Consider the following 115343-nt stretch of genomic DNA (forward strand, 5'->3'; position numbering starts at 1 on the left):
ACAACACCCCCCCTCCCGACCGCGAAACCCCCCCCCGCCACCCCCCCCGCCTCCCCCGCCCCCACCCCCCCCCCCCCCCGCCCCCCCGGGGCCCCCCCCCCCCCCCCCCCCCCCCCCCCCCCCGCTCCCCGCCCCCCGAGCAGCGGGGAGCGGGGAGCGGGGGCAGGGGCGACCCCGACGGTGCGGTCAGCCTCTGCGCAGGCCGCCGTCGCCGCTCTGCTTGCGCGCCTGCTGCGGGTCGTAACCGGGGAAGGGGCGTTCGAAGAGCCAGTTGTAGAGCAGTTCCCGGGAGATCTCCGGCTGGTACGCCGGCACCTGGTGTCCGGAGTCGGGCACGCTGACCTGCGTCAGGTTGCCGTGGCGGCGGACGAATCCCTTCGGGTTCCCCTGGGCCTGCGTCCAGACCAGCCGGGGAGCGTTGCGCCACTCCGCCTGCTCGCCCTCTCGTGTCATGAGGTCGTCCAGGATCTCCTCGGTGCTCCGGTACCCGCAGGCGGCGTCGAAGTTCCCGGTGTAGAGCAGGGTCCGGTATCCCCTTTCGATGATCTGGGCGTACTGCCCGGTGCAGTCCGCCATTTCGCCCTCGTCCGCGTTCTCCTGACTTCTCCGCCGTTTCCCGGCGGCGCTTCGAAGTCCGCTGCTCCGCACCCTCCCCGGGACCGGCCGATTCCCCGCTCAACCCGACCGGGCTACATCCGGGCGGACCGGCTCGGCCCGAACGCCTACGGCCTTCCGGTCCCCTTCCTCGGCTTCCCCGGCGCCGGGACGGTGCTCGGCGGTCCGCTCGCGCTGCGGCTGCGCCCGGCCCTCGCGCCGGCCTCCCCCGGGCGGCTGCTGCTGGTGCCGACAGGCGCGGGCCCGGCGGGTCGCCCGGCCGCCGCCGACCGCTGGAATCGCTCCGTGCCGTCCGGACGGCCCAGCACCGCTCGTGGTCCGGGCGTGCAGAACAAAGCATGGAGAGCACGAACCGGGCGGCTGCGGGCTTGCACGTGCCCACCGACGGCCGAGCGGATGACGGGATGACCGGAGGGTTGTGCGTGATGCGTACGCTGTACACCAGCCAGGGCGGCGGCCCCCGGCTGCCGCGAAGAGTGGGCGCCCTGGCCGCGGCGGCAGGAACGGCCGTCCTCCTCGTGGCGTCGTGCTCATCCGGGAGCTCGTCCGGGCCCGCGACGCCGACGAACGCGGCGGGGGCGACGCTGTCGGAGGCGCCCAACCCGTCGAGCTTCTCCGGGGAGCCGCCCTCCGCCTTCGCCTCCGCGCTGGAGTCGGCCTCGGCCGCGGCGTCCGCGCGCTCGGCCTCGGCGGCGGCCGCCGCCTCGGCGTTCGAGGCATCGGCGGACGCGCAGGCCGCGCAGAACCGGGCGAAGGCGACCGAGGTGCTCAAGACCGTGGAGGGCCCCGGCAACGCCACCTCCGACATCACCCTGACCGGCGTGCCGCGATCCACCACCGGCGGCCTCCACGCCGCCGTCGTGACCATTGTCAACAGCACCCGCGAGGCCGCGTCCTACGCGGTCCAGGTGGACTTCACCGATGCGTCGGGCCACGCCGTCGACTCGGCGATCGTCGGCGCCGAGAACCTGGCCCCGGGCGGGAAGGCCAGTCCGATCGCCTTCAGCCGCCAGCCCGCCGACCTGGCCCTGGTCCCGGTCGTGGTGAAGGCCCAGCGCTACTGAGCCCGGCGCTACCGGGCACACCCCGACCGGGCAACGCCCGACGTCCCGCCGGCTTCCCGTGCACCGGTGCACGGGAAGCCGGCGGGACGTCAGCGGGACGTCAGCGGGTGATCAACGACCCTGGAGGGACTTCACGTTGTCGCCGAAGCTCCAGCCCTTCGAGCCGTCCCAGTTGAGCGACCACGTCATGAGCCCCTTCAGCGAACCGCCGAACGCGTTCCACGACTGGCCGACCAGGCCCGGGTCCATGTAGCCGCCGCCCGCGCCGGGCTGGGCCGGCAGGCCGGGCACCTGCTTGTCGTAGGGCACCTTGACGGTGGTGCCCTGGATGGTCAGGCCGTTGTTCAGGCAGGTGGTCTGCGCGGTGAAGCCCTGCACGGTACCGGCCTGGTAGGAGTCGCCGGAGCAGCCGTACATGCTGCCGTTGTAGTACTGCATGTTCAGCCACCACAGTTGCCCGTTGTCGGCGTACTTCTTGACGATCGGCAGGTAGGCGCCCCAGATCGAGCCGTAGGTGACGCTCCCGCCGGTCACGTACGCGGTTTCGGGGGCCATCGTCAGGCCGAAGCCCGCGGGCATCTGCGCCAGCACGCCGTCGATGATGCGCATCAGGTTGGCCTGGGAGGCGGACAGCGTGCCGATGCTGCCGCTTCCGGACAGGCCGGTCTCGATGTCGATGTCGATCCCGTCGAAGTTGTACTTCTTGAGGATCGGGACGACGGTCGCCACGAACCGGTCGGCGACGGTGCTGGAGCTCAGGTCGATGCCCGCGGCGGCACCGCCGATCGACATCAGGATCGTCGCCCCGGCCGCCTTGGCCTGGCACATCTCGGCGGGGGTCGAGACCTTGACGTTGGTGTCCATGCCGTCCTGCCACTGGACGGTGCCGTCCGAGAGGATCACCGGGAAGGCGGCGTTGATGACGTTGTAGCCGTGTGCGGCGATCCGGCTGTCCGTGATGGGGACCCAGCCCATGCCGGGGTGGACACCGTTCGCGGCGCCGTCCCAGTTCTCCCAGTACCCCTGGAGGACCTTGCCCGACGGCTTGGGCTTCGTGGGACACGTGTCACCCGGCGCCGGGGTGGTGGGCGGCGGGGTGGTGGGCGGCGGAGTCGTCGGAGGCGGCGTGGTCGGCGGCGGCGTGGTGGGCGGCGGGGTCGTCGGCGTGGGGCTGCTGCCGCCGGGGCCGGTGAGCGACACGTCGTCCGCGTAGTACGCGGGCTGCCCGTACCAGCCGTGCAGGTAGACGGTCACCGAGGTGGTGTTCGGCCCCGTGGTGAAGCCGACGCTGAGCTGGCTGTACGCCGCGCTGCTCGGCGTCCAGGTGGACGGGTCGCTGCCGGCGCCGGTGCCGGTGGCGCCCAGGTAGACGTAGCTGCCCTGGACGTAGGCGCTCAGCGTGTACTGGGAGTTGGGCTGCACGCTGACGGTCTGGCTGCACTGGGCGCTGTCCGGGCCGGTCGGCGTGGCCTTGAGCGCGGCGGCGCCGGAGTGGACCGGACTGCTGACGACCGCGCCGGAGCCGCCGGAGCAGGTCCAGCCGGAGAGTCCGCTCTCGAAGCCGGGGTTGGCCACCAGGTTGGGGGTGGCGGCCCCGGCCGTGACGGAGCCGGCCGCGGCGATGCCGGCACCGATGACGGCGACGGCGCTCACCCCGGCGAGGGAGCGCCGCAGGACGCTCGGCCCGTGCTGGGCACGGCTGGTCCGGTTCGCCTGCGCTGCGCGTTCCACGCCCGCCCGCGGCTGCGGGCGAGGGGTCCGGAGCGGCTCGCTCCCGGCCCGGTCGCCTTCGGGGCGGCCGGGGTCCGGACAGGGGCGGACATCGCCCGACGGACGTGGAGTACGCGACCTTCGACGGAACATGCTGCGCTCCCTTCCCGCCGAACGTCATGGACATGACCGACGCGTGGGGGGCGCGACGCCCGGCTGTGGGTGAGGTGGGGACATGTGGGGCTGTGCCGGACCGGATCGTAGGAGGGGCGGCGCGGCTCGTCAATAGGTCTGGACCAATCGCGAGGTACGGCCCGGTCGGCCGCAACAGAAGCCGACGTCAGGCCGTACGGCCCCGCCCGGTCGACCGGGCCGGGGCCCGGGCGCGGCCGGCGGGCCGTCCGGATCGGACGGCCCGCCGGTTCGCTACTGGGCGGTCACCGGGCCAGGCTCTCCGGGCTCCGCCAGCTCACCAGGCGGGCACCGTCCGGCGGGAGGTCCACGACCTCGTTCCCGAAGACCCGGTTGATCGAGCTGCCCCCGTTCAGCGCGATGTCGGCGCCGTAGACGTGCAGGGAGACCGCACGACCGGTGCCGCCGTTCGACACCCGGTGGATGTCCTCGTCGGGCGGCACCAGGAGCTGCACCCGGCCGGGAGAGCAGGTGGTCCGGCCGGACGGCACCAGCACCCGGCGGCCGGTCCTGGAGGGCCGCCACAGCCGGAACGCCTCGTCCACCTCGACGCCCTCCACCACACCTGACACGCACCAGGCGACATGGTCGTGGATCGGGGTGGACTGCCCGGGCAGCCAGGTCAGGGCCACCACGGAGTGCGTCCGTCCAGCGTGCAGCAACCGCTGCGAGTAGCCGTCGGTGTCACCGGCGCACAGGTCGTCGGGCACGATCAGCCCGGACCGCAGGTACTTGCGCAGGGTGTCCGCGGTGAGCTGCGCGGTCAGCACGTCCGCGGCGGCGTAGCGCGCGAGGTCGGAGAGGAACTCGTCGAGGTTGGAGCGCGGTTCCACGGTCTACCGCCCCACCCCGGTGAGCGCGCGCAGCGGCACCGTTGCGGCGATGACGCGGGTCACCGCCACCAGGGCGACGAACAGGCCGATGGTTGTGGCACCGCGCGACGACGCGGCTTGGTCGATCATGGGAATCCTTCTGAACGGTGCGGAACTTGCCGAAGGCCCGACCGTAGGAATCCATGGCAGACAAGTGATCAACGCGCGGTCGGCGGCGGCGCCGGCGCCGGCCCGCATTCACCTCAGCTGCATTTCGGCCAACTGTGCGAAAGGTCTGTTCGCAACCACGGCACCCCCCTAGAGTGGCGGCAATCCTCCACAAGTGGCCTTTTCTTCACGCCAGTTCACTGGATCTTCACATCAGTGCACCGGCCTCGGGACGTTCAGCGCAGTCTGTTCCCACCATCGAGCCGAAAGGGCCGGGTCCGTGACACAGGCGTTCCAGTCCCCCGGCTTCGCCGCGCTGGCGGCCGACCGCGCGGTCGAGACGCGGCTCGTCGACGAGCGCTGGCAGGCGGTGGCCTGGGACCTGGGGACGGGTCGGCGCCGGGTGGTCACCGACCGGCCGGGGGGCGTCCATCTGAGCGAGATCGAGCCGGACGGCGACGCCATCTGGTGGTTCGACGCCGACAACGCCGGGGAGGGCCGGTGGTGGCGCGAGCCGTTCGCCGGCGGCGCGGGCGGCGAGGCGCTGCACGACGTGCCGCGCGGGCGGGCGTACGGCGTCGCCTTCGACCGGACGGGCTCGCTCGCCGCGGTGGTCGTCGGTGTCGACGGCGCCTCGCACTGCTACGTCGGACCGCCCGCGGGCGAGGCCCGGCTGATCGGTTCGGCGCCGGGGTACCTGAGCCTGGCCGACCTGTCGCCGGACGGTCGGCTCCTCGCCCTCGGCGGGCGGCCCGACGGGGACGACTCAGTGGTCCTGTGGCCGACAGGCGCCCCGGCTGGCGCGCAGGCGGACGCGCAGGCGGACGGTCCGCTGCGGATCGCCGGAAACCGCCGACTACGGCTCTGGCCGATCGAGTTCAACCCGCTCGCGGGACTCGAACCGGAGCTGCTGCTGGTGGTCGAGGAGGACGAGCGGTACACCGTCGCGACCTGGCGGGCCGGCACCGGACTGCGCCGGTACCCGGGGCTGTCGTTCGACTCGCAGATATCGGCCGGCTGGTACCGGGGGCCGCGCGAGGTGCTGATCCAGCACGAGCGGGCCGGGCGGAGCCGGCTGCTCCTCGCCGACCTCGACCCACCGGAGGGACAGGGGGCGACGCGGCAGCGGGTGACGCCGCAGGGGGCCGCACAGCAAGGACCGGCCGAACAAGCCCCGCCCGTCCGGGAGATCAGCACGCCGGGCGGCACGATCCACGACCTGTCCTGCGCTCCGGACGGCACCTTGCACTGCGTCTGGAGCCGCGAGTCGACACCGCCCCGCCCGCTGGTACTGCGCCCCGGCACGGAGGCTGCGCACCACCCCGGACAGGGCCTCGACCCGGACCGGGGCGACACCTCCCGCAGCCGGCGCTGGACGCCCCGGCCGTACGGACGGATCCACAGCTTCGTCAGCGCCCCGGTCGGCGAGGGCCCGTGGCCGACCCTCTTCCTGGTCCACGGCGGCCCCGCCACCCACGACCGCGACTCCTACGACCCGCGGGTGAACGCCCTGGTCGGCCGTGGCTACGCGGTGGTGCGCACCAACTACCGCGGCTCCACCGGCTACGGCGCCCGCTGGCAGCACGAGTACGGCCACCGGGTCGGGCTGGCGCAGATCGAGGACCTGGCCGCCGTCCGCGCGGAGCTGGTCGCCGACGGCACGGCGCTCGCGGAGCGCACCGGCCTGTGCGGATTCTCGTGGGGCGGCTACCTGACCCTGCTGGCGATGGGCGCGCAGCCGGAGTTGTGGTCACTCGGCATGGCCGCCCAGCCGATCGCGGACTACCCCGCCGCCTACCGCACCACCACCCCCGCACTGCGCGCGCTCGATCGGCAGCTCTTCGGCGGGACCCCGGACGAGGTTCCCGAGCGCTACCGCGCGGCCGACCCGCGATCGTACGTGCACCAGGTCCGCTCGCCCGTCCTGCTGGTCGCCTCGCGGACCGACGAGCGGTGCCCACCCGACCAGGTCGCCCGGTACGCCGCGGACCTGCGCCGGCTGGCGGTGCCGCACGAGCTGCTCTGGGTGGACGGCGGCCACTACAGCCGCCGGACCGCCGACCACCGATCGGTGCTGGCCACGATGGTCCGGTTCGCCGAGCACGCCTGGCCGGCACCGCTCCCCCTGCCACCCCGGGGCGACCGCCCCGGGGTACCCGCCGAACTGGTGGAAGGAGGTGAACATCCATGAAGCGACGCAGCATTCAGAACGACCCGATCAGCACCCCGGAGCGTGACCGGGGCGCCGTGGTGGTCCAGGCCTTCGCACTCGACATCACCAAGGCCGCGGTGGTCGCGCCTGCCCTCAAGGGGCAGCCGAAGCCGAAGCCGGAGACCAAGGGCAAGTGATTCTCCGTCGCTCCGGGGCGCCTGCGGTGCCCCGGAGCGACACCTCATCGACCGCCGGCGATCAACAGAAGTGGCCACCATGCGTATCGTCCTGCTGCACATGCCCTGGGGCGCGATCGACGTGCCGTCGCTGGCGCTCGGGATCATGCACACCGCCGCCGCACGCGCCGACCACCAGGTCGAAGTGCGGTACGCCAACCTGGACTTCGTGGACTGGGCCGCCGAGACCGCGGGTTTCGGCGTGGACGACTACCAGTACTTCTCCGAGAAGTCCTACTTCCAGGGCGCGGGCGACTGGGCGTTCGCCGGTGCACTGTACGGCGACGACGGCCCGGCCCCCGGCATCGACGCCCACGTCGACGGCGAAGTCGACGACAGCGACGGCGATTTCGCGGCCTACTTCGAGTACCTGGCCACCAGCGGTGCGAGCGAGCAGGAGATCGCACTGACCCGGGCCACCCGCGCGATCGCCCCCGCGTTCATCGCCCGACTGGTCGACGAACTCGCCGCCGACCCACCGGACCTGGTCGGCTTCACCACCACCTTCCAGCAGAACACGGCGAGCCTCGCCGCCGCGAGGCTGCTCAAGCAGCGGTGCCCGCAGGTGCGCACGGTGTTCGGCGGCGCGAACTGCGACGGTCCGCAGGGCGCCGCGCTGCACCGCAACTTCCCCTTCCTGGACTACGTGGTGCGCGGCGAGGGCGAGGCCGCCTTCCCGGCACTCCTGGAAGGCGGCGACCTCTCCGCCGTCCCCGGGCTGTGCTGGCGGGACGGCTCCGGGAAGTCGACGGCCAACGAGATGACGAGGCGTCCGCTGCCGCCCGCGGCGATCCTGGCGCCCCGCTACGACGGCTTCTACGAGCGGCTCGACGCCTCCGTCGCGGCCGGCTGGGTCGATCCCAAGCTGGTCGTCGAAGGCTCCCGGGGCTGCTGGTGGGGCGAGAAGCACCACTGCACCTTCTGCGGGCTCAACGGCTCCTCGATGGAGTTCCGCTCCAAGCCGCCGGCCGACTTCCTCGCCGAGGTGCTCGCGCTCGCCGAACGCCACCAGCTGCTGGACGTCTACGTGGTCGACAACATCCTGGACATGGGCTACTTCGACACCGTCCTGAAGTCGCTCGCCGAGCTCCCGGTGGATCTGCGGCTGCACTTCGAGATCAAGGCCAACCTGCGCCGCCACCAGTTCCAACTCCTCGGCGACTCGGGCGCGGCCCAGGTGCAGCCCGGCATCGAGAGCCTGAGCACCCGGGTCCTGCGGATCATGGACAAGGGGGTGACGGGCTGCCAGAACGTCCGCGCGCTGCGGGACGCGCAGAGCGCCGGAGTGTCGGTGAGTTGGAACTACCTCTACGGCTTCCCGGGCGAGCAGCCGGCCGACTACGAGTCGGTGATCCGCCAACTGCCCGTACTGCACCACCTGGACCCGCCGACCGGAGCGGGCCGGATCGCGATCGAGCGGTTCAGCCCGTACTTCGACCGCCCCGAGCTGGGCTTCGCGATCACCCGACCGGCCTTCCAGTACGGCGCGACCTACCGTCTGCCGGAGAGCGAACTGGCCGAGCTGGCCTACGTGTTCAGCGCACCGCCGCGCGGGATCGGCGGCGACCTGGCGGAACGGTTGAGCGCGGCGGTGGGCACCTGGATCGCGCGGTTCCCCGACAGCCGGCTCAGCTACCGGGACGCGGGCGGGCGGATCGCGCTCGTCAACACCCGCCCCGGGTACGACTGGCGGGTGGTCGAGCTGACCGATCCGGTGGAGCTCGCCGCCTTCCGGCTGCTGAACCAGCCCCGCTCGACCGCCGCGCTGGCCGCCAAGCTGCCCGGCGGCGCGGCGGCGGTCGAGCCGGTGCTGGAGCGCTTCACCGCGCTGGGCCTGCTGTTCCACGACGGGGACGGTTTCCTCCAGGTCGCCGTCGAGTCCGACAACCAGGTGCTGATGCGGATGCAGCACCGGCACGGCCCCGCCGCCGCCCGCCCTCGTGCCGAGGAGGTGCTCGATGCCGTCACGATCGGCTGAACGGACCGATACCGGAAGGGCCGACCCCGGAAGGACCGTTGCGGAAAGGACCGTTGTGGGAAGGACTGTTGCGGGAAAGGCTGTTGTGGGAAGGACCGATGCCGCCTCCTGGCGCGCGGCCGGCCCGGAGGTCGAGCTCTGGCTCGACTACGACCCCGACGCCCGGGAGTTGCCGGGCTTCGCGCTCGGCCACCGCACCCTGTCCGGCCCGGCGGAGGCGGAGGTCACCGAACTGCACCGCGCCGGGGTCCGCTGCCTGCGGCTCACCGAGCCGGTGCGGCTCTGCGCGGACGCGCCGGCGGCCTCCGCGCGGGCGCTGATGCTGCTGCGCGAGGCGACCGGGCAGGGGCTGGCCGTGCTCTGGCAGGCCGACTGCACGGACGGCTGCGCGGCACAGCGCCGGTTCCACCACCTCTACCCGCCCGAGCAGTTGACCGGCGGCCCCGAGGACGTCGTCGCCGACTGGCGCGCCACGTACTACCCGAGCAAGTGCGTCTTCCGGCGCGGCCCCGGCTTCGTCGAGGTGCGCGACCGCCGGTTCGGGACGCTGGAGCTGTTCACCATCGACGAGCCGGGCCACCTGGCGCAGGTCGAGGCGCTGGCCGACGGCGTCGAGGTCGGCCGGCTGCCGGACGCCGTCCACCGGGACTTCGCCTCGGCCGGCCTGATCGCCGAACAGGCCGGCCGCGCCTGGTTCCTGCCCATGCGGGTGCGCCGCTGGCCCTTCCCGTCGCTGACCGTGTAGTTGCCGGAGTTCGAGCCCGAGGAGTGATCCATGACCACCGCGGTCGACGACGCCGCCGCGCGGATGTCCGCCTTCATCCGCGACCCCTACCCCACGCTCGCCCGGATCCGCGAGGCCGGCGCGGTCTCCGTCGTGGAGTTCGGCGAGGGCCTGCCCGTCTATCTGGTGACGCGCCACCAGGACGTCCGGGCCGCGCTGATGGACCCGCGCTTCGGGCAGGACGTCCGCCGCAGCCAGGCCATCGCGAGCGGGCGGGGCTCCGGCCTGACGCTCGGTTCGGAGGTGGTCCACATGCTCAACAGCGACCCGCCGGACCACACCCGGCTGCGCCGGCTGATCCAGGGCGTCTTCACCCGCCGGCGGGTCGATCTGATGCGACCGCTGGTCGAGCGCATCGCCGGCGGCCTGCTGGACGGGCTGCGCGGGCGGGAGACCGCCGACCTGGTGACGGACTTCGCCTTCCCGCTGCCGATCATGATCATCTGTGAGCTGCTGGGCTTCCCACCGGAGGACATGCAGGCCTTCCGCACCTGGTCGACGGCGATCCTCACCCAGGGCGGCGACATGACCTTCGACCAGGCCACCGCCGAACTGAACGACTACCTGCGCGAGTTGATGACGGCCCGGCGGGCGTCGCCGAGCGCGGACATCCTGACCGACCTGGTCCAGGCCTGTGACGCCGGTGAACTCACCGAGCGGGAGGTGTTCTCGATGGTCTTCCTGCTGCTGATCGGCGGCCACGAGACCACCGTCAACCTGCTCGGCACCGCCACCCTGGCGCTGCTCCACCACCCCGACCAGCTCGCCTGGTTGCGCGCCAACCCGGCGGCGATGCCGGTCGCGATCGACGAGTTCCTCCGCTACGAGTCTCCGGTGAGCATGGCCACGCTGCGGTTCACGAACGCCGACGTGATGGTCGACGACGTGGAGATCCCGGCGGACGAGCTGGTGCTGCTCTCGCTCGGCGCGGCCAACCGGGACCCGGCCCGATTCACCGATCCCGACCGGCTGATCCTGGACCGGGGCGATCCGGGCCACCTGGCCTTCGGGCAGGGCCTGCACCGGTGCCTCGGCTCCTTCCTCGGCAAGCTGGAGAGCGAGGTCGCGCTGACCGGCCTGCTGGAGCGCTTCACGCGGATCGAGCTGGCCGCCGCGGAGGAGACCCTGCCCTGGCGCAACACGATCATGCTGCGCGGCCTGGAGTCGCTGCCGGTCTCGCTCGATGGCTAGCGGCGCGGGAGCAAGCGATACGGGGACGGACAACGCGGGGACGGGCAGCACAGGGACGGGCGGCACGGGGACAGGCAGCACGGGGACGGGCAGTACGGGGACGGGCGGCGCGCGAGCAGGCGGCGCGGCGGGGCTGTTGCGGTTCCGCCCCCGGATCAGCGTCGCACCCCTGCGTGCGCGGGGCTTCCGGCTGCTGGTGATCGGGCAGGGCACCTCGGAGTTCGGCAACGCGTTCCAGGTGGTCGCCCTGCCGCTGCTGGTCTACTCCCTCGCCGGAGGCGCCCGCCAGCTGAGTCTGGTGGTCGCCGCCTACGGCGCGGGACGGCTGGCCGCCACCCCGCTCGGCGGGATGCTCGCCGACCGGTTCGGCGCCCGCCGGGTGATGCTGGCCGCCGACCTCGGCCGGCTGCTCGCCACCGCCGGGCTGTGCGCGATCGCCGCCGGCGGGGCGGCGAACTTCTGGCTGATCGGCGGGCTCGCGCTGCTGGTCGGCCTCGGAGCAGGGGTGTTCCTGCCGGCCGCCTGGGCGATCACCCCGACCCTGCTGCCCTCCGAGGACCTGCACGCGGGCAACGCACTGAACAGTACGGTCACCTTCGGCGCCGGTCTGCTCGGTCCGGCGCTGGCCGGCCCGCTGGTCGCCTGGCTCAGCCCGGCCGCCGCACTGGGCCTGGACGCGGCCACCTTCGCCGTGTCGGCGGCCACGCTGTTGCTCATCGGTCGCGGCAGCCTCGTCGCACCCGCCAGCCCGATCTCCGAACGTGCCTCCGTACCGAAGAACTTCCGTGGCCTGCTGCGGGAGTCGCCGTTGCTGCGCGCGGTGCTGACGGTGACGGTGATCGCGAACCTGACGGTGGGCGGCGCCACCCGTGTCGCCCTGCCGACCCTGGCCACCCACGGCTTCGGCGCCGGTGCCGTCGGGCTGGGCCTGCTGCTGGCCGCGTTCACCGGCGGTGCGCTGGTCGGCGGCCTGTTCGCGGCCGGCCTCACCGAGGTGCGCTCGCGGGGCCGCACGGCGATGCTCTCCGGTCTGGTGATGGGTGCGGCGATCGGGCTGGTGCCGTTCACCGGCCTTGTCGGCGCCGTACTGCTGCTCTGCCTGGCCGGCGGCGCCAGCACGGTGACCAACGTCCTGATCGTCACCGGCGTGCAGAAGAGCACCCCGCCCGCCTTGCTGGCCCGGGTCATGGCGGCCGTCACCTTCTGCGCGCTGGGAGTCTTCCCGATCTCGGTGATCGCGGCCGGCGCGGCGGTGGACGCCTTCGGGAGCCGGGGGGTGTTCGCGACGACCGGGCTCTGTTTGACGGGCGCGTTCGGGTACGCGCTGACCAGGCGTGAGATCCGCGAGCTGTGAGCGCCCAGCCGGCCGCCGGGCCCGCCTCCCGCCACCGGGAGGCAGGAGGCGGGAGGCGGGGGCGGGCTGCGGCCCCGTCAGCGCAGGGTCGCGGTGACGACCGTCGCGTCCAGGTCCTCGCACCAGGCGTCGACGGCGTCGAGGCCGGCCGCGCGGGCGACGGCCAGGGCCGTCGGGGTCTGCCGTTCGCTGGTCTCGAACAGCAGCGACCCGCCCGGGGCCAGCCAGTGCGGCGCCTCGGCGGCCACCCGGCGCAGCACGTCCAGACCGTCGGCGCCGCCGTCCAGCGCCGGCCGGGCCTCGTGCAGCCGGGCCTCCGTCGGCAGCAGCGCGATGTCGGCGCTGGGGACGTACGGGACGTTGGCGAGCAGGACGTCGATCCGGCCGCGCAGGGCGGCGGGCAGCGCGACGAACAGGTCGCCCTCGAAGACCGGGGCCCCGGGCCCGGTGAGGTTGCGGCGGGCGCAGCGGACGGCGACCGGGTCGACGTCCGCCGCGTAGAGCTCGACCGGGTGCGCGGCGGCGGCCGCCACGGCGGCGCCGAGGGCGCCGCTGCCGCAGCAGAGGTCGACGACCACGGCGCCCGGGCCGGTGAGCTCGGTGGCCGTGGCGGCCAGGAACTCGCTGCGGCGGCGCGGCACGAACACGCCCGGGTCGACGGCGATCCGCAGCCCGGCGAACTCGGCCCAGCCGACGACGTGTTCCAGCGGCCGGCCCTCGGCCCGGGCCCGGACCATCACGGCCAGGTCGGCCGGTGTCGCGGCGGCGGCGAGCAGGACCCGCGCCTCGTCCTCGGCGAACACGCAACCGGCGGCACGCAGCCGGGCGACGACCGAGGAACGGAGAGCTGCGGAGGCAAAAACCGACAAGATGACCCCTTGGGGGAATCGGGAGGAGGACGAACGACTCCGTCAGGGCTCCCGCAAGGGCCGGCACCGCGCCGACGCGTCCGCGCTACGCGCGCGACGCGCCCGCACGGCCGCGCTCCGGGAGCACCCGCTCGGACATACCGGTAATGGGGCTCACCTCCTTGAGTCGCGGTCGTACACGGCGTCGGCCACCCTACCGCACCCTTGGCGCGGGCGATCAACTGGTCTTCCGGGCCCAGGTCCTGTCCGGCTGTCCGGCTGTCCGCCCGGCTGGCCGGCTGGCCTAGCCGAGCTGCTCGGCGACCAGGGCGGCGAACTCCTCCGGGGTCATGACGGGCACTCCGAGCTCCTCCGCCTTGGCACGCTTGGAGCCGGCCTTCTCGCCCGCGACGAGGAGGGTGGTGCGCTTGGACACCGACGAGGAGGCCTTGCCGCCGGCGCGTTCGATCAGCTCGTTCATCGCGTTGCGGGAGAGCTCGGCGAGGACTCCGGTCATGCTGCCGGTGACGACCACGCTCTGGCCGGCCAGCGGGCCCGCCGCAGTGTCGCCCGCGGACGCCGCGCCGCCGTCCGCGGCCCGGTCGGCGGGAGCCGTCGGCTCGGTCACCGCCGTGCCGACACCCTGCGCCAAGAGTCGGTCCAACAGCGTTGCCACATCGGCGAGTTCGGCGACGATCACGGCGGCCTTCTCGACGCCGATGCCGTCCACGCCGGCCAGCGCCGCGGCGTCGGCGGCGCGGATCGCGGCCATGCTGCCGAAGTGCGCGGCGAGTCGGCGGGACATCGTCCGGCCGGTGCCGCGGATGCCGAGGGCGCAGAACACCCGGTTCAGCGGGCGGCTGCGGGCGGTCTCGATCGCGGCGAGCAGGTTGTCGGCGCTGGTGTCGCCCATCCGCTCCAGGGTGAGCAGCTGCTCCCGGGTGAGGGTGAACAGGTCGGCGAGGTCGCCGACCAGCCCGGCCTCGACCAGCTGGACGGCGCGGGTGCCGCCGAGGCCCTCGATGTCGAGCTGGTCGCGCCCGGCCGCGTAGATCACCGAGGCGACCGTCTGGCAGGCCCGGCCGCGCACGCAGCGCCAACGCTGCTCGGAGGTGTCGATGGCGTCGCCGCAGCGCGGGCAGACCTCGGGGAAGGCGATCGGCTGCTCGGCGCCGGTGCGCTGGTCGACCAGGGGCGCCTCGACCCGCGGGATCACGTCGCCGGCCCGGTAGACGAACACCTGGTCGCCGATCATCAGCCCGCGGCGCCCGATGTCGGCCGGGTTGTGCAGGGTCGCGTAGGTGACGGTGACGCCGTCGATCACCACCGGTTCGAGGACGGCCCGGGGCGCGATGATCCCGGTGCGACCGACGTTCCACTCGACGCCGAGCAGCCGGGTGACCTTGTGCTGCGCCGCCAGCTTGCGGGCCACCGCCCAGCGCGGCGCGCGGGAGCCGGACCCGGCCACCTCCTGGTCGGCCACCGCGTCCGCCTTCACCACCACGCCGTCGATCCCGAAGGGCAGCGCGGCGCGCAGGCCCGCGATCTCGTCGATCCGCTGCTGTGCCTCGGCGAGGGTCGCGCAGCGGCGCGGCGCGGCGTCGGTGCTGGCGGCGGTGTTGGCGCCGAGGACGGCCAGCCGGGCGAGCAGGTCGGCGTGGTCGAGGCCGGGCAGGCCGAGGGCGTCGTAGGCGAAGAAGGTGAGTTCGACGCGGTAGGCGCGGTCCTTGGCGCGCAGGGTGCCGGCCGCGCCGCTGCGCGGATGGGCGAACGGGGTGGCGCCGTGCGCGGTGCGGACGGCGTTGGCCTGCTCGAACTGCTCGTGAGTGAGCAGCACCTCGCCGCGCAGCTCGACGTCGACCGGTTCGGCGAGCCGGGCGGGCAGGCCGAGCACGGCGTCGGCGGCGGCGATGATGTCCTCCCCCGCCAGGCCGTCGCCCCTGGTCAGCACCTGGGTGAGCCGGCCGGCCCGGTAGCGGGCGGCGACGGCGAGGCCGTCCAGTTTCGGCTCGACGCACCAGGCGGCGACCGGCCGGCCGAGCCGGCGCTCCAGGCCGGCCGCCCAGGACTCCAGCTCCTCGGCCGAGAAGACGTTGTCGAGGGAGAGCATCGGCGCGCTGTGCGGGACGTCGCCGACCGCCGCGCCGCCGGCCACCTTGCCGGTGGGCGACTCGGGCAGCGCCTCGTCCGGGTGCTCGTGCTCATAGGCCTCGATCGCCCGCACCAGGGCGTCGTACTCGTCGTCGCCGAGCGGGGCGGAGCCGTCGGCGTAGTACGCGGCGGCGGCCCGTACGGCGGCGGCGACGGCGTCGGCGTAGGCCTGAGGGGAGGCCAGGGCGGCGGGAGGGGCCAGGGTGGCTGCGTCCTTCATACCGCCATCATGGCGAGCCGCACTGACATTCGGCCCGTTCGAACGCGGCTCGCACGGACCGGGCCCGGGGGGTGCGGCCCGCACCGGCCAGGGGTGTCGACCAGGGCCGTCGGCGAGGGCGCCGGTCGAGGGCGCCGGCCCGGTCAGTCGGGCTGGGGCCGGGTGCGCCGGGCGTAGGCGCGGGCCGCGCGGGCGCGGTCGCCGCAGCGGGTGGAGCACCAGTGGCGCCGGCCGTGCCGGAGGAGGTACCGGGTGCACGGGGTGGAGCCGCAGGCGGTGAGACGGGCCGCTTCGGGCCCGGTGAGCAGGTCGGCGGCATCGGCGGCGAGGGCGGCCAGGGCGTGGTCGACGATCTCGGTGGTGGGGTGGGGGGCCGCGCGGTAGGGGCCGCTGCCGTCGTCCCACCGCAGCAGCCGGGCCGTGGGCAGGCGGGTCAGGGCGTCGTTGACGGCGGCCAGGGCGGAGGAGGGTGCGGGCAGCTCCGCGACGCGGGCGGCGAACAGCGTCCTGACCTGTTCGCGCATCGAGCGCACCTGCGCCGTGCACATCTCCTGAAGGCCCGCGTCGGCCGGGGCGAGGCCGTGCTCCAGGAGCCACCGGCCGGCGGCGGCCGGCGTGCCGAGGCTGTCGACGACGTGTCCGCCGGGCAGCGTGACGGCGCTGTTGACCAGGGCCAGCGAGGGGTACCGCTGCTCGCCCGGCGCGGGTGGCACGGCGGTCTCGTCAGTGGCGGTGTCCGCGGCGTCCGTCATGAGTCTCATGGTAGCGCTTGCACTCATCCGTGAGAACCGGCTAGCTTTCCTCACGGATAAACCGCTCTCAACCGTGAGGTGTGCTTCACCATGGCTTCTTCCGACACGACCGCCGAGCAGTTCCCCGTCCGCCTCTTCGGCGGCCCGACCGCCCTCTTCGAGTACGGAGGCCTGCGCTTCCTCACCGACCCGACCTTCGACGGCCCGGGCGACTACCAGCGGCCGGGCGGCCCGCTCCTCACCAAGACCGCGCCCTCCTCCGGGAGCCCCGCCGACGCCGGCCGCGTCGACGTCGTCCTGCTCTCCCACGACGAGCACCCCGACAACCTCGACCACTCCGGCCGGGCCCTGCTCGCCGACGTCCCGCTCACCCTCACCACCCCCGGCGGCGGCCTGCGCCTCGGCGGCACGGCCCGGGGACTGGCCGACTGGGAGTCGGTCACGCTGGACCGCCCCGGCGGCGGCACCCTCACCGTGACCGGCGTGCCCGCCCTCCACGGGCCCGGGGCCCGCGAGGAGGTGGAGGCCGCCACCGGCCAGGTCGTCGGCTTCGTCCTGACCGGGGACGGGCTGCCCACCGTCTACGTCAGCGGGGACAACGCCTCCCTCCCCGCCGTCGGGGAGATCGCCGAACGCTTCGCCCCCGTGGACACCGCGATCCTCTTCGCCGGGGCTCCCCGCTTCGCCGCCCTCTTCGACGGCGCGCCCATCGTCCTGGACAGCGCCCAGGCCGCCGAGGCCGCCGCGATCCTCGACGCCCGCCGGGTCGTCCTCGTCCACCACGACAGCTGGGCCCACTTCACCGAGGACCGCGACGACCTGGTGGCCGCCTTCACGGCCGCCGGCCTGGCGGAGCGCCTCCACACGGCGTGACCGGCCCGGGGCGGGGCGCGCCGCACCAGGCGGCCCCGCCGGTCCGCCCCTGAACCGCCCGCTCAGCCCGGCAGCGACGTCAGCGGCCTGGTCCGGTAGGCGCTTGAGGAGTCCGGGGGGACGAGGCAGGGCAGCAGCCACTCCCACAGGGCGCCGACCCGGCGGGCGCGCTCCTCGCCCGGGCAGCCGTCGCCGAAGACGACCTCCAGCCCGCAGGCCGCCGCCACCACCAGGGTCTCCGGGCCGGGATCGCCCGAGCGGTCGCGCAGCTCGCCGGCGCGCCGGGCACCGGTCAGCAACTCCCGGACGACACCGGCCCAGACGCCGTGGAAGCCCCGCACGCCCGCGACCGGCGCGCCGGGGGCGGGCGTGGCGGGAGCGAACGCGGCGGTCCTCGACTGCCAGCCGCCCTCCCGGCCGAGGCGGAACGCCGCCCGGACCACCGCGTCCGACCCCAGGGCGTCGACCAGCCAGTAGCCCACGTCGATCAGCGTCTGCAGGGGGGAGGAGGTGGCCCGCAGACCGCCGCAGGCGCCCCGCAGCGAGCGCTCGGCCCGCTGGAACACCGCCTGCGCCAGCTCCTCCTTGGACGCGAAGTGGAAGTAGAGCGCACCCTTCGTCACTCCCGCGGCGCCGGCGATCTCGCCGAGCGTGGCCCCCGCATAGCCGCAGCGGTCGAACAGCACCGCCCCCGCCTCGACCAGCCGTCCGCGTGTCCGTTCCGACCTCTCCTGCACCACCCGACCCACACCCCTCACAACGACGAGCACGTTCCGACCACACACGAGCAGCGCCCCGGCAGCGACGGCGCCTGCCGCGCGTCCTCAGCCGACCCGGGTGAACCGGGCCGCGGACCCCTCCGGCGAAGCGGTCGCGGCCGCCTCGCGCTCCGGGCGCTCGGGGCGCTCGGGCCGCTCCGGGCCGGCGAGCAGGATGGAGCGCTGGAGCCGTCGCAGTCCGGTGGACGGCTCCATGCCCAACTCCCGTACCAGGGTGTTGCGCAGGCGCTGGTAGGCCTCCAGGGCCTCGCCTCGTCGGCCGGAGCGGTGCAGGGCGATCATGTACTGGCCGTGCAGGCTCTCGTGGGTGCGGTAGCGGTCGACCAGGACGGTGAGTTCGGCGAGCAGGACGCGGTGGCGGCCCAGCCGCAGGTCGGCCTCGATCCGCTGGTCCAGCGCGCAGAGCCGCGTCTCCTCCAACCGCTTGGCCTCGACAGCGAGTTGGCCGCCCGCCGGGACGTCGGCGAAGGCCGGACCGCGCCACAGGCCGAGCGCCTCGCCGAGCATCCGGGCGGCCAGCGGGTGGTCGTCGCCGTCCATGGCCCGGTAGCCCATGCCGGCCAGGCGCTCGAACTCCCGGACGTCCGTCAACCCGCCGCCGCTGTTCAGCATGTAGCCGCCCGGCGAGGTCACCAGCACGTCCTTGGCGCAGGAGACCCCTGCCGCCGGGGCGACCTGCCCGAGCGCCCGGTCGATCATGTCGCGCAGTTGCAGCACGTACGTCTGCACCGTCGTGCGCGCGCTGCGCGGCGGGCGGCCCGACCACAGCTCCTCGGCCAGCACCCCGGCCGACACCACCTGGTCGGCCCGCAGGGCCAGCAGCCCCAGCACCTGCCGCGGTTTCGGCGCCGATGGCACCACCGACACCCCGCACACCCGGACGTCCAACGCCCCGAGCACCCGAATTTCCACGATGACCACCCCAATCACACGGAACGCCGCAGGCCGATCCGCCGCGGCCGGCACCCGGGTCGACACCCCTAGGGCGACTGTCACCAGTCAAAAACAGGACGCGCGGTTTGTCAATACAAAACCGAACGTGCTGTTTGTTTCTTGGGATGGGCGGCCCGCCTCGGACAGACGGGCGCGGCGGCCACCCTGCGCCACGAACCGGCCACCACGCGCAGCGGAGTGCGGGCAAACCGAAGGCGGCGTCGGACCCCCGTGGATCCCGCGCCGCCACCAATTCGCCCGCACTCCGCGCGCACCGCCGGTCGGCTGACCCTCGGACCGACCATCAGACCGACCACCGGGCCGACCACCGCCCGGATGCCCCCGCGCGCAGGGGGCCACCGAGTCCTGGTCAACTCCGCACCAGCCAAAGCGATTTCCGGCCGGTGCCGGACCGTCAGCCCACACCGACCTCGTCCGCGACCGCGACCGGCCGGGCGGCCGACCGCGCCCCGCCCTGCACCCCGGCGCCCTCCGCCGCCGCGCGGGCGGCCGCCACCTCGGCGACCACCTGGGCACCGCGGTCCGGGCCCATCTGCAGCGAGCCGAGCACACCCGGCACCGTGATGCTCGGCATCAGGTGCTGGAACAGCCCGGCGGCCCGCCGCTCCAAGTCCGCGCGCCCGGACAGCTTCTGCGACTGGATCTGCACACCCGTCCACGCCGCCGTGACCAGCCACGCGGTGTCGGCCGGGACGACGTGCGGCAGCAGTTCACCCCGCTCGCCGGCCGCGACCAGCAGCGCCTCCAGCCGGCTGATCCAGCCGGGGATCGCGCCGCCGCCGAGGTCGTCGAAGACGTCCTGGCCCAGCGAGAGCCGGGCCCCCGCGCTCAGCAGCGGATCACGTGGCATCAGATACGCCACCACCATCCCGGTGTCCACGAACTCCTGGAGTTTGCAGACCCGTTCGGGCACACCGTCCTGGACGAACTGCTCCTCGACGACGCCCTGGGCCAGATCCCGCTTGGAGGCGAAATGGAAATACACCGCACCACGCGTCACACCGGCCCGCGCGACCACCTCGCCGATGGTGGCGCCCTCGTAGCCGAACTCGTCGAAGACCGACGCCGCCGCCTCCAGGATCAGCCGACGCGTCCGGACCGCCCGCTCCTGCCGAACCACCGCAACCACCCCACCCAGAGCTCCCGGAAAACAAAACCAAACACCCCGTATCTTAGCTACCGGTGGCCTACGGACGACAAGATGATGTCGGGGAATCGCCTCAAACGCTTCTCCCCTCCCGCCCGCATCCTCCGCATTTCGCCTACGGGCCGCCGTTCCTTCGCCGGACGACCGAAAGCGGCACCACCCCCACACCTCACCTATCCGGGGAAAAACCGAACGATCGGTTTCCTAATCGGGACACCGGGAGGCTGGAAGGCGTCACGGCAGGACGGCCACCGCCTCCACCTCCACCAGCTGGTCGTCGTAGCCGAGCACCGACACCCCCAGCAGCGTGCTGGGGGTGTCGTGCTCCCCCATGTAGGCGCGGTACACGTCCCACACCGCGACCAGGTCGGCCTGGTCGGCGGAGGCCACGTACACCGTCGTGCGGGCGACGTCGGTCAGCCCGGCACCGGCGTCCTCCAGCGCGGTTATCAGGTTCCGCATCACCTGGTGCGCCTGGCCCGCGTAGTCGCCGACGGCGACCGTCCGCCCCTCCGCGTCGAGCGGGCAGGCGCCGGCGAGCCAGAGCGAACGGGCCGGGGCGTCGACCAGGGCCGCGTAGGCGTAGTCGACGGCCGGGGTGAGGCGGGAGCTGCGGATCAGCTTGACTGCACTGTTCAAGGGGCACTCCGAAGGGTCGCGGCCGAACGTTCGCGCCCATCGTTGGCCTCTCCTGAACGACCGTCAAACCATTTACCAGCGCTTTCCCGTCCGCCACGGGACCGTTGCGTCCACGATTCACCGTTGCGGGTGATGGCGGGCCGACCCGCCCGGCCGGAATCCTGGTGGCCGCCACCCGCACGCGCCGACGCCGCGCCGACACCAGGAGGTCACCCATGGAATCCCGACCGCCGTACCGCGACGAGGCCTCCGGGGTCCGCCGGCGCCGGATGCTGGGCCTGGCGCTCGGGGCGGGGCTCGTCCCGACCCTCGCTCCGGTCGCGGCCGCGACCGCGACCGCGACAACCCGGTCGGCCACCCCGGCGCCCGCGTCCGCCGCCCTGGGCCGCCGGGTCGCCGAGGTGGCCACCGCCCAGCTCGGCGTGCCCTACGCCTGGGGCGGCGGCGACCGGCTGGGGGCGAGCCTCGGCTTCTGCGACGACGAGAACGGCTACCTGGACGGCGTCTGCGTGGGCGAGAGCACGGTCGGCTTCGACTGCAGCGGCCTGTCCCTCTACTGCTGGTACCGGGCCAGCCACGGCACGGTCGAGCTCGGGCACTACACCGTCGCCCAGTTCCACCGCAGCGCCCCGGTGGAGCGTGACGCCCTCGCCCCGGGCGACCTGCTGTTCTTCTCCCGCCCGGACGCGCCGCTGCACCACGTCGGGATCCACGTCGGCGACGGCGCGATGATCCACGCCGAGCGCACCGGGACGCCGGTCGCCCGGGTCGAGCACGTCCTCGACGTCCCGCGCTGGGCCGGCGAGTTCGCCGGTGCCCGCCGCCCCGGGCCGGCCGGCTGAGCGGGCCTCAGAGGCCGCGCCGCTCCCCCGGCCCCTGGTGTCCCTGGTGGACGCGCAGCAGCAGGCCGTGCAGCAACTGCCGCTCCCGCGCGTCCAGCGGCGCCAGCACCTCGTCCTGCACCGCGCGCGCCCGGGCGTCCAGCTCCGCGAGCAGCACCCGCCCGGCGCCGGTGACCGACACCGAGACCCGCCGCCGGTCCGCCGGGTCGCGGACGCGCTCGACGTACCCGGCGGCGGCCAGCTGGTCGGCGACCTTGGCGAGGTCGCTCGGGTCGATGCCCAGCCGCTGGACCAGGTCCCGCTGGGCGTGCGGCCCGAAGTCGGCGAGCGCGGCCAGCACGGCCATGTCCCAGAGCCGGAGGCCGTGCTCGGCGAGCTGCTCGGCGAGGCGGCCCCGTGCCGTCCGGCCGATCCGGGAGAGCAGGTAGGTACTGAGGTCGAGCAGCGTCGGCGGCAGGGAGGGAGTGGACAGGGGAGGGTCGGACAGGGAAGGGGCGGGCAGCGGGGATTCGGGGAGCGGGGGTTCGGGGGCCATGGCGTCAGTCTAGGGTTCATCCCTATAGTGGGTGCCGACCCACTGATATCCGACTGATCCGACCCGCTGAATCCCCGAACCCGGGAGCTTCGACCGTGGACGCCCTGTACCCCCGCCTGCTCGTGACCCGTTTCGCCGAGTGCTTCGGGTTCTACCGGGCGGTCCTGCCGCCCCTCACCGGCGCCGCCCTGGTCAAGGGCGCCCCCGACGGCCCCTACGCCAACTGGGACGTCGACGGGCAGGCCGTCCTGGTGCTCTTCGACCGCGCCGCGATGGCCGCCGCCCTGGGCACCACCGGCCTGCCCGAACGCCCGGCCGCCCCCGCCCAGGACGCCGCGATGCTGGTCTTCAGGGTGGCCTCCGTGGACGACGCGTTCGCCCTCTGCCTGCGCCACGGCGGCACCCCGGTCGTCGGCCCGACCGACCGACCGCAGTGGGGCCCGAACCTGCGCAGCGCCCACCTGCGGGACCCGGACGGCCATCTGATCGAGCTCCAGTCCTACTGAGCCGCCCCGCCCGGCCGGCGCGCGGGGTCGTCCGCCCAGAGGTCGGCGCTGCACGCCGCCACCAGCGCGCCGATCCTGGCCCACGCCTCCTCCGCGGGCAGCGGTTCGAGCCGGCGGCCGTCCCGCAGCCGCAGCGCGACCCGGTCGTCCACGGCCTCCTGGGCCCCGATCACGGCCTGGTACGGCACCAGGCGCGCCGCCCGGATCCGGGCGCCCAGGCTGCCGTGCCCGGGCCCGGCGACCTCGGCGCGCAACCCGAGGTCGAGGCAGCGCCGCCGGAGCCGCTCGGCCTGCGGCAGTTCGCCCTCGGAGACCGGCAGCAGCACCACCTGCGCCGGGGCGAGCCAGGCCGGGAACGCGCCGCCGTACAACTCGATGAGGTGGGCGACCACCCGCTCCACGCTGCCGATCACGCTGCGGTGGACCATCACCGGCCGGTGTTTCGCGCCGTCCGGGCCGATGTAGTGCAGGCCGAAGCGCTCGGGCTGGTGGAAGTCGATCTGCACGGTGGAGAGGGTGAACTCGCGCCCGGCGCCGTCGGCGATCTGCACGTCGATCTTCGGCCCGTAGAAGGCGGCCTCGCCCTCCGCGGCCTCGAACGGCACGCCGGAGCGCTCCAGCACGTCGGTGAGCAGCGCGGTGGCCCGCTCCCAGAGGGCCGGATCCGCCACGTACTTGCCGCCCGCGCCGGGCAGCGAGAGCCGGTAGCGGACCGGTTCGATGCCGAGCGCGCGGTGTGCCGCGCGGATCAGCTCCAGTGCGGCGACGGCTTCGTCGGCGGCCTGCTCCGGGGTGCAGAACACATGCGCGTCGTTCAGCTGGATCGCCCGGACCCTGGTCAGCCCGCCCAGCACGCCGGACAGTTCGGAGCGGTACATGCCACCCAACTCGGCCATCCGCAGCGGGAGTTCCCGGTAGCTGTGGGGTCGGGAGCGGTAGATCAGGGCGTGGTGCGGGCAGAGGCTCGGCCGGAGCACCATCTCCTCCGAGCCCAGCTCCATGGGTGGGAACATGTCGTCGCGGTAGTGCGCCCAGTGGCCGGAGATCTCGTACAGCTCGCGCTTGCCGAGCACCGGCGAGTACACGTGGCGGTAGCCGGCCCGCCGCTCGCGCTCGCGGATGAACTCCTCCAGGGTGTGCCGGATCGCGGCGCCGTCGGGCAGCCAGTAGGGCAGGCCGGAGCCCATCAGCGGGTCGGTGTCGAACAGGTCGAGTTCGCGGCCGAGCTTGCGGTGGTCGTGCGCGGGGTGGTCGTGTGCAGGGCGGTCGTGCGCGGCGTGGTCGTGCATGGGGTGGTCTCCACTCGGATCTGCGGGCGAGTGGTCCGGAAACGGCGAAGCCCCGGGGCACTCGCCCCGGGGCTTCGGACTAGGTCAGCAGTCAGCGCACCGGGACTCTCTCCGGCGTCGTCGTGGCGAGTGCAGCGCGCTTCATGCGATCCACGATAACAGGGCGCCGACCGCCGTGGTGATCTTTATCCGCGGCCGCTCAGAACAGGACGGCGCAGCCGCGCGCGTCGAGCGCGCCGAGCAGTCGCGGCGAGGGGCGCGCCTCGTTCCACCGCAGGTCCAGCTTCTCCAGTGCGGGCAGTTCGGCCAGCCAGTGCGGCAGTTCGGTGATCCGGTTGCCCCGAAGGTCGAGCCGGCGCAGCAGCGGCAGCCCGGCGAGCACCGGCGGGACCTCGGCGAGCGCGTTGTCCCGCAGTTCGAGTTCGCGCAGCGCGGTGAGGCCGCCGAAGGTGTCCGGCAGGGTGGTCAAGTGGTTACCGCACAGCCAGAGTTCACGCAGGGCGGTCAGTTCGCCGAGGCGGTCGGGCAGCGCCGCGAGCCGGTTGCGCTGGACGCGCAGCTCGACCAGGGCGGTCATGTCGCCGATGGTGGCGGGGAGTTCGGTGAGCCGGTTGTCGCCGACGTTGAGGTAGCGCAGCGCGGTGAGGCGGCCGAGCGCGGCCGGCAGCGCGGTCAGCGCGTTGTCGTGCAGGTAGAGGAAGTCGGCGAGCCCGGTCAGCTCGCCCAGTTCGGCGGGCACGCCGGTGAGCCGGTTGTGCCCGAGGTCGAGGGTGCGAAGCCGTCGCAACCCGCCGACCTCGGGCGGCAGTTCGGTCAGGCCGGTCTCGGCGAGGATGAGCACGGTCAGGTCGGTCCGGTCCCACACCTCGGCCGGCACCGCGCCGAGGGGCCGGCGCCAGAGGTTCAGCGTCACGTCGGTCACGCCCGTCATTGTCCCGTCCACGCGCCCGCTGCCGACGGGCGGTCGTGACGACATGTGAACGGATCTGGCGCCTTCCTTCACTGCTCCGATACGTTCTGGATCACTCAGCGGTCAGCAGCCCCTCCGGGAGTCGTCATCAACGCTCAGCCCGTCCCCGTGCCCCTCACCCTCCCCGCCCTGCTGGACCACCGGGCGGCGCTGCACCCCGACCGGGAGGCGCTGCTGGTGCCGGGCGGCGGCAGCCTCACCTACGGCCGGTGGCGCGAACGGGCGGTGCGGGCCGCGCACGGGCTGGCCCGGGCCGGGGTACGGCCCGGGGACCGGGTGGCGCTGCTGCTCGACAACCGGGAGTGGGACGCGTACGCCGTGGCGTTCCTGGCCGCGCACTACGCGGGCGCGGCGGGGCTGGTGATCCGCGCGGACCTCTCCGGGGCGGACGTCGCGCGGCTCGTCGACGCCGCCGGGGCGCGCTGGGCGATAGCCGGGAACGGGCCGCGCACCGCTCTGCCCGCCTTCACCCTCGACGGCCTGGAGAACAGCGGTGACGGCAAGGGAAGCGGTGACGAACCGCCGTATCGGGCCGCTCCCGGGGACCTCGCCCAGATCATCGGCACCTCCGGCACCACCGGCACCCCGAAGGGCGTCCGGGCCGCGCACGCCAGCCTGACCGCCGGGCTCGTCCTCAACCCCCGCCCCCGCCCGTACGCGCACTCGCGCTACGCGGTGCACGCCTTCCCGATCGGGACCAACGCCGCCCAGGTCGTCCTGGTGAACGCGCTGACCGCGCAGCCGGCCACGATCTGCCTGCCGCGCTTCGACGCGGAGGAGTTCGGCCGAGTGGTCGAGGAGTACGGCGCGGGCACCGTCTTCCTGGTGCCGTCGATGGCGGTGGAACTGCTGAACTCCGGGATCGCCGAGCGCCGGGACCTGAGCAGCGTCCTCCTGGTCAGCTCCTCGGCCGCCGCGCTCCCGCCCGCCGTCGCCGCCGGGCTCTGCGCCGCCCTGCCCAAGGCGACCGTCGTCAACACCTACACCTCCGCCGAGGCCTCCCCCGCCCAGATCTCCGCGATCGTGGACGCCGGCCGCCCCGGTTCGGTCGGCCGCCCCACCGACCCGGCCGACCTGCGGATCCTGGACGAGGCCGGGCAGCCCGTCGCGCCCGGCGACACCGGCGAGCTCTGGCTGCGCCAGCCGGGCCCGCCCCGGGGGTACGTCGGCGCGGACTCCGGCGCCGTGTTCCGCGACGGCTGGGTGCGGATGGGCGACCTGGGCCGGCTGGACGGGGACGGCTACCTCCACCTGGTCGACCGGGAGAGCGACATCGTCAAGTCCGGTGCGCTGAAGGTCTCCACGCTGCGCATCGAAGCGGTGCTGCACGAGCACCCGCAGGTCGCCGACGCGGCCGCGCTCGGGCTGCCGCACCCGGTGATGGGCCAGGTGCCGGTGGCGGCCGTGGTCCCGCTCCCGGGCGGGATCGACCTCGACGGGCTGCGGCTCTTCCTCGGCGAGCGGCTCGCCCGGGCCGAACTGCCCGTACGCCTGCTGGTGACGGACTCGCTGCCGCGCAACCCCAGCGGAAAGGTCGTCAAGCACCGGCTCCGGGCCAGGTTCGAGGAGCCCGTGCCCACCGCCGGCACCGCACCGGCCACCGCCCGGGAGCGCGCGCTGGCCGAGCTGTGGCGGGGCGTGCTGGGGCGGCCGGTCCGGGCCGTGGAGGAGGAGTTCTTCGCGCTCGGCGGGGACTCCTTCCGGGCCGTCCAGCTGGCCGCCGCGATCTCCGCCGAGTTCGGCGTGGCGGCCGGTACGGCCCTGGTGTTCGAGCGGCCCTCACTGCGGGCCCAGGCCGCCTGGCTGGAACAGGCGGCGGCCTCGACCGGCTCCGCCGGGCCGGTGGAGCCGGTGGAGGCCGAGGCGACGGCGTTCCTGCGCTCGCTGCGCGCCCAGCCGCACGAACTCCCGCTCACCGCGCAGCAGGAGAACTTCCTGCGCTGGATGGCCGAGGCCGCGGGCCGCAACGTCGGCTCGGTGGCGGTGATGTTCCGGGTGCTGGAGGAACTGCGGACGGACACCCTGGCCGACGCCCTCCACCAGGCGATCCGCCGCCACCCCGCGCTGCGCACCAGGTTCGTCCCGGTGCCGGACGCCGAACCGGGGGTGCTGCGGGCCGTGCTCGACGACGAGCCGCGCGCGGACGTGGTGCTGCTGGACGCCCCCGGCGCGAGCGATGCGGAGGTGTCGGCCCGGCTCGTCGCCGAACGCGACCGGCTGACCGACCTGGCCTCGGGGGCGATGACCAGGCTCGCCGTGGTGAGCCGGGGTCCCGGGGACCACGTCGTCATGCTGGCGGTCCACCACATCGTCGCCGACGGCTGGTCGCTGGGCGTGCTGCTGCGCGACCTGGGCGTGCTGTACTCGGCGCTGCGCGGCGGCCGCCCGGCGCCGGCCGCCCGGCCCGGCCCGGCGTACCGGGAGCTGGTGGAGTGGTCGAACGCGCACTGGCCGGCCACCCGGGCGCACTTCGCGACGGCGCTCGCGGGCGCCCCCACGGCGATCGACCCGTTCCCAGGGCGGCAGGACACCGAGGTGGTGCTGAGCGCCGTCCGGACGCTGGAGGTGCCGGCCGAACGGGCGGGCGCGCTGCGGGCCCGGGCGGCGGAGCTGGGGGCCACCCCGTTCCTCGCGATGGCGGCGGTGTGGAGCGGGCTGCTGGCCGCCCGCAGCGGACAGCGGGACTTCGTCCTGATGACCCCGGTGCCCGGCCGCACCAGGCCGGAGGCGGAACGCGCGGTCGGCTGCTTCGTCCAGTCGCTGCTGCTGCGGGTGGACGCCGCCGGGGAGCCCGGGTTCGCCGAACTGCTGGACCGCGTCCGCACGGCCGCCACCACCGCGCTGGACCACCAGCTTTACCCCTTCGCCGAGTTCAGCCCGCTGGTCCCGTTCGCCGCCTGGCTGCGGTACGAGAGCTGGAGCGCCCCGGCACAGCTGCCCGGAGTGGCGTGCGCCGCGTGGGAACTGCCGCGCAACGCCACCGTGCCGTACCCGCTGCCCGGCGGCGACCGGCACGTGCCGGAGCTCGCCGTCACCGAGCAGCCGGACGGCTCGCTGCGCTGCTGGCTGCGGTACAACGAGCACGCCTTCACGGCCGAGGCGGTGGACGCGCTGGCCGCGGACCTCGCCGCCGCGCTGGCCGGCGCCGCGCGGGTGTGAACCGGGGCCCCCGCCCCCGCGCTGGGGGCGGGGGCGGGGGCCGTGCCCTCAGCCGGTGAGCCGGCCGGCGGCCTCCGCCTCGGTGAGGCCGTCGATCTCGGCGATCAGCAGCGCCTCGATCCGGGCCGCCAGGACGGCCGGGGTGCTGCTCTCGAAGACGTCCCGGATCGGCACGTCGAGGCCGAGCCCGGCCCGGATCCGCGCGGCGACCCGGGTGACCAGCAGGGAGTCCCCGCCGAGCGCGAAGAAGTCGTCGAGCACCCCGACCCTGGGCACGCCCAGCACCTCCTGCCACAGCTCGGTGACCAGGTGTTCGGCGTCGGTGCGCGGCGCGAGGTAGCGGGCCCCCGCGGCCGGTTCGGGGTCGGGCAGCGCCGCCGGGTCGGGCTTGCCGTTCGCGGTCAGCGGCAGCCGGTCCAGCAGCACCACGGCGTCCGGCACCAGGTAGGCGGGCAGCCGCCGGGCCAGGTGCTCGCGCAGCTCCGCCGGGCCGGGCCGGGCGCCCGGGCGGGGCACCGCGTACGCCAGCAGCCGCCGCCCGTCGCGCAGCAGCACCGCGGCCTGGGCGACGGCCGGGTGCGCGGCCAGGGCGGACTCGATCTCGGCGGGTTCGATCCGGTAGCCGCGCAGCTTCAGCTGGCCGTCGCCGCGCCCCAGGTACTCCAGCTGCCCGTCCGTGCGCCAGCGGACCCGGTCGCCGGTGCGGTACATCCGGCCGCCGGTGAGCGGGTCCACGGTGAGCGGGTCGCCGGTCGACGGGTCGGCGGTGAACGGGTCGGGCACGAAGGCGGCCGCCGTCAGGTCGGGCCGGCCCAGGTAGCCGCGCGCCAGCCCGGCGCCGCCGAGGTACAGCTCGCCCTCGGAGCCGCGCGGCAGCAGGGCACCGCGCTCGTCCAGCACGTGGAGCCGGACGCCGGGCAGCGGGCGGCCCAGCGCAGGCTGGCGGGCGGTGTCCGCGGCGGTCAGGTCGGTCGCGGTGACGATGACGGTGGCCTCGGTGGGGCCGTAGGTGTTGACCAGCCGGACGGCGTCGCCGTGCCGCTGCCGCCACCGGCCGACGGCGTCGGCGCCCACCTGGGAGCCGCCGAGGATCTGCAGGCGCAGCGCGGCCGGCCAGCGGGTCTGCTCGCCGAGGCCGACGAGCTCCTCCCAGTAGGCCGTGGGCAGGTCGAGCACGGTGACGGTGTCGCCGTGCGGGCCGCCCAGCAGGTCGGGCAGGGTGCGGCCGCCGCCGGGCAGCAGGACGACGCAGGCCCCGGAGGCGAGCGCGGGCCAGAGCTCCTCGACGTGGGTGTCGAAGCCGAGCGAGGCGAACTGGACGATCCGGTCGGCGGGTCCGAGCGCGTAGCCGTCGGGCCCGGCCATCCAGGCCACCCGCGCGGCCAGCGCGGCGTGGTCGACGGCGACGGCCTTGGGCGCGCCGGTGGAGCCGGAGGTGTAGAGCACGTAGGCCGGGCCCCAGGGGTCCGACGGGACGGGGTCGGCGTGCCCGGGGTCGGGGTCGGCGTGGTCGGGACCGTCGTGCCCGGGGCCGTCGATCGCCGGGTCGACGCCGGTGAGGACCAGGGCGGCGTCGGCCTCGCGCACCATCAGCCGGCGGCGTTCCTCGGGGTGGGCCGGATCGAGCGGCAGGTAGGCGGCGCCGGCCTTCCAGATCGCGGTCAGGGCGACGACCAGGTCGAAGGAGGGCGGCATCGACACCGCGACGACCCGGCCCGCCACCCGGCCGAGCCGTCGCGCCAACGCGCTGGAGCGCCGGTCGAGTTCGCCGTAGGTCAGGCTCCGGCCGTCGCACTCCAGCGCCGGGGCGTCCGGGCGGGCGGCGGCCTGCTCGGCGAACCGCTCCAGCACCGTCCGGGCCTCCTGGGCCTCCGGGCCCGCTCCCAGTGCGAGCAGTTCCGCCCGCTCCTCGGGCCCCACCAGCCAGTCCCCGTGCAACGGGAGCTGCGGGTCGTCGACCACCCGGGCGAACAGGGCGCGGCACCGCCGGCCGAGGGCCTCGACGGTCTCCCGGTCCAGCACCTCGCGGTCGAAGCAGAAGGACAGCGCGATCCCGCCGTCGGCGGTGCGCCAACTGTCCAGCAGCAGGTCGGTCTTGGCCTGCTCGAAGCCGGAGTCCATGCTCGCGGTGCGGACGCCCGCGGGCAGGGCGGGCGCGCCGGGGCCGCCCGCCAGGTCGTACTGGCTCTGGTGGACGAAGACGGCCCGGTACAGCGGCCCGGCGCCGGGCTCCGCGGGCAGGCCGAGGTGGCCGGCGAGCCGTTCGACCGGCACGTCCTGGTGGCCCAGGGCGGCGAGCGTGGCCGAGCGGGTGCGCCGCAGCACGGTGCGGAAGTCGGGGTCCCCGGTGTCGGGGTCGCCGGTGAGGTCGGCCCGGATCACCGCCGTCCGGCTGAAGTAGCCGAGCAGCGCCTCGTGCGCGGCCTCGTTGCGGCCGGCCAGCGGGGTGCCGACCACGAAGTCCCGGCAGCCGGTCCAGCGCGCGAGCACGTACTGGTACCCGGCCAGCAGCACCATGAACGGGGTGCACCGCTCCTGTCGCGCCAACCGGTCGAGGGCGGCGGTCAGTTCGGGGTCGAGGCGGACGGTGGTGAACCCGGCGGGCCGGGCCGGGTCGGCCGGCCTCGGGTGGTCGAGCGGGAGGCGCAACGCCCCGGTGCCGGCCAGCCTCTCCACCCAGTAGCGGAACGCCTCCTCGCCCGCCCCGCCGGCCGTCCTGGCCTGCTCGGCGCGGGCGAAGTCGCCGTACTGGAGCGGGAGTTCGGGCAGTTCGGCGGGGGCCTCGCCGATCGCCTCGCGGTAGAGGGCGAGCAGTTCGCGCCACATCGTCCGGAACGACCAGCCGTCCGAGACGATGTGGTGGACGACGACGCAGAGCGCGTGCTCCCCCGCCCCCGCGCTGATCAGCGCGGCCCGCAGCGGCGGCCCGGCGGCGAGGTCGAAGGGCGCGTTGACGTACGGGCGGCAGGCGTCGGTGAACTCGGCCTCGGCCGCGCCCTCGGGCAGCCGGACCAGGGCGAGGTCGATCTCGGCCGGGGGCTGGACGAGTTGGACGGGTTCCTCGCCGTCCGCGGCCGCGGGCCCTGCGGCGGCGCCGAGCGCGAAGCGGGTGCGCAGGATCTCGTGCCGCGCCGCCAGCCGGTGCAGCGCGGTGCGCAGGGCCTCCGGGTCGATCGGCCCGGTCCACCGCCGGTTGAGGTACATGTTGAAGCCGGCGTCGTCCGGGTGGAGTTGCTGGAGGAACCAGAGCCGGCGCTGTTCGCCGGTCAGCGGGTGGATGGCGGTGGTCACCGGACGGTCACCTCGGTCTCGGAGCGGCGCGGGGCGGCAAGGGCAGCGGGAGCGACAGGAGCAGCAGGGGTGGCAGGAGCGGCGGGGGCAGCGGGGGTGGCAGGAGCGGTCGCGGCCCGGTCCTGGAGGGTCTTCAGCCCGACCAGGTCGTCGGGCTCGGCGTCGGGGACGTCCCGGTCGAAGTGGCGCAGCACGGGCACGGCCAGGCAGACCAGCACCAGGGCGGCCATGGCGAGGCCGAACAGCAGGTAGAGCAGCCCGATGCCGCGGCCGTCGCCGGTGCCGATGAGCCGGCCCACGGTCGGGGCCAGGGCGCCGTCGTGGTCCATCAGCGGCTGGAGCAGCCGGGGCCCGAGCGGGGCGACCAGGGCGAAGCCGACCGGCAGGGTCGACCAGGCGACCATGGTGTTCACGGCGATCACCCGGCCGTGGAAGCGCAGCGGCACCTTGGTCTGCACGATGGTCGCGTAGACGCCGTTGACCAGGGCCAGGCCGAAGGCCATGCCGAACGCACCGAGGGCGACCACGACCAGCGACGGGCGCAGCCCGGTGACCAGGCACGCCCCGGCCAGGGCCAGGGTGGCGAGCAGCACCCCGCGCAGCCGCAGGTGGCGCGGCCCGCCCCAGGCGAGCAGGGTGAGCCCGCCGAGTACGGCCCCGAGGCCGGCCGCCGTCGACACCCAGCCGGCCGCCGCGAGCGGGGCGAAGGAGAGCACCAGCGGGGTGGTGAGCAGGAACAGCGGGGAGAGGAAGATGTTCAGCACCGCGAAGAACAGCAGCATGGCCCGGAAGTGCCGGCTGCCGAGGGCCCGCCGGAAGCCCTCGCGGATCTCGGCGGAGACGCTCTCGCGCCGGCTGGCGCCCATCAGGTCGGGGAAGCGGACCGCCAGGGTGACGGCGAGGGCGGCGGCGTAGCTGACGACGTCGAGGGTGAGGATGCCGCCGAGCCCGATCGCGGCGAGCAGGCCGACGGCGAACAGCGGGACGAGGAACTGGGCGAGGCCGAAGGCCATCTGCACCAGGCCGTTGGCCCGGCCGAGGTAGCGCTTGGGGACGAGTTGGGGCACCGCGGCGTTCCAGGCGAGCCGTTGGAAGGTGAGCGCGGTGGAGAGCACGCCGATGAGCACGTAGGCGTGCCAGACCTGGAGGCTTCCGGTGAGGTGGAGCAGGAGCAGCAGCGCCTGGGTGGCGCCCGCGGCGAGGTCGCCGTAGAGCATGATCCGGCGCCGGTCGCCCCGGTCGACGACGGCGCCCGCGATCGGTGCGGCGAGGATGCCGGGGACGAGTCCGCAGGCGGCCAGCAGCCCGAACTGGGCCAGGGAGCCGGTGCGCAGGTAGATCCAGACCGGGAGGGCGAACTCGGTGAGCGCCGATCCGATCATCGACACCTGCTGCCCGGAGGCGACGGTGAGGAAGCGGCGCATGGTCGGTCGCAGCGGGGCCTGCTCCGCCCGTGGCGCGCCGTCGCCCCGGGAGAGCCCGGCCAGCCACCAGGTCGCGCCGTCGCTCCGGTGGTGCCGTTCCTCCTGGCCGTCGGCGATCGAGCGGTGGACGCGGGTGAGGATCTCCGCGAGTTCGGCGGCCCGGTACTTGAGGTAGAAGTGGCCGGCCTCGTCGAGCACGACGACCGCGGCGGTGTCGGTGAGCCGGTGCCACTCCCGGTAGCGCTCCTGGTAGAAGTCCGTCGCCGGGTCGCGCTCGCCGCAGACGGCGATGATCGGGGCCCTGATCCGGCCGTCCTCGCTGTCGAACAGCCGGGTGAAGTAGCGTTCGGCGTCCTTGGTGCCGGTGCGGCGGTTGCGCACGATCAGCCGCAGCTGCTCGGCGTCGACCTCGTCGGTGTCCAGCCCGGCGGCGGCCAGCGCGTTGATCATGCCCTGGTCGTTGCGCAACCGGTCGGCCAGGTCGGCCCAGCGTTCGCCGACGGCGGCGCCGCGCCCCCGGGGGCGGGCGAAGGGGAAGATGCCGCCGAGGTGGACGGCGTCGATCTCCCGGCCGGCGGCCTCGACCTGCCGGGCGATCTCCACGGCCAGGCGGACGCCGACGCCGCAGTGCCCGTACAGCACGATCGGGCCGGGGACGTTCTCGACGATCTCGCGGGCGCAGGTCGCGGCGACCTCGTCGATGTCCATCGCCTCCTCGCCGAGTTCGTGCCCCGGGACGGCGATCGAGTACAACGCCCAGTCCTCGGGCAGGGCGTCGGCGAGCGGCTTGTAGATGAGCGCGCTGCCGCCGCCGTAGGGGGCGCAGACCACGCTGGCGGTGGTGCGCGGCCTCGGCGGGGTGAGCCGGTGGAGCAGGCCGCCGGGGCCGCGTTCGGCGGTCGGGTCGGCGACCAGGGCGGCGAGCCGGCGGACGGTGGAGTGGGTGAACAGGTCCATCACGCCGATGGGGGCGGGCAGGTCCGGGAACGCCCGGCGCAGGCGGGCGACGACCTGGGTGGCGAGCAGGGAGTGGCCGCCGAGGTCGAAGAAGTCGTCGAGCGCGCCGACCCGTTCGACGCCCAGCACCTGGGCCCAGATCGCGGCGATCGCCGTCTCGGCCTCGCCGTCGGGTTCGACGTGTCCGCCGGTCGGCGCCGGGTCCTCGGGTTCGGGCAGCGCCTTGCGGTCGACCTTGCCGTGGGCCAGCAGGGGCAGCGCGTCGAGGACGACGTAGCGGGCCGGGACGAGGTAGTCCGGCAGGACGGCGCCCAGCGCCTCCCGCAGTTCGGCGGGTGTCGGGGCGGGGGCGGCGCCGGGGTGTTCGAGGTAGGCGACGAGGTTCTGGCGGACGCCCTCGCCGCGGAGCGTCACGAGCGCCTGGGTGATGCCGGGCAGCGCGGTGAGCGCGGCCTCGATCTCGCCGGGCTCGACCCGGTAGCCGCGGACCTTGATCTGGTCGTCGGCGCGGCCCAGGTACTCCAGCGTGCCGTCCGGCCGCCAGCGGGCCAGATCGCCGGTGCGGTACATCCGCCCGTCGGCGAACGGGTCATCGACGAAACGTTCCGCCGTCAGGTCGGGGCGGCCCAGGTAGCCGCGGGCGAGCCGGTCCCCGCCGAGGTAGAGCTCGCCCACCACCCCGGGCGGCACCGGTCGGCGGGCCTCGTCCAGTACGTAGCAGCGGGCGCCCGCGAGCGGGGTGCCGATCGGCGTGCTGCCGGGTCCCGCCGGGCCCGGCAGGACCTCGTGGACGGTGACGCCGACCGTCGCCTCGGTCGGCCCGTAGTGGTTGAACACGGCGCAGCGGCCCCGGCCGGCGAGGTCCGCCGCCCAGGCCCAGGGCGACGCCTCGCCGCCGAGCACCAGGGCCCGGCGCGGGAGCAGCCGCTCCGCGTCCACGTCGGCGGTCAGCGCGGCCAGGTGCGACGGCGTCATCTTGAGGTAGTCGATGCCCGACTCCTCGATGCGCTCGGCGAGTTCGGCACCGGCGATGCGGCGCGGCAGCAGGTGCACCCGGCCCCCGGTGGTCAGCGCCAGGTACAGCATGGTGATGCTGAAGTCGAAGGACAGGGACTGCAGCAGCCCGTAGGCCGCACCGGGCTCGATCCGCAGGCGTTCCCGCACGCCGGCCAGGTAGTTGAGGATCTGGCGGTGCTGCACCGCCACGCCCTTGGGCTGCCCGGTCGAGCCGGAAGTGTAGATCACGTAGGCGAGGTCGTCCGGCCCGGACGCCTCCGCCAACGGGGCCTCGTCCGGCAGGATTTGACCCTCGCCGACCGGCTCCTGGTCGACGAGCAGCTCGGCGCCGTCGTAGCCGGCGAACGCCGTCCGCAGCCGCGAGTCCGTGACCAGCACCCGCACGCCCGCGTCCGCCACCAGGTGGGAGAGCCGCGCGGGCGGCTGTTCCGGGTCCAGCGGCAGGTAGCCGCCGCCGGCCTTCAGGACGCCGACCAGGGCCGCCGCCAGTTCCGGGGACTGCTCCAGGCACACCGCCACCCGGTCGTCCGGGCCGACGCCCAGCGCCCGCAGCCGGCGGGCCAGGCCGGTGGCCCGGGCTTCGAGTTCACGGTAGGAGAGGGTGCGGCCGTCGAAGACCAGTGCCGGGCGGTCGCCCGCGCCGCGCGCCGCCTCGGCGAGCAGCCCGGTCAGCGTCCCGGGACCGGCCTCGGGCGCGGGCAGTTCGGGGCCCGCCGCCCAGCGCTCGACCACGTCCCGACGCTCGGGCCCGGTCAGCATGGGCAGGCCGTCGACGGGCTGCGCCGGATCCGCCGTCGCCGCCGCCATCAGCACCTCGAAGCGCTCGGCGAGCCGCCGTACGGTGTCGGCCTCGAAGAGGTCGGTCCGGTAGGTGATCAGGCCGTAGAGCCCGCCGTCCTTCTTCTCCCGCAGGTAGAAGGCGAGGTCGGCGTGGGTCGTGGTGGCCTCGTAGCCGAACCCCTCCGCCGCCGCGGCGGGCGCGGTGGAGGCGGCGCGGTCCCCGTAGTTCTGGAACGCGAAGGTCACCTGGAACACCGCCGAGCGGCTGACGTCCCGTTCGACGTCCAGGTCCGCCACCATCTGCTCGAACGGCACCTCCTGGTGGGTGTAGGCGTCGAGCGTCGTCTCCCGCACCCGCCCGATCAGGCGCGCGAAGCTCTGCCCCGGCTCCAGCCGGGCCCGGATCGGCAGCATGTTGACGAACGCCCCGACCACGCCCTCCAGTTCGCGGTGGAGGCGGCCGGCCACCGCCGAGCCCACGGCGAAGTCCCGCTGCCCGGAGTGCCGCCCCAGCAGCACCTGGAGGCCCGCCATCAGCACCATGTACGTCGACGCCCCGTGGGCGCGGGCGCACTCGGCGACGGCCCGCACCAGCTCCGGGCTCCAGTGCAGCTCCAGGGCGGCGCCGTCGAAGGTGAGCACCGGCGGACGCGGGCGGTCGACGGGCAGTTCCAGTGCCGGGACGTCGGCGAGTTCGGCACGCCAGTGGTCCCGGGAGGCGGCCAGCGCGCCGCCGGCCAGCCGCTCCCGCTGCCAGTGCGCGTAGTCGCCGAACTGTACGGGTAGCTCCGGGAGTTCGGCGGGGGTGCGGTGGGCGTGCCGGGCGTAGAGCGCGTCCAGTTCGCGGTTGAGGATGTCGATGGACCAGCCGTCGCAGACGATGTGGTGCATCACCAGGGCGAGCACGTGGTCCTCGTCGGCGAGCCGGACCAGCAGCGCCCGCAGGAGGGGGCCGTGCGCCAGGTCGAAGGGGCGGGCGACCAGCGCGCCGATCTCGTCGGCGGCTCTTCGCCGGGGGTCCGGATCGTCGGCCGCGTCCACGAACTCGGCCGGGAAGGGGCCCGGTTCGGCGATGGCGACCTCGGCGGTGCCGTGCTCCGTGGTCGGGAACGACATCCGCAGGCCCTCGTGGCGGTTCACCAGGTCGGCCAGGGCGCGGTCCAGCGCCGGGCGGTCCAGCGGCCCGCGCAGCCGGCGGGCCGGCGCCAGCGCGTAGGCCGTCCCGCCCGGTGTGAACTGGTCCATGAACCAGAGCCGTTCCTGCCCGCTGGACAGCGGCGGTGCGCTGCCCTCGGGGCGCGGCTCGACGGTGCGCCGGGGCGCGGCGGCGCCGCGCAGTCGCTGGGCGAGCAGGGCGCGTTTGGTGGCGGACCAGTCGGCGGGCGGGTCCTGGGTGTCGGTCATCGGCGGTCCATTCGGGCGGGAGGCGGGGCGGGAGGGGGAGCGCAGGGGTACTCGCCCGTGGTCAGCGGCGCTCGCGGACGGCCGCGGCGATCCCGGCCGGGGTCGAGGCGTCGAAGAACAGGTCGAAGTCGAGCTCCACCCCGAGCGCGGCGCGGATCCGCGCGGTGATCTGGATGATCGTCAGCGAGTGCCCGCCGAACTCGAAGAGGTCGTCGTCCGGGCCGACCTCGGGCAGGCCCAGCACCTCGGACCAGATCGCCAGGACGGCTTCGGCGACGTCGTCGCGGACCTCCGCCTCCGCCGGGGAGGCACCGGGGGCGGCCGACGACGGTCCGGCCACGGGCGGCGGGGCGGGCAGGGCGCGGCGGTCGAGCTTGCCGTTCGGGGTGAGCGGCAGGCGGTCCAGCGCCACGAACCGCCGGGGCACCATGACGGCGGGCAGGGTGCGCAGCAGGTGGTCGCGCAGGTCGGCGGCGCCCGTCGGCCCTGCGCCGGGCGCCGGGACGTGGTAGCCGACCAGCCCGGGCTCCCCCGGGCTCTCCTCGTACACCGTGACGGCCGCCTCCGCGACCGCCGGGTGCTCCAGCAGCGCCGCCTCGATCTCGCCGGGTTCGATCCGGTGGCCGCGGATCTTGACCTGGTCGTCGGCCCGGCCGTGGAAGGCCAGTTCGCCGTCCTCGGTCCAGGCGGCGAGGTCGCCGGTGCGGTACATCCGGCGGCCCGTGGACGGGGCGTCGGCGGACAGGCCCGCAGCGGACGGGGTGCCGGCGGGCGGGGCGTCGGCGAACGGGTCCGCGGTGAAGCGCTCGGCGGTCAGGTCGGGGCGGCCCCGGTAGCCGTCCGCGACCCCGTCGCCCCCGAGGTGGAGCTCGCCGGGCACCCCGACCGGCAGCGGCCGGTGGTCCGCGTCCAGGACGTACGCCCGCGTGTTGGCGATCGGCCGGCCGATCAGCACGGCCTCCGGCCCGGCCGGGACCTCCGCACAGGTGGACCAGATCGTCGTCTCGGTGGGCCCGTAGACGTTGAACAACCTGGCGACGCCGGCCCGCAGTTCACGGGCCAGCGGCAGCGGCAGCGCCTCGCCGCCGACCAGTGCGGTCAGCCCCGGCGGCAGCGTCCCGGCGCTGAGCAGCACCCGCCAGCCGGAGGGGGTCGCCTGCACGTGGGTCACGCCCTCGCGACGGACCAGGTCGCGCAGGCCCGGGGCGTCCAGGGCGGCGCCGTCCGGTGCGAGCACCAGGCGGCCGCCGGTGGTCAGCGGCAGCAGCAGTTCCAGGCCGGAGATGTCGAAGGAGAGCGAGGTCAGCCCGAGCCACACGTCGTGGGGCCCCGAGCCGAGCAGGTCGGCGAAGGAGGCCAGCAGGTTCACCAGCGCCCGGTGGCCGATCTCCACGCCCTTCGGCCGCCCGGTGGAGCCGGAGGTGTACAGCACGTAGGCGAGGGCGCCCCGCGTCGCCGCCGGGGCGGTGGTGGTGGCCGCCGGTGCCGGGTGGTCCGTCCCGAGCCGGAGCACGGCCGGCGCCGCCGCCGCCAGTTCCGGGGCGGGTTCCCGGTCGGTGACCAGCAGCACGGCGCCGGAGTCGGCGAGCAGGTGCGCCAGTCGCTCGCCGGGATAGCCGGGATCGAGCGGCAGGTAGGCGGCCCCGGCGGCGTGCACGGCGAGCAGCACGGCCGGCAGGTCGGCGGAGCGGTCCAGGTGCAGGGCGACCAGGTCGCCCGCCGCGACCCCGGCCCCGCGCAGCACCGCCGCCAGTTCGTCGACCCGCGCCACCAGGTCCCGGTAGCTCAGCCGCCCGGTGGCGGCGCTGACGGCGGGGGCGTCCGGTGCCCCTGCGGCCCGCTCCCGCACCAGGTCCAGCACCGTGCGGTCGCTCGGGTAGGCGCGGGCGGTGGCGTTCCACCCGGTGGTCACCAGGCGCCGCTCGGCCTCGCCCAGCAGGGCGAGGTCTCCCAGCGGCGTCTCCGGCCGCGCCGTCGCGGCGTCGAGCAGCGCCCGGTAGTGCCCGGCGATGCGCTCGGCGGCGGCCGGCGGCAGGACCGCCGGGGCGTACTGGAGGGAGCAGTCCAGGGCGTCGGCGGTGTCGACCACCTGGAGGTGGAGCGTATTGCGGGCGGCGCCGTTGAACACGGCCCGGTCCACGCGCGCGGCACTGCCCGGGAACACCGGGTCGGCGCCCCGGGCGCGCCGGTACCCGAACGACACCGGGGCCAGGCCGACCCGGGCCGTCAGCCCGCCCACCGCCGCGCCGAACGGCACCGCCCGGAACGGGTACCCGGCGCGCGCCTCGGCGCGGACGGCCCGGGCGTAGCCCGCGAAGGAGTCCCGGACGCTCGCCCCGGACGGCGCGTGGACCGGCAGCTCGTTGACGAACAGCCCCGGCTCACCGGCCTGTTCCGGCGCCCGGACGGACAGCGGCACGGAGACCGGGACGGCCTCGCCGCCGTAGCGCAGCAGCAGCCCGTGCAGCGCGGCGAGCAGGAACTCGAAGACGGTGACGCCGCTGCGCCCGGCCGCGTCGGCCAGCCGCGCCCGGGCCGGACCGTCCAGTCGCCAGCCGACCGACTCCCCCGGCCCCGCCGCCGTGACGGCCTGCCGCAGCCCGGGGAGCACCGGCGCCGTCGCGGCGGCCCAGCGCGGGCCGTACCAGTCGGCGGCCCGGCGCACCAGCTCCGGAGCCGGCGGGGCGGGCGAAGAAGGCGGGCCGGGCGGCGTGGCGGCCTCGACGTCGGCACAGGCCTCGGCGTAGGCGTCGGCGTAGGCCTCGGCGAGGCCCGCGACCAGGACGTCCTTCGACTCCCCGTCGAACACCGCGTGGTGAACGACGATCAGCAGCTCCGCCGCTCCACCCCCGCGGCGGTAGAGGGTGAACCGCGCCGGCGGTCCGGCCGGCAGGTCGAACGGCCGCGCCACCTCCTCGGCCAGCCGCTTCTCCAGGTCCTCCACGCGGTCCCCGGAGGCGTCGACCACCTCCAGGCCCGGGGCGGGCCCCCGCTCCAGCAGCACCTTGCCGTCGCGCTCCACGAACACCACGGACAGCGCACTGTGACGGTCGGCCAGCGCGGACACCGCCCGGCCGAGCACCCCGGCGTCGACCCGGTCGAAGGAGATCCGGACGGGCATCTGGAACGCCCCGTGCACGGGCCCGAGTTGCTCGGTGAGCCAGATGCCCTGCTGGAAGGACGACGCGGACACGGGGAACGACTCAGGCATCTGCGGCTCGATTCGGCAGTCGGCGAAACGGTAGGGGCACGCGACCGGGCAGCGACGCTGCCGCCACGGATCCGCTGGTGACGCGGCCACCGAATACCGCCCGGCCCACCCCTGGCCGGCCGACCGGCCGCACCGGCCCCCACCCTCCCGGCCGCCCAGATCCCCCCTGCGCACGCCCGGGCCGGAGCCGGTCTTCTCCCCCGCGAAAAAGACCTTGGTCCAAACCTGCCGAGAGATTCGCAGAGAACCCACCCCTCGTCAAGGGTTCTCCACCCGCCCCACCAGGCGTCATGTACGCGCCCAGCCTGCGGAAATCCCGCCGTTCCGACTCCGTCCACGAGCCCGCCATGGACGGCGGGGCGACGACGGCGGCTCCGCGCCGGAGCGGATCAGGCCCGGAGCAGCTCCGCGCCAGAGCGGATCAGGCCCGGAGCGGATCAGGCCCGGGCCGGGCGGCCCCGGCTCACCTGCCCGGGGCGGCGGCCGCGAAGCCGCCGAGGAAGGCGAGCGCCTCCTCGGCCGGGCTCCCGGGGGCGGCCGTGTAGACGACCAGGAGGTGGCGCGCGGCGCCCGGCGCCTGGAAGGTCTCGTAGTCGAGCGTCACGTCGCCGACCACGGGGTGCCGGAAGCGCTTGGGGCCGTGGGTCTTCTCGTGCACGTGGTGGCCGGCCCACAACCGGCGGAAGGCGGCGCTGCCGAGTGCCAGTTCGCCGATCAGGCGCACGAGTTCGGGATCGTGCAGCTGCCGGCCGGAGGCCATCCGCAGGATGCCGACGGTGGTGCGCGCGGCGTCCTCCCAGTCGAGGTGGACGTCCGGCGCGCCCGGGTCGAGGAAGATCCGGCGGGCCAGGTTGCGTTCGCGCGGCGGGAGTTGGGGGAAGTCGGCGATCAGCGCGGCGGCCAGCCGGTTCCACGCCAGGACGTCGTTGCGGTCGTTCATGATCAGCGCGGGGGTGGTCGGCATCGCCTCCACGACCCGACGCAGGGCGGGGCGCAGGGCGTCGCCGTCCGCTCCGGCAGCCGCCGCCCTGGCCGCCGAGCGGCGGGGCGGGCGGGCCAGGTCGTACAGGTGGGCGCGCTCGGCGGGGCCGAGCCGCAGGGCGCGGCCGAGCGCGTCGAGCACCTCGTCGGACGGGCGCTCGGCGCGGCCCTGTTCCAGCCGGACGTAGTAGTCGGTGCTGAGGCCGACCAGTTCGGCGACCTCCTCGCGCCGCAGGCCGGGCACCCGGCGGCGTCCGGTCGGCGGCAGCCCCGCCTGCGCGGGTGACACCAGCGCCCGCCGGGTGCGCAGGTAGTCGCCGAGGCTGGCGGCGAGCGTGATCGGTTCGGCCATGCGTTCCAGTATGGGGCGCCCGGCCGGGGGTGCGGGGGCCGGAGGGTGGCCCTGTCACACCCAGGGAACGGGGCTCTCTTCATCCGGCGGCGGCGCCCGCGAACGATCGGGGCCATGACTGTTTCTCCCCGCCTCGACGACGCCCCTCCCGAAGACGCCCGCCGCGCCGCGCCGCCCCGGACCGAGCACCCGGCGGGCACGGCCGCTCCCCCACCGCGTACCGACGGCGGTCCGGGCGGCTACTGGGCGACCGTCACCGCCGTCGGCTGCGCCAGCATGATGCTGCCGTTCTCGGTGACCGGGGCCGCCGTGGCACTGCCCAGCATGACCGCGCAGCTGGGCTCCTCGGTGGGCGCCGCCCAGTGGATGCTGAACGCCTTCAACCTCACCTTCGCCGCCCTGCCGCTGGCGGCCGGCGGCCTCGCGGACCGGATCGGCCGGCGGCGCGTGCTGCTGTCGGGGATCGCGCTGGTCGGCGCGCTGTCCGCGGTGGTGGCGCTCGCGCCGTCGATGGCCGTGGCCGACGCCGCCCGGGCGGTGCAGGGGTGCGGGGCGGCCGCCGTGCTGGCGGCGGGCGCGGCGGTCCTGGCCCAGTCCACCTCCGGGCGGCGCCGACGGCTCGCCTTCGGGATCCTCGGCACCTCCTTCGGCACCGGCCTGGCGATCGGGCCGCCGGCCGCCGGCCTGCTGGTGGAGGCGGCCGGCTGGCGGTCGGTCTTCCTGCTCGTCGCCGTCCTGGCCCTGCCCGCGTGGCTGTGCGCCACCCGGGCCCCGGAGTCCCGCAACCCGGACCACCCCGGGATCGACCTGCCCGGGGTGGTCTGCTTCACCGGCGGGCTCGCCGCGCTGTCGTACGCGCTCGTGCAGGCCGGCACCGCCGGCTGGACGGCGCCGGGCACGGTGCTGCCGCTGGCGGGCGCGGTGCTGCTGCTGGTCCTGTTCGCCGGGGTGGAGGTCCGCCGGGCCGGGCGCGCCATGGTCGACGTCCGGCTGTTCCGCAGGCCCGAGTTCCTCGCCGTGGTGTGCCAGCCGTTCACCGTCACCCTGGGGTTCGTCGTGCTGCTGGTCTACCTCCCGGCCTACCTCCAGGGCGTGGGCGGCAGGAGCGTCCTGACCAGCGGTCTGCTCCTGCTGCCGATGACGGCGCCCGTCCTCCTGCTGCCGTTGGTGGCCGGGCGCCTCGCCGCCGCCGTCTCCGTCCGGGCGGTGCTGACCGCCGCCTCCGCGCTGATCGCGGCGGGCTCCCTACTGCTGGTGACGGTGCGCGGCGACGGGTCGTGGCTCGCGCTGGCGGTGCCGCTGCTGCCGTTCGGGGCCGGGGTCGGACTGGCCTTCGGGGTGATGGACGACGCGGCCGTCGGGACCGTCCCCGCCGAGCATGCCGGGGCCGCCGCGGGCGTCTTCAACACGATGCGGATCACCGGGGAGTCCGTGGCCGTCTCCGGGGCCGCCGCACTGCTCAGCACGCTGACCGCCGCGCACCTGGGCGGCAGCGGCCTCGCCGCCGACGAGGCGGCGCAGCTCGCGGGGCAGGCCGTCCAGGGCAGGGTGGCCGCGGCGCACCAGGCCGCCCTGGCCGCCGGGTTCACCGACGCCCTGCACGTCCTCGGGCTGGTCCTCGCCGCGCTGTCCGCGCTCGGCGCGGTGCTCACCTACCTCGCCCTGGCACCGGACGAGTCGGCCTGACCTGCCGTCGGAGCCGGTGCCGGGCCCGGGGCCGCCGGAACACGGCAGGACCCGCCCGGGAGGTCGGGCGGGCCCTGCCGTCATGCGGTGCGCGTCACATGTTGATCATGTGGCCGGCGAGGCCGTGGATGGCCTCCTTGACCGCCTCGCCGAGGGTGGGGTGGGCGTGCACGTTGCGGGCCACCTCGTGGACGGTGAGGTCCCACTGCTGGGCCAGGGTCAGCTCGGGCAGCAGCTCGGTGACCTCGGGGCCGATCAGGTGGGCGCCGAGCAGTTCGCCGTACTTGGCGTCGCTGATGACCTTGACGAAGCCGATCGGGTGACCGAGGCCGTGCGCCTTGCCGTTGGCGGTGAACGGGAACTTGGCGACCTTGACGTCGTGGCCCAGCTCGCGGGCCTGCGCCTCGGTGTAACCGAAGGAGGCGATCTGCGGCTGGCAGTAGGTGGCGCGCGGGATCATGGCGAAGTCGACCTCCATGGTCTCCGCCCCGCCGATGGTCTCGGCGGCGATCACGGCCATCGTCTCGGCGGCGTGCGCGAGCATCAGCTTGGCCGTCACGTCGCCGATCGCGAAGATGTGCCCGGCGCTGGTGCGGCCGCGGCCGTCCACCGCGATGGCGCCGCGGTCGGTCAGCTTGACGCCCGCGTTCTCCAGGCCGTAGCCGTTGACGCGCGGCGCGAAGCCGATCGCCTGGAGCACCTTGTCGGCCTCCAGCACCTGCTGCCGGCCGTCCCTGGTGACGGTGACCTTGACCTTGGCGTTCGGGTCGCTGTCGTCGATCGACTCGACCCGGGTGGAGGTGAGCACCTCGATGCCGAGCTTGCGGTACTGCTTGGCCAGTTCGGTGGAGACCTCGACGTCCTCCAGCGGCACCACGCGGTCCAGGAACTCGACGATGGTGACCTTCACGCCGTAGTTGTGCAGCACGTACGCGAACTCGACGCCGATCGCGCCGGCGCCCGCGATGATGATGCTCTCCGGCAGCTGCTCGGTGAGGATCTGCTCCTCGTAGGTGACCACCCGGTCGCTCAGGCTGGTGCCGGGCAGCAGCCGGGTGGTGGCACCGGTGGCGATGACGCAGTGGTCGAAGGTGACGACGTCGAAGCCGCCGCCGCTGAGCGCGACCTGGAGGGTATGGTCGTCGACGAAGGTGCCCCAGCCGTCGTACTCGGTGATGCCGTTCTTCTTCATCAGGTAGTGGACGCCCTTGACCCGGCCGTCGGCCACCGAGCGGCTGCGGCGGAAGGCCTCGCCGAAGTCGAAGGTCACCTGGCCCTCGACCTTGATGCCGAAGGTCTTGGCCTCCTTGGTGAAGATGTGGGCGAGCTCGGCGTTGCGCAGCAGGGCCTTGGAGGGGATGCAGCCGACGTTCAGGCAGACGCCGCCCCAGTACTTGGCCTCGATGACCGCGGTCTTCAGGCCGAGCTGAGCGGAGCGGACGGCGGCGGTGTAGCCGCCGGGGCCGGCGCCGAGGACGACGACGTCGTAGTGCGTGCTCATGTTGCTGACTCCTCCGAGGGTGTCACGGTCTCGTGATCTCGGTCCCATGGTGTCAGGACCGGGTTCGACGCACCCACCGGGTCTCGGCGGATGCGCTCCGCGCGGCACCGTACCCGGCCCGGAGCCGGATTGTCAGTGTCCTCGGCTACGGTGCTCGCAACCTCGCCGGGCAGGGGCGAGGCCCGGGGGAGGTCCGGGGGAGGTCCGGGCCGGGGCTCGGGCCGGGGCCCGGGGGTGCGAGCGGGAGGAGGGGCCGAATGGCGGACGAGCACGGCGGAGCCGGCGGGTGGGGCGGGTGGGCCCGCCGCCCGAGGACGGCAGCGGGCCCACCCGGGCGTCAGGCCGTCACCTCGTGGGCGTGGCCCCCGCTCATACCGCCGCCGCCCGCCTGGCCGGCGGGGCGCTGCGGCGGCACGGGCCGGTTCAGCGAGGAGAGATCCCAGGCGTAGGTGCCGACGGCATGGGCGATCACGTCGATGTTGACGTCGAAGGCGTCCATGTCGATGTTCTTCAAGCCGTCGCAGGCCTTGTGGTAGCAGGCGTCGAAGGCCACGCCCGCCGTGCCGCCGTAACGGTCCTCCTGCGCCGACGACTTGACCACCTCGGCGCCGGTGTCGGTGCCGCCGGCCGGGATGCCCGCGTCGATGAACGGGCCGTAGTCGGAGCGGCCGTCGAAGGCGGTCGGCTCGTGCGGCAGGCCCCGGCCGTCCAGGTAGCCGGTGAGGTCCCGCTCGATCTGCGCCGAGCCCTCGGGGCCGGCGCCGCCGCCGGTGCTGCCCGAGCCGTCGTAGACGAACTGCGCGTAGTTGGGAGAGGCGATCATGTCGAAGTTGAGGTAGAGCCTGATCTTCTTCCGGTCCGCCTCGGAGAGCGACTTCACGTAGGCCTCCGAGCCCTTGAGGCCGAACTCCTCGGCGGACCACCAGGCGAACCTGACCTTGTTCTTCACCGGGTGGACGGTCAGGTTGCGCGCGACCTCCAGGATGCCCGCCGCACCGGAGCCGTTGTCGTTGATGCCGGGCCCGGCCGCGACGGAGTCCAGGTGCGCCCCGACCATCACGGTGTCGGCCGGGTCGCCGCCCCTGGTCTCGGCGATGACGTTCCAGGTCTTACGCGGCTCCATGACGGTGCGGATGTCGAGGTTCAGCCGGACCTGGCCGGCGGCGGCCTTCGCGGCCAGCGCCTCCCCGGCGGCCCGGGTGATCCCGCCGACGGGGATCCTGCCGGCCGCGGGGTCCCCGAGAGTGCCGTTGAGGTCGCCGTCGGTGTTGTTGTAGATGATCGCGCCCACCGCGCCGGCCGTCGCGGCCGCGGCCTGCTTGACGGCGAAGCCGCAGCCGCCGCGCTGGATCAGCGCGATCCGGCCGGTGAACGCGCCGGCCGGGTAGTCGGTGGGCGCGCAGCCGGTCGTGGCGCTGACCGGGGCGACCGCCAGGTCGGCGGTCAGGCCCGCGTCCGGACCGCCGAGCGAGTACGTCATGGCGGTCAGCGGGATGCTCTCGGCCTGCGGGGACAGCACCCGCAGCCGCTCCGAGCGGGCCTCGAAGAAGGTGTACTCGAACTCCTGCCGGGACACCTTCAGCCCGGCCCGGCGGGCCTGCTCGTAGACGTAGCGCGCGGACTCGTCGTGCCCCTTCGAACCGGCCACCCGGGTACCGCCGTTGCGGTCGGCGATCCGCTGGAGCACGGCCAGGGTGTCGTGGGCGCTCTCGGCGTCGGCGGCCTCGACCAGGCGCGCGGCGAGCCTCTCGCCTCTGCGCACCGGGTCCGGGTCGGCGGCCGCGCCACCGGCCCCGGCCAGCAGCAGCGGGGCGGCCAGGGCGGCGACGGTCAGTACGGCGCCCGCGCTCCGGACGGTGGCAGTGCGCGGGCGCTGGTCCCGGCGCTGCTGGTGCGGTATCGGGGTGGACTGGTCGAGCGGGCTGGTCGGGCGGAGGGGCAGGGAGATCGGGCGGCGGGCTCGGGGCTTCAAGGCGACTCCTTCCGGCGGTCCGTGAACTCCCGATTTGACATGACCGGCATCACGTTGCCAAGGCCGCCGCGCGGCCGCGGGATGCGGACGGCGGCGGAGGCGGTGATCCTGGAGGGGTGGGGCCGTCTCTTCCAGGAGCGTGACCAGATGTCCATGTTGGATAAGCTCAAGGGCCTGCTGAAGGGCCACGAGGACCAGGCCGACAGGGCCGTCGACAAGGCGGGGGACGCCGTCGACGAGCGCACCCAGGGCAAGTACAGCAGCCAGGTGGACGCCGCCCAGGAGCAGGCGAAGAACCAGTTCCGCGACCAGCCGCCGCAGCAGTAGACCGAACCCCGCCGTACGCCTGCGGCCCCGGTCAGGCCCGCCCGGCCGCACCGGGGCCCAGCCGTTCCGGGCCGTCGTTCAGCTGTTCCGAGCCGGGGTTCAGGCGTTGCGGGTCCGCGTTCAGCCCTTCCGGGCCGGGGTTCAGGCGTTGCGGGTCCGCGTTCAGCCCTTCCGGGCCGGGGCCGATCCGTCCTGGACCCGCGATCAGCCGTCCCGCTCCGGCGCGGCCTCGGCCGCGGGCTGCCGGGCCCCCGCCTCGCCGCCCGTGCCGTCCGCGCTCCCAGCCCCGCAGTTCTCGCACGGTTGCGGCCCTGGCCGCTCGCGCAGGCGCCCGCACTCGGGGCACACCCGGTCCAGCCAGCAGGCCGCCTCTCCGCCTTCGCCCATGCCTCCGAATTCTGCCCGGAGCGCCCGCACCGACGCGAGTAGACACTGTCTACGGCAGCCTGGTAGACAAGGCCCATGACCGATCAGGACAAGGACCTGCGCGCGCGCCTGGTGACTGCCGGCGTCGAACTGGTGACCAGGGAGGGCGTCCACGCCCTCGGCCTGCGCGAGATCGCCCGGCAGGCGGGGGTCTCGCACGGAGCCCCCCGCCGCCACTTCCCTACCCACCGCGAACTGCTCGCCGCCATCGCGCGGCACGGGTTCGGCAGGCTCACCGACACCCTGGCCGGCGCCGACGCGATGGCCGCCACCACCGGCGCGGCCCCCCGCACCCGGCTCGACGCGCTCGCCCGCGCCTACCTCGGCTTCGCGGCGGCCAACCCCGGCATGTTCGAGCTGATGTTCCGTCACGACCTGCTGGAGGGCAGCGGAGCCGAGCTGCGGCACACCACCCTGCCGATGTTCCACACCGTCGCCCGCCTGGTCGGCGAGGCCCGCCCGGAGTCCACCGATCCCGGACCTGCGGCCGCCGCGCTGTGGGCGAACCTGCACGGCCTGGCCCAACTGCGCGCCTGGGGCAGCCTGCGGCTCATCACCGGCGGCGAGGACGTCGAACCGCTGCTGCGCGCCGCCCTGGACGCCCACCTCGGCCCGGCCCCCGGGGCCCTCCCCCGGGGAGCCGTCACACGCCCGTGAAGCCGTCGATGCTCTCCCGGAGCAGGTCCGCGTGGCCGTTGTGGCGGGCGTACTCCTCGATCAGGTGCACCAGGATCCAGCGCAGCGAGACCGTCTCCGAGCCGAACACCGCCGCCGCCCGCTCGGAGAGGCGTCCGGTGTCCTCCAGCGCCGCCGCGGCGGCCAGTTCGCGGCCCTGCTCGACCTCCGCCCGCCAGTCGGTCAACGCCTCGGGCATCCCCCGGTCCGGGGTGAGCGCGTAGCCGCCCTCGCCGTCCGCGCCGTACAGCGGCGGCGCCTCCCGGCCGGCCAGCACCCGCTGGTACCAGGTGCGTTCGACCTCGGCGAGGTGCTGGACCAGGCCCAGCAGCGTCATCGTCGACGGCGGGAAGGCCGCCAGCCGGACCTGCTGGTCGTCGAGTCCGGCGACCTTCTGCACAAGAGTCGCCCGATGGAACTCCAACCAGCCTTCCAGCATGGCGCGTTCGTCTGCGTGCGGGGACGGCAGCGGCCGCCCGTCGAGTGTCGGTCCCATGGCTTCCACTGTGGCACAGCCGGGCGACCGGAGTCGATCATCCGACCGGCTTCGGGGCCCGGTCGCCCTGGTCCGCCAACGGCGCGGGCCGCAGGGGCCCGCGCCGGGCCAGGAGCAGCAGCAGGCCGAGCTGCACGGCCGTACCCACGGCCGGCCCCGCCCACACCCCGGTCACCCCGAGCGGCCCCGACAGGGCCGCGGAGGTGGCGAGTTGGGCCGTACCGACGGCCATCCGGGCGGTGAAGTCCAGGCCGAACGGCGCTCCCGCGCGGACGATCCGGCCCGCCGCCGCGCCGGTTCCCCGGCGGGTGCGGGCAGCCGTGGCCCCAACCGCAGGGTGACGGCGGCGACGGCCGCCCCGCCGAAGGCCGGCCACCCAGAAGGTGCCGATCACCGAGGCGATCACGCCGGACAGCAGTTCGGCGTAGACCGGTCCGGCCAGCGCGGCCAGTCGTCGCGACGGACGCCCGCGCATGCCTCCTCCCCCGTTCCGCCGCCCGCCGACGGCATGCCTCGAATAGAGCTACCTCTTATCGAGGCACCTCGACGAGAGGTATCATGGGGCGCGCCACAGGGCGCACTCCGACGAAAGGGCTTCGACCGTGCTGACCCTCGCGATCCTCGGCTTCCTCTACGACCAGCCGCTGCACGGCTACCAGCTCAAGTCCCGGATCACCGGCCTCACCGGCCACGTCCGGCCGGTCAGCGACGGCGCGCTCTACCCCGCCATCGCCAGACTGGAGAAGGCCGGACTGCTGCGCCGCCGCACCGAACCGGGCAGCGGGGCCGCACCGCGCCAGACGCTGGAGCTCACCGAGGAGGGCCGGACCGAACTGCGGCGCCGGTTGGCCGACCCGGAGCAGGCCGAGATCACGGACCAGATCCGCTTCTTCGCGCACGCCGCCTTCCTGCACCACCTCGCCGACCCGCCCGCGCAGGCGGCCGTGCTCCGGCGCCGGCTGGCGTTCCTGGACGAGCCGAGCAGCTTCTCCTACGACGGTGAGGGCCGCGCGGTCACCGCCGAACTGGAGCCGAACCCCTTCCGGCGCGGCCTGCTGCTGGTCACCCGGGCCTCCACGGCGGCCGAGCGGGCCTGGCTGGCGGAGACCATCGCCGAGCTGGACGGCCCGGCGCACTGACCCGTGAGGCCGGGGACGCGACCCCGCGCGCGCCTTCGCACAGCAGCGCGAACGCGCGAAATCGCGCCGTTCCGAGCCGGCTCCCAGTCGGCCTCCGCGTCGCTATGATGATCGGCCTCACGTCCACGGCGTCCCCTCCGCGGCGTGAACCCGCCACCGCGCCCCGCCCGCCCTCCTGGAGGCCGCCGTGCCCACCGCCGAGACCGCAGCCACCCGCCCCGCGCCACTGACCCGGGACGACATCCCCGGCTGGTTCTTCCGTCTCGACCGGGCGGCCTTCGGCCACCTGCTGGCGGCCCAGACCACGGCGGGCGCCACCGGCGACATCCTCGAACTCGGCAGCTACCTCGGCCGCAGCGCCGTCCTGCTCGGCGACCACCTCCAGACCGGCGAGCGGCTGACCGTCTGCGACCTGTTCGACTCCGAGGCGGGCGACGCGGACAACGCCGCCGAGATGGCGATGTCCTACCGAAAGACCCTCACCCGGAGCGCCTTCGAGGCCAACTACCTCGCCTTCCACGACGAGTTGCCGGAGATCGTGCAGGCGCCCACCTCGGTGCTGGCCGACGGCCGGATCCCGGCCGGGAGCTGCCGCTTCGTCCACGTCGACGCCTCCCACCTGTACGAGCACGTCGCCGGGGACATCGCGGTGACCAGGGCGGCGCTCGCCGAGAACGGCGTCGTGGCGCTGGACGACTACCGCTCGGAGCACACCCCCGGAGTGTCGGCGGCGGTCTGGGAGGCGGTCTTCACCGGCGGCCTGCGGCCGGTGCTGCTCACCCCGATGAAGTTCTACGGCACCTGGGGCGACGCCGCGGCCGTCCGGCAGGTCCTGCTCGCCCGCGACTGGCGGGCCGAGGGCTACACGGTGGACGACGACACCATCGCCGGGGAGCCGGTGCTGCGGCTCAACTACCAGGTCAAGGCCCCCGTCCAGCAGTCCACCTCGCGCCGGCTGGCGCTGGACCTGCTGCCGCCGGTCGCCACCCGGGCGACCCGCCGGGTGCTCCGGACGCTGCGCGAACGCCGCGCCGTCCGCCCCGTTCCGGCGTCCTGACGCTCCGGCGGCCGGGCCCGACCGGATCAGGGCGGTGGCGTGGATCTTCCACGCCACCGCCCTTTTCATATGTCTGACATATCTTCAATTCAACGCCTCACTCGAATGAGTGAATCTCCCTTAAAGATTTGCCCACGGAACGTTAAAGGTCGCATAGTGATGGAGCCTCAGTTGGGTCTAGGGAAGACCAAGTCCAGGCAAAGCCACCGCGAGTGAGGAGAAGGCCTTGTTCCACGGAACCACGGCGTCGGGCCACGGGCAGCGGCTCCGCGAGGAGATCACGAGCCCGGGAGCCACGCCCCTCATCGGCGTCTACGACATGTACTCGGCCTCCATCGCGGCCGAGCACTACAACGGCATGTTCGTCTCCGGATTCGGCTTCGCCGCCTCCTACTACGGCCTGCCCGACATCGGATTCATCGCCTGGCCGGACATGGTCGGCTTCGTCGAACGGCTGCGCGGCGCCTTCCCCCGGCACCATCTCCTGGTCGACATCGACGACGGCTACGTCGATCCCGAGGTCGCCTGCCACGTCGTGCGCAGGCTCGAACGCATCGGCGCGTCCGGCGTCATCCTGGAGGACCAGAAACGGCCGCGCCGCTGCGGCCACGCCGACGGCAAACAGGTCCTCCCGCTGGAGGAGTACCTGGAGAAGCTGGACCTCGTCCTCGCCAACCGGACGGACCTCCTGGTGGTCGCCCGCACCGACGCCACCGAGGAGGAGGACATCCTGCGCCGCGCCCGAGCCCTCGCCGCCACCGACGCCGACGTGGTGCTGGTCGACGGGGTGCGCAGCGAGGACTGGATCCGGCGGATCCGGCGGGTCGTCGGCGACAAGCCGCTGCTGTTCAACCAGATCGCCGGCGGCAAGTCCCCCCGGTTGTCGCTCTCCGAGCTGACCGAGCTGGGGGTGGACGTCGCGATCTACAGCACGCCCTGCCTGTTCGCGGCCCACCGGGCGATGGACGAGGCGCTGGCCGGGCTGAAGGTGGCCGACGGGCGGCTGCCGGCCGGCGCCGGGGAGAGCCGGCAGATCGGCGTGCGGGAGTCCACCGAACTGCTGGAACGGAACATCGCGCGCTCGCGCCCGCTCACGGGGGTGACGGTGTGACGGCCGGGCTGCGCGGTCCCGCCCCGCCCCCGGCGGCCGCCGTCCTGCGGGCCACCGCGTTGGGGCTGGCCGGGGCGTGCTGCCTGCTCGCCGGCGCGGCGGCGCCCGCGGCGGCGGGCGGGGGGCTGATCACGCTCGTCGACAACTCCAACGCCGATTCCTGGGTGGAGATCGACCGCACGGCCAACGTCCAGAACGGCAGCGGCTCGGCGGGCAGCGACCACGACGGCGCCGGGTCCCTGGTGGGCGGCCTGCTCGGGTCCGGCCCGGGCGGGGCGGCGATCGGGGGTGGCCGATGACCGACGACACCGCCCGCCGGGGCCGGCGGCGCGGGCCGCGGCCGCGTCGGCTCGACCCGTACCTGGTCGCGCTCGCCGGGGCGGTCGGCCTGGCCGCCCTGTTCCCGGCCACCGGGGGCTCGGCGCGGGTGGCCGCCGTGGCCTGCAACCTGGCGGTGGCGCTGCTGTTCTTCCTCTACGGCGCCAGGCTCTCCGCCCGCGAGACGCTGGCCGGGCTGCGCCACCTGCGGCTGCACGGGCTGGTGCTCGCCGCCACCTTCGGCCTCTTCCCGCTGCTCGGGGCGGCCACCGCGCTGCTCACGCCCGTCCCGCTCAGTGGACAGTTGCAGACCGGGGTGCTGTTCCTCTGCCTGCTCCCGTCGACGGTGCAGTCCTCGGTGGCGCTGACCGGCGCCGCCGGGGGCAACGTCCCGGCGGCGATCTGCGCCGGGACGTACTCCAGCCTGGCCGGGCTGCTGCTGACCCCGCTGCTGGCGGCCTGGCTCCTGGACGTGCACACGGCGCTGTCGGCCGAGGGGCTGCTGCGGATCGGGGCCCAGTTGCTCGCGCCGTTCCTGCTCGGGCAGGTGCTGCGGCCGTGGATCGGCGCCTTCCTCGCCCGGCACAGACGGGTGCTGACGCCGGTGGATCGGGGCTCGATCCTGCTCGTCGTCTACACCGCGTTCAGCGCGGCGACGGCCCAGGGCAGCTGGGGCCTGGCCACCCCGGGCGCCCTGCTCGGCCTGCTCGCGGTGCTGCTCGCCCTGCTGGCCGCCGCGCTCGCGGTCACCGGGCTCGGCGCACGGCTGCTGGGCCTCGACCGGCCGGCCACCATCGCGGCGGTGCTGTGCGGCTCGCAGAAGAGCCTGGCGAACGGCCTGCCGATGGCCGCCGTGCTCTTCGGGCCCCAGGCCGGGCTGCTGGTCCTGCCGCTGATGGCGTATCACCAGCTCCAGCTGGTGGCCGGCACCGTGCTCGCCGGCCGTTGGGCCCGCGCGCCGGACACCACACCAGCCGGGCAGGCCCCGCCCGCCGATCGGGTACCGGCCGCGCTCACGGGGCCGGGCGGGCCGCCCGTTCCCGGGTGAGTCGACGCCTGGGGCCGGTGCCTGGGCCCGACGTCTGGACTCGACGTCTGGACTCGACGTCTGGGGCCAGCGCCTGGGGCCGGCCGGCAGCCGCTAGCCGTTCCCGCAGGTCCGTACCGCGGCGGCGCGCGCGTAGTAGTCGGCGGCGTCGGCGGTGAAGCCGTCCTGTTCCGCGAGGCGGCCCGCGCGGTCGAAGTGGTGCCACGCCTCGCCGTTGCGGTCCAGGGTGGCCAGCGCCCTCCCGCAGATGTCCAGGAGCATCGCGCGGCGCGCGACGACCTGGTCCTCCGGGGCGAGGTCGAGCGCGTGCCGCGCGAGGGTGAGCGCCTTCGCCGGTCGCTCGTTCAGCAGGTGGTACCGGGCCAGGTAGTAGGTCGTGAGCATCTCGGTCTGCGGGCTGCCGGCCCTGCGGGCGAGCTGCGCGGCCCGCTCGTAGCCGAGGCCGGCCAGGTTCGTGTCGCCGAGTGCCTCCCGGGCCTGGGCCAGGTTGGCGGTGGCGATCGCCTCGCCCTCGGTGTCGTCGGCCCGCCGGGCCAGGTCGGGTGCGCGCAGCAGGTGCGGCAGGGCCTCCTCGTACCGGCCGTTCTGCCCGAGGACCCAGCCGAGCAGGCTCCTGACGCGGGATTCCGCGTCGGCCTCGGCCAGTTCGACGGCGGAGCCGAGGGCGTGGCCGAGCGGAGCCTCCCAGTCGGCTCCGGGCTGCTGGACGACCAGGGGCCACAGCAGCAGGGCGAGTCGCCACGCCCGGTGGTGGTGCCCGCCGGCGGCGGCCGCCGCGGTGGCGGCGACGAGGTTGCGCCGTTCCCTGGCGTACCAGGCCATGGCCTCCTCCCGGTCGGCGAAGACGGGCGTCGACACCGGCGTCCGGAAGTCCTCCGGGAGCCGGCAGCAGGGTTGGCTGCCCGCCACCGCCGCGCTCGCGGCGGCCAGGGCGGCGTACAGGTAGTGATCGAGGAGCGGAAGGAGGCGGTCGTCCCCGGGGGCGGGGCCGAGCGAGCGGGCGAACAGCCGGATGAGTCCGTGCAGGGCGTAGCGGTCGTGCCCCCGTTCCTCCACCAGGTTGGCGGCGACGAGGCGTTCCAGCACCGCGCGGCTACCGGCCGGGCTGTCGTCCGCCAGCGCGGCGACCGCCGCCACGTCGATGTCGGGGCCGAAGTGGTGGGCCAGCAGCCGCAGGACGGCGACCGCGTCGGGCGGGAGGTGGTCCACGCTGACGCGCAGGACGGAGGCGAAGTCGATGCCGTCCACCGCGAGGAACGAGATCCGCCGCTGCCCGTCGCGGAGTTCCTCGACCGCGTCGCCGAGCGAGCGCTCGGGCCGCACCGCCAGCCGGGCCGCCGCCAGTCGCAGGGCCAGCGGCAGCCCGTCGCACAGCCGCACCAGGCGCCCGGCCGCGTCCGGCTCCGCTCCGACCCGGTCCGGGCCGAGGATGCGGGCGAACAGTGCCTCGCCCTCCCCCGGCCCGAGCCGGTCCAGCAGCAGCGGGCGGGCGCAGTCGCCGGCGACCAGGCTCTCCAGCCGGTTGCGGCTGGTGACGACGGTGGCGCAGCCGTGGGCGCCGGGGAGCAGCGGGCGGACCTGGTCGTAACTCAGCGCGTCGTCGAGGATGACCAGGAGGCGGCGGTTCCGGAGCAGCGAGCGGTAGAGCGCCTCGGCTGCGGCGGTGTTCTGCGGGATGTCGTCGGGCTGGATGCCGAGCGCGCCGAGGAAGTCCCGGATCACGAAGGCGGGGTCGGCGATCGGGGCGGTGTCGACGAAGCCGCCGAGCCGGGCGAAGAGCACGCCGTCCGGGAAGTCCGCCGCGGCCTGTTGGGCCCAGTGGGCCACCAGCGCGCTCTTTCCGATCCCGGCCGGCCCGGTGACCAGACAGATGGGCGAGTCGTGTGCGGTGTGCCGCACGGCCGCGTCGAGGGCGGCGAGTTCGCGCTTGCGCCCGGTGAAGCCGGCCGGTCGGCGGGGCAGCAGGAGCGGTCGCCGCAGGTCGTTCGCGCCCGACTGGCCCGCGCCGCGGTATGCGTCCGCCTGACGGTGCGCGTCAGCTCGGCGGTGCGCGTCCGCCTTGCGGCGGGCGGCCTCCTGCCGGTCGGCGACCTCCTGTCCGTGGGGGTCCCCGGGCCGGTGCGTGTCCTCCCGTCGGCGTGCGGCGCGTGGCGGGCCGAGGATCCGGTCGTAGGCCTCGACCATCGCGGGGCCCGGGTCGACGCCCAGTTCGTCACCGAGCAGTCGGGCCGTCCGGTGGTAGAGCTCGATGGCCTCGGCCTGCCGGTTCGTCGACAGCAGGGCGTCGAGCAGGAGCGCCACCAGGGACTCGCGCAGCGGATGCCGGTCCGCCGGTCCGCGCAGCACCGCGACGGCCTCTTCGGCGCGCCGGCCGGCGGTCAGCGCCTGGCCGAGCTCCTCCACCGCGCCGAGCCTCGCCTCCTCCAGTTCCGCTGCCGCGGCGACGACCGGGGGTGTGCCGCAGAGTCCGGCGAGCGCCGGGCCGCGCCAGAGCGCGAGGGCCTTGCGCAGCGCCGGGATCCCGGCCGGTGCGCCGTCGCCGGTGCGCGCTTCGGCGACGGCGGCACGGAACCGCTCGCCGTCGATGTGGTCGGACGGCGTCTGGAGGAGGTAGCCGTCACAGGCGGTGGCGATGGTGACCGGGCCCACGGGGTGCAGCAGCCGGCGGAGTTGGGAGACGTGCCCCTGGATCACGGTCTTGGCGTGTCTGGGCGGCTGCTCGCCCCACAGGGCGTCGGTGATGCGGTCGTTCGTGACCAGCGCGTCGTTGGCGAGGAGCAGCATCGCCAGCAAGGTCCGGCGTTTCGGTGGCCCGATCTCGACGAACTGCCCGTCGCGCCGGACTTCCACTGGTCCGAGCAGCCGGAATTCCAACAAGGGTCCCTCCCCACTGCCGATCACCTGCGCAATGGGTAAGGCTACCCTTGTCAGTGGACACTCACGAGCACACCCCCAGCTGCGGAGGAGCGGTCAGGGGTGCACGCGAGAACGGCGCCAACGGTCCGCTGCCCGCCCGCTCAGGTGGTGTCGACCCTGACCGTAACCCGCCCTCGGCGGGCGGGCACATCACCGGACGTAGTAGGCGCGGTTGTGGGCGGCGACCGGCGGGGACTGGTAGGTCCAGACCCCGGCGGCCGGGGCGTCGGCGATCAGGTGGGCGAGGTCGCGGGCGGACTCCTCCGCGGGGTTGCCGAGGTCGAGCCGGACGCGGTCGGCGGTGCGGTCGTCCAGGGAGTAGTAGCGGTAGGGGTGGTAGACGTTGAGCGGGCCGGCGAGCAGCTTGCCCTCGTCGTCGGTGCCGTAGCCGGTGATCGGGGTGTTGTTGACGGATTCGGCGGTGAGGCCGATCAGGTTCACGTCGAGGGCGAGGAGTTGCTCGTCGTGGCGGCGCAGCCCGTCCGCCCCGAGGGTGGCCCGGCGACAGGAGACGGACCAGCGCTCACGCACGGCGGGGGCGTTGAGCGAGGGCAGCGCGGTCTCGAACCAGCCTGGGTGCTTGGGCTCGGCGTACAGGCGGCGCCCGGCGTCGATGGCGAGCGGGTTGTCGCACAGGACGTGCAGACGGGCGATGCCGAGCAGCTTGGTCTGGTCGTAACCCCGGGCGTACTGGCCGTAGTTGAGAACCGGCAGGCGGTCCCCGGCGAACACCGGGTGGGCGACCAGGTTGATCTCCAGCTCCTCGGTGATGCCACCGCCGTTCGGGTACTGGGCGAAGTACAGCTGGTAGTTGAGGGAAACGCAGGCCCCGCCGTCGAACACGGCGGCGGTCAGGCCGGGGTGGCGCTTGCCGAGCAGCTCGCGCGCCCGCTCGGGCTGGACCAGGTAGTCGACGCCGATGTTGTGCAGCGCGCCGTAGTGGAAGGGCAGGTGGTACGGCTCCGGTACGGGCGGGAGCGGCAGGCCGGTCATGGTGTCTCCGGAAAGGCGGGCGAACGGGTGGCGGGCGAACGGGTGGCAAGCGAAGGAGCGACGCACGAAGGGGGGCCGGGCGAAGGGAGCACGGGCGAGCGAGGCGGGTCGGGGGTCGGCAGCCTGGAGCCGACGGACACCGGGCGGTGCAGGTCCAGCAGGTCCTGGTGGATCCGGTCGGCGCTGCGCAGGGCCAGGGCGGCCATGGTGAGCGAGGGGTTGGAGGTGCCGAGCGAGGGCATCGAGCCGCACCCGACGGCGTACAGGTTGGGGTGGTCCCAGCAGCGCTGCCAGTGGTCGACGACGGAGGTGGCGGGCGAGTCGCCCATGACGTGGGTGCCGCCGGCGTGGCCCGCGCCCCGGTAGCCGTAGGCGGTTCCCAGGTGTTCGAGGCGGCCCGGCCACTGCGGACCGGCCGGGTAGGCGGTGTGGTCCTCGGCGCCGAGCAGGGCGAACAGTTGGTCGGAGACGGCCCGGGCCGAGACCATGCCCGCGCGGACGTACTCGTCGAGGTCGTAGCGGACGGCCGGGCCGGGGAGGCCGAGCGGATCGCGCCGGTCCGGGTCGAGGGTGACCCGGTTGGCCGGGTCGGCGGGCTGCTCCAGTTCGAACTGGAGCGAGAACTGACGGCCGAGCCGGTCGCCGAGGCGCGCCCGCAGCTCCTTGCCGCGCAGCCCGGCGGCCAGCAGTGCGGCCGTCTCCGCCTCGGGGGAGCCGCCGGCCCAGGACCAGCCCCAGTTTCCGATCTCGATCCGGAACGGGGCCCGGCGGGCCCGGGCCGGGCCGAAGCGGAAGGCCTCCAGGCCGCTGGTGGAGCCGGGCCCCCGGTAGGGGCCGACCTGGCCGGGCATGAGCCCCCAGGTGAGCAGTGCCGGGTGGTCCATCAGGTTGCGGCCCACCTGGTCGCTGCGGTTGGCCAGGCCGGACAGGAGCAGCAGCCGGGCGTTCTCGACGGCGTGCGCGGCGAGGACGACCAGGTCCGCGTCCACCCGGTGGGCCGCGCCGCCGGCCAGGTACTCCACCCCGGTGGCGCGCCCGGTCACCGGGTCGGCGAGCACCTTGGCCGCCACGGCCCCGGTGCGCAGTTCGACGCAGGGCGCCCAGCGGGCCTGGGTGCGCAGCGGCGTGTACTTGGCGCCGGTCGGGCAGACCGGGACGCAGCTGGCGCTGCCCGCGCAGGGCGGGCCGAAGCTGTCGCCGGGCCGGGTGGGCAGGCCGTTGCGGGCGTGCGGGGTGCCGGTGACGGCGAGCCGGGCGGGGCCGGGCATGGCGGGGTCGCGGACGGTCCGGCCGTCGAGGGCGTGGGCGAGCCGGCGGTCGAGGTGGCTGGCCGGGATGGCCCGCATGGGGAAGGCGTAGTCGTCCGGGATCGGCAGTCCGACGGCGCGGCGCTGCTCCCCGGCGTCGGCGGCGACGCCGAGTTCGTGTTCGGCTGCGCGGTAGTACGGCTCCAGGTCGTGGTAGCCGATCGGCCAGTTGCGGCCGCGGCCGAGGTCGCCGGTGCGGAAGTCCTCCGGGTGCATGCGCGGGGTGAGGCCGGTCCAGAGCAGTCCGGTGCCGCCGTTGGCACGCAGGTAGCCGCTGGCGTAGGGCAGCGGGCCGTCCTGCCGGAGGTGTCCGGTGGCGGTGAAGCCGCCGCCGGGGAGCCCGGTGAGGTCGGTGACGTCGAGGGACGGGGCGTCGGGGTCGTGCGGGTAGGGCGAGGTGGGCGGGCCGCCGCCGGCCGCGCGGAAGGCGGCGGCGGTCTCGGGCCCGGAGGGCGCTGCCCGGCCGGCTTCGAGGACGAGGACCCGCCGGCCCTGCGCGCCGAGGCGGTGGGCGACCAGCGTTCCGGCGAAGCCTGCGCCGACCACGACGACGTCCCAGCGGGCGGTCACCGTTCCTCAACCCCTCGGGGGGCTTCGGCCCAGCTGCCGTGGCCGGGGGCGGCGGCGCCGGGTGGGTCGGCGCGGAAGGTCCGCCAGGCCAGGCCCTGGTCGTAGGCGCGGGCGGAGCTGGGGGTCTCGCCCGGCCAGGCGCCGACGTACCAGAGGTGGACCAGGGCGTGGTCGTCGCGGACCCGGTGGGCCAGGGTGGTGCGGTGGTGTTCGTGCGCCATGCCGGTGGCGCGCAGCTCGGGCTCGTCGAATCCGGTCAGTTCGGCGCAGACGCGCAGGAACTCGTCGAAGTCGGCGAGGTCGTCGGGCGCCCCGAACTCGGCGAGGCAGTCAACGGCAGGATGGTCGTCTGGCACGGACAAGCGGGCACCCCCACGGTCGTCGACGGTGGCCAAGACATGACAGACCGTGGGGTGGGTGGAAACGGCGGCCCGTCACGGTCTGCCAGCGCGATCCTGCCGCCCGCCGTCGCCACCGGGAACCCGTTGCCCGAATGTGCCCGGTCTTGGCCGTCTCCTGCCCGATCTGCCGCCCACCGCGTTCGGTCGGCGGCTGTTTCCGGTCGGGCTACGGGGGCTGGCGCGGGTACGGCGAGGGGTCCGGCGGGACCGGGCGGAGGTCCGGCGAGGGTCGACGAGGGTCGATGAGGGTCCGACGGAGCTCAGCCGAGGGCGCGGACGGCCGCCAGGACGTCGAGGCCCAGCTCCGGGTCCGCCTCCTCCGGCAGGCTGACGGACAGCCGGTCGACCAGGCCCGCGTACCGCCGGGTCAGCTCGCGGGCGACGTCCTCGACCGGACCGGACACCGCGAACGTGTCGAACACCTCGTCGTCGATCAGCGCGGCCATCTCCGCCCAGCGGCCGCGCACCGAGTGGGTGTGCAGTTCCTCCTGGAGCCCCTCCCACCCGTGCTGGGCCAGCACCGGGCGGTAGGCCGGGGTGGAGGCGTAGAACGCCAGCCGCTCCCGCACCCCCGCCCGGTTGGCCGCCAGTTCCTCCTCCGTCCGGCCGGTGGCGGTCAGCACGCTGCCGGCGACCTCGAACGGCCGCGCCGTCCACGGGGCGCCCTCGGCCTCGGCCTGCGCCCGGGCCCCGGTCAGACCGGGCAGCACCTGCTCGGCCAGGTAGGCGGGCGACGAGAACGGGTGGCTGAGGAACCCGTCGGCCACCGCCCCGGCCGTACGGGTCATCAGCGGTCCCACGCCGGCCAGCAGGATCCTCGGCACCCCGGCGGGGACGGGGTCGGGCGAGAAGACCGGCGTCATCATCGTGTGGGTGTAGAACTCGCCCCGGAAGCGCAGCCGTTCGCCGGTCTGCCAGCTGTGCCAGATCGCCCGCACCGCGTGCACGTACTCGCGCATCCGCGCGGCCGGCCGGTCCCAGGGCATCCCGAAGCGCTTCTCGATGTGCGGCTTGACCTGCGAGCCCAGCCCGATGACGGCCCGTCCGCCGGAGGCCGCGTGCAGCCCCCAGGCCTGGTAGGCCAGCGTCATCGGGGTGCGGGCGAAGGCCACCGCGATGCCGGTGGCCAGCTCGATCCGCTCGGTCCGGTCGGCGGCGCGGGCCAGCTGGAGGAACGGATCGTACGCGGTCTCGGCGACCACCAGGCGGTCCATGCCCCGGCTTTCGGCCCGCTCGGCGGCGTCGAGGATCCCCGCCGGGTGCCCGGAGGCGGTGGCGTCGAGACGGAAGGCGGGGGGTCGGTGCATGGCGGTGCTCCTGGGCGCGGGCTGCGGCGGTACCCGGGTAGCCTCCCACGCCGGCGCCCGGGCCCACCCCCGCAGCCTGCCCCTCAGCGCTTGAAGAACTCCACCTCGGCCAGCGCGATGGGGATTCCGGGCCCCGTCCCGGCGGCGGCGCGGACGACCAGCGTCACCTTCACGACGTCGCTGACGCCGGTCAGCACCGTCTGCGGGCCCGGCTTGTCGTTCAGCGTCACCTTCTGCTCGTGCACCTTGCCGTCCGAGGTCGTCATCCGGAGGTCCAGGGCGGTGGGCCGTGCCTGCTGCTGGAACTGCTGCGGCTCGGTGGAGGAGCCGGTGTGGATGATCACGTCCACCAGCCGGAACGGTCGGGCGAAGGGGAAGCTGATCGAGTCCCCGACGTTCGGCGCCCCCCAGTAGGTGTTGCTCAGCCCGTCGACGGTCAGTTTCGCGGGATGGCCCTCGACCTCCGCGCTCGCCGCCGCCCCGGTGGGGGAGATCGCCGAGGCGTCGCGGAGCTTGTCCAGCACGTCCTCGTAGATGTTCCGCCCCGCCGGGTAGAACAGCACGCCCGCGACCACCAGCGCCGCCAGCACGAGCAACGCGATCATCCGGCGCAGGGTGCTGCCGGAGCCGCCGATGCGCACGCGGCGCCGGAACGGCCAGCGGGTGCGCCACCACGGCAGGGCCGCCACGAGTTCGGTGGGGGTCAGCGGCTCCGCGCACCGCCGGCAGAACTTCCGGTCGGGCCGGTTGGGCGTGCCGCACCGGGGGCAGGGTGGGCCGACCTGGGCCTCGTCGGCCGCGGCCGGGCGGACGGTCGGGCGGGGCGCGACGGGCTTGGCGGGCTGCACCGCCACCGGGTCCGCCGCCGCCGGCTGCCGGGCGGCCGTGGGCTGCGGCGGCACCGCGCCGGGGCGGACCGGCGGCACCTCGGCGGCGGGTGCGGGCTTGGGCGCGGGCGCAGCAGCGGGCGCGGCGGCGGACGGCCTCGCCGGCTCGGCGGGCCGCGCGGCAGGCGGTTCGGCGGGCGCCGCGGACGGCCGCACGGGCGGTTCCTCGCGGGCCGCCCCGGCGGGCGGAGCAGCGGGCGACGCAACGGGCGGATTGGCGCCAGCGGGCGGGGCGGCGGCAGGGCTGGGTGCCGCGGAGGCGGGAGCCGCCGAGGTGGCGGCAGCCGTCCCCGACCAGCCGAGGTAGGCACCGCAGTTGCCGCAGAAGTCGTCCCCGTCCTCGTTGGCCACTCCGCACTCGGGACACGTACGCATTGCTCAGCTCTCTTCCGCACCGAGTGGACCGAGTGGACCGGATGGATCAGGTGGACCGGATGGACCAGGCGGTCCGGGCAGGACCTCCACCCGGCAGGTGAGGTGGACCGGGCAGGACGCCCGGACGACCGCCAGCACCTGCTCCTCGTCCACCGCCGGGGTGCGCTCGGGCCAGACCCGCACCAGCAGTTCCCCGGAGGGCGCGGGCGGCAACTCCGCGCCCGCGGTGGTGGACCAGGCCACGCCGCCGCCGTCCACGATCTGCGCGCCGACGCCGAGGATCAGCCGCAGCCGTTCCCGGAGCCCGCGCCGGGTGCCCCGCCACCGGTGCAGTTCGACCGCGCGGCCGACCACGGCCCGGCGGACCTCCTCTGGCCAGGCCGGGTCGGTCTCGACGGCGACCCAGTCCGCCAGCCACTCGACGAAGTCGGCCGGGGCCAGGCGCGGTTGGAAGTAGGCGGGCAGGTTGTCCAGGGTGGCGAAGACCGGGGCGAGGACGGTGTCCAGGCCCGCGGTGAACCGCTGGGCGAAGTCGTCCTCGGCGTAGAGCGCGGGCAGGAGTTCGCCGATCGGATGCGGGCTGGGCAGCCCGGGGACGGCCGCTCTGCTCATCGCGGACCGTCCGCCGGGAGCGCGGCGACCACGACCTGGTGCTGGTGCGAGAAGACCAGCGCGTCCGGGGCGACGTCGACCCGTTCGGCGGGCGCGCCCCGGCGCCCGGTGATCGGATCCGCCGGGAAGAGCCGCAGTTCCTCGACCGCCGTGACCCCGGCCACCTGCTGGAGCACCGCGAACACCTCCCCGTACTGCACGGCCCGGCCGAACGGCCAGCCCCTTCCGTCGGCGCCGCCGCGCAGCGGGTTGAGGTGCCGGAACAGGGCCGCGAGCGCCGCCTCCCGGACCCGGTCGCCGTCCGGGGAGCGGGTCGCGAGCCGGGCGACCACCGTCACCCCCTGGTAGTCGGGCGGTTGGACGACGAGCCGGGTGCCGACGAGCCGCCGCTCGTCCAGGGCCGTCGCGATGGCCGACAGCACCTGCTCGCCGGGGATCAGCTGCTCGAACCGCAGGCGGTCGCCCTCGTCCGCGACCGCGTCGGGGACCACCAGCACCCGCACCGCGCCCGCCTCCCCGGCGACGGCCGGCGCGCAGCGCACCCGGGCCGCCGAGGGGGCGGCCTGCCGGGCGATCAGCTCGAAGTCCCCGGCCGTGACGGCCCGTTCCTGGAGCCGCAGCAGGTGGGGGGCGCGCACCTTGGCGTTCTCCACCGTCTCGCCGTCGACCCCGCCCCTGGCCGCTTCCCGGTTGTCGACCCTGGCCACGTACGGGACGGAGCTGCGCAGCACCGTGATCGTCGCCCGGGCGACGTTCCCGGCGGTGCCGCCGCCCGTGCGGTAGCGCGGTACCCGCAGGTGCGCGCCCTTGGGCGGCACCGCGCCGAAGGCGTGCAGGCCGCCGTCGGGTTCCCGGACGGCGGGCGGGAACGCGAACTCGCCCGTGGTCGCGTCGATCACCACGTGCCGGTCGGTCGGCGCCGAGTCACCGAAGTGCTCGACGGCCGTCCACCGCTCCCAGCCGTCGCCGGCCGCGACCTCGACCACCGGGGGCCCGCCGTCGAGCAGGACGGGCGGCCTGGCGAGCCGGAAGCGCTGGCCCGCGACGCCCTCCGAGGTGCCGAGCGGCGCGTCGGTCACGGTCTGGGCGTGCACGACGGTCGCGGTGCCGCCGACCGTGAACACCTCCGCCCGGCGGATCGTCGGGGACTCCGCGTAGAACGGCTGGCCCGGCTCCGGCGCGGACACCCGGCAGCGCAGCCAGCCCGCCCGGCGCCCGGCGACCACCGAGGCGACCTGCCCGGCGGGCACGAACACCACCACCTCGCCGGGCCGGTTGAGGCCGCCGGTGGTGTCGGAGCCGGTCTCGCAGGCGATCCACCGCGCGCCGTCCCACACCTCCCACGCCAGCGGGGGCTGGCGCGGGTCGACGCCGACGCCCTCGACCCGGCTGTCCAGCCGGACGACGAGGATGCAGCGCGGCACGACGGCCGGCAGCGCGAACAGCATGGCGTCCCCGACCTGGGGACGCGGCTGGAAGCACGGCACGTCCACGCCGTCGGCCAGCCGCGCCGTGGCGTCGGTCTGCTCCCCCGCGGCGGAGACGGTGACCAGCCGGTCGAGGGAGCTGGGGACGACGGGCAGGTCCTCGGCGGTGGAGAACACCACCGCCTCCTCGGTCTCGGTCCGCAGCGTGGACACCTCGGTGCCCGCCCGCAGCAGCACCGTCTCGGGCTGCGGGGCCGACAGCCAGAAGTCGACCTCCGCGGTCGCCGCGGCCGGCGGGAAGAGCCGGACGCCCAGCAGGTCGAGGAAGGCGGAGTAGTTCTTCTCCGGCACCCGGTTCAGCCGGTAGAGCAGCTGGTCCACCATGTACGCGAAGGTCTCGATCAGGGTGACCCCGGGGTCGGACACGTTGTGGTCGGTCCACTCCGGGGCCCGCTGCTGGACGAACCGCTTGGCCTCGTCGACGAGTTGCTGGAACCGGCGGTCGTCCAGGTTCGGGGAGGGCAGCGCCATCAGCTCACTCCCCCGGTCACGGCGCCCAGGGCACCCGGGACGTCCTGGACATCCGGGGCGTCCGGCGAGCTCGGGATGGTGTAGAAGGGGAAGACCAGGTTGCGGCGGTCGTTGGTGGACCGCACGGTGTAGTGGACGTCGATGTAGAGCGTGCCGTCGTCGACGGTGTCGAAGGCGATCACGACGTCGTCCACCTCGATCCGCGGCTCCCAGCGTTCCAGCGCGGTGCGCACCTCGCGCGCGATCCGGCCCGCCGTACCGCCGTCGCTCGGCGCGAACACGTACTCGTGGATGCCGCAGCCGAACTCCGGGCGCATCGGCCGCTCCCCGGGGGCGGTGCCGAGGATCAGCCGGATGGCCTCCTCGATCTCCCGGTCCCGGTCCACCATGCCGATGCCGCCGGTGGCGTTCACCCGCAGCGGGAAGGCCCAGCCCCGCCCGATGAAGCCGCTCACGCGACGCCCCCGATCAGCACGTTGAACGCGCCGGTGACGATCTTCGCGCCGCAGGACGTCTGGTCGCCCACCCGCGCCGCGGGCAGCCCTCCGATCAGGACCAGGCCCCCGGCCGCCGCCGTGGGGCTGGGCATGACGACGTTGCCGGGCCCGAGTTCCACGTGCGGCACGCACACGTGCAGGCTGCCGGTGACGGCGGCCGGGCGGCCGCCGATCAGTACGGTCGCCGCCGCGAGGGCGCCTGGTGGCGGGGTGGTGATGGCACCGCCGTCGCTGGTGGTGTCACCCATCCGGGCTGCGGGGGGCATCTGCGTTCTCCAATCGGGTGGTTCGAGGGGGCCGGACGGTCGGGCCGTGCTGACGGTGGTTCAGTTGATGCGCACGAGGGCCGCCTTGAGCACCGCCAGCGCTCCGCCCTCCACGGTGACCTCGGTGCGGCCGGTGACGTTCACCGATCCCCCGCGCAGGTTCACCGCCCCGGCGCCGGCGTCGATGGTGATGCCGGTGGAGGACAGCCGCACCGAACTCGCCGCCGCCGCACCGGCCGCGCCGAAGACGGTCAGGACGATCTCGCCGCGCTGCTCGTCCAGCCGCACCTCCAGCTTCCGGTCCCCGCTGGCCAGCCGGACGCCGGACTGGCCGCCCGGCACGTCCAGCAGCTCCAGGCGGTGGCCCGAACGGGAGACCAGCGAGCGGCGGTTGACCTTCCCGCCGGCCGGGTCGACCAGTGGCACCTCGTGCGGAGAGGGCTTGTCGACGCCGTTGTAGAGGCCGCCCAGCACGTACGGGCTGTCCAGGCTGCCCTGCTCGAAGCCGACCAGCACCTCGTCGTTCACCTCGGGGCTGAACACGCCGCCCCCGCCCTGCCCGCCCCACTGGACGGTGCGCACCCAGTCGGAGACGTAGGTGTCGTCCAGCCACGGGAACTTCAGCCGCACCCAGCCGCGTTGCGCGCCCCCCGGCTCCCGGACGTCGGTGACCACGGCGATGGCCAGACCGGGCATCCGCGGCCCGCGCGGCACCGCGCCGCCGCCGGCGACGAGCCCCGCGAGGGAGCGGTCCGGCGCCGCGCTGACCACGACGGTGGTCCGGTAGCCGCGGTAGGGCTCCAGCAGGTGGCGCACCGCGGTGGCCGTGTAGCGGCCCGAGAAGGCGGCGCCGACGTTGCCCAGGGCGACCGGAACGCCCGCCCGCAGCTTCGGGTTGCCCTCGACGACCGCCTCCAGCTCGCCGAACCCGGCGGCCACCGAGGCGGCGACCGACCCGGCCGCGGCCGCCGTCTCCGCCTGCGTGCGGTAGGGGGTGTCGGTGACGGTCATCCGCGCCTTCCCGGCGAAGGCGGCGGCCGCCGTCGACGGGCTCATCCCGGGCCGCACCGTCTCGCTGGCCACCGACGGCTCCGTGGCGACCAGGGCCTTCTTGGTGACGACGTTCCAGCCGCGCACCTCGACGGTGTCCGCCCCGCCGCCGCCCGTCAGGACACCGCGCAGCTCCAGCAGGTTGCGGCCGTACTCCAGGACCATCGGGTTCTGCGGAGCGGGCGTCGAGGGGGCCGGGGCCGAGGAGGCCTGCTCGGGCTTGACGAACTCCAGCAGCCCCTCGTCGTCCGCCCGCACCTGCGCGCCGCTCTCCTGCGCCAGGTACTGGAGGAACTCCCAGTCCGAGACGTTGGCCTGCGACAGCTGCTCGTGGACGACGGGGAACGCGTCGACCCGGCCGCAGCCGAGCCCGGCTCCCGCGGCGACCTGACGGACGACGTCCGCCGTCGACATGTTGCGGAACGCCTTCACCCGGCGCCCGCGCATCAGCCGGTGGGTGATGGCGGACGCCCGCACCACGGTGAACGAGCCGGTGGTGTCCACGTCCAGCTCCAGCGCCGTCACCTCGCCGGTGAACAGCCGCACCTGCGCGTTGCCCTGCACCGTCATCACGGAGACCCGCAGCCGGGTGCCGATGGTGACCCCGGTCGCGGAGAGGAAGGTGTGGTCCGCGTCGCGGAACATCAGCACGGCCGTGTCGGGCAGGCCCGTGCTCTCCTCGATGTCGCAGGAGACCAGCTGGGCCGCCCAGACCGGCGGCAGCGGGCCGGGCGCCTCGACGATCGGATCCGCGGCGAAGGAGCGGCCGCCGCGGGCCTCGGGAGTGGTCATGACCGCCCTCCTCGGGTGGGCTCGTCGATCCCCGGCACGATCAGTTCCACCCCGGGGACGAGCACCATCGGGTCGTCGATGTCGTTGGCCTCGGCGATGGTGCGCCACGCCGTCGCGTCGCCGTACTCGCGCCAGGCGAGCAGCGGCAGGCTGTCGCCCGCGATCACCCGGTGGGTGCTGCGCGCCTCCATCGAGCCGGAGGTCGGGTTCTGGCCCGGCGTGTCGACACTGGCCTCGTCGATGGTGAACGAGCAGGTGGCCCGCAGCGGCTTGCCGTCGACGTCGAAGAGCGAGTAGGTGACCTGAAGACCGGTCAGCACCCCGTTGAACGACGTCGTCGACGACGTGCCCCAGTCCAGCCGGATCCACGGGCTCGCCGGCTTCTTGCGCGCCAGGCTCGCCGGAGTCGGCACACAGGCCGTCATCAGCTGCTCCACCGCCTTCTCCACCGAGTCGTCATGGGTCGCCGTCGCATCGAGGAACACCTCCATGGACAGCGAGCGGGGCCCGCTGCCGACGAACTCGGGCAACGCGGACTCGGCGGCCATCCGGGACGGGGTGCGGCGCCACTCCGAGGACTTCCGCAGCACCAGGCTCGACGGGTTGAACTGGAGCGGGAGCCGCGCGATCACCCCGCCGGGCTGGGCGCCGACCGTCGCCGGCGGCTCCATGATGGCCAGTTGGGCCCGGGTGACACTCGCGGGGACCTCTGACATCCCGCACCTCCTTCCGTTCGTCGTCCGATGGGTGGCCTGCGCCGGGTGCGCCGCGCCGTCACGATGACGGGCGCAGCCCCGCGTGGGCGATCTCCAGGGACTCCGTCGCCGCCTGCGAGTTCGCCGGGTCGAACGACGGGCCCTGCCAGCGGACGGGCACGATGCCGAGCACCTGCCAGCTGACGATGGGGCTCAAGTCGGGCCGCAGAGCCACGATTTCACCGTTCTTGGGCTGGACCCGCCGCACGGTCTCGTCCAGCCAGCGGGCGATCTTGACGGTGTCCGCGGTGACCGCACGGGTGAGCGTGATGTTCGACCAGGTGATCCGGCCCGGCAACTGCCAGGAGAAGCCGTTGTTGCCGCCCTCGGCGTACTGGTGGATCTCGACCTCGGCACCCAGCCCCGAGCACGTCGTGAACTCGCCCAGGTCGTTGCCGCCGATCGTGAGCTTGAAGAACACGCTCGTCGCGAAGATGTTGTCGGTCATTCCTGCCTCCGTCGCCCTGCCCACCTGCCACCTGCCACTGCCCGTCTGCCCGCCGCGCCCCGAGCGCTCAGCGACGGCCGTCGTACGGCCGCCCGGCGCGCTCCCTCCCCCTGCGCAACTCCACGCGCAGCAGCCGTCCGACGGGCTCGATCAGGCGCCGGGCCAGTTCGTCGAGGTCGGCCCCCGACGGGGACCCGGTCGACGATCCGCCGCCCGGCTGCGGGGGCGGGGCCGCGGTCGGCGGCGGGGACGAGGCGGTCTGGACGGTCACCGGGGTGCGGGCCGGTACGGCGGTCAACGGCACCCCGGACAACCCCGCCTGCTCCGCCACCCGTTGCAGCACCCGGGCCGTCTCCGTCGAAGGCCGCGCCGGCCCGGACGGCCCTGACGACGGGACCGCGCCGTCCCGGGACGGCGCGGTCCACGACCACGACCCGGTGCGCAGCGGCGACTCCCCGCCTGCCCCCGGTCCGCCGAAGCCGCCCCCCGCGACGCCCGGCGCCCCGGCGCCACCGCTCGGCAGCGGCGGCGTCGCGGACGCGGGCACGGCCGGGCCCGCGGGCCCGGCGACCGGCAGCCGCTGGACCATCGCCGGGGACGCCGGGGACGCCGGGGCGCTCGGCGGGGTGAGTCGTACCAACGGCACGCTGGGAACACGGCCGCCGGAGGAGGCAGCGGGCGCGGACGCAGGACGCCCCCCGCGACCGGCGGGGACGGTGGGGACGGCGGCAGGCGCCGACGCGTCGTCGGAGAACGCCGGTCGCACGGCCGCCTCGACCGAGCCGGGGGCGAGGGCAGGGCCAGCGGCAGCAGCGGCAACGGCAGGGCCCGCGACAACAGGGCCGGCGGACACCGAGCGCTGCACGCTCGCAGCGCGCCCGACACGAGAGGCGCCCACGGCCGCCGGGCCGGCATCGGCCACGACGACCGGGGGTGCTGGACGCTCCCCGTGCCGCACCCGCCCGGCGGGAACCACGACAGGCACCGCAGCACCTCGCGGCTCCGCCGACCGGACACCCGGCTCGACGGGGCTCGGACCGCCGGAGACCGACCGCTGCACCGCCGGACCACGGCCGCCACGCTCCACAGCCGGCGGCGGCACAGGAGTCTCCCCGCGTCGCGCCCGCCCGGCCGGGGCGGTGTCGGGCGCTACGGGCTGCCCGTCCGACGCCTCCCGGCGAGGTCCCCCGGCCGTCGTCGAACGCTGCACACCGGCCCGCCCCGCAGGAGGACCGCCGTGCTCCGACCGGCGCGTATCCGCCTCCATCGGGCCGGTACCGGGGCCGACGGCCACCGGACCGGTGCCACCAGTCGCCGGACCCCGCACACCCGCACGCCCCGAGGGGGCCCCACCGCGCTCCGACGGCCGCGGCCCCCGCGCCGCCGAGCCCGCCGACGCCGACGAGCGCGCATCCGCCTTCACCGGGCCGGCGCCGCCGGCCACCGAACGCTGCACGCTCGGACGCCTCACGGCAGCAGAACGCCCTACCACGCCCGAGCCGGCAGGGTCGGCGGAGCCGCCGGACGCCGGTTCCCGCGCACCCGCACGCGCCACCACGGCACCCCGCGCACCCCGCGCCGCCGGGCCGGTGCCTTCCGGGTCCGCCGGGGACGCCGGTGCCGCTGGGGACGCCGGGCGCGCAGCGTCGGGTCGGCTCGCCTGTGCCCGTCGGGGCAGGCGCAGGACGGCGGCGGCCCGGTGCCGCCAGCTCGCGGGTGCCACCGGTTCCGGGGCCTGCGGCACCTGGGTGCGCGCCGGCGGCTCCTGTGGCCAGGCGGCCCTGACGACGGGTGGGGCGGGCGCCGGCGCCGGCGCTCGGCCGGACACCGGTGCGGGCGCCGTCGCCGGTGCGGCGAGTGTGGACGCCATGCGGCGCTCGCCGAGCAGGCCCAGCGTGCGGTGGCCCGGCTCGGCCGCCGGACGTGCGGCGGTGCCGCCGATCGGCGAGCGGGCCACGACCAGCGGGCCGGGCTCGCCCGGCGAAGCGGTGGGCCGCACGTCCCGGGCGCCACCGGTACCCCCCGTACCACCGGTACCACCGCTGCGCCGGGCCCGGCGGCCCGCGTCCTGCGGTGCCGCCCCGGGGGGCGACTGCGGCCCGACGGCGGGGCCGGGCGCGGTGGAGCCGCCCTGCCCGCTCGTGCCAGCGCTTCGCGCGCCGGGCGCAGCCGCACGCTGGACTGCCGTGGCGCCCGGCTCGGCGGGGGCCGTGCCCGTGGCGCGAGGAGCGCCTTCCGGGCTGGGGGCCGCCGCGCTTCGGCCGGTCGGCTGTGGCCGTGCGGAAGTGACGGGGGTGGCGGGAGTCCGTGGGGTGTCGGGAGTCACGGGGGCTCCGTGGCCCGGGGCCGTGGTCCGCCGGACGGGGCCGCGCCGGCCGTCGGCCGTACCGGCGGCCCGTGCTCCGGGTGCCGCGCCCGCCGTCGGCGGCAGCGCGGTCAGCGGCGCGCCCAGGCCGCCGTGCGTGCGGGCGTTGGACGATTCGGGGCGCGCCTGTTCGGTGCGCGGCTGTGTGGCGCGCTGCACGGCGGTCGGACCGCCGCCGGTCTGGACGGCGCGCTGCACAGGGGCGTCCCCGCGCCGTCCGGGCTCGGGACGGGCAGGGCGAGCCGAGCGGGCCGGGCTGCCCGGTGCCGACGGCTCCGCACCGTCCGGCCCGCTCCCCGCCGGAGCGGCCGGCTGCGCGGGCGGCTGCGCGGGCGGGGAGACGATCGGCATCGGTCCGTGCCCGGCCTCGGGGCCTTGACCAGGGACGATGCCTGACGCGCCGTCGGCGTTGAGCCGTGGCGAGGCGCTGGCGGGCAGCGAGGTCAGCGGGGCACCGAGCACGGGCCGGCCCGGTGCGCCGCCTCCCCTCGCGGCGCGCTGCACGGCGTTGCCGGTGCGCGGGGTCGGGGCATCGGTCGGTCGCACCAGGGCCGACTCGGAGGTCTCGGACGGCCGCGCAGTGGCACCCGGCTCCACGACGGGCGGAGCGACGGCGGCGGAATGCTCCACCGTCGTCGCGCTCGCGGGCCGTTCCACCGGGGCCGCGCCCTCGGACCGCTCCACCGGCTTCACACCGTCGGGCCGCTCCACCGGCGCGACGGCAGCGGCACGCTCCACCGTCGTCGCGCTCGCGGCACGCTGCACCGGCCGGGGCGGGATCGCGGCCACCGCGCGCGTCGGCAGCGACCGGGGGCGGGGTGCGGTGGTCAGCGGCTTCCCGACGCGACGCGACGGGACCGGCCTGGCAGTCCTGGCCCGCCCGGCAGACGGCACCTCGGAACCGTGAGCGGGCGCGGGGGCAGCGGGCGCGGAGGCAGCCTGCGCGTCGCCGCCCTCGGCAGCCACCGCCCGTACGGGCAGCCGTCGCACCACGGCGCCGGACCTCTGCACCTGCCGCACCCGACCGAGCCCGCCCGTCGCGCCCGGCCCGCGCCCCACCGAATCCGAAGCCGAGGCCGGTACCGGATCCGCGGCCTCCGACGGCGCCACCGCCGGTGCGGCGTAAGGCAGCACGGGCCCGTCCGCCCCGGCGGAGACCGCCGGGCCGAGGGGCCGTGCCACCGCCCGCAGGATGCCCGCCGGGGCGGACGGCAGGGCCGCGTGCCCGAGTGCGCCGGTCAGCGAGGGGTTCTGCCAGGAGGCGAGCCGGGACCGGAACCGCAGGCCGTCGCTGACCCCGCCCGCCGCTCCCGCGAGGGTCGGGGTCAGAGGCGCGACCGCGCGCCAACCACCGTCCGGGGCGGGCGCGTCGGCCCGGGGCGCGGGAGCCGCGTCACCCGTGCCGCCGGCAGCACCCGAGGTGCCCGGGGCACCCGAAGCGCCCGCCTCGCCCGGACCGCCGGCCTTCCGGCGCCCGAGCCGGTCCCGAATCCCCATCCCGCGCTCACCCGCCTTCGTTGACGCGGGTGTTGATCCGCGCGATCTCCCGCACCCACGCGCGGCGTTCCTGGTGGGACAGGTCGAGGATGTCCTCCCGCTGCCAGTGGAAGTGGTAGGCGATGTACGCGACCTCCTCGTACAGCCGGGTGGTCGCGTACGTCACCATTCCCCCAGGCGCCCACCAGCGAGGTCGACTTCGAAGGAGCCGTCGCAGTGCGGGCAGGTCACCGCGGCGCGGGTGTGGCCCTCGCTGTTGATCCGCTGGTAGAAGTCCTGCAGGAACGCGACGTCGGTGGCGTACATCTGCTCGACGACACCGGCGTGCACGTCGGTGACGGTGCCGAGCCGGGTGATCACGTGGCTGAGCAGCACCACGCTCAGGTACGCCGGGTTCTCCTTGACCCGCAGGTCGATCTGGGGCATGAGTTCGTCCCGCGCGGTGGCCAGGCGCATGGCGCCGTGCCGGTGCAGGACGCCCTCGTCGTCCAGGTACCCGCGCGGGAGCTCGAACTCGAACTCCGTGTTCAGTCCGTGCCCCTGCGGGCCCCGCCCCCGCTGCGGCGCGGCGGCCTGCGGGGCCGCGGCGGGAGCGGGGGCGGCTGCCGGAGCCTGCTCCAGGAGTTCGTCGAGGCTGATCCGTCGTCTCATTCGACGGTGATCTCCTCGAACACGATGGTCACCGTCTCGGTCGCGGCGCTGGACTCACCGGCGGTGAGGGTGGGGCCCTCCCACCGGCTGGCCCAGGCGTTCATCAGCTGGATCCGCCGGAGGGTGGCACCGGTGGTGTCCTTGACCTCGATGGTGAGGTTCTGCCGCGCGGTGTTGATCGCGCCGTTGTTGAGGGTCTCGTTGATCCACTTGGTGAACGCCCCGCTCTTGTCGAGCCCGCGGGTGATCGTCACCTCGCCCGGCAGCCGCGCGCCGGGCTGTTTGCGGACGATCAGCTTGCCCTGCTGGGTCACCTGCTTGTACTCGACGACGTCCTGGTCGACGGTCAGGTTGCTGATCTCCTTGACGGACTCGACGTTGTAGCCGCCGAGTTGGACGCCGAATATGTGTGTGGAGAGCGGATCGCCTTCAGCCATGACTTCCTGTCACCTTCCGGTCTGTGCTGGCCTGCTGGTCACTCGTTGACGAGGCTCGTGCTGTCGGAGAACTGGGACAGCCGGAACACCACGAACTCGGCGGGCTTCACCGGAGCGACCCCGATCTCGCACACCACCTGCCCGAGGTCGATGGACTCCTGCGGGTTGTTCTCACGGTCGCACTTGACGTAGAAGGCCTCCGCGGCCGTGGCGCCGAACAGCGCCCCGCGTCGCCACTCCTCGGTCAGGAACGCCGTGATGTTGCGGCGGATGCTGGACCACAGCCGGTCGTCGTTGGGCTCGAACACCACCCACTGGGTCCCCAGGAGGATGGACTCCTCCAGGTAGTTGAAGAGCCGCCGCACGTTGAGGTAGCGCCACGCCGGGTCCGAGGAGAGGGTCCGGGCGCCCCAGATCCGGATGCCGCGCCCGGGGAAGGCCCGCACGCAGTTGACGCCGATCGGGTTCAGCAGGTCCTGCTCGCCCTTGCTGAGGCGGATCTCCAGGTCCACCGCGCCGCGGATGACCTCGTTGGCCGGCGCCTTGTGCACGCCGCGCTCGGCGTCGCTGCGCGCCCACACCCCGGCGGCGTGCCCGCTCGGCGGGACCATCGTGTTGCGGCCGGTCGCCGGGTCGAACACCTTGATCCACGGGTAGTACAGGGCCGCGTAGCGGGAGTCGAAGCCCGCCTCGTTGTTGCGCCAGTTGCGCACCTGCTGGGCGCTCAGCCCGGGCGGGGCGTCCAGGACGGCGATCCGGTCGCCCATCTGCTCGCAGTGCGACATCACCGCGAGCTGGACGGTCCGCACGCCCTCGGCGTCGATGTCCCCGCGCTGGTAGGCGCTCATCAGGTCGGGCACCGCGACCATGGTGATCTCGTCGATCGCCTCCAGGCCGGAGAACCCGGTGCGGGCCGAGGCGTCGCCGACGTACTCGGCGGGGCTGATCCGGGTCGTGGCGGCGGGGGCGACCGGCCCGGGCGCGGGGGCTGCGGCGAGGGCGAGCGTCTGGCGCTCCGGACGGCTCGGCGCGGTGCCCGGCTGCTCGCTGACCGCGACGAGCTTGGACTCGCGCAGCTGGGTGACGACGTAGCCCTTGGTGTTCTTGCGGGTCGAGACGTCGTACGTCTCGGCGACCTCGGCGCCCTTGCGGACCACCAGCCGGAACCGGTCGTCGGGGACGTTGTCGCCCTCGACGTCGGCGATCTCGACGGTCAGGTCGGCGCCCCCAGCGGGCAGGGCCGTGAACAGGAAGCCGGCGTGGGCGGTGGGCGCGGGCGCCGATCGGGCGGCCGGCGGCCAGCCGCCGGCCGTCTCGCCGGCGGGCTCGCCGATCCGCACGACGTAGACGGCGCCGCCGCCGTTGGCGAAGAAGCCGTAGACGGCGTGGGGCAGGTAGGTGCCTTCGGAGAAGCCGCCGAACTGCTGGACGTACTGGTCCCAGTTGGTCACCAGGGTGGGCTCGTGGAAGGGGCCGGTCTGGGCGAAGCCGACGAGGGCGGCGACGGCCGTGCCGACACCCTCGATCGGCCGGGCACCGGACTGGACCTCCTCCACGTACACGCCCGGGGTGAGGTACGACGGCATGCTCGCTCCTTCGGGGTGGCCGATCATTCGCCACCGAGTCTGCTGCCGGGCCGCCACCCGCGACATGTCCGCAGGTCCCGGACCAGGGGCAGAGCCGCTGCCCCGGCGGGCACCCCGGCAGGGCCTCACCGGTCGTCAGCCGGTCGTCAGTCGGTCACCGGCCGACCGCGGCCGGTGGTCGCCCGGCCGCGCGCTCAGGCCCGCACGGTGCCCCCGGAGGCACGCGACCACGGCCCGAACTCGCTCTCCAGGACGAGCCGGCCGAGCTTGCGGTACTCCCGCTCGACCGCGAACACCAGCTCCGCCATGCCCAGCGGGCGGCCCGTCTCGGCGGCCAGGTAGGCCGCGGTCACCGCGCAGGCCCGGATGGAGCCGCCGGCGAGTTCGAAGTGCCGTGCGCAGAACGCCAGGTCGAGGTCGTCGCCGCGGGGGATCAGCGGGCCCAGGCAGCGCTCCCACAGGGCGTGCCGCTGTTCCTCGTCCGGCACCGGGAACTCCGCGATGACGTCCAGCCGTCGGGTGAACGCCTCGTCGAGGTTGGCGCGCAGGTTGGTCGTCAGCACGGCGATCCCGTCGAAGGACTCCATCCGCTGCAACAGGTACGCCGACTCCACGTTGGCGTGGCGGTCGTGGGCGTCCTTGACCTGCGACCGCTTGCCGAAGATCGCGTCGGCCTCGTCGAACAGCAGGACGGCGTTCACGTGCGAGGCCTCGGTGAAGATCCGCTCCAGGTTCTTCTCCGTCTCGCCGATGTACTTGTCCACGACGGTGGACAGGTCCACGACGTACAGCTCCATGCCGAGTTCGGCGGCGACCACCTCGGCCGACATGGTCTTCCCGGTGCCGGACTCCCCCGCGAACAGCGCGATCACCCCGCGCCCGCGCCCTCCGCCCGGCCGCATCCGCCACTGGCCGAGCACCTGGTCGCGGTGCCTGGCACGCAGCGCGAGCTCGTGCAGTTGGCGCGCGGTGGGCTCGGGCAGCACCAGGTCGTCCCACCCGACGGCGGGCTCGATCCGGCGGGCGAGGCGGGCGAGCCCCGCCCCGTTCTGCGCCCGTACGGCGGCCCGCAGGTCGTCGGCGGTCACCGGGCGGTGTTCGGCGGCGGCCGTCCTGGTCGCGACCCCGGCGGCCCTGGCCACCTGGTCCTCGTCCAGCTGGTACGGGGCGACGGCCTCGGCCAACTCGGGTCTCAGCACGCCCTCGTACGGCCCTTCCGCAGGGCCTTCTCCGGGTTCGCCCGAAGGCTCACCCGAAGGCTCATGCGAAGCGCCGCCCAGCGCGTGCGCCCAGCGTTCCGCGCGCTGCGCCGGGTCCAGCGGCGGTACCACGAGCACCACCGGGCTCTCCTGCGCCCAGGTCGGATCCCACGGGCGCGACCCGTGCACGAGCAGCGGCACCTCGGCGAGTTCCGCGCACAGCTCGCGCAACAGCCCGGCCCGCTCGGGGCGTTCGGGTTCGAGCCGCTCCAGCGGGCCCAGCACCACACCGCTGCCGCTCAGCCGCGCCTCCCGGGCGAGCGCCCGGACCACGGCCTCCGGGGGGCGGGCGGCGAGCGCGGTGACGTCGACGACCAGGGCCCGGCGGCCGAGGCCCGCGAGGGCGTCGACCGCGAGCCGCCCGGCGTTGCCGCCCCGGTCCAGCAGGTGCACCAGTCCGCCGCCGTTGGCCACGGTGGCGCGCAGCCGGCGCGCGGCCTGCGGCGGGGTGCCGACGCCGGACCGGCCGACGCGGACCAGCCCGCGCAGCGCGCCGTCGGGTTCGTCCGAGCCGAGCAGATGGGCCGTCACCCGGTCGGGCAGGCGCAGGCCCCGGGAGAGCAGCGGGCGTTCCGGTTCGGTGATCTCCAGCAGGCCGCCGGCGACCAGCGGGGCCTGGGCGGAGAAGCGGAACCGGCCGGCGCCCGCCCCGGACAGCCCGCACAGTTCGAGCGCGAGCCCGATGGTCGGCCGGCGCAGGGTCAGGTCGTCGTTGAGGTACCCGTAGAGCCGTTCGAAGCGGGTGTCGAGGTCGGGGGCGAGTGCCACCAGCAGGAGTTCGAGGTCCAGCGGGAGCAGTCCGAAGCCGTCGACGAGCCGTTCGGTCCTCGATCCGGGCGGTGGCGGCGGCGGTTCCCCGAGGTCGGCGCCGGCCCGGCCCGTCGCGGCGGGCGCCGCGAGGATCCGTTCCGCCGCCTCCGGGGTGAGGTACTGGCCCCGGTACGGGTCGTCCGGGTCCGGGTCGTCGGCCCTGCGCTCGCGGACGGCGGCCCGGATCCGCTGTTCGAGGCGGCTCAGCCGCTCCCACAGGTCGTCCAGGTCGGCGGCGGGCCCGCTGGTGGCCGCCGCTTCCAGGTCGAGGGTCATCGCGGCGCACCGCCGCGCCGTCTGCGGCCCGGCGGCAGCTGGCGTTCCCGGGGCGCGGCGAAGCCGTCCGCGCCGGGGTCCGTGCCGCCCTCGTAACGCAGCCGGCGGCCCGGGTCACCCGTGGCCTCCGGGGCGTCGGCGTCGCTCTCGTGGCTCTCGCCGCTCTCGCCGCCCCTGTCGACGGCGCGCAGCACGAGCCCGTCGGTGACCGGGGGCCCCGCCTGGGCCCGCCGGCCGGACAGCGGGGCGAGCACCCTGAGGTCGATCGAGGGTTTCAGCTCGCCGCCGAGGGCCGACCACACGTCGGACACCGAAGGCATGCCCTCGCCGCGCCCGGCGGTCTCCAGCCCGACGGTGAGCCCGAGTTCGGCGAGCGTGCCGGTGAGCAGCCGGGCGGGCAGCGCGTCGGCGGCCGTCAGGCAGCGGAGCACCTCCGACAGCAGCCGGTGCTCGTCCTGGGCCCGGTTGGTCCACGCCGTCACCAGGTAGGCCAGTTCGAACCAGCGGGGCGCGCTGCGCCAGGCCACGACCACGCCGTCGGCGTCGTGCTGCTCGGCGGCGCCGGCCTGGCGGCGGGACACGTCCTCGCGGATGCCGTAGAGGAAGACGCTGACGGTGGGGGCGTTGCGCCGGGCGGCCCAGTCCCGGGTCGGCGATTCGAAGACCAGCTCGATCCCGCGTTCCTGGAGGCCGCTCTCGACGAGCAGGAGCCGCAGCGCCTCGTCGACTTCGTGGATCACCGCCGCTGCACCTCCCCCGGCGGGCCGACGCTGCCGGCCACCACGAGGAAGGGGGTGGTCACCGGGGAGAAGCCGGGGCCGCTCGCGGTGATGGTCCGGGGGCCGGTCTCGTCCTTGGCGAGGATGAGCAGCTGGCCCGCGAAGGTGCCGTCGGTCTTGGGGACGGTGGGCGCCGCGGCGGCGGTGATGCCGGGCGTCCAGGTGAGGGTCACCGGTGTGCCGGGCGGGAAGTCCACGCCGCGGACGGAGGTCACGAAGCCGGGCTTGCCGATCGGCGGCACCGCGACGATGCGGGGCTGGAGGATGCGCAGCGGGGTCCGCGCGACGTGGTCGCCCGGGTCGGCGTCCGTGCCGGTGGTGGTCAGGACGGAGGTGATGGTGGTGTCCAGGGTCGCCTCGGGGGCGAGCACCACCTGCACGACGGCGCTGCCGCCCGGGGGCAGGTCGGCCACGTCGCAGACGCCGCCGGTGCAGCCGGGTGGCATCGGCCCGGTGGGGACGCCGGCGGGCAGGCCGAGCGAGACGCGCAGTCCGGTGGCGAGGGCCTGGCCGTCGTTGCGCACGGTGTAGGTGACGGTGACCCGGCCGCCGACGTATCCGGGGTTCGGTTGGGCGCCGACCGTCACGGCCGGTCCGGCCTTCGGCGCGGGCGGCGCCGGCTGCGGTGCGGGGGCCGGGGCGGGCGGCGGTGGCGGGGCCGGGGGTGAGGAGACGGGCGGGGTCTGGGTCGGTGTCGGGGTCGGGGTCGGCGAGGCAGTCGGGGTCGGGGTCGGAGACGGGCTCGGGGACGGCGACGCGGCCTGGACGGGTACGACCGTCTGCGCGATGTTGTCCTCGGGCTTCGGGTCGACCACCGCCCCGGTCACCCACCAGCCGAACCGCTGGTCGCCGGCCACGGTCCCGACGACGGTGGCGGTCACCTGGACGACCGCGCCCGGGGCCAGGGTGCCGAGTTCGCACCGGAGGGCGTCGGCGGCGCAGGTGCCGGCCGTGGCCTTGAGCCCGGTGAGCCGGGCGCCCGTCGGCACCGACGCGGTGAACGCGGTGCCGGGTGAGGGCGCCGGGCCGTGGTTGGTGACGGTGATGGCCACGGTGGTGGAGCCCCCGATCTGCATCGGGATGGTGGCGGCCGGCGCGCTCAGCGACAGGTCGACGGACTGCTGGACGCTCGGTTCCTTCTGCCGCCCCGGCAGCCTGGAGTTGACGGAGGTGAGCCGGCCGGTCGCGAAGTCGTAGCTCTGCAGCGCCTCCGGCGAGTTCGCCGGCAGGGCCCGGCGGGAGGTCAGCACCAGCTGCCCGCCGTCCGCCGTCCAGGCGACGTCGCGGGGCTGGAACGGGCCGGTGGCGGAGGTGTCCGGCAGCGGGCGGCGGCAGGCGTTCCGGTCCTGGCTCAGTCCGGCGGGCAGGACCACCGTGCAGCCGTCGCCGGTGGCCGAGCTGACGAGGACTCCGTTCTGCTGGTTGAGCCCGCCGTCGCCGGTCTTGCGGTTGAAGGCGACGCGCCGGCCGTCGGGCGAGAATGCGGGGCTGTCGTCGATGACGTCGCAGGCGCCCGGGCAGGCCCTGCGGCTGAGGTCGGTCGGCCGGTCGAGGGCGTTGGCGGGCACGGTCCACACGTGCTTGTTGCCGCCGTTGCCGTTGACGACCTCGGTCCTGGTGTAGGCGATCAGCTTGCCGTCCGGGGACCACGAGGGCTGGGCCATGGACGCGGCCGGCTGGCCGTTGGCCGGTTCGACGGTGCCGACGATCGCGCCGGTCGACACGTCCGCGATCAGCACCCGCCCGGGGCCGGAGGCCGCCCCGACGCCGCCGGGCGAGGTCCTGGTGAAGGCCATCAGGCGGCCGTCGGGCGAGAGCTCCGGGTCGGTGTCCCAGTCCTTCGGTCCGCGCCCGGCGAGGTTCATCGGCTTCGGGTCGGAGCCGTCGGCGCCGGTCTGCCAGATCCGTTCGATCCGGCCTGCGGGCGAGTCCTCGAAGCGGGTCAGCACGATCCGCCGGCCGTCCGGCGTGTAGGTCTGCCGTTCGAACCACGGGTCGTAGCCGGGGCGGGGGTTGAACAGGGGGTCGGCCGCGGGGTCGGTGTCGGTGTCGGCGGCCGGGTCCTCCCGGAGCACGCTGACGCCCAGGTCGCGCGGGTCCGCTCCGTCGGGGCGGATGTCCGACAGGTCGGCCACGTTGGGGGTGTCGGCGCTGTTGCGGTCCACGACGGGCCCGCCGCCCTTCTGGGGGCCGAGCCAGACCGGCGTGCGGACGGCGCGGTCCTCGCTCGCCACCAGTTCGGCCCCGCCACAGAAGCAGGTCAGGGCGCGGTACACGTTCTCGTACGGCGTCGGGTCGGCGTTCTGCCGGTTGGGGCTGAGGAAGAGCACGCCGCTGCCGTCGGGCAGCCAACCGGCGGACCTGGTCCGCCAGTCGCCGCCGACGCCGGGGAAGAACGCCCGGTCGTTGGTGCCCTCGGGCGAGATCACCCGCAGCTGCGGCCCGGTCTGGCCGGCCTGGTCCCAGGTGTAGACGATCTGGTCGCGCAGGTCGGGCGCGTCCACCGGGTTCCACGCCGGTTCGACGGCGTTGCCGGCGGTCACCGCGGTGATCCGCCGCGCCGCGCCGCCGGCCAGCGGCATGACGTAGACCTGGGTGTGCGCCGGGTCCACGTCGCAGGTGTACGCGACCCACTTGCCGTCGGGCGAGACCGTCGGGTGCGCCTCGGAGTCCGCGGTGTCGGTCAGCCTGCGCAGGCCGGTGCCGTCGGTGTTGACCACCCAGAGGTCCCGCTGGGTCTGCCCGTTGCGCCCGCCGGGCTCCACCGCGTCGAACACGACGGTCCTGCCGTCCGGGGCGAGCGTCGGCTCCGCGGTGTCCATGCCGGTGGTGAGCCTGCGCACCGCGCCCGACGCCTCGCGCAGGTAGACCTGGGGCAGCGGGCCGTCCCGCAGGCTGGTGAACACCAACTGGTCGCCGCGCGCGGAGGGTTCGGTGTCGAAGTGGACGGGGCCGGGCCCGAACAGCGACGCGCTCGACGTCGGCCCGGTCAGCCGCGCCAGGCTGCGGTGGCCGGTGCCGGCGTAGACGATCCGTCCGCTCTCCGCCGTGGCCCCGGCGGCCACCGGGGCGGCGCCTCGTCCGTCGCCGTCGGAGTTCGCGGTGCCCAACGTCACCACGGCCACGGCCAGGGACAGCAACGTCGCGACGGCGGCTCGCGCCGAGCGCCGCAGGGGGCGGGGAGTGCCGGTGGCGCCGATCACGCTCAACCTCACAGACCGAGAAGGGTACGTCCGGCAGTCTCCCCGGCCCGGGCGCCGGGGCGACAGGCCCCGGGCACCCGAGCCGGGGGTAGCGACCGGTGCCCCTGAGGGCAATCCGGCGCCGACGCTCCGGCGGCGTCCTCAGATGAGGCCGTGGCGCATCGCGTACCCGACGGCGTGGGCGCGGTTGCGCAGTCCCAGCCGGGTGGTGATCTCGTGCAGCACGTTCTTGACCGTGCGTTCGGAGTACGAGGTCTCGGCCGCTATCTCACTGGTGTCGAGGCCGTCGGCGACCAGCCGGAGCATCTCCGCCTCGCGCGCGGTCAGGGTCGACAGGGTCAGCCCGCGCGGGTCGAGCATGGTGCGCTGGAGGCTGCCGACCCGGTCGAGCAGCTTGCCGAGGAGGTCCCCCGGCATGACGCCCTCGCCGTTGGCCAGGGCGGTGATGAGGTGGACGAGCCGGTCCTGGTCGGCGTCCGAACGGCGCAGCACGGCGCCGACGCCGCACTCGATGATGGTCTGCAGGCCGCCGGCCTCGAAGTGGCCCACGACCAGCCCGGTCCGGCTCTGCGTGTTGAGGCGGAGCCGACGCAGCCGGTCGGTCACGGCGTCGTTCAGCCCGTCGACCACCATCAGGGAGACCTGTGCGCGCGCGACGTCGCCCTCGGCGAGCAGTTCCACCTCCGGCCGGTGCCTCAACTGCTGGACGACGCCCGTGTGCAGGATGATGTCCTCCGCGTACACCGCCACCTGGACCCGGCCCGGCTTCACGTTCACGCGCACCGTGGCGGGCTCGGCCGATCCACGCGGTCGGGCCTGCACGGACCTGGTCGCCCCGACGGCCTCATGGGTGGTGGTTTCGATCATCGTCATCCAACTGTTCCGTTCTGCTTCGTCTGCGTCACCGGACGCATGGTGAGGACGGCCGGGCGCCATGTCATGGAGCCGGCCGCGGGTGTTGCCGGGGGGACGGGGTGGGGAGCGTTGGCTGGGGGCGGGGCATCGGCCCCGGGCAGGGCCCGGTTGTTCCCGCGGGCAAGGGGTGTGCCCGCGGCTTGCCCGCGGGGCTCTCTCCTGGGGGTGTCCTCCGGTCCTACCGTCACGGCATGACCGCATCCGCCGAACTCGGCCTTCCCGCGCTGACGGTGTCGCCCGGAGACGTGGCCACGACGACCCTGACGGTACGCAACGACACCGATATCGTTGAGGCGTACTCGCTGGAGGTGGTCGGGGCCTGCGCTCCGTGGACGACGGTCGAGCCGGCCCGTCTCTCGCTCTTCCCGGGGACGTCCGAGACGGTGACGATACGGCTCGCCCCGGCCCGCTCGCACGAGGTGCGGGCGGGTGAGTTCCCGCTCGGCATCCGGGTGTTGCCCGCCGAGCGGCCCGAACTGGTGACCGTGCCGGAGACGACCGTCACCGTGACGCCGTTCCGGGAGCTGCGCGCCGCGCTCGCTCCCCGGCGCCGCCGGGGCTGGCTCCGCGCCCGCTACCGGACGTCGGTGCGCAACCTCGGAAACACCGCGGCCGTCGTGACGTTCGCCCCGGCGCAGCCCGGCGAGGAGCTGCGCTTCGGGTTCGCCCCGGAGCGGCTGCGACTCGCACCGGGCGAGTCCGCCGAGACCCGGCTGCGGGTGCGCGCGCGCAAGTTGATCTGGTTCGGCAAGCCGGCCACCTGGCCCTTCGAGGTCACCGTCGGCCAGGAGGGCGAGGCCGCCGCGTCGGACGGCCCGCAGCCGGCCGAGCGGCCGCGCGTGCTGGAGGGCGAGTTCGTCCAGCACGCGCTGCTGCCCAAGTGGCTGCTCGCGCTCATCGCGGCGCTGCTCGCGCTGCTGCTGGCCTGGCTCACGCTGGTTCGGCCGGCGGTGCGCAGTTCCGCGAAGCAGGCCGCCGACAAGGCCGTCGAGCAGAAGGTCGCCTCGTTCACCCCGGCCCCCGTCCCGGCTCCGTCGGCCCCGGTCCCCGGGGCGACTCCGAGCGGTCAGGGGCAGCAGGGCGGCGCTGCGGGCGGCGGCTCCGGCGGTGGTTCGGGCGGCGGCTCCGGCCGCTCGGTCCCGGGGACGGAGCAGCAGTTCTCCACGACGGTCGACGTGACCACCAACACCGGCGGCTCCGCGGTGGGCGCCTACCGGGTGGACCACGGCAAGGTCTTCCGCATCACCGACATCGTCGCCGCCAACTTCCAGGGCGACCAGGGGCTGTTGACCATCAAGTTCGGCGAGCAGACGATCACGACCATCGCCTTGGAGACCTTCCGTAACCAGGACTATCACTGGGTGACTCCCATCGAGGTCCCCGAGGACCAGACGGTGACGGCGAGCGTTGTCTGCCAGCAGCCGGGTACGCCCGCCTCGGGGAAGCAGGCCACCCAGTGCCACGAACTGCTGAACGTCAGTGGGCAGTTGAGCGATATCAAGCGCTGAAACCGCACCCCTCCCTCACTTCTCGTTCACACCATGCACCTGTCAATGGAGTGCGACATTACTGGCCGGTTCAGTAGTCGTTTCTAACACCAACCCGGCCTTGATGGGACAGAGAGTGACGTGAGTGACACCCGCCCGGAAGCCCGGCGGACGCCATAGGGCCCGCCAGGACCGGGCATCCGCCCGAACGGGCAAGCGGAGCGGCCCGTTCGTACAGTGGATCCTGCCCTTTCACCCATGCCTGACACCTCGTCAACCACCGCGCCCGGAAACAGGATCACCAACCGGTCGGTCGGTCAGAAACGGGCGAACAGCCCGTCCGGGTGCCGGTCGGCGGCCGTCGGCGACCGATTACCCTGGAGGCGGTCGGAGCAGCCGGACCGAGGAGAGACCCGTGCCGGAGCACAACCTGCCCACCCACCCGACCGTGCGCACCGCCGAGGGCCTGCTGCGCGGCCGCCTCCTCGGCCGGCACGCCGTCTTCCGGGGCGTCCCGTACGCCCGGCCCCCGGTGGGAGCGCTGCGCTTCGCCGCCCCCGCCCCGGCCGAACCCTGGGACGGCGTCCGCGAGGCGGCACGGTTCGGCCCGACCCCGCCGCAGTCAGGGCCGACGGCCGCGAGCCCGGCCGGGGACACCGACTGGCTGACGCTCAACGTCCACACCCCGGACCCGGGCGCGGCCGGACTGCCCGTCCTGGTCTGGATCCCCGGCGGCGGCTACGTCGCGGCGGCCTCGGACGACCCCATGTACGACGCCACGGCCCTGGCCGCCGCCGGACTCGTCGTGGTCAGCCTCAACTACCGGGTGGGCGTCGAGGGTTTCGGCCGGCTCGACGGTGCCCCGGCCAACCGCGGCCTGCTCGACCAGGCCGCCGCACTGCGGTGGGTCCGGCGCAACATCGCCGCGTTCGGCGGCGACCCCGACCAGGTCACCGTCGCCGGCCAGTCCGCCGGGGCCGGCTCGATCGCCGCACTGCTCACCATGAAGCCGGTGCGCGGCCTGTTCCGACGCGCCGTCACCCACTCGGTGCCGGGCAGCCACTGCACCCCCGCCCTGGCCGCCGACGTCACCGCCGCACTGGCCGGCCGGCTCGGCACCGCGCCCACCGCCGCCGCCCTGTCCGCGGTCGACCCCTGGCGCCTCGCCGGGGAGCTCACCGCCCTCAGCACCGACCTGCCCGGACACGGCGAGCGCTGGGGGGCCTTCGCCCGGTCCGGCCTCGCGGTCTGCCCGGTCGTCGACGGCGACGTCCTGCCCGAAGCACCCTGGCCCGCCCTGGCCGCCGGCCGGGCCGCCGGGATCGACCTGCTCGTCGGCCACACCCGCGACGAGTTCCGGCTGTTCACCGTCATGGCCGGGCTCCTCGGCACCTTCACCGAACAGGACGCCCGCACCGCGCTCGACCTCTTCGCCCCGCAGCCGCACGGCCCCGACGCCTACCGCGCCGCGTACCCGCGGGCCACCCCGGACGAACTGCTGGAGTCCGTCCGCTCCGACGCCCTGTTCCGAATGCCCTCGCTCCAGCTCGCCGAGGCCAACACCGCCGCCGGCGGCACCTCCTACCTGTTCGAACTGGCCCTGCCCGCGCTCGGCGGGGTCCTGGGCGCCTGCCACAGCCTCGACGTCCCCCTGGCCTTCGGAACGCTGGACAGCCCGATCGGGCGGCAACTCCTCGGCGACACCCCCTCGCCGGAGGCCGTCGCGGTCTCCCACGAGCTCCACCGGGCCTGGGTCTCCTTCGCCACCACCGGCGATCCCGGCTGGCCCGCCTTCCACCCCGACGAACAGCTCACCCGCGTCCTGGACGCCCGCCCCCGCACCGTCCGCTACCCCGAGCAGACCGCCCGCCGGATCTGGGCCGGACACCACCCCGCCGCCTTCGACCTGCGCTGACCGCCCGGGACACCGCCGCAGGGCGGGTCAGCCCTTGACCACGCCCAGCGGCACCAGGCGGGCGACCGGCCGGGCGAGCCCGGCGGCCTCGGTGGCGGCGACCACCGCGTCGACGTCCTTGTACGCCCGGGGAGTCTCCTCCGCCAGCGCCCGCCAGGACGCCGGCCGCACCGCGATGCCGCGCGCCTCCAGTTCGCCGCGCAGCTGTTCGCCGCGCACCGTCCGCAGCGCCTGGTGGCGGCTCCACACCCGCCCGGCCCCGTGGCAGGCGGAGCCGAAGGCCTCGTTGCCGGGCAGCCCGACCATGACGTACGAGGCGGTGCCCATCGTCCCCGGCACCAGCACCGGCTGTCCGGCCCGCAGGAGGTCCGCGGGCAGGCCGGGGTCGCCGGGCGGCAGCGCCCTGGTGGCGCCCTTGCGGTGGACGCACAGCCGTCGCGGCACGCCGTCCACGTCGTGGGTCTCCAGCTTGGCGAGGTTGTGCGACACGTCGTACACCAGTTCCAGGCCGACCCCGAGGGCGGTGGCGAAGGCGCGGCGGGCCGCCTCGGAGAGCAGCTGCCGGTTGGCCCGCCCGTAGTTGGCCGCGGCGACCATGGCGCCCAGGTAGGCGCGGCCGCGCGGCGAGTCGACCGGGGTGCAGGCGAGCTGGCGGTCGGGGAGCTCGATCCGCCGGCGCTCCAGGTCGCGGTCCATGGCGTGGACGTGGTCGGTGCAGATCTGGTGGCCGAGGCCGCGCGAGCCGCAGTGGATCATGACGCACACCTGGCCCGGCCGCAGGCCGAACGCCGCCGCCGTCTCCGGGTCGTGCACCCGGTCGACGGCCTGGACCTCCAGGAAGTGGTTGGCCGAACCGAGGCTGCCGACCTGGTGCAGGCCTCGCTCGACGGCCCGGGTGCTGACCTCGCCCGGGGCCGCGCCGGCCAGGACGCCGCCGTCCTCGCAGCGCTCCAGGTCGCGCGGCACCCCGTGGCCGTGCTCGACGGCGTACCGGGCGCCGCCGAGCAGCAGGTCGTCCAGTTCCTCCGGTCCGGACAGCCGCCACAGGCCGCCCCGGCCGAGGCCGCGCGGGACGGTGCGGTCGAGCAGGTCCATCAGGCGGGTGACCCGCTCGGGGTCGAGTTCGTCGCGGCCGACGCCCGCGCCCAGCAGTCGGACCCCGCAGGAGATGTCGAAGCCGACCCCGCCGGGCGAGATCACCCCGCCCTGGTCGACGTCGGTCGCGGCCACCCCGCCGATCGGGAAGCCGTAGCCCCAGTGCACGTCGGGCATCGCGAAGGAGGCGCGGACGATGCCCGGCAGGGTCGCCACGTTGGCCACCTGCTCCAGCGCCTTGTCCCCGGCGGCCTGCGGCAGCAGCGCGCGGCTGGCGAAGACCACGCCCGGCACCCGCATCGGCGGGCGCGGTTCGATCCGCCAGCGGCAGCGGCCCGCCTCGACCAGTGCGATCTCCACTTCGCTCACCCCGTTCCGTGCCCGTTCCGCGTTCCGTGCCCGGTCCGGGCCCGTCCCGCTCGGTGCCGCCCCCGGCCCGCTCAGACGTCCACCGTCACCCGGCAGGTCCAGCCGTCCGGGCCGGCGCGCAGGTCCAGGTCGTGCAGCGAGACCGCCTTCGGCACGGCACCGACCAGGGCCGCGGTGGCGGCGTCCGCCATCCGGAAGCGGACCTCGACCGTCCGGGCGCCCTCCAGACCGCGGATCGGGCCGAGCGCCAGCCCGGCGGGGAGTTCGCCGTCGGCGTCCATCCGGTAGACGACCTCCTCCAGGACGCCCGCGAGCAGGTCCGCGTCGCTCGCCGCGAGGACGGTGCAGCCGCGCTCGCCGACGATCCGCGCGCCGGAGAGGTCCGCGAAGCCGCCCACGACGGCGTGCACCAGCTCGCCGATGCAGCCCTCGGCCGTCGGCGCCCAGGCCTCCACCCGCAGGTCCGCCGTGTGCGGCACGGTCCGGTGGCCGCTGCCGGCACGCCCTGCGGGTCCGCGACCGTCCACGAGCGACGCCTCCCGCCCCCGTTGACGTTCCCCCTCCAGCGTCGTCCCGTGGGGCACCCGGAGGCAACCGCGGAGGCTCCCGGGGCGGGTCGGACACGACCTAGTCGCGGACCGAGGCGAGGTAGGCGGCGGTCAGGTCGGGGGTGGCCAGCCAGACGGCGTGGTCGCTGGGCTCCGCGTAGGTGTTGGCGAGCCGACGGGCGACCGCCTCGTGCTCGGCGGCGGCCGCGAACACACCCTGCACGTGGTCCGGCACGGTGAGCATCGCGGCGGTGAACTCGACCGCGTGCCGGGCGTGTTGACGCCAGAAGCGCTCTGCGGTGCGGCACATCCAGTCCGCGGTGTAGGGGGCCTCGCCGTGCTCGACGATCGCCCGCAGGTACGCCTGCGCCGCCCGCGCGGCGCTGTTGGCGCCCTGGCCGGCGATCGGGTCGTTCACCACCACCGCGTCGCCGAGGCCGAGCACGTGGACGGCGTCGACGCCGGTGCCCAGCTCCGCCACCGGCCGCCGCACCACCGGGGTGACGGCGCCGGACAGTCCGGCCCCGGCATCGGTCGGCTCGGCGTCCGCCCACAGCTCCGCCTCCCACGGCAGGTACTCGCGCAACAGGGCGCGGATCCGGGCGAGTTGGGCGTCGGGCGCCGGGGCGTCGCGGAACGCGTCCAGCGGCCCGCCGGGCAGCGCCTCCCACAACAGGATCGCGCACGGGCCGGAGAGGGTCAGGGCCGGCTGCAGGTACAGCTCGCCCAGGCCGGGCAGCGCGTGCATCCGCGCCCGCGGCTCGGTGGCCGGATCCGGCGAGCCCACCCCGTGGACGTACAGGCAGGACAGCGCCCGCTGCGGCCGGTCGAACGGCGAGCGGGCGGCGTCGCGTTCGAAGACCCCGGCCAGTTCGCCGCGCCCGGCCGCGACCACCGTCAGCTCGTGCCGACGGGCGAGCTCGCACAGGCCGTCCCGGTCCAGCGAGCGGTACTCGACCCGGCCGCCGCGCTCTTCCAGCAGTTCCAGCCAGCGCGCCAGTTTCAGCCGCTGGTCCACCGACTGGGCGGGCTCGTCGAGCGTCATGGTGAACTCCAGCGCCCGCACCCCGGGCGGCACGGCGAGCACCGACCGGACGGCGCGGACCGCCGGCGCCTCCCCCGCCCACAGGTCCAGCCCGGCCGCCGCCTCGGTCCGCAGCGCCGGTCCGAACATCGCCTGGGTGGACAGCACCCGCCCGCCGCACACCTGCTCGGGGGTGCGCTCGGCGACCAGCGTCACCTGGTAGCCGGCCGCCACCAGCCCCAGCGCGAGTTGCAGGCCGGCCTGGCCCGCTCCGACGACGGCGATCCGGCGCATGGCGGCCTCCAGGGTGGGTGGTCTCGGCTGACGGCGCCGCCGGCGGCCCGGCTGACGGCCCGTCACGCAGGCACAGTAGCCGAGCCGCCGGGGCGCGTCACCGGGGCCGGGCGGGCCCGGCCGCTCGGTCCGGGGCTCCACCAGCGCCGGCCACGCCCCGGCACGGCCGGCTCAGCCGCGCAGGTGCGCGGTGAGCACCTCGACCACGGCCGCGGTCTGGTCCGCCACGTAGAAGTGCCCGCCGGGGAAGACCCGCAGGTCGAAACCGCCGGTGGTGTGCCGGTCCCACTGGGCGGCCTGGTCGACGGTGGCGTTCTGGTCGGTCTCCCCCACCAGTGCGGTGATCGGCTGCGGCACGGTCGCCTCCGGCGCGCAGCGGTACGTCTCGATGGCGGTGTAGTCGGCCCGCAGCGCCGGCAGGATCAGCTCGCGCAGCGCCGGGATGGTGAGGATCCGCTCGTCCGTCCCGCCGAGGCGCACGATCGTGTCGAGCAGCCCGTCGTCCGGCAGCCGGTAGACGGCGGTCTCCCGGGGCAGCGAGGGCGCGCGGCCCGCCGAGACGAACAGCCGCTCGGGCCCCGGGAGGCCGTCGCGGGCGAAGCAGCGGGCGGTCTCGAAGGCGACGGCCGCGCCCATGCTGTGCCCGAAGAAGGTCAGCGGCCGGTCCGTCCACTCGCGCAGCTCCCGGTAGAGCTGCGCGGCGAGCTCCAGCACCGAGTCGATCGCCGGTTCGGCGAAGCGGTTCTGACGGCCCGGGTACTGGACGGTGAGCACGTCGGCATAGGGCGCGAGCGCGTTGGCGTACTCCATGTAGTAGCTGGCGGAGCCGCCCGCGTGGGGGAAGATCACGATCCGGGCGGGGGCGGAGTCGGACGGACTGAAGCGGCGGAACCACGGGTTGTCGACGGCGGCACTGCTGGACATGCGGATGCGGACCTCTCTCCGTGACGAACTCTGCTGACCCCAGTCTCGCAGGGCCCCACCCGACGCGGGCCCGAAACCCGACGGTTCGACGATCTTGAGGCCCGACGGCGGTGACGGCGATCTGTCAGCGATCTGCCGGTCAGGCCTGTGATCGTGGGGCTGCCGGCGGGGCCGCGGTCTCGAATCGCGGGTGTCCCGGCGGCCCCGAATTCGCCAGGAGGTCATCAGCATGTCGTCCACAACCCGCAGCCGGCCGTGGGACGTTCACCGGCCGCCGGCCGCCGCCGGGAGGAGCGTCCTGGTCACCGGGGGCAACGCCGGTATCGGCTACTTCGTCGCCGAGCAGCTCGCCGGGGCCGGCGCCACGGTCGTGCTCGGCAGCCGGGACGCCGGTCGGGCCGGGGCCGCCATGGCGTCGATCCGCTCCCGCGTCCCCGGCGCCGTGGTGCGCCACCTCCCGCTGGACCTCGCCGACCTGCCCTCCCTGCGGGCCGCCGTGGACGGGCTCGCCCTCGACCACCTCGACGCGGTCGTCCACAACGCCGGGGTCGCGCTGGACGATCCGCCGCGCCGGGAGACCGGCGCCGGGCACGAGCTGATGTTCGCGACCAACCACCTCGGGCACGTCGCGCTCACCCGCTGGCTGGCCCCCCTGCTCGCGGCCGCACCGGCGGGCCGCATCGTGACGGTCGGCAGCTTCGCGGCCCGCTCGGAGCGGCTGGACCTCGACGACCTCCAGTCGGCCGCGGACTACCGGCCCAAACGCGCCTACGGCCGTTCGAAACTGGCGCAGATGACCTTCGGCCTCGAACTCGACCGACGCCTCCGCGCCGCCGGCAGCACCGTGCTCAGCCTGCTGGCGCACCCCGGCGGCGCACTCGACTCGCTCACCCCGCCCCGCCCGCCGGTCCACACCCGGACCGTCGGCGAAGGGCTGCGCGGCCTGCCGGCCGGGCTCCTCCTCCAGGGCAAGGACCACGGCGCGTGGCCGATCGTCCGGGCCGTCCTCGACCCGCAGGCCCAGGGCGGCCAGCTCTGGGGCCCCCGCGTCTTCGGCCTGCGCGGCGCCCCCCGCCTCGAACCCGCCCAGCCCCACCTGACCGACCGCGCCGTCGCCGACCGCCTCTGGGACGCCACCTGCCGACTCGCCGCCGTGGACCCCCACCTCGGCCTCCTCTGACCACCGCTCCGGCCAGGGGACTTCACCGCTCCCGGCGGCTCAGGCACTGTTCCCGGTCACCGCCTCCGCCGGGGGCCTCACCGGGCCGGGCCGAAGTGGACGGCTGTGGCGCGGGAGCGGGAGGCGGTGTCGAGGAGCAGGACGGACGCCGCTTCCGGGGCCGGGGTCGGCGCGCCGGAGCGCGTGTGGCGGGTGAAGGCGGCGAGCAGTTGGTCCAGGCCCCGGCGGTGGCGGGCGAAGACCCGGGCGGAGGCGTGGCGGCCCCGGGCCCGCTGGCCGTCCAGCGCGGTGGCGGCACCGACGTCGAGCAGCACCAGGTGCAGCTGCCGGCCCTGCCGGGCGGCCTCGCGGGCGAGCCAGCGGCGCATCCAGGCGCGGCTGCCGCAGTCGTGCACCAGCAGTGGCCCGCCGCGCCGCACGGAGGCGCGCAGCAGCCGGACGTGCTCCAGCCGGGCCCAGGGCCGGTAGACCGCGTACGGCAGGCGCGCGGGCATGACCGCCTCGCAGGCCTCGTGGACGGCGCGCGGGTCGACGGTCGGCACCGCCCCCGCCCCGGACCAGCGCCGCAGCAGCGTGCTCTTGCCCGCGCCCGGCAGGCCCGACACGACCACGACGGCATCGGGCGGGTAGCCCACGGTGAACGCCGCCCCCGCGACGCCTCGCAGGTCGAGGACGCCGTGCGGGCGCTCCTCGGCCCCCTGCCCGCCCGGCGCCTCGGCCGTGCCCGTGCTGGTGCCCACGTGTCCCCCGTCCCTGTCCGACGGGGAACCCTAACAACTCCCGGCCGCGGGTACGGCACTCCGGTCCGGTCACGGCAGGACGCCCCGGCAGCGGCCCCTGCACCCGGGATCCCCGGCACCACTCCACCACCGCGCCCGCCCTAAGCTGACGTCCCATCAGACAGGAGGCCGCAGCATGGCGGAGTCGGGGCCGACGTACACCGGGCTGGTGTTGGCGGGGCTGGAGCGGGATCCGGGGCGGGTGGCGATCCGCTGGGGGGAGGAGGCGCTGACCGCCCGGGAGTGCCTGGACGGGGTGTACCGGACGGCGCGGGCGCTGGCGGGTGCCGGGCTCGGGCGCGGGGACGGGGTGACGGTGCTGGCCGGGAACCGGCCGGAGGCGGTGCTGGTGCGGTTGGCCGCGAACCTGCTGGGGTGCCGGGTCGCGATGCCGCATCCGGACGGCCCGGTCGGGGAGTCGGTGGCGCTGGCCGGGTTCGCCGGGACGTCGGCGCTGGTCTTCGATCCGGCCCGCTGCCGGGCCGCCGCCGGGGGGATCGCGCGGTCGCTGCCCTCGGCGGGCCTGTTCGCGCTGGGGCCGTCGGCGCTCGGGGTGGACCTGTCGGCGTCGGCCGCGTCCTGCTCGCCGGAGCCGCTGGCCCCGCGGTTCCGCCCGCAGGACGTGATGGCGGTGCGGTTCACCGGCGGGACGACGGGCCGGCCGAAGGGTGTGCTGCGCCGGTTCGGCCGCCCGCCGCGACCGGCGCTCCTGTCCGGTTCTACGTTCCTGCTCTGTACGGAGCTGTGCCACGGCGGCGGTACGACGGCGGATCTGGCGCTGGCGGCGGGCGGCACGGTGGTGTTGCAGGAGGCCTTCGCCGCCGAGGCGGTGCTGGCGGCGATCGAGCGGTTCCGGGTCTCCCGGGTGTATCTGCCGCCGCACCTGCTCTACCGCGTGCTGGACCATCCGCTGCTGCGCGCGACCGACACCGGCAGCCTGCGCCGCGTCACGTACACCGGCTGTCCGCCGTCGCCGCGCCGGTTGGCGGAGGCGACGCGGCGGCTGGGCCGGGTGCTGCACCAGACGTACAGCCTGACGGAGTGCGGGCCGGTGACGAGGCTGGGCCCGGACGAGCACCTGGACCCGCGGCTGCTGGCGACGGCCGGGCGCCCGTTCCCGGACACCGAGGTGCGGATCGTGGACGAGGAGGGGACGGTGCTGCCGGCGGGCCGGACCGGGGAGATCTGCGTCCGCACCCCGACGGCGATGGTCGGCTACTGGCGCGACCCCGAGCTGACCGCCCGGGTGCTGCGGGACGGCTGGCTGCACACCGGCGATCTGGGCAGTCTGGACGCGGCCGGCTATCTGACGGTGGCCGGGCGCCGCCCGATGGCGATCGTGGACGGGCACAACGTCTTCCCCCGGGACGTCGAGGAGCCGCTGCGCGCGCACCCTGAGGTGCGGGAGGCGGTGATGTTCGCGACGGCCGGCCCGGACCGGCTGGAACGGGTGCACGCGGCCGTGGTCACCGGGCCGGGATCGCGGGCGACGGCGGAGGAACTGCGCCGCTGGGCCCGGGAGCGGGTCGGGCCGCGGTGCGCGCCGGACTCCGTCCTGGTGCTGCCGGGGATCCCGCTGACCGGGGCGGGGAAGCCGGACCTCGACGCGCTGCGGACGTTGGCCACGTCCTCGGAGGGACGGACCGTCACCCCTACAGGGGCGCGCGAGGGAGTGTGACGCGCCCTACTGATGCTTCGAGCGCCCGCGCGGGCGACCTCTCGCGCGGCGGACGACGGGAAGAACCGCCTGTGGACACTCGACCGTGCGGACCGAACTGCCGATACAACCCCGGCGGCGTTCCTCCGCACCGTCCCCAGGAGGCACTTCCTTGACCTGGCTACGCGTCCTGACCGCACTCGGAATCCTCGCCGTCGCGGCCAGTGCAGTGCTCGTCTTCGCCCTCTGCACCGCCACCGCCCGGGGCGAGCGCGCCGGTGAGGACGCACCCGACCTGCGCGCGGACGCCGAAGGCAGCGGGCTCTTCCAGCGGATGGGCGGCGACAGCTGACGGACCCGACGGCCGCCGCCCACCCGCTTCCTCGGTGCCCGGCGCCTCAGTGCCCGGCGATGTCGTCCGGACGGACCTCGATGTGGTCGGCCGCGAGGTCGACCGCCACCCGGTGCTCCATCCCGAGCGCCTCCAGGAACTTGACCGGCAGCTGCACCCGGCCGGTGCGGTCCAGCATCACGTACTCGCGCTCGTTGACCGACTCCTCGCCGTGCTCGTCCGTGACGGTGCGGCGCAGCACCTCGCTGCTGGTCCGGCCGTCCCGGATGGCGACCGTGCGGCGCACCTCGCCCGCGACCATCGGGTCGTGGGTGACGATGACGACGGTGGCGCCGAGTTCGCGGTTGACGGTGCGGAAGGACTCGAAGATCACCCCCGCGGTCTCGGAGTCCAGTTCGCCGGTGGGCTCGTCGGCGAGCAGCACCGGCGGGTTGTTGGCCATCGCCACCGCGATCGCGACCCGCTGCTGCTGGCCGCCGGAGAGCTCGTTGGGGCGGCGGTGGGCGAGGTCACCGATCTCCAGCGCCTCCAGCAGCTCGGCCACCCGGTCGGCCTGCTGCTTGGCCCGCCCGGCCCCGGCCCGGCGCCCGCGCAGCTGCATCGGCAGGGCGATGTTCTCGGCGGCGGTGAGGAAGGGCAGCAGGTTGCGGGCGGTCTGCTGCCAGATGAAGCCGACCACCTCGCGCCGGTAGCGCAGCCGCTCCCGGGCGGACATCTCCAGCAGGTCGCAGCCGGCGACGGTGGCGCTTCCGGCGGTCGGCACGTCGAGCCCGGCCAGGATGGTCAGCAGGGTCGACTTGCCGCTGCCGGAGGCACCGACCAGGGCGACCAGGTCGCCCTGCTGGATGGTCAGCTCCAAGCCCTGCAACGCCTGGACCTCGACGCCCTCGGCGCTGAAGATCCGCACCAGCCGGTCGCAGACGATGGCCGCGCCCTCGCCGTACGCCTTGGGCGAGGCGGCGGCGAGGGCCCGCTGCCGGAGCTCCTGCAAGCTGGGGGCCTCGGCGACCGGCTGCTCCTGGGGAGTGCTCTTCACCGCTCGTCTCCTGTCTTGACTGTCCTAGAGGTCCTGGCGGTCCTGAAGGTCCTGACGGTCCTGAAAATCTCGACGACCTTGACGGTCCCCACGGTCCCGGCGGCCGGCGCCGGTGTCACGGCCCGTACCGCGCCTCCCGCCCTCACCGCTGGTCCCCCGCCCGCAGTTCGGTGGCGATCTGGCGCCGGCCGGAGACGGCCGCCTCCAGGACCACCCCGAGGCAGACCACCAGCGCCAGGCCCGCCGTGGGCAGCAGCACCGGCAGCAGGACGGGGGTCAGCACGTCGCCGACGTTGGCGCCGACCAGCGCCGACAGGTCGAAGGCCGACCCGAGCAGTCCGACCGCCGCCAGCGCGACCAGCCCGCCGCCGACGGCCGCCACCAGGGCCTGCGGCAGCGTCTCGGTGATGATCAGCGCCAGCCCCTGCCGGGGCCGCAGGCCCATGGTGCGCAGTCGGGCCAGCAGGGCCGTGCGCTCGGGGGCGGCCCGGACCAGTGTCAGCAGGACGGCCAGCAGGGCGAACCCGGCGCCGGCGGCACCCGAGTACCAGAACAGGCGTTCCGCGGAGCGCTGCAGCGGGTCGGCGGCGAGCGTGGCGGCCACCTCGTGGCTGCTGCGGACCGTGTACCCGGGGGGCAGCCCGTAGCTGCCCTTGCCGGCGGCCACGGCCTCGTCCCGGATCAGCTTGGCGAGGCCCGTGGCGGTGGTCAGGCCCCGGTCCAGGAGCAGGTTCCTGACCTGGCCGGCGTCGACGTTGCCGGCGGAGAGCCACTTGTTCGTCCGCTTGAGCTCCGGAAGGCGCTCGGAGGCGGGCCCGACAGGCACCACCATGAACGGCTTGCCGGGGTCCGGCAGGGCGGGGGTGCCGGTGACGATCCCGGCGACGGTGGTGCGCAGTTGGCCCCCGTTGGGCGTGCGCAGCCGGGGCGGGCCGCCGGCCAGTTGCTTGGACAGGCCGCTGCTGAACAGTGCCGGCACCGGGGTGTCCGGGCCGCCGGGGGTGCCGGCGAGCACCGCCGGGTCGAACTCGCCCACCCCGGAGGCCCGGGCGATCTCGGCGTAGGCCTTCGGCTCGGCCACCACGAGGATGGCCGAGGTGGAGTCGCCGTCGGCGCCGGTGAAGAAGGCCCCGGGCTCGACCCACACCCCGGTCGCGGCCCGTACGCCGGGCAGTTCGGCGGCGGCCGTGGTGAACGCCTCCGGCAGGGTCGCGTAGACCGGCAGGGTGACGGAGACGTCACCGCCGGTGGCGATCCGGCCGGCGCGCAGCCGGACGCTGTCCACGGTGTCGAGCACGGTGGCGCCGAAGCCGGTCGTGGTGACGGCGATCACCAGGGCGAGCAGCGGCAGCGCGGAGGGCCGGCGGCGGCCCGAGCTGTCGCGGGCGGCGCGGGCCAGGCCGAGGAAGCCGATCAGGCCGCGGCCGCGCCCGGCGAGGGCGGCCAGCCAGCCGACCACCAGCGGCTGGATCCGGGCCAGCAGCAGGCCGCCGGTGAGGGCGAGCATCAGCGGGGCGGTCACCAGCAGCGGGTCCAGGCCGTTGCCGGGGGCGACGCCGCGGCGGCGGACCTCGGCCACGGCCGCGGCGGTGACGGCCAGGACGGCGAGTTCGCCGACGAGTCGGCGCCAGCCGGCCACGGCCTTCGGCGGGGACAGCAGTACGGCGGCGCGCGCCGGGAAGGCCAGCACGGCGATCAGGGTGACCGCCAGGGCGGTGAGCAGGGCGTTGCCCCACCGGGGGGTGGGCAGCAGCACCAGGGCGAGGGCCGTTCCGAGCAGGGCGGAGGGCAGCACGGTCGCCGCGCCCTCGCCGAGCAGGCGCAGCAGGATGCCTCCGCGCGAGCCGCCTCGGGCCTGGAGCAGCCGGAGTTCGGCGGTGCGCCGGTCGGCGGTGAGGGCCGCCGCGAGGCACAGCACCACGACGGCCACCCCCGCCACTCCGGCCGGTCCGATCGCGGCCAGCGGGGCCGCGGCGTCGTAGCGGGCGGTGGCCCGGGTGAAGACGTCGGGCAGGAGCGAGGTGACGTGCAGGTCCGGGCGCTTGGTCACGTCGGCGAGGGTGGTGGCGCCGCGCCCGACCAGGTAGGAGCCGACGGTGGCGCGGGTCTCGGCCAGTTGGTCGGCGCGCAGGGCGCCGGAGTCGACGGGCAGCCGCCAGAAGTTCACGCCGCCGTTGCCCCAGAGGATCAGCTGGTGCAGGCCGCTGTCGCCGACGAAACCGGTGGTCGCCCAGTGGAGCTCCGTGCCCTGGCCCTCCAGGCAGGCGCGGGCGGGGCAGCCGATGTCGTCCCAGGTCGGGTCGGTGGGGTTGTTGACGCGGTAGAAGCCGACCACGGTGGACCGGGTCCGGCCGGTCAGGTCGCTGCCGTTGTCGACGACGTCACCGAGCTTGACGCCGATGGTCTCGGCGGCCTTCTGGCTGACGATCATCGGCAGGGGTGTGCCCTCCTCCGCGGAGCCCGGCCAGACGCCGTCGGTGAGGGTCACGAGCTCCTTGAGCCCGTGCAGGTACAGCAGGCCGAGCACCGGCGGATGGTCGGAGAGACGGGCGTAGCCCTCGTTGAACATCTTGCGCGGGGACTTGGCCCGGCTGCCGTAGAGCTGGCTGGTCCCGGTGAGCGGCAGGTTCCGGCCGATCTCCGCGGTCAGCTTCTGCTGCACGTCGTCGAGGGCGGAGGCCGGGTCGCTCAGGTTCGGCTCGGAGGTGGCTTGCAGGCTGGTCGCGTTGACGCCCTTCTGGTGCACGAAGTCCCGCAGGGCGCTGTCCGCGCCCCGGTCGACGACGCGGGGGAAGGCCGCCGCCATGAACACCGTGACGAAGGCGAGCGCCGCCATGAGCAGGGTGGCCAGCGGCGTCGCGCGCAGCCGGGTGCGGACCCAGGGCGCGGGGCCGTGGGCGGGCGCGGGCGAAGGGGTGGGCACGGTGGTGCCGGCCTTGGTGGTCACATCTCCTCCACGTGGCGCAGCCGGGCGGCCACGTCTCGACGGCGGCGTCCGATCAGGAAGGCCGACAACAGGGGAACGACGGCGATCGCGGCCGTGAGCAGTAGCGCCTGGCCGAGCGGCAGCTCGATCAGCGCCCCGGGCGTCGGGCGGCGGGCGGCCGGCGTCAGCACGACGAACGGCACGATCAGGTGGACGAGCAGCGTGCCGAGGGCCAGTCCGACGGCCCCGCCGAGGGCGACCAGGAGGGCCTGTTCGGCGGCCATGGTGCGGGTCACCTGCTTGCGGCGGGCGCCCAGCGCGAGCAGCAGGGCGGAGTCCCGGGAGCGTTCGCGGGCGGAGGCGGCCACGGCGGCGCCGAAGCCGATCGCGGCGAGCACCCCGGTGACGACCGCGATGACCATGAGCGCGCTCTGCGGAGCGGCGCCGACCGGGTCGCTGAGCAGGTCCTCGACGGCCTCCTCGTAGAGCTGGACGTCCTGGGCGCCGGGGGCGGCGCGCAGCGCGGCGGCGGCCTCGGCGGGGGTCCGGTCGCCGGGGCCGGTGGCGGGCAGCCACCACTCGGCGCGGTTGGGCAGTTCGCCGCCCTGTGCGGCCAGCAGCCGGGCCGTGGTGGAGAGGTCGACCATGAGCGCGTTGGGGCCGGCCGCCGGCAGGGCGTCGACCACGGCGGTGATCTTGACCGGCAGGACGATCCCGGAGAACGGCACCTGGATGGTGTCGCCGACGGAGCCGCCGACGACCTTCAGGTAGTCGCGGGTGACGATGCCGGACACGGTGGCCGGCACGCTCGTCCCGGTCGGCTGGAGGACGGCGCGGGCCATGTCCCCGAGGCCGTTGGCGAAGCGGTAGCGGATGGTGAACAAGCGGTCGGCGCCGGTCGGTTCGGATCCGAGGACGGCGGCCGGCCCGGGCACCACGTCGCCGATGGCCCGGACGGGGGGCGCCGTCGCCGTCCAGCCGAAGCCGGCCGGCACCTGGACGGCGGTCGCGGGGCCGTCGGCGCTGTCGGAGACGGACAGCCGGTGGACGGTCAGCTCCCCGTTGGACCGGTCGCCGAAGGCGACGATCACGCCGACCACGGTCAACGGCGAGGCGGCCGAGCCGAGCGGGGCGTCGACCAACGTGGTCAGCGAGGCCGAGACCTTGGCGTCGCCGGTCAGCGGGAGCGTGCCCAGCGAGACCTTGTGGATCATGCCGAAGCGGTCGCGCAGCAGCAACCTGGCCTCCGGGTGAAGCGACGGACCAGTCCTGCCGCCGGGCGTCCCGGCCTGCTGCTCCGGCTGCTGGACGGTGACCTCCGCGTCGATCCGCAGCGGGTGGCCGGGCAGTTCCAGGCCGGCCGGCCCGGTGGGGGCGGGCTGGGCGAGCGACCCGAACAGGTCCTCGCGGGTGCGCCCGCCGAGCAGGTCGGAGCGGACCGGGACGCGCTCGGCGAAGGCGGCGGCGTCCACGGCGAGCAGTTGCCCCTTGCCGTTGGGCAGGGACTGCTCCTCGCGCACCAACGGGACCAGCCGGTCGCCGCCGGGCAGCGCGCCGTAGCGGCCGCCCTGGCCCATCAGGGCGTTGTGCGAGGCGGAGATCCGCAGGCCGCCGAGCGTGTTGAAGGCGGCCTGGTCGCGCTGGGAGGCGGTCCAGGTGGCGTGCTGGCCGAGCGCCAGCACGCCGGTGGCCACGGCCATCACCAGCAGCAGCACGGGGCCGGTGGCACGGGCGGGCCGACGGGCCAGCTGCCAGCCGACCAGGGCCGGGCCGAGGCCACGGCCGCGCGCGGCCACCCGGGCACCGAGCCTGGCGGCGAGCGGCAGCAGGCGCAGCACCACCAGGGTGCCGGCGCAGAGCGCCAGGGTCGGGGTGGCGACCAGCAGCAGGTCCACGCCGAGCCGGCCGGAGGAGTCGGTGGACAGCCCGCCGCCGTACTGGCTGAGCTGCTGGTAGGCGAGCACGGCCAGGGCGAGGACGGCGAGGTCGCCGCCGTTGCGCGCGATGCCGGAGACCAGGGCCTGGCGGCGGCCGGAGCGGCTGCGCAGAGCGGCTCCGGCGCCGCGCAGGAGGCTGGGCAGGCTGGCCAGCAGGACGCAGGCGAACGCGCAGAGCACGGCGATCGGCCAGAGCGACCAGCTGATGCCGGTGTCCAGGGGCACCTGGTGGTCGCTCCCGAAGCCGGCCAGGGCGCGGACCAGGAACGGAGTCATCAGGGGGGCCAGCAGCGCGGCGGGCAGGGCGAGCAGCAGCGACTCCGTCGCGGTGAAGGCGCCGAGCCGGGCGCCGGAGGCGCCGCGGGCGGCGAGCAGCTCGTTCTCGGCCGTCTGCCGGGTCGCGATCAGGTTGACGACCAGCAGCAGCGCCGCGACGGCGAGCACGGCCAGCTGGAGGGCGCCGATCAGCAGGGTGGTCCGGGCGACCATCATGCTGGAGGACAACTCGCGCAGGATGTCTGGCAGTTCGGTCCGCGAGCTGATGCTCGCGCGGGTCTGCAGGTCGTCGGCGAGGCCCTGGGCGCGGTCGCCCATGGCCTCCGCCGCGGAGCGACCGATGCCCGCGAAGTCGGCGTCGAGCAGCCAGCTGCGGCTGCTCTGCACCAACCCGCCGGTGGTGAAGGCGCTCTGGTCGACCAGCATCGGGCCGTAGGTGGTGAAGCCGCTGACCTCGACCTCGTGGCCGCCGACCGGGTCGATGCGCCAGTACGCGTCGGTCGGGTCGACGGCCCGGTAGACGCCGGTGACGCGGACGGTCAGCGACTTGCCGCCGAGGCGGTCCGCCACCTGAACATCGGCGGGCAGGGCCTGGTCGGTGAGGCCGAGCCGCGCCAGCATGGTCTGCGGGACGGCGACCTGCGGGGCGGTGGCCTGGACCGGGCCGGAGGCCGCGGCGGGCCACGCGCCGGCGAGCAGGCGGGTCCGGTCGCGGTCGAGGTCGGCGAGGACCGTCAGGTCGGGCTGGGTCCCGGTTCCGGGGACCGCGGACCCGGGGGCGCCGCTGGTGCTGGTGGCGCCGTTGGTACCGGTGGCGCCAGTAGTGCCGGCACCGTCCGGCAGGCCGTAGGAGCGGCTGCGCAGCAGGCTGTCGGTGCGCACGGGCAGGTCCCCGAAGAGCCTGCCGCGGTAGGCGGCGAGCTCCGCCTCGTCCTTCGCACGCTGGTCGAGCCCGTGTTCGGCGGTCACCACGACCGTGGTCCGAGCATGTCCTGGCCCCTGGAGCGCCTGCCGCAGACCGGCCTCGCCGACACTGCGGTTGAACGCCACCAGCGCGGTCAGCACGGCCGTGGTGATCAGTACAGCGAGCAGCACGGCGGCAGCCAGCGGCAGTCGCCCGCGCAGTCGGCGCACGACGAAGCCGAGCATCAAGTTCCTCCCCGGTCTTTACGTCCCCAGGCCGCGTCCCAGCCCCGTTCATCGATCCGATTCGGTCACAACTCGGCCACGAATGGACACACTTAGGGCACATCAACGCAATGATCACCGGCATTTGATCACCGGATAGCGGACGACTCTGTCAGATTCGATCCAGGAACGGAAGGGACTTGCGCTAACAAGTAAGTAATGAGCAAATTCCTTGCATTGGCAGCACCCACACTTCGGGCGCCCGCCAGAATGCCATGAACATTTCATAACTCAGGCTCCACAGCACGCCTTTGGGAACGCCGACCCGCACCCCGGAAATCGCCGCCCGAAACCGTGAACCCGTGGCGCCGCCCGTCCGTAGACACTGGGTAGACACACACAGGGGGAAGCCTCAATGACGCAGCCTCAGGCCACCGCCACCACCAACGCCCCGATGGTGGCCGTGACCGACCTCCGGCGCAGCTTCGGCACCGGCGAGCGGACCGTGCACGCGCTGCGCGGCGTCTCCTTCACCGTCGGCCGCGGCGAACTCGCCGCGCTCAAGGGCCGGTCCGGCTCCGGCAAGACCACCCTGCTCAACCTGGTCGGCGGCCTGGACGCCCCGACCGCCGGCAGCATCGCCCTGGACGGCACCGACCTCGCCGAACTGGACGAGGACGGCCGGCTCGCCCTGCGGCGGGAGCGGATCGGCTTCGTCTTCCAGTCCTTCGGGCTGATCCCGATGCTCACCGCCGCCGAGAACGTCGGCGTGCCGATGCGGCTACGCAAGGTCTCGGCCGCCGAACGCGAGGAGCGCGCGCACACCCTGCTGGCCCTCGTCGGCCTCGCCGACCAGGCCAACCAGCGGCCCGGCGAGCTCTCCGGCGGCCAGCAGCAGCGCGTCGCCATCGCCCGCGCGCTGGCCAACGAGCCCGGCCTGATCATCGCCGACGAGCCGACCGGCCAGCTGGACTCGGAGACCGGCCGCTCGATCATGCAGCTGCTGCGCGCCGTCGTCCGCAGCGAGGGCGTCACCGTGGTGGTCGCCACCCACGACCCGACGCTGATGGAACTCGCCGACCGGGTGATCGAGCTGCGTGACGGGCGGATCGTCGAGGAGGCGGCGAAGCCGGCCGCGTAGGGGTGGCCCGGGGTGCGCCGGCCCGTCCGGCCTGTCCACTCGGGCGGTCCTGTCCACTCGGGCGGTCCTGTCCGGACAGGCGGGCCGGCGCACCCCGGCGGCGCGACCGATGGAACCGGACGCGCTCCGCGAGCCCGTTCAGGGTGCCTTGAGCACCGCCTCGCAGGCTCGGCACCGCCGGGTGCGCTGGGACGGCGGGTACCACGGCTCGCCGGGCCCGGCCGGGCGGTAGGGCTCCCGTTCGAGGTCCGCCGTGTCGAGGCCGCAGAAGGTCGCCGGCCCCGGATCCTCCGGCACGTCCGGATCCGGCGGCGCCGCGTGCACCCAGCGAATCCGCGCGCCCACGTCGACCTCGCCCGCGTCCAGCACCTCGGTGGACGGCTCCAGCTCGACCAGCACGACCACTCCGCTCATACCTCGACCCTGCGCCCCTACGGCGGCTCGCGCATCCGGTGGCGGGCCCCTCCCGGTCAGGCCCCGGGGAGGGTGATCGACTGAGCGTGGTGGAACACCTCCGCGCCGTCCCAGTACGCCTTGGTGCGCTGCAGCCGCGGGTAGTTCCCCTTGTAGTAGAGCCGCTGGTAGGCCGGGTCCGGCTGGTCGGCCGTGCCCAGGTCGACGTCCGGGTAGTTGACGTAGGCGCCGTCCGTCGCGGTGTCGATCTCCGGGACACCGCCGGTCTCCCGGTAGACGTCCCGGTAGAGCCCGCCGAGGTACGCCAGGTGGTCGGCGTCCTGGGCCTCGTCGGTCCAGTACGTCTGGTACTGGAGCTTCATGATCGAGTCGCGCTGGGGGACGGCGGTCTCCTCGGGCCCGCGGGCGTTGATCCGGCAGCCGTAGGAGTCGATCTGCACCAGCGTCTTCGTGAGGTCCACGCCCTCGACGTCCCGCACCAGCCAGTCCCAGAAGGTGGCGATCTGGGCCCGGCTGAACGGCTCGCGGTGGTAGGCCGACTTGTACTTGCCGCGCTGGTTGTCGCCCGACGGGTTGAGCGTCATGGTGGCCTGGAACCAGGGCAGTTGGCGACGCTTCTCCGGGTAGGGCAGGAACAGCCCGCCGGCGCTGTGGGTCTGGACCACCGACCGCGTCGCCATCCCGCGCTCGACGGCCGCCAGGAACGCGTCGAGCGGCCCCGGGTCGTCACCGTCCCACTGGCTCACCAGGACGACGTTCCCGTTGGAGCGGTGGGTGAGCTTGAGGATCGCGAACAGGCCCTGGTAGGTCGGCTCCCGCGGGCCGCTGTGCTCGGCCATGAAGGCGCCGAAGTTACGCACCAGGGTCTCGAAGTCGCCGGGCCGCTCCACCAGTTCGCCCCAGGGCCAGGCGACGCTGCTGAGCCAGACCCGGGGCGGCGGCTTCGGCACGCCGACCGCGAAGTGGTAGCGCAGCACCACCCCGAAGTTCCCGCCGCCGCCCCCGGTGTGGGCCCAGAAGAGGTCCGCCTCCGGGGAGCCCTCGCCGTCGTCGCGGTGCGCCCTGGTCACCACGGCGGTGCCGCCCCGCACGGTGACCACGTCGACCTGGACCAGGTGGTCCACGGTGAGCCCGTGCCGCCGCGAGAGCAGGCCGAACCCGCCGCCGCAGATGTGCCCGCCCGCGCCGACCGAGTAGCAGGACCCGGCCGGCAGCGTCACCGCGTACGCGCGGAAGAGCGTGGTGTAGACGTCCCAGTTGGTGGCCCCGCCCTCCACGCAGTACGTCGGACGGCCGAACTTGTCCGTGGCGGCGGCGACACCCCGCATCATGCCGAGGTCGAGGATGACGCCCCCGTCGTTGTCGACGAAGCCCTCGTAGCAGTGCCCGCCGCCGCGGACGGTCGGCCGCATCCCGTGGACCAGCGCCCGGTTCAACTCGCCCACGGCGTCGGCCTCGTCGGCCACCAGGCGGATGTGGGCGGGGCTGCTGCGCCAGCGCTGGTTGAAGCCCTGGCCGAGCGTCCGGTAGCGGGGATCGCCCGGCCGGACCGACCGCCCCTCCGGCGGCTCCCGGCGCGCCCCGGCCGCGGCCGCCGTGCCCGTCGAGCCGCCGGACACCCCGGCCGCCGCCGCACCGGCGGTGCCCAGGAATCCCCGTCGGGAGAATGCGCCCTCCATGGCCCGACCTCACTTTCTCGGCGATGAGAGAAGCTGGCGGCGGCACGCTAACACAGGTATTCGAGGGTGGGAATCCTTTAACGAACTAGTGTGACAGTACGTCATTTTGGACGAATCAGCGCAGGTCCCAGGCCGCTGCGGGCCCGGCGGCCGATTGAACTATCAGTGTCAGTGGTATCGGCTACGGTCCCCGACATCCGAGAAGAATCCGAGAAGAACTCGTTTCCGAGGAGGGCCGGATGGCGATCCACCGCCGCGTTCACGCCGCATTTCCGGTTCGCGCCGTCATCCGCGTTCGCACGGCCGTCCGCGTTCACGCCGCCCTCCGGGGGCTCGGCCGGAAAACGCGGATGTGGTGGCCGGCGCCGCCGACCACCACATCCGTTCACACGTACCTCAGACCTCCGGGGGCCGCGCGGCCAGTCCTGCCGGGCGGGCCTTGCGGGCCGCGCGGGCCGGCACCGGCCGACCGCTCGGCCCCGTCAGGCCGCTCAGCCCCGTCAGGCCGCCGGGAAGATCGCCGCGTCCGGCTTCAGCAGCTGGCCGGGCTTCGGCGCGGTGCCGTCGACCAGGTAGCGGGTGACCAGTGCGTTCAGCGCCTGGCTGCGGCCGACGGCGCAGTGCTCGATCGAGTCCACGCTGACCAGCACGGCGTTGCCCAGCTGCTGCTGCATCCGCTGGGCGAACTTGTACTGGGTGGCCGGGTCGTAGAGGTTGCCGATCACCATGACGGTGTTCGAGGTCTTCTTGTTCCACGGGCCGCTGAAGCGCTCGGCGTCCCGGGCCGGGGCCGGCCAGCTCGCGCAGGCGGGCGCGTCGAAGGCCTGGTAGCGGCCGAAGGTCGGCGACTCCTTCTCCCAGGCCTTGGCGACGTTCGGGAAGACCCGGTCGTTCGACGGGTACGGCTTGTCCTGGCAGTTGACGCCCATGTAGGAGTCGTCGGCGGTGTACTCGGAGTCGGCCGGGGCCTCGCGCAGCGCCCGCGGGGCGTTCACCGCGAGGATGTTGGCGTCGTCGTCCGAGACGGTCGCCTTCGGCGCCATCAGCGTGTTCGCGGCCGGCTTCTGGACGAGCTGGTACGTCGCCTGCAGCGACTTGGCCAGCGGCGCCAGCTTGGCCTGCGAGTACAGCGCGCTGGCCACCTCGCTGGTGAAGGTGCTCAGCGTCACCTGGGAGCCGTTCGGCAGGGTGACCGGGCTGGTCCGCAGGTGGTCGCGGAGCTGGTCGAACTTGGCCCGGGTGTCGCCCTCGCCGAAGGCGCAGCGCGGGGCGCCGGCGGCCTGGCAGCGCTTCAGGAACTCGTCCAGGGCCAGCTCGAAGCCGCCCGCCCGCTGACGGTCGTACTCCAGGCCGTCGTGCAGGCGCAGGTTCGGGTCGACGTTGCCGTCGACGATGATCGTGCGCACCTTGTTCGGGTACATCCCGGCGTAGGTCGCGCCGATCAGGGTGCCGTAGGAGAACCCGGCGAAGTTGAGCTGGGAGTCGCCGACGGCGCGGCGCATCCGGTCGAGGTCGCGGACCACGTTGATGGTCGACATGTGCTCGATCAGCGGGCCGGCGTTCTTGCTGCACGCGTCGGTGTAGTCCTGGTCCGCGTCCAGCGTCTCGTTGATCTCGGCCTTGGTGACCGGCACCCCGACCATGCGGCCGTTGACCGCGTCGGCGTCCTCCTGGGTCTTGAAGCACTTGAGCGGGTTGCTCCGGGCCACGCCACGGGGGTCGAAACCGACCAGGTCGAAGCGCGACTGCACCTCGGTACCGAACCGGGTGGTGGTCGCCCACAGGTAGCCGCTACCACCCGGGCCGCCCGGGTTGAGGAACAGCGAGCCGATCCGCTTGGACGGGTCGCTCGCCCGCCGGCGCATCATGGCGATGCCGATCTTCTCACCCGACGGGTTGTCATAGTCCAGCGGCACCGGGTACACGGCACAGTCGTAGATACCTGGGTCCGGCTTGCTCGGGTCGGGGTTGCACGGGGTCCAGTTGACAGCGGGGACCTTCGCCTCGGCCGCCGCACCCGGCGCCAGGTCTATCGGCGCTGCCGATGCCGCGACAGCACTACCGGTGACGAGGGCGAGGGCGCAGGTGACCGCTCCGGCCAGCGTGGATATACGGGACAAGGAACCTCCTCAGTACTGAAAGGGCGGCCCCAGCCTGTCAGTCTGAGATCTCCATGTGAAGACCTGGAAGCAGCGTAAATGTTTCGATGCCGTCCACTTTGCGACCGGATTATTCTGTGAATGAACCAACTTGACGGTTGATTGACCTGATCGCCCGTCACCATCGAGCCCCCACCCCGGCCACCGCCGCATCCGGGCCGCCGGAGCGCCGCCCTACGGCATTTCGTGCGGCGAGGCCGCCACACCCCGCCGGGGGTTCCGTTTCAAACTGCCGCCAAGCGACGGGAGTTCGAAGAAACGCCCTACCGTCCGGCCGCCCCGCGCAGCGCAGCCGCCACCAGCCCCTGGACCTCGTCCAGGCGGGCTTCCCCGCCGCCCACCAGCCGGTCGAAGACCAGTCCGTCGACGCAGGCCAGCAGGGTGGCGGTCCGCCCGTCGGGGTCGGGCACACCCTGGTCGGCCAGGAAGGTGCGGACGGCGGCGCGCGCCGCGCCGCGTAGGACGTGTCCCGCCGTTCCCGCCGGGCGCGCGACGCCGGGAACGACGAGACTCGCCCTGGGCGCACCGCCCGGCCACCCTCGGCCCCGGAGGGGACGGCGTCACCGCGGCCCGCACCGTCCGGGAACCGGTCGGTGCGGGCCATCGACTTGACCGGGAAACTGATGAGGCGCCATATTACTTTCATGACGCAACGCCCCGACGCCGGAAGCGGCGCCCCCACTCTCGACCAGGCGCGCCGCCAGATCGCCCGCTACGGCCTCACGGCCGACCCGCAGGCGATCCTGGTCGCGGCCCGGCTGATGGCGGCGGGCGCCCGGATCGGCCAGGCCGGGGAGGTGCACTTCGCCCGGTTCGGGCTCTCCACCGGCCGCTACCGACTGCTGGCCGACCTGGAGGACCACGGCGGCGAGAAGTCGCCCTCCCAGCTCGCGGCCGGCCTCGGCGTCTCGCGGGCGACCGTGACCGGCCTGGTGGACGGCCTGGAGCAGGAGGGCCTGGTGGTCCGCCGCCCGTCCGCCGAGGACGGCCGCGCCAACGTGGTGGTCCTCACCGCACGCGGCGCGCAGCGGCTGCGCGATCTGGCGCCCGAGCACTTCGCCCGGATGCAGGCACTGGTCGGCGGGCTCTCGGTCGAGGAGCGCGCCACCTTCCTCGACCTCCTGGCCAGGGTGGTCGAGGGTGCCGACGCGCTGACCGCGGACTGACCCGGCCGAGAACGGCGGGCCGCGCAAGGCGGCCCGCCGACTTCACGGCCCAATAGTTAGGCACCTAAGCACTAATAGTTAGCCACCTAATCACTTCACCCCAGCACCTCCGCAGGAGAAGCCCATGAGCAAGAAAGCACCCGGTGCACCGCCCCCCTTCACCCTGTGGCGGGAGGTCCTCGTCGCCTACGCGATGCCCGCCGTGATGGCCGGCATCGGCGGGGCCGTCACGCACCAGCCGCAGCTGATGATCGCCGCGGCCACCACGATCGGCGGCACCTCGGCCGTCGTCGCCACCCTGGTCGGCTCCGCCCTGCGACGCCGACCCGACCGCCCCCCGGGCGGCCGGGCACCGCACGCCCTGCTGGCCCCCGCACTCGGCCTGGCCGCCGCGGCCGTCGCACTCGCCGTCGGCCTCGCGGCCGCGCACTGGCTGCCACAGATCCACGGGCTCGCCACCAGCCCCTGGCCCGGCCGCCTTCCGATCGACCTGCCGGTCTCGTCGGCGATCGCGGCCACCGTGATCACCTGGCGCTGGCGCGGCAGCCGCCGGACCCGATCCCCGCAGCACCGACTCTCCACCCGACCGGAAGGACAGACCTCATGATCGTCGTCATGGGCGCCGGAGGCGCCACCGGCGGTGCCACCCTGCGCGGCCTCGCCGCCCTCGGTGCACCGAGCCGCGCACTCAGCCGCGACCCCGCCCGCCTCGCGGCCGGCCTCGACGACCGGACCCTCGCACTGACCGAGACGCTCCCGGCCGACGCCGCCGACCCGAACTCCCTGCGCGAAGCCTTCCGTGGCGCGCACCAGCTCTTCCTCACCATGGCCAACGGCCCGCACCAGGTCCAGCACGAGCTGGCCGCGATCGACGCGGCGGTCGAGAGCGGCGTGGAGCACATCGTCAAGATCTCCGCACCCGCAGCCGAACCGGACTCCCCCGTGGCCGTCTCGCGCGGCCACCACCTGGTCGAGGAGCGCCTGCGCGCGTCCGGCGTCACCGCGACGGTGCTGCGGCCGTACGCGTTCATGCAGAAGCTGCTGCTGCTGGCCCCCGGCATCGCCGCCGCCGGGGTGGTGCACGGCGCCATGGGCCAGGCCCGCTGCAACTACGTCGACGCCCGGGACATCGGCGACGCCGCGGCCGAGGTGCTCACCCGCCCGGAGCTCGCCGGCGGAACGTATCCGCTCACCGGCGGCCGGGCGTACAGCTACCCGGAGCTCACCGGGCTGCTCGGCGAGCTGCTCGGCCGCCCGGTCCGCTACCTCGACCTGCCCCCGGCCGGGCTGCACGCCCACTTGGTCGAGCGGGCCGGGATGCCGCCCTGGCTGGCCTCCCACGTGGTGGAGATCCAGCAGCTCGCGGTGGTCCGCCGGGAGGCGCCCGACGACACCCTCGCCCACCTCACCGGGCGCGCCCCGCGCACCCTGGAGGCGTTCCTCCAGGAGCACCTGCACCGCTTCCGCCGACCGTCCTGACACCATCCGGGCGCCATTCGGGTCTCTCTCCGGCGCCTCTCGGACAGCGCTCCGACACCTTGGCGGGCCCGGCGGCCGGGCCGGAACCGGGCCGGGAAGCCGGGCCCGCCACCCGAAGGGAGCAGCATTCGCTGTGGCGTGGATCACGATCGAGAATTAGGCCTGACGATCCGTCAATTCGACTGACATCCAGTCACATGACTTCCGGGCCCACCCAGTTGTTGACTGACTCAACGTCAGCTCGGGCCATTTCCGGCCTAGTTGAGCCAAGTGTCGGGCCGTACGGCGCCTCGCGGCCGGGGCTACCATCAGTCGGGTTGTCCGCTCCGGCCCCGGAGTGGGGTCACCCGGTCAGGCGAGTGCTCCCACCGCCCCGAAGGGCCGGGCATCAGTCGGAACGGGGCGAGGACGAGGAGCGTACGGGCTGCCATGACAGCTGAACCGAGCACGGAGCAGTCCGCCAAGCCGCCCCACGCCACGCCGCCACAGGCCCCACCGCCACAGGCCCCACCGCCGCAGGCCCTCTTCCCGGGCCGTCCGGCCGCCGCACCGCGCACCCTGGTCGACGTCCTGGACGCCACCGTCCGCGCCCACCCCGACGAACCCGCCCTGGACGACGGGCGCACCGTGCTCAGCTACCGCGCCCTGGCCGCCGAGGTCGAGCAGCTGCGCCGCCGGCTGGCCGCCGCCGGGATCGGCCCGGACGACCGGGTGGGCGTGCGGGTCCCCTCGGGCACCAACGACCTGTACGTCTCGATCCTCGCCGTGCTCGCCGCCGGCGCCGCCTACGTGCCGGTCGACGCAGAGGACCCGGACGAGCGCGCCCAGCTGGTCTTCGGGGAGGCCGGCGTCGCCGCGTCGCTCGGCGCCGACCGCGCGCTGACCGTCCACCGCGAACGCCCGGTCGCCGACCCCGGCGAGGCGGCCGCGGACCACCGCCCCTGCCCGACGCCGGCCGACGACGCCTGGATCATCTTCACCTCCGGCTCCACCGGCCGCCCCAAGGGCGTGGCCGTCACCCACCGCAACGCCGCCGCCTTCGTCGACGCCGAGGCGGCGCTCTTCCTCCAGGACGAGCCGATCGGCCCCGGCGACCGCGTGATGGCCGGCCTGTCGGTGGCCTTCGACGCCTCCTGCGAGGAGATGTGGCTGGCCTGGCGCCACGGCGCCTGCCTGGTGCCCGTCCCCCGCTCCCAGGTGCGCAGCGGCGCCGACCTCGGCCCCTGGCTGGCGGAGCAGGAGATCACCGTGGTCTCCACCGTCCCGACGCTGGCCGCGCTCTGGCCGGCCGAGGCGCTCAACGAGGTGCGGCTGCTGATCTTCGGCGGCGAGGCCTGCCCACCGGAGCTGGTGCAGCGGCTGGTCACCGAGGGCCGCGAGGTCTGGAACACCTACGGCCCCACCGAGGCCACCGTGGTCGCCTGCGCCGCGCTGCTGACCGGCGACGGCCCGGTCCGGATCGGCCTGCCGCTGGACGGCTGGGACCTCGCCGTGGTCGACGAGACCGGCGAGCCGGTCGCGGCCGGCGGTACCGGCCAGCTGGTGATCGGCGGGGTCGGCCTGGCCCGCTACCTCGACCCGGAGAAGGACGCCGAGAAGTACGCGCCGCTGGCCTCGCTCGGCTGGGAGCGGGCGTACCGCAGCGGCGACCTGGTCCAGGCCGACCCGGCCGGCCTGCTGTTCCTCGGCCGCACCGACGAGCAGATCAAGCTCGGCGGCCGCCGGATCGAACTCGGCGAGGTCGACGCGGCGCTCCAGGCCCTGCCCGGCGTGGCGGGCGCGGCCGCCGCCGTCCGCACCGCGCGCGGCGGCAACCAGCTGCTGGTCGGCTACCTGGTCGTCCAGGACGGCTTCGACCGCGAGCAGGCCGTCGAGAAGCTGCGCGCCGAGTTGCCGGCCGCCCTGGTGCCGCTGCTCGCGCCGGTCGACACCCTGCCCACCCGCACCTCCGGCAAGGTCGACCGGGCCGCCCTGCCCTGGCCGCTGCCCGAGCTGGAGAACGCCGGGCCGAGCGAGCAGTTGTACGGCACCGAGGCCTGGCTGGCCGAGCAGTGGGCCGAGATCCTCGGTGTGACGGTGAGCGGCCCGCGCGACGACTTCTTCGGCATCGGCGGCGGCAGCCTGGCCGCCGCCCGGCTCACCACGCTGCTGCGCACCCGCTATCCGAACGCCGCCGTGCTGGACGTCTACCAGCACCCGACGCTGCGCAAGCTCGCCCGGCACCTGGAGCGCACCGCCGCCCAGGGCGGCCAGGCCCGCACCATCGCCCTGGTGCCGACCCGGGCCAAGCTGCTCCAGCTGCTCCTGCTGATCCCGCTGTTCACCGTGGTCGGCCTGCGCTGGACGGTCGCCCTGCTGGCGGCCGGCAACCTGCTCTCCCACCTCGGCGACTACCCGTGGGCGCCCACCGCCTCCTGGTGGGCGGTCGGCGCGGGCGCCCTGGCGCTGTACACCCCGGCGGGCCGGCTGGCGATCGCGGCCGGCGGCGCCCGGCTGCTGCTGCGCGGCCTGCGCCCGGGCAGCCATCCACGCGGCGGCGCCGTCCACCTGCGGCTCTGGACCGCCGAGCGGCTCTCCGAGCTCAGCGGCGCCACCGCGCTGTCCGGCGCCTGGCTGGTCCGCTACGCCCGGGCGCTGGGTGCCAAGGTCGGGCCCGAGGTCGACCTGCACTCGCTGCCGCCGGTCACCGGGATGCTGAAGCTGGGCCGGGGCTGCGCCGTCGAGGCCGAGGTGGACCTGTGCGGCTACTGGCTGGACGGCGACCGGCTGGAGGTCGGCCAGGTCAAGGTCGGCTCCGGCGCCGTGGTCGGCACCCGCTCGACCCTGCTGCCCGGCGCCCGGGTCGGCAAGCGCGCCCAGGTACTGCCCGGCTCCAGCGTCACCGGGCACGTGCCGACCGGGCAGCGCTGGGGCGGCGCGCCCGCCGTCAAGCTGGGCCGCGTCGAGCGGGCGTGGCCCAAGGAGCGCCCGCCCCACCGGGTCTTCTGGGCCGCGCTCTACGGTGCCAGCGGCACGGCGCTCGGCCTGCTCCCGGTGGCGCCCGCGCTGGCCGCGCTCGCGGTCCTCGCCGGTTTCGTCCACCAGGGCGACGACCTCGGCGCGGCGCTCGGCGGCGCGCTGCTCGGCCTGCTGCCCGCCACCCTGGCGTACGGCGCGGTGTACGCGGCGCAGCTGGTGACCGCCGTCCGGTTGCTGAGCCGCGGTCTGGTCCCCGGGGTGCACCCGCTGCACGGCCGGGTCGGCTGGCAGGCGTGGACCGTCACCCAGCTGATGGACCGGGCCCGGGAGGTGCTCTTCCCGCTGTACGCGGGGCTGGTCACGCCGCTGTGGCTGCGGGCGCTCGGGATGAGGGTCGGCCGGGGCGCGGAGGTGTCCACGGTGCTGGCGCTGCCCAGCCTGACCACCGTCGGCGACGGCGCGTTCCTGGCCGACGACACCCTGATCGCGCCGTACGAGCTGGGCGGCGGCTGGGTGCGGCTCGGCGAGGCGAAGGTCGGCGAGCGGGCGTTCCTCGGGAACTCGGGAATGACCGCGCCGGGGCGGGCGGTGCCCAAGCGGGGCCTGGTGGGCGTGCTGTCGGCGACGCCCGAGAAGGCCAAGAAGGGCGGCTCCTACCTGGGCATGCCGCCGATGCGGCTGCCGCGCGCGGCGGACGAGGCCGACCAGAGCCTGACCTACGAGCCGCCGGCCCGGCTGCTCTGGGCGCGCGGGCTGGTCGAGCTGGCCCGGCTGCTGCCGGTGCTCGCCTCGGGGGCGCTCGGCGTGCTGACCGTCGCGGTGCTGTCCCGGCTGTCCGTCTCCTGGTCGGCGGGCGTGGCCGCGCTGCTCTCGGGCCTGGTGCTGCTGGGCGCCGGCGCGGTGGCCTGCCTGGTCGCGGTGGCGGCGAAGTGGCTGCTGGTCGGCCGGTTCCGGGCGGTGGAGCACCCGCTGTGGAGCAGCTTCGTGTGGCGCAACGAGCTCGCGGACACCTTCGTCGAGGTGCTGGCGGTGCCGTGGTTGGTCGGCGCGGTGCCGGGCACGCCGGTGCTGAACCTCTGGCTGCGGGCGCTCGGCGCGCGGGTCGGCCGCGGCGTCTGGTGCGAGAGCTACTGGCTGCCGGAGGCGGACCTGGTCACCCTCGGGGACGGCGTCACCGTCAACCGGGGCTGCGTGGTGCAGACGCACCTCTTCCACGACCGGATCATGCGGATGGATACTGTGGTCCTCCGCGAGGGCGCCACCCTGGGCCCGGGCGGCATCGTGCTGCCCGGCAGCACGGTGGGCGCGCGCAGCACGCTGGGCCCGGCCTCGCTGGTGATGCGCGCCGAGTCCGTCCCCGCCGACACGCGGTGGCTGGGCAACCCCATCGAGGCGTGGCAGCCCACGTCATGACCACCCGTCCCGGCCCGCAGGAAGTGCCCGCCCCCGTGAAGCCCAAGCACGTCCCGGCGGCCGCCGGCGCCCCCGACCCGTACTTCCCGGCCAGCGGCGACCACCGCTACCGGGTCCACCGCTACGAGCTCGTGCTGGACTACCGGCCCGGGCCGAACCGGCTGGCGGCCTCGGCCCGGCTGAGCGCCGTGGCGGACGCGGCGCTGGCCGAGTTCGCGCTGGACCTGGCCGAGTTCCGGATCGGGCGGGTGCTGGTCGACGGCAAGGCCGCCCGTTACACCCACCGCGCCGGCAAGCTGCGGATCCGTCCGGCCAGGGCACTGGCGGCGGGGGCGGCGTTCACCGTCGAGGTGCACTACACCGGCAACCCCCGTCCGGTGCGCAGCCCGTGGGGCGGCCTGGGCTGGGAGGAGCTGACCGACGGCTCGCTGGTCGCCAGCCAGCCGATCGGCGCGCCGTCCTGGTTCCCGTGCAACGACCGGCCCGCCGACAAGGCGACGTACCAGATCGCGGTCACCACACCGTCCCCGTTCACCGTGCTGGCGAGCGGCCGGCTGCTGACCCGCACCGCCCGGGCGTCCAGCACCACCTGGGTGTACGAGCAGAGCGCGCCGACCTCGCCGTACCTGGTGACGGTGTCGATCGGCCACTACCGGCCGGTGCCGCTGGCGGCCCGCCCGGCCGTGCCGCAGACCGGCTACGTGCCGGAGCGGCTGGTCCCCGCGTTCACCCGGGACTTCGGGCGGCAGCCGGAGATGATGGCGTACTTCGGCGAGGTGTTCGGGCCGTACCCGTTCGGCGAGTACGCGGTGGTCGTCGCGGACGAGGAACTGGACGTCCCCGTGGAGGCCCAGGGCGTCGCCACCTTCGGGACGAACCACCTCGGCGGCGGCTGGGAGCGCGAGCGGCTGATCGCCCACGAGCTGTCGCACCAGTGGTTCGGCAACAGCGTGACGATCGCCGACTGGCGGCACATCTGGCTCAACGAGGGCTTCGCCAAGTACGCCGAGTGGCTGTGGTCCGAGCACGCCGGCGGCCCGGCCGCGGCCACCCACGCCGCCGCCGCGCACGGACTGCTGGCCGGGCTCCCGCAGGACCTCAGGCTCGCCGACCCGGGCCGCAGGCTGATGTTCGACGACCGGCTGTACCAGCGCGGCGGCCTCGCCGTGCACGCGCTGCGGCGGGCGCTGGGCGAGGACGCCTTCTTCGCGATGCTGCGGGACTGGACGAGCATCCACCGGCACGGCGTCGTCGGCACCGCCGACCTGCTCGCGCACGCCTCCCGGTACGCGGCCGCCCCGCTGGCCCCGGTCTTCGAGGCCTGGCTGCAGCGGCCCGAACTCCCGCCGCTGCCGGGCTGACCGGGCCGGCAGCGAAATCGCGGGGCGTTTGCGGGGCGTTTGCGGAGATAACGGGTGGATCCTTCGGAGCGGCCTGGCTAGGTTGGGTTCGTCTGCTGCCCGTCCGTGTTGGCGGGCGGCCCCCGCCCGCGGACCTCGCCGACGGTCTCGTCGGCGGACCTCGTGGCAGACCACGCCGACGGGCCTCCCCGCCGGACCACGCCGAAGGATTCAGAGGATCAGATGACCGATCAGTCCGACGAACTGCTGCCGACCACCCGCCGCGCCCTGCTGCACCGGATCGCCGTCGCCCAGGCCGAAGGCCGCACGCCCTCCCTGGCCGCCGGAGTGGTCCGGGACGGCCGACTGGTCTGGAGCGGCGCCCGCAGCATGATCGACGGACACGCGCCGACCCCCGACGTCCAGTACCGGATCGGCTCGCTCACCAAGACCTTCGTCGCCGTGCTCGTGCTGCGGCTGCGCGACGAGGGCCTGCTCGACCTCGCCGACCCGCTCGCCCGACACCTGCCCGGCACCCCGGCCGACGGCGCGACCATCGCGCAACTGCTCGCCCACACCGCCGGGCTCGCCGCCGAGACCCCCGGGCCCTGGTGGGAGCGGACCGACGGCTCCCTGCGGCCCGGACTGGACGACCTGCTGGA

87 protein-coding genes and 1 pseudogene (1 of these 88 running past the window's edge) are annotated in these 115343 nt (G+C 74.9%); 31 read left to right on the plus strand and 57 right to left on the minus strand.

Going from position 1 to position 115343, the window contains the following annotated elements:
- Window positions 1-186 precede the first annotated feature (186 nt).
- Window positions 187-576 (minus strand): hypothetical protein, encoded by a 390-nt coding sequence (locus ACIO9K_RS12290; protein ID WP_400329003.1) that lies wholly within the window; start codon window positions 574-576, stop codon window positions 187-189.
- Window positions 577-1040: 464 nt separating this feature from the next.
- On the opposite strand from ACIO9K_RS12290, the gene ACIO9K_RS12295 reads away from it, so the two are divergent.
- On the plus strand, window positions 1041-1679 hold the full coding sequence (locus ACIO9K_RS12295; protein WP_363586265.1) for a hypothetical protein: 639 nt from the start codon (window positions 1041-1043) through the stop codon (window positions 1677-1679).
- Window positions 1680-1790: 111 nt separating this feature from the next.
- On the opposite strand, the gene ACIO9K_RS12300 is transcribed toward ACIO9K_RS12295, so the two are convergent.
- The 3 genes from ACIO9K_RS12300 to ACIO9K_RS12310 form a co-directional block, all read right to left on the minus strand.
- Window positions 1791-3410: a carbohydrate binding domain-containing protein gene (locus tag ACIO9K_RS12300; protein ID WP_400329006.1), complete on the minus strand. Its 1620-nt coding sequence runs from the start codon at window positions 3408-3410 to the stop codon at window positions 1791-1793.
- Between the two features lie 416 nt (window positions 3411-3826).
- Window positions 3827-4414: a cysteine dioxygenase family protein gene (locus ACIO9K_RS12305; RefSeq protein WP_363625740.1), complete on the minus strand. Its 588-nt coding sequence runs from the start codon at window positions 4412-4414 to the stop codon at window positions 3827-3829.
- Window positions 4415-4417: 3 nt separating this feature from the next.
- Window positions 4418-4543, minus strand: a complete 126-nt coding sequence (locus tag ACIO9K_RS12310) for a hypothetical protein (protein ID WP_400329010.1) — start codon at window positions 4541-4543, stop codon at window positions 4418-4420.
- Between the two features lie 298 nt (window positions 4544-4841).
- Between ACIO9K_RS12310 and ACIO9K_RS12315 the strand changes: the two genes are divergently transcribed.
- The 6 genes from ACIO9K_RS12315 (at window position 4842) to ACIO9K_RS12340 (ending at window position 12256) form a co-directional block, all read left to right on the plus strand.
- Entirely contained in the window at window positions 4842-6752 is a 1911-nt protein-coding gene (locus tag ACIO9K_RS12315) for an alpha/beta hydrolase family protein (RefSeq protein WP_400329013.1), read from the plus strand.
- On the plus strand, window positions 6749-6910 hold the full coding sequence (locus ACIO9K_RS12320; RefSeq protein WP_363586260.1) for a hypothetical protein: 162 nt from the start codon (window positions 6749-6751) through the stop codon (window positions 6908-6910). The genes ACIO9K_RS12315 and ACIO9K_RS12320 overlap by 4 nt, the downstream gene beginning before the upstream one ends.
- 79 nt (window positions 6911-6989) lie before the next feature.
- Entirely contained in the window at window positions 6990-8927 is a 1938-nt protein-coding gene (locus ACIO9K_RS12325) for a RiPP maturation radical SAM C-methyltransferase (protein WP_400329017.1), read from the plus strand.
- An 85-nt stretch (window positions 8928-9012) separates the two neighbouring features.
- Window positions 9013-9672: a DUF5825 family protein gene (locus ACIO9K_RS12330; protein ID WP_400329020.1), complete on the plus strand. Its 660-nt coding sequence runs from the start codon at window positions 9013-9015 to the stop codon at window positions 9670-9672.
- Window positions 9673-9702: 30 nt separating this feature from the next.
- A complete protein-coding gene (locus tag ACIO9K_RS12335) occupies window positions 9703-10902 on the plus strand; it encodes a cytochrome P450 (protein WP_400329023.1) in 1200 nt (399 codons plus the stop codon).
- Window positions 10903-11038: 136 nt separating this feature from the next.
- Window positions 11039-12256, plus strand: coding sequence for an MFS transporter (locus ACIO9K_RS12340; RefSeq protein WP_400329026.1), 1218 nt, complete (start codon window positions 11039-11041; stop codon window positions 12254-12256).
- Between the two features lie 77 nt (window positions 12257-12333).
- Here ACIO9K_RS12340 and ACIO9K_RS12345 read toward each other — a convergent pair whose 3' ends face one another.
- The 3 genes from ACIO9K_RS12345 to ACIO9K_RS12355 all read right to left on the minus strand — a co-directional run bounded on the left by ACIO9K_RS12345 (window position 12334) and on the right by ACIO9K_RS12355 (window position 16236).
- On the minus strand, window positions 12334-13125 hold the full coding sequence (locus ACIO9K_RS12345) for a putative protein N(5)-glutamine methyltransferase (RefSeq protein ID WP_400329028.1): 792 nt from the start codon (window positions 13123-13125) through the stop codon (window positions 12334-12336).
- A 283-nt stretch (window positions 13126-13408) separates the two neighbouring features.
- Window positions 13409-15475, minus strand: coding sequence for an NAD-dependent DNA ligase LigA (ligA, locus tag ACIO9K_RS12350; protein ID WP_400329031.1), 2067 nt, complete (start codon window positions 15473-15475; stop codon window positions 13409-13411).
- A gap of 143 nt (window positions 15476-15618) precedes the next feature.
- On the minus strand, window positions 15619-16236 hold the full coding sequence (locus ACIO9K_RS12355) for a CGNR zinc finger domain-containing protein (RefSeq protein ID WP_400329034.1): 618 nt from the start codon (window positions 16234-16236) through the stop codon (window positions 15619-15621).
- An 81-nt stretch (window positions 16237-16317) separates the two neighbouring features.
- On the opposite strand from ACIO9K_RS12355, the gene ACIO9K_RS12360 reads away from it, so the two are divergent.
- Window positions 16318-17100, plus strand: a complete 783-nt coding sequence (locus ACIO9K_RS12360; RefSeq protein ID WP_363625722.1) for an MBL fold metallo-hydrolase — start codon at window positions 16318-16320, stop codon at window positions 17098-17100.
- 62 nt (window positions 17101-17162) lie between these two features.
- On the opposite strand, the gene ACIO9K_RS12365 is transcribed toward ACIO9K_RS12360, so the two are convergent.
- The 4 genes from ACIO9K_RS12365 to ACIO9K_RS12380 form a co-directional block, all read right to left on the minus strand.
- A complete protein-coding gene (locus ACIO9K_RS12365) occupies window positions 17163-17840 on the minus strand; it encodes a ScbR family autoregulator-binding transcription factor (protein WP_400329037.1) in 678 nt (225 codons plus the stop codon).
- 84 nt (window positions 17841-17924) lie between these two features.
- Complete coding sequence (locus ACIO9K_RS12370; protein WP_363625718.1) at window positions 17925-18791, minus strand: AfsR/SARP family transcriptional regulator; 867 nt, start codon at window positions 18789-18791, stop codon at window positions 17925-17927.
- Between the two features lie 436 nt (window positions 18792-19227).
- The gene (locus ACIO9K_RS12375) at window positions 19228-19962 is read right to left on the minus strand and encodes a ScbR family autoregulator-binding transcription factor (RefSeq protein ID WP_363625716.1); all 735 of its coding nucleotides are present in this window, start codon (window positions 19960-19962) and stop codon (window positions 19228-19230) included.
- Between the two features lie 252 nt (window positions 19963-20214).
- Window positions 20215-20619, minus strand: coding sequence for a RidA family protein (locus tag ACIO9K_RS12380; protein ID WP_400329041.1), 405 nt, complete (start codon window positions 20617-20619; stop codon window positions 20215-20217).
- Window positions 20620-20834: 215 nt separating this feature from the next.
- Here ACIO9K_RS12380 and ACIO9K_RS12385 point away from each other — a divergent pair, with 215 nt between their 5' ends.
- Window positions 20835-21461, plus strand: coding sequence for a C40 family peptidase (locus ACIO9K_RS12385; protein ID WP_400329044.1), 627 nt, complete (start codon window positions 20835-20837; stop codon window positions 21459-21461).
- A gap of 7 nt (window positions 21462-21468) precedes the next feature.
- On the opposite strand, the gene ACIO9K_RS12390 is transcribed toward ACIO9K_RS12385, so the two are convergent.
- Entirely contained in the window at window positions 21469-21996 is a 528-nt protein-coding gene (locus ACIO9K_RS12390) for a MarR family winged helix-turn-helix transcriptional regulator (RefSeq protein ID WP_400329047.1), read from the minus strand.
- Window positions 21997-22091: 95 nt separating this feature from the next.
- Between ACIO9K_RS12390 and ACIO9K_RS12395 the strand changes: the two genes are divergently transcribed.
- Entirely contained in the window at window positions 22092-22502 is a 411-nt protein-coding gene (locus ACIO9K_RS12395) for a VOC family protein (RefSeq protein WP_400329050.1), read from the plus strand.
- Here the strand turns inward: ACIO9K_RS12395 and thrS are convergent.
- Window positions 22496-23791 (minus strand): threonine--tRNA ligase, encoded by a 1296-nt coding sequence (gene thrS / locus ACIO9K_RS12400; RefSeq protein ID WP_400329053.1) that lies wholly within the window; start codon window positions 23789-23791, stop codon window positions 22496-22498. The two genes, ACIO9K_RS12395 and thrS, sit on opposite strands and share 7 nt — an antisense overlap.
- 199 nt (window positions 23792-23990) lie before the next feature.
- Window positions 23991-24713, minus strand: a complete 723-nt coding sequence (locus tag ACIO9K_RS12405) for a leucine-rich repeat domain-containing protein (RefSeq protein WP_400329056.1) — start codon at window positions 24711-24713, stop codon at window positions 23991-23993.
- Window positions 24714-24869: 156 nt separating this feature from the next.
- Between ACIO9K_RS12405 and ACIO9K_RS12410 the strand changes: the two genes are divergently transcribed.
- The gene (locus tag ACIO9K_RS12410; RefSeq protein ID WP_400329059.1) at window positions 24870-27920 is read left to right on the plus strand and encodes an AMP-binding protein; all 3051 of its coding nucleotides are present in this window, start codon (window positions 24870-24872) and stop codon (window positions 27918-27920) included.
- 48 nt (window positions 27921-27968) lie between these two features.
- On the opposite strand, the gene ACIO9K_RS12415 is transcribed toward ACIO9K_RS12410, so the two are convergent.
- From ACIO9K_RS12415 to ACIO9K_RS12430, 4 genes are all read right to left on the minus strand, one after another.
- Window positions 27969-31211 (minus strand): amino acid adenylation domain-containing protein, encoded by a 3243-nt coding sequence (locus tag ACIO9K_RS12415; protein ID WP_400329061.1) that lies wholly within the window; start codon window positions 31209-31211, stop codon window positions 27969-27971.
- On the minus strand, window positions 31208-36793 hold the full coding sequence (locus ACIO9K_RS12420) for an amino acid adenylation domain-containing protein (protein WP_400329064.1): 5586 nt from the start codon (window positions 36791-36793) through the stop codon (window positions 31208-31210). Before ACIO9K_RS12420 ends, ACIO9K_RS12415 begins: the two co-directional genes overlap by 4 nt.
- 61 nt (window positions 36794-36854) lie before the next feature.
- Entirely contained in the window at window positions 36855-40004 is a 3150-nt protein-coding gene (locus ACIO9K_RS12425) for an amino acid adenylation domain-containing protein (protein WP_400329067.1), read from the minus strand.
- 463 nt (window positions 40005-40467) lie between these two features.
- Window positions 40468-41337, minus strand: a complete 870-nt coding sequence (locus ACIO9K_RS12430; RefSeq protein ID WP_363621744.1) for a helix-turn-helix transcriptional regulator — start codon at window positions 41335-41337, stop codon at window positions 40468-40470.
- Between the two features lie 114 nt (window positions 41338-41451).
- Here ACIO9K_RS12430 and ACIO9K_RS12435 point away from each other — a divergent pair, with 114 nt between their 5' ends.
- Window positions 41452-43023: an MFS transporter gene (locus tag ACIO9K_RS12435; RefSeq protein ID WP_400329070.1), complete on the plus strand. Its 1572-nt coding sequence runs from the start codon at window positions 41452-41454 to the stop codon at window positions 43021-43023.
- Between the two features lie 94 nt (window positions 43024-43117).
- Here ACIO9K_RS12435 and lpdA read toward each other — a convergent pair whose 3' ends face one another.
- Both lpdA and ACIO9K_RS12445 read right to left on the minus strand, forming a co-directional pair.
- Window positions 43118-44524, minus strand: coding sequence for a dihydrolipoyl dehydrogenase (gene lpdA, locus ACIO9K_RS12440; protein ID WP_363621748.1), 1407 nt, complete (start codon window positions 44522-44524; stop codon window positions 43118-43120).
- A gap of 337 nt (window positions 44525-44861) precedes the next feature.
- The gene (locus tag ACIO9K_RS12445) at window positions 44862-46358 is read right to left on the minus strand and encodes a M28 family peptidase (RefSeq protein WP_363621959.1); all 1497 of its coding nucleotides are present in this window, start codon (window positions 46356-46358) and stop codon (window positions 44862-44864) included.
- A 285-nt stretch (window positions 46359-46643) separates the two neighbouring features.
- Between ACIO9K_RS12445 and ACIO9K_RS12450 the strand changes: the two genes are divergently transcribed.
- Window positions 46644-46823: an antitoxin gene (locus ACIO9K_RS12450; protein WP_063350839.1), complete on the plus strand. Its 180-nt coding sequence runs from the start codon at window positions 46644-46646 to the stop codon at window positions 46821-46823.
- 204 nt (window positions 46824-47027) lie between these two features.
- On the opposite strand, the gene ACIO9K_RS12455 is transcribed toward ACIO9K_RS12450, so the two are convergent.
- Window positions 47028-47210 carry a hypothetical protein gene (locus ACIO9K_RS12455; protein ID WP_363621750.1) on the minus strand — a complete coding sequence of 61 codons (183 nt, stop codon included), beginning with the start codon at window positions 47208-47210 and terminating at the stop codon, window positions 47028-47030.
- A gap of 75 nt (window positions 47211-47285) precedes the next feature.
- Between ACIO9K_RS12455 and ACIO9K_RS12460 the strand changes: the two genes are divergently transcribed.
- Window positions 47286-47906: a TetR/AcrR family transcriptional regulator gene (locus ACIO9K_RS12460; protein ID WP_363621752.1), complete on the plus strand. Its 621-nt coding sequence runs from the start codon at window positions 47286-47288 to the stop codon at window positions 47904-47906.
- On the opposite strand, the gene ACIO9K_RS12465 is transcribed toward ACIO9K_RS12460, so the two are convergent.
- A complete protein-coding gene (locus tag ACIO9K_RS12465) occupies window positions 47893-48420 on the minus strand; it encodes a DinB family protein (RefSeq protein WP_363621754.1) in 528 nt (175 codons plus the stop codon). The genes ACIO9K_RS12460 and ACIO9K_RS12465 overlap by 14 nt on opposite strands.
- A 37-nt stretch (window positions 48421-48457) precedes the next feature.
- Window positions 48458-48895 carry a hypothetical protein gene (locus ACIO9K_RS12470; RefSeq protein WP_363621756.1) on the minus strand — a complete coding sequence of 146 codons (438 nt, stop codon included), beginning with the start codon at window positions 48893-48895 and terminating at the stop codon, window positions 48458-48460.
- 127 nt (window positions 48896-49022) lie between these two features.
- Here ACIO9K_RS12470 and ACIO9K_RS12475 point away from each other — a divergent pair, with 127 nt between their 5' ends.
- From ACIO9K_RS12475 to ACIO9K_RS12495, 5 genes are all read left to right on the plus strand, one after another.
- Complete coding sequence (locus tag ACIO9K_RS12475) at window positions 49023-49559, plus strand: PadR family transcriptional regulator (protein WP_400329077.1); 537 nt, start codon at window positions 49023-49025, stop codon at window positions 49557-49559.
- A gap of 187 nt (window positions 49560-49746) precedes the next feature.
- A complete protein-coding gene (locus ACIO9K_RS12480; RefSeq protein ID WP_400329080.1) occupies window positions 49747-50616 on the plus strand; it encodes a class I SAM-dependent methyltransferase in 870 nt (289 codons plus the stop codon).
- Between the two features lie 226 nt (window positions 50617-50842).
- A complete protein-coding gene (locus tag ACIO9K_RS12485) occupies window positions 50843-51727 on the plus strand; it encodes an isocitrate lyase/PEP mutase family protein (RefSeq protein ID WP_363621761.1) in 885 nt (294 codons plus the stop codon).
- The gene (locus ACIO9K_RS12490) at window positions 51724-52026 is read left to right on the plus strand and encodes a hypothetical protein (RefSeq protein ID WP_400329084.1); all 303 of its coding nucleotides are present in this window, start codon (window positions 51724-51726) and stop codon (window positions 52024-52026) included. Before ACIO9K_RS12485 ends, ACIO9K_RS12490 begins: the two co-directional genes overlap by 4 nt.
- Window positions 52023-53093 (plus strand): bile acid:sodium symporter family protein, encoded by a 1071-nt coding sequence (locus ACIO9K_RS12495; protein ID WP_363621764.1) that lies wholly within the window; start codon window positions 52023-52025, stop codon window positions 53091-53093. The genes ACIO9K_RS12490 and ACIO9K_RS12495 overlap by 4 nt, the downstream gene beginning before the upstream one ends.
- Window positions 53094-53186: 93 nt before the next feature.
- On the opposite strand, the gene ACIO9K_RS12500 is transcribed toward ACIO9K_RS12495, so the two are convergent.
- From ACIO9K_RS12500 to ACIO9K_RS12605, 22 genes are all read right to left on the minus strand, one after another.
- Window positions 53187-55994, minus strand: a complete 2808-nt coding sequence (locus ACIO9K_RS12500; protein WP_400329087.1) for a BTAD domain-containing putative transcriptional regulator — start codon at window positions 55992-55994, stop codon at window positions 53187-53189.
- A 165-nt stretch (window positions 55995-56159) separates the two neighbouring features.
- A complete protein-coding gene (locus ACIO9K_RS12505; RefSeq protein ID WP_363621768.1) occupies window positions 56160-57002 on the minus strand; it encodes a hypothetical protein in 843 nt (280 codons plus the stop codon).
- A complete protein-coding gene (locus ACIO9K_RS12510; protein ID WP_400329090.1) occupies window positions 56999-58879 on the minus strand; it encodes a GMC family oxidoreductase in 1881 nt (626 codons plus the stop codon). The genes ACIO9K_RS12505 and ACIO9K_RS12510 overlap by 4 nt, the downstream gene beginning before the upstream one ends.
- Window positions 58876-59235: a hypothetical protein gene (locus ACIO9K_RS12515; protein ID WP_363585548.1), complete on the minus strand. Its 360-nt coding sequence runs from the start codon at window positions 59233-59235 to the stop codon at window positions 58876-58878. Before ACIO9K_RS12515 ends, ACIO9K_RS12510 begins: the two co-directional genes overlap by 4 nt.
- Window positions 59236-59540: 305 nt before the next feature.
- A complete protein-coding gene (locus ACIO9K_RS12520; protein ID WP_363585549.1) occupies window positions 59541-60587 on the minus strand; it encodes a TIGR03617 family F420-dependent LLM class oxidoreductase in 1047 nt (348 codons plus the stop codon).
- A gap of 83 nt (window positions 60588-60670) precedes the next feature.
- Window positions 60671-61849 (minus strand): NADase-type glycan-binding domain-containing protein, encoded by a 1179-nt coding sequence (locus ACIO9K_RS12525; protein ID WP_400329095.1) that lies wholly within the window; start codon window positions 61847-61849, stop codon window positions 60671-60673.
- A 3-nt stretch (window positions 61850-61852) separates the two neighbouring features.
- A complete protein-coding gene (locus tag ACIO9K_RS12530) occupies window positions 61853-62461 on the minus strand; it encodes a phage tail protein (protein WP_400329098.1) in 609 nt (202 codons plus the stop codon).
- A complete protein-coding gene (locus ACIO9K_RS12535; protein WP_363585552.1) occupies window positions 62458-64419 on the minus strand; it encodes a putative baseplate assembly protein in 1962 nt (653 codons plus the stop codon). Before ACIO9K_RS12535 ends, ACIO9K_RS12530 begins: the two co-directional genes overlap by 4 nt.
- On the minus strand, window positions 64419-64874 hold the full coding sequence (locus ACIO9K_RS12540; protein WP_350881814.1) for a GPW/gp25 family protein: 456 nt from the start codon (window positions 64872-64874) through the stop codon (window positions 64419-64421). Before ACIO9K_RS12540 ends, ACIO9K_RS12535 begins: the two co-directional genes overlap by 1 nt.
- Entirely contained in the window at window positions 64871-65182 is a 312-nt protein-coding gene (locus tag ACIO9K_RS12545) for a PAAR domain-containing protein (protein ID WP_350881816.1), read from the minus strand. The genes ACIO9K_RS12540 and ACIO9K_RS12545 overlap by 4 nt, the downstream gene beginning before the upstream one ends.
- A gap of 60 nt (window positions 65183-65242) precedes the next feature.
- Window positions 65243-67024, minus strand: coding sequence for a VgrG-related protein (locus ACIO9K_RS12550; protein WP_400329103.1), 1782 nt, complete (start codon window positions 67022-67024; stop codon window positions 65243-65245).
- Entirely contained in the window at window positions 67021-67740 is a 720-nt protein-coding gene (locus tag ACIO9K_RS12555; protein WP_363585555.1) for a peptidase M23, read from the minus strand. Before ACIO9K_RS12555 ends, ACIO9K_RS12550 begins: the two co-directional genes overlap by 4 nt.
- A gap of 58 nt (window positions 67741-67798) precedes the next feature.
- Window positions 67799-68227, minus strand: a complete 429-nt coding sequence (locus tag ACIO9K_RS12560) for a phage tail protein (protein ID WP_363373130.1) — start codon at window positions 68225-68227, stop codon at window positions 67799-67801.
- 67 nt (window positions 68228-68294) lie between these two features.
- Entirely contained in the window at window positions 68295-68873 is a 579-nt protein-coding gene (locus ACIO9K_RS12565) for a hypothetical protein (protein WP_400329108.1), read from the minus strand.
- A 3223-nt stretch (window positions 68874-72096) separates the two neighbouring features.
- Window positions 72097-72255 carry a DUF6760 family protein gene (locus ACIO9K_RS12570; protein ID WP_347878560.1) on the minus strand — a complete coding sequence of 53 codons (159 nt, stop codon included), beginning with the start codon at window positions 72253-72255 and terminating at the stop codon, window positions 72097-72099.
- Complete coding sequence (locus ACIO9K_RS12575; RefSeq protein WP_400329111.1) at window positions 72252-72740, minus strand: hypothetical protein; 489 nt, start codon at window positions 72738-72740, stop codon at window positions 72252-72254. The genes ACIO9K_RS12570 and ACIO9K_RS12575 overlap by 4 nt, the downstream gene beginning before the upstream one ends.
- A complete protein-coding gene (locus tag ACIO9K_RS12580; protein WP_063346012.1) occupies window positions 72737-73177 on the minus strand; it encodes a phage tail protein in 441 nt (146 codons plus the stop codon). Before ACIO9K_RS12580 ends, ACIO9K_RS12575 begins: the two co-directional genes overlap by 4 nt.
- A gap of 38 nt (window positions 73178-73215) precedes the next feature.
- A complete protein-coding gene (locus ACIO9K_RS12585; protein ID WP_363621785.1) occupies window positions 73216-74763 on the minus strand; it encodes a phage tail sheath family protein in 1548 nt (515 codons plus the stop codon).
- A gap of 194 nt (window positions 74764-74957) precedes the next feature.
- Window positions 74958-77108 (minus strand): AAA family ATPase, encoded by a 2151-nt coding sequence (locus ACIO9K_RS12590; RefSeq protein WP_400329114.1) that lies wholly within the window; start codon window positions 77106-77108, stop codon window positions 74958-74960.
- The gene (locus tag ACIO9K_RS12595; RefSeq protein WP_400329116.1) at window positions 77105-77848 is read right to left on the minus strand and encodes a DUF4255 domain-containing protein; all 744 of its coding nucleotides are present in this window, start codon (window positions 77846-77848) and stop codon (window positions 77105-77107) included. Before ACIO9K_RS12595 ends, ACIO9K_RS12590 begins: the two co-directional genes overlap by 4 nt.
- Window positions 77845-81096, minus strand: coding sequence for a hypothetical protein (locus tag ACIO9K_RS12600; protein ID WP_400329589.1), 3252 nt, complete (start codon window positions 81094-81096; stop codon window positions 77845-77847). Before ACIO9K_RS12600 ends, ACIO9K_RS12595 begins: the two co-directional genes overlap by 4 nt.
- Before the next feature lie 135 nt (window positions 81097-81231).
- On the minus strand, window positions 81232-81957 hold the full coding sequence (locus ACIO9K_RS12605) for a LuxR C-terminal-related transcriptional regulator (protein ID WP_400329592.1): 726 nt from the start codon (window positions 81955-81957) through the stop codon (window positions 81232-81234).
- Between the two features lie 239 nt (window positions 81958-82196).
- Between ACIO9K_RS12605 and ACIO9K_RS12610 the strand changes: the two genes are divergently transcribed.
- Together ACIO9K_RS12610 and ACIO9K_RS12615 are read left to right on the plus strand one after the other, a co-directional pair.
- Window positions 82197-83513, plus strand: a complete 1317-nt coding sequence (locus ACIO9K_RS12610) for a hydrolytic protein (protein WP_400329119.1) — start codon at window positions 82197-82199, stop codon at window positions 83511-83513.
- A 394-nt stretch (window positions 83514-83907) separates the two neighbouring features.
- A complete protein-coding gene (locus ACIO9K_RS12615; RefSeq protein WP_363621793.1) occupies window positions 83908-85407 on the plus strand; it encodes a carboxylesterase family protein in 1500 nt (499 codons plus the stop codon).
- Window positions 85408-85434: 27 nt separating this feature from the next.
- Here ACIO9K_RS12615 and ACIO9K_RS12620 read toward each other — a convergent pair whose 3' ends face one another.
- The 4 genes from ACIO9K_RS12620 to ACIO9K_RS12635 form a co-directional block, all read right to left on the minus strand.
- Window positions 85435-86862, minus strand: coding sequence for an RtcB family protein (locus ACIO9K_RS12620; RefSeq protein ID WP_400329122.1), 1428 nt, complete (start codon window positions 86860-86862; stop codon window positions 85435-85437).
- Between the two features lie 80 nt (window positions 86863-86942).
- The gene (locus ACIO9K_RS12625) at window positions 86943-87398 is read right to left on the minus strand and encodes an archease (protein WP_400329125.1); all 456 of its coding nucleotides are present in this window, start codon (window positions 87396-87398) and stop codon (window positions 86943-86945) included.
- Between the two features lie 100 nt (window positions 87399-87498).
- Window positions 87499-88803, minus strand: coding sequence for a styrene monooxygenase/indole monooxygenase family protein (locus ACIO9K_RS12630; RefSeq protein ID WP_400329128.1), 1305 nt, complete (start codon window positions 88801-88803; stop codon window positions 87499-87501).
- A 105-nt stretch (window positions 88804-88908) separates the two neighbouring features.
- Window positions 88909-89661 carry a thioesterase II family protein gene (locus tag ACIO9K_RS12635; RefSeq protein WP_400329131.1) on the minus strand — a complete coding sequence of 251 codons (753 nt, stop codon included), beginning with the start codon at window positions 89659-89661 and terminating at the stop codon, window positions 88909-88911.
- Window positions 89662-89890: 229 nt separating this feature from the next.
- On the opposite strand from ACIO9K_RS12635, the gene ACIO9K_RS12640 reads away from it, so the two are divergent.
- Window positions 89891-90841: an SDR family NAD(P)-dependent oxidoreductase gene (locus tag ACIO9K_RS12640; protein WP_400329134.1), complete on the plus strand. Its 951-nt coding sequence runs from the start codon at window positions 89891-89893 to the stop codon at window positions 90839-90841.
- A 77-nt stretch (window positions 90842-90918) separates the two neighbouring features.
- Here the strand turns inward: ACIO9K_RS12640 and ACIO9K_RS12645 are convergent, their stop codons facing one another.
- The gene (locus ACIO9K_RS12645) at window positions 90919-91581 is read right to left on the minus strand and encodes an AAA family ATPase (RefSeq protein WP_363585569.1); all 663 of its coding nucleotides are present in this window, start codon (window positions 91579-91581) and stop codon (window positions 90919-90921) included.
- Between the two features lie 175 nt (window positions 91582-91756).
- Between ACIO9K_RS12645 and ACIO9K_RS12650 the strand changes: the two genes are divergently transcribed.
- Together ACIO9K_RS12650 and ACIO9K_RS12655 are read left to right on the plus strand one after the other, a co-directional pair.
- A complete protein-coding gene (locus tag ACIO9K_RS12650; RefSeq protein WP_400329137.1) occupies window positions 91757-93298 on the plus strand; it encodes an AMP-binding protein in 1542 nt (513 codons plus the stop codon).
- 151 nt (window positions 93299-93449) lie between these two features.
- Window positions 93450-93629, plus strand: a complete 180-nt coding sequence (locus ACIO9K_RS12655; RefSeq protein WP_363621809.1) for a hypothetical protein — start codon at window positions 93450-93452, stop codon at window positions 93627-93629.
- Between the two features lie 46 nt (window positions 93630-93675).
- Here the strand turns inward: ACIO9K_RS12655 and ACIO9K_RS12660 are convergent, their stop codons facing one another.
- From ACIO9K_RS12660 to ACIO9K_RS12670, 3 genes are all read right to left on the minus strand, one after another.
- Complete coding sequence (locus tag ACIO9K_RS12660; RefSeq protein ID WP_363621811.1) at window positions 93676-94665, minus strand: ABC transporter ATP-binding protein; 990 nt, start codon at window positions 94663-94665, stop codon at window positions 93676-93678.
- A gap of 142 nt (window positions 94666-94807) precedes the next feature.
- Complete coding sequence (locus ACIO9K_RS12665; protein WP_400329141.1) at window positions 94808-97612, minus strand: hypothetical protein; 2805 nt, start codon at window positions 97610-97612, stop codon at window positions 94808-94810.
- Window positions 97609-100953 (minus strand): ABC transporter permease, encoded by a 3345-nt coding sequence (locus ACIO9K_RS12670; RefSeq protein WP_400329144.1) that lies wholly within the window; start codon window positions 100951-100953, stop codon window positions 97609-97611. Before ACIO9K_RS12670 ends, ACIO9K_RS12665 begins: the two co-directional genes overlap by 4 nt.
- 394 nt (window positions 100954-101347) lie before the next feature.
- Here ACIO9K_RS12670 and ACIO9K_RS12675 point away from each other — a divergent pair, with 394 nt between their 5' ends.
- Window positions 101348-102073: an ABC transporter ATP-binding protein gene (locus tag ACIO9K_RS12675; protein ID WP_363585575.1), complete on the plus strand. Its 726-nt coding sequence runs from the start codon at window positions 101348-101350 to the stop codon at window positions 102071-102073.
- A 138-nt stretch (window positions 102074-102211) separates the two neighbouring features.
- Here ACIO9K_RS12675 and ACIO9K_RS12680 read toward each other — a convergent pair whose 3' ends face one another.
- The 4 genes and pseudogenes from ACIO9K_RS12680 to ACIO9K_RS12695 form a co-directional block, all read right to left on the minus strand.
- Complete coding sequence (locus ACIO9K_RS12680) at window positions 102212-102487, minus strand: hypothetical protein (protein ID WP_400329147.1); 276 nt, start codon at window positions 102485-102487, stop codon at window positions 102212-102214.
- A gap of 56 nt (window positions 102488-102543) precedes the next feature.
- Window positions 102544-104166, minus strand: coding sequence for an FAD-dependent oxidoreductase (locus ACIO9K_RS12685; RefSeq protein WP_400329150.1), 1623 nt, complete (start codon window positions 104164-104166; stop codon window positions 102544-102546).
- Window positions 104167-104666: 500 nt separating this feature from the next.
- Window positions 104667-106286 (minus strand): alpha/beta hydrolase, encoded by a 1620-nt coding sequence (locus ACIO9K_RS12690; RefSeq protein WP_400329153.1) that lies wholly within the window; start codon window positions 106284-106286, stop codon window positions 104667-104669.
- 302 nt (window positions 106287-106588) lie between these two features.
- Window positions 106589-106774: pseudogene (locus tag ACIO9K_RS12695) on the minus strand (TetR family transcriptional regulator); the annotation flags it as partial.
- Window positions 106775-106969: 195 nt separating this feature from the next.
- On the opposite strand from ACIO9K_RS12695, the gene ACIO9K_RS12700 reads away from it, so the two are divergent.
- The 6 genes from ACIO9K_RS12700 to ACIO9K_RS12725 form a co-directional block, all read left to right on the plus strand.
- Window positions 106970-107491 (plus strand): MarR family winged helix-turn-helix transcriptional regulator, encoded by a 522-nt coding sequence (locus tag ACIO9K_RS12700; RefSeq protein ID WP_400329156.1) that lies wholly within the window; start codon window positions 106970-106972, stop codon window positions 107489-107491.
- A 124-nt stretch (window positions 107492-107615) separates the two neighbouring features.
- Entirely contained in the window at window positions 107616-108098 is a 483-nt protein-coding gene (locus tag ACIO9K_RS12705) for a hypothetical protein (RefSeq protein WP_363621821.1), read from the plus strand.
- Window positions 108095-108970, plus strand: a complete 876-nt coding sequence (locus ACIO9K_RS12710; RefSeq protein WP_363621823.1) for an NmrA family NAD(P)-binding protein — start codon at window positions 108095-108097, stop codon at window positions 108968-108970. The genes ACIO9K_RS12705 and ACIO9K_RS12710 overlap by 4 nt, the downstream gene beginning before the upstream one ends.
- Window positions 108971-109399: 429 nt before the next feature.
- Window positions 109400-113341, plus strand: coding sequence for a Pls/PosA family non-ribosomal peptide synthetase (locus ACIO9K_RS12715; protein ID WP_400329161.1), 3942 nt, complete (start codon window positions 109400-109402; stop codon window positions 113339-113341).
- On the plus strand, window positions 113338-114702 hold the full coding sequence (locus ACIO9K_RS12720; protein WP_400329595.1) for a M1 family metallopeptidase: 1365 nt from the start codon (window positions 113338-113340) through the stop codon (window positions 114700-114702). Before ACIO9K_RS12715 ends, ACIO9K_RS12720 begins: the two co-directional genes overlap by 4 nt.
- 222 nt (window positions 114703-114924) lie before the next feature.
- A protein-coding gene (locus ACIO9K_RS12725; RefSeq protein ID WP_400329164.1) for a serine hydrolase domain-containing protein crosses the window boundary here: on the plus strand, window positions 114925-115343 show its 5' portion. It continues 961 nt past the right edge of the window; the window shows 419 of its 1380 coding nt (coding positions 1-419); the start codon lies at window positions 114925-114927; its stop codon lies beyond the right edge, outside the window.

This window comes from Kitasatospora sp. NPDC087271, assembly GCF_044744605.1.
Lineage (GTDB): Bacteria > Actinomycetota > Actinomycetes > Streptomycetales > Streptomycetaceae > Kitasatospora.

Coding starts and splice junctions, on each gene's coding strand:
- ACIO9K_RS12290 (WP_400329003.1), bottom strand. CDS start 576: ATGGCGGACTGCACCGGGCAGTACGCCCAGATCATCGAAAGGGGATAC.
- ACIO9K_RS12295 (WP_363586265.1), top strand. CDS start 1,041: ATGCGTACGCTGTACACCAGCCAGGGCGGCGGCCCCCGGCTGCCGCGA.
- ACIO9K_RS12310 (WP_400329010.1), bottom strand. CDS start 4,543: ATGATCGACCAAGCCGCGTCGTCGCGCGGTGCCACAACCATCGGCCTG.
- ACIO9K_RS12320 (WP_363586260.1), top strand. CDS start 6,749: ATGAAGCGACGCAGCATTCAGAACGACCCGATCAGCACCCCGGAGCGT.
- ACIO9K_RS12325 (WP_400329017.1), top strand. CDS start 6,990: ATGCGTATCGTCCTGCTGCACATGCCCTGGGGCGCGATCGACGTGCCG.
- ACIO9K_RS12335 (WP_400329023.1), top strand. CDS start 9,703: ATGACCACCGCGGTCGACGACGCCGCCGCGCGGATGTCCGCCTTCATC.
- ligA (WP_400329031.1), bottom strand. CDS start 15,475: ATGAAGGACGCAGCCACCCTGGCCCCTCCCGCCGCCCTGGCCTCCCCT.
- ACIO9K_RS12355 (WP_400329034.1), bottom strand. CDS start 16,236: ATGAGACTCATGACGGACGCCGCGGACACCGCCACTGACGAGACCGCC.
- ACIO9K_RS12360 (WP_363625722.1), top strand. CDS start 16,318: ATGGCTTCTTCCGACACGACCGCCGAGCAGTTCCCCGTCCGCCTCTTC.
- ACIO9K_RS12385 (WP_400329044.1), top strand. CDS start 20,835: ATGGAATCCCGACCGCCGTACCGCGACGAGGCCTCCGGGGTCCGCCGG.
- ACIO9K_RS12390 (WP_400329047.1), bottom strand. CDS start 21,996: ATGGCCCCCGAACCCCCGCTCCCCGAATCCCCGCTGCCCGCCCCTTCC.
- thrS (WP_400329053.1), bottom strand. CDS start 23,791: ATGCACGACCACGCCGCGCACGACCGCCCTGCACACGACCACCCCGCG.
- ACIO9K_RS12420 (WP_400329064.1), bottom strand. CDS start 36,793: ATGACCGACACCCAGGACCCGCCCGCCGACTGGTCCGCCACCAAACGC.
- ACIO9K_RS12425 (WP_400329067.1), bottom strand. CDS start 40,004: ATGCCTGAGTCGTTCCCCGTGTCCGCGTCGTCCTTCCAGCAGGGCATC.
- ACIO9K_RS12430 (WP_363621744.1), bottom strand. CDS start 41,337: ATGGCCGAACCGATCACGCTCGCCGCCAGCCTCGGCGACTACCTGCGC.
- ACIO9K_RS12435 (WP_400329070.1), top strand. CDS start 41,452: ATGACTGTTTCTCCCCGCCTCGACGACGCCCCTCCCGAAGACGCCCGC.
- lpdA (WP_363621748.1), bottom strand. CDS start 44,524: ATGAGCACGCACTACGACGTCGTCGTCCTCGGCGCCGGCCCCGGCGGC.
- ACIO9K_RS12450 (WP_063350839.1), top strand. CDS start 46,644: ATGTCCATGTTGGATAAGCTCAAGGGCCTGCTGAAGGGCCACGAGGAC.
- ACIO9K_RS12455 (WP_363621750.1), bottom strand. CDS start 47,210: ATGGGCGAAGGCGGAGAGGCGGCCTGCTGGCTGGACCGGGTGTGCCCC.
- ACIO9K_RS12460 (WP_363621752.1), top strand. CDS start 47,286: ATGACCGATCAGGACAAGGACCTGCGCGCGCGCCTGGTGACTGCCGGC.
- ACIO9K_RS12465 (WP_363621754.1), bottom strand. CDS start 48,420: ATGGGACCGACACTCGACGGGCGGCCGCTGCCGTCCCCGCACGCAGAC.
- ACIO9K_RS12470 (WP_363621756.1), bottom strand. CDS start 48,895: ATGCGCGGGCGTCCGTCGCGACGACTGGCCGCGCTGGCCGGACCGGTC.
- ACIO9K_RS12495 (WP_363621764.1), top strand. CDS start 52,023: ATGACCGACGACACCGCCCGCCGGGGCCGGCGGCGCGGGCCGCGGCCG.
- ACIO9K_RS12505 (WP_363621768.1), bottom strand. CDS start 57,002: ATGACCGGCCTGCCGCTCCCGCCCGTACCGGAGCCGTACCACCTGCCC.
- ACIO9K_RS12520 (WP_363585549.1), bottom strand. CDS start 60,587: ATGCACCGACCCCCCGCCTTCCGTCTCGACGCCACCGCCTCCGGGCAC.
- ACIO9K_RS12525 (WP_400329095.1), bottom strand. CDS start 61,849: ATGCGTACGTGTCCCGAGTGCGGAGTGGCCAACGAGGACGGGGACGAC.
- ACIO9K_RS12530 (WP_400329098.1), bottom strand. CDS start 62,461: ATGAGCAGAGCGGCCGTCCCCGGGCTGCCCAGCCCGCATCCGATCGGC.
- ACIO9K_RS12535 (WP_363585552.1), bottom strand. CDS start 64,419: ATGGCGCTGCCCTCCCCGAACCTGGACGACCGCCGGTTCCAGCAACTC.
- ACIO9K_RS12545 (WP_350881816.1), bottom strand. CDS start 65,182: ATGCCCCCCGCAGCCCGGATGGGTGACACCACCAGCGACGGCGGTGCC.
- ACIO9K_RS12550 (WP_400329103.1), bottom strand. CDS start 67,024: ATGACCACTCCCGAGGCCCGCGGCGGCCGCTCCTTCGCCGCGGATCCG.
- ACIO9K_RS12555 (WP_363585555.1), bottom strand. CDS start 67,740: ATGTCAGAGGTCCCCGCGAGTGTCACCCGGGCCCAACTGGCCATCATG.
- ACIO9K_RS12560 (WP_363373130.1), bottom strand. CDS start 68,227: ATGACCGACAACATCTTCGCGACGAGCGTGTTCTTCAAGCTCACGATC.
- ACIO9K_RS12575 (WP_400329111.1), bottom strand. CDS start 72,740: ATGAGACGACGGATCAGCCTCGACGAACTCCTGGAGCAGGCTCCGGCA.
- ACIO9K_RS12580 (WP_063346012.1), bottom strand. CDS start 73,177: ATGGCTGAAGGCGATCCGCTCTCCACACACATATTCGGCGTCCAACTC.
- ACIO9K_RS12585 (WP_363621785.1), bottom strand. CDS start 74,763: ATGCCGTCGTACCTCACCCCGGGCGTGTACGTGGAGGAGGTCCAGTCC.
- ACIO9K_RS12590 (WP_400329114.1), bottom strand. CDS start 77,108: ATGACCCTCGACCTGGAAGCGGCGGCCACCAGCGGGCCCGCCGCCGAC.
- ACIO9K_RS12605 (WP_400329592.1), bottom strand. CDS start 81,957: ATGATCGAAACCACCACCCATGAGGCCGTCGGGGCGACCAGGTCCGTG.
- ACIO9K_RS12610 (WP_400329119.1), top strand. CDS start 82,197: ATGACCGCATCCGCCGAACTCGGCCTTCCCGCGCTGACGGTGTCGCCC.
- ACIO9K_RS12635 (WP_400329131.1), bottom strand. CDS start 89,661: ATGTCCAGCAGTGCCGCCGTCGACAACCCGTGGTTCCGCCGCTTCAGT.
- ACIO9K_RS12640 (WP_400329134.1), top strand. CDS start 89,891: ATGTCGTCCACAACCCGCAGCCGGCCGTGGGACGTTCACCGGCCGCCG.
- ACIO9K_RS12650 (WP_400329137.1), top strand. CDS start 91,757: ATGGCGGAGTCGGGGCCGACGTACACCGGGCTGGTGTTGGCGGGGCTG.
- ACIO9K_RS12670 (WP_400329144.1), bottom strand. CDS start 100,953: ATGCTCGGCTTCGTCGTGCGCCGACTGCGCGGGCGACTGCCGCTGGCT.
- ACIO9K_RS12675 (WP_363585575.1), top strand. CDS start 101,348: ATGACGCAGCCTCAGGCCACCGCCACCACCAACGCCCCGATGGTGGCC.
- ACIO9K_RS12680 (WP_400329147.1), bottom strand. CDS start 102,487: ATGAGCGGAGTGGTCGTGCTGGTCGAGCTGGAGCCGTCCACCGAGGTG.
- ACIO9K_RS12685 (WP_400329150.1), bottom strand. CDS start 104,166: ATGGAGGGCGCATTCTCCCGACGGGGATTCCTGGGCACCGCCGGTGCG.
- ACIO9K_RS12700 (WP_400329156.1), top strand. CDS start 106,970: ATGACGCAACGCCCCGACGCCGGAAGCGGCGCCCCCACTCTCGACCAG.
- ACIO9K_RS12705 (WP_363621821.1), top strand. CDS start 107,616: ATGAGCAAGAAAGCACCCGGTGCACCGCCCCCCTTCACCCTGTGGCGG.
- ACIO9K_RS12710 (WP_363621823.1), top strand. CDS start 108,095: ATGATCGTCGTCATGGGCGCCGGAGGCGCCACCGGCGGTGCCACCCTG.
- ACIO9K_RS12715 (WP_400329161.1), top strand. CDS start 109,400: ATGACAGCTGAACCGAGCACGGAGCAGTCCGCCAAGCCGCCCCACGCC.
- ACIO9K_RS12720 (WP_400329595.1), top strand. CDS start 113,338: ATGACCACCCGTCCCGGCCCGCAGGAAGTGCCCGCCCCCGTGAAGCCC.